109 protein-coding genes (2 of these 109 cut by a window edge) are annotated in these 115,343 nt (G+C 59.1%); 75 read left to right on the top strand and 34 right to left on the bottom strand.

Translation table 11 applies throughout. From position 1 onward, the window contains the following. From HNR55_RS02100 to purM, 6 genes are all read right to left on the bottom strand, one after another. A protein-coding gene (locus HNR55_RS02100; RefSeq protein ID WP_166110640.1) for a glycosyltransferase family 4 protein crosses the window boundary here: on the bottom strand, positions 1-872 show its 5' portion. 256 nt of this gene lie to the left of the window's left edge; 872 of the gene's 1,128 nt are visible here — the first part of the coding sequence; the start codon lies at positions 870-872; its stop codon lies off the left edge, out of view. 8 nt (positions 873-880) lie between these two features. Further along, positions 881-2,746, bottom strand: coding sequence for a heparinase II/III family protein (locus HNR55_RS02095; protein WP_166110637.1), 1,866 nt, complete (start codon positions 2,744-2,746; stop codon positions 881-883). A gap of 101 nt (positions 2,747-2,847) precedes the next feature. Then, positions 2,848-3,510: a ribulose-phosphate 3-epimerase gene (gene rpe / locus HNR55_RS02090; protein ID WP_166110634.1), complete on the bottom strand. Its 663-nt coding sequence runs from the start codon at positions 3,508-3,510 to the stop codon at positions 2,848-2,850. Positions 3,511-3,604: 94 nt separating this feature from the next. Continuing rightward, positions 3,605-4,927: an RsmB/NOP family class I SAM-dependent RNA methyltransferase gene (locus HNR55_RS02085; protein WP_166110631.1), complete on the bottom strand. Its 1,323-nt coding sequence runs from the start codon at positions 4,925-4,927 to the stop codon at positions 3,605-3,607. Positions 4,928-4,967: 40 nt separating this feature from the next. After that, a complete protein-coding gene (purN, locus tag HNR55_RS02080; protein ID WP_166110628.1) occupies positions 4,968-5,591 on the bottom strand; it encodes a phosphoribosylglycinamide formyltransferase in 624 nt (207 codons plus the stop codon). Beyond that, positions 5,588-6,670, bottom strand: a complete 1,083-nt coding sequence (purM, locus tag HNR55_RS02075) for a phosphoribosylformylglycinamidine cyclo-ligase (protein ID WP_166110624.1) — start codon at positions 6,668-6,670, stop codon at positions 5,588-5,590. The genes purN and purM overlap by 4 nt, the downstream gene beginning before the upstream one ends. Before the next feature lie 107 nt (positions 6,671-6,777). Here purM and HNR55_RS02070 point away from each other — a divergent pair, with 107 nt between their 5' ends. The 9 genes from HNR55_RS02070 to HNR55_RS02030 all read left to right on the top strand — a co-directional run bounded on the left by HNR55_RS02070 (position 6,778) and on the right by HNR55_RS02030 (position 18,940). Continuing rightward, positions 6,778-7,554, top strand: a complete 777-nt coding sequence (locus HNR55_RS02070; RefSeq protein WP_166110621.1) for a P-loop NTPase family protein — start codon at positions 6,778-6,780, stop codon at positions 7,552-7,554. Positions 7,555-7,713: 159 nt separating this feature from the next. Continuing rightward, positions 7,714-9,999: an RNA degradosome polyphosphate kinase gene (locus tag HNR55_RS02065; RefSeq protein ID WP_184382517.1), complete on the top strand. Its 2,286-nt coding sequence runs from the start codon at positions 7,714-7,716 to the stop codon at positions 9,997-9,999. Positions 10,000-10,089: 90 nt separating this feature from the next. Then, the gene (locus HNR55_RS02060; protein WP_166110615.1) at positions 10,090-11,595 is read left to right on the top strand and encodes a Ppx/GppA family phosphatase; all 1,506 of its coding nucleotides are present in this window, start codon (positions 10,090-10,092) and stop codon (positions 11,593-11,595) included. A 154-nt stretch (positions 11,596-11,749) separates the two neighbouring features. After that, positions 11,750-14,068, top strand: coding sequence for an adenylate/guanylate cyclase domain-containing protein (locus HNR55_RS02055; RefSeq protein WP_166110612.1), 2,319 nt, complete (start codon positions 11,750-11,752; stop codon positions 14,066-14,068). Further along, entirely contained in the window at positions 14,065-14,964 is a 900-nt protein-coding gene (locus tag HNR55_RS02050; RefSeq protein ID WP_166110608.1) for an MlaE family ABC transporter permease, read from the top strand. The genes HNR55_RS02055 and HNR55_RS02050 overlap by 4 nt, the downstream gene beginning before the upstream one ends. A gap of 1 nt (position 14,965) precedes the next feature. Continuing rightward, positions 14,966-15,667 (top strand): ABC transporter ATP-binding protein, encoded by a 702-nt coding sequence (locus HNR55_RS02045; protein WP_166110605.1) that lies wholly within the window; start codon positions 14,966-14,968, stop codon positions 15,665-15,667. Then, positions 15,667-16,617: an MlaD family protein gene (locus HNR55_RS02040; RefSeq protein ID WP_166110602.1), complete on the top strand. Its 951-nt coding sequence runs from the start codon at positions 15,667-15,669 to the stop codon at positions 16,615-16,617. Before HNR55_RS02045 ends, HNR55_RS02040 begins: the two co-directional genes overlap by 1 nt. Next, on the top strand, positions 16,614-17,549 hold the full coding sequence (locus HNR55_RS02035) for a hypothetical protein (RefSeq protein ID WP_166110599.1): 936 nt from the start codon (positions 16,614-16,616) through the stop codon (positions 17,547-17,549). Before HNR55_RS02040 ends, HNR55_RS02035 begins: the two co-directional genes overlap by 4 nt. 380 nt (positions 17,550-17,929) lie before the next feature. After that, positions 17,930-18,940 carry an ion channel gene (locus HNR55_RS02030; protein WP_373318129.1) on the top strand — a complete coding sequence of 337 codons (1,011 nt, stop codon included), beginning with the start codon at positions 17,930-17,932 and terminating at the stop codon, positions 18,938-18,940. Between the two features lie 217 nt (positions 18,941-19,157). Here HNR55_RS02030 and HNR55_RS02025 read toward each other — a convergent pair whose 3' ends face one another. Next, the gene (locus HNR55_RS02025; RefSeq protein WP_166110596.1) at positions 19,158-21,341 is read right to left on the bottom strand and encodes an FUSC family protein; all 2,184 of its coding nucleotides are present in this window, start codon (positions 21,339-21,341) and stop codon (positions 19,158-19,160) included. Positions 21,342-21,583: 242 nt separating this feature from the next. Here HNR55_RS02025 and HNR55_RS02020 point away from each other — a divergent pair, with 242 nt between their 5' ends. Together HNR55_RS02020 and HNR55_RS02015 are read left to right on the top strand one after the other, a co-directional pair. Continuing rightward, on the top strand, positions 21,584-21,955 hold the full coding sequence (locus HNR55_RS02020) for a YidB family protein (RefSeq protein ID WP_166110593.1): 372 nt from the start codon (positions 21,584-21,586) through the stop codon (positions 21,953-21,955). A 76-nt stretch (positions 21,956-22,031) separates the two neighbouring features. Next, positions 22,032-22,562, top strand: a complete 531-nt coding sequence (locus HNR55_RS02015; protein WP_166110590.1) for a hypothetical protein — start codon at positions 22,032-22,034, stop codon at positions 22,560-22,562. Positions 22,563-22,583: 21 nt separating this feature from the next. Here HNR55_RS02015 and ccmI read toward each other — a convergent pair whose 3' ends face one another. Genes ccmI through HNR55_RS01980 form a run of 7 tightly spaced genes read right to left on the bottom strand, consistent with a single transcriptional unit; the run spans position 22,584 to position 27,845 of the window. Beyond that, a complete protein-coding gene (gene ccmI / locus HNR55_RS02010; RefSeq protein ID WP_166110586.1) occupies positions 22,584-23,315 on the bottom strand; it encodes a c-type cytochrome biogenesis protein CcmI in 732 nt (243 codons plus the stop codon). Between the two features lie 4 nt (positions 23,316-23,319). After that, positions 23,320-23,793, bottom strand: a complete 474-nt coding sequence (locus HNR55_RS02005; protein ID WP_166110584.1) for a cytochrome c-type biogenesis protein — start codon at positions 23,791-23,793, stop codon at positions 23,320-23,322. Next, positions 23,790-24,365: a DsbE family thiol:disulfide interchange protein gene (locus HNR55_RS02000; RefSeq protein ID WP_166110581.1), complete on the bottom strand. Its 576-nt coding sequence runs from the start codon at positions 24,363-24,365 to the stop codon at positions 23,790-23,792. Before HNR55_RS02000 ends, HNR55_RS02005 begins: the two co-directional genes overlap by 4 nt. Further along, positions 24,362-26,347, bottom strand: a complete 1,986-nt coding sequence (locus HNR55_RS01995) for a heme lyase CcmF/NrfE family subunit (RefSeq protein WP_166110578.1) — start codon at positions 26,345-26,347, stop codon at positions 24,362-24,364. Before HNR55_RS01995 ends, HNR55_RS02000 begins: the two co-directional genes overlap by 4 nt. A gap of 39 nt (positions 26,348-26,386) precedes the next feature. Beyond that, positions 26,387-26,917 (bottom strand): cytochrome c maturation protein CcmE, encoded by a 531-nt coding sequence (gene ccmE, locus HNR55_RS01990; RefSeq protein WP_166110575.1) that lies wholly within the window; start codon positions 26,915-26,917, stop codon positions 26,387-26,389. After that, complete coding sequence (locus HNR55_RS01985) at positions 26,914-27,075, bottom strand: heme exporter protein CcmD (protein WP_143221875.1); 162 nt, start codon at positions 27,073-27,075, stop codon at positions 26,914-26,916. Before HNR55_RS01985 ends, ccmE begins: the two co-directional genes overlap by 4 nt. A 5-nt stretch (positions 27,076-27,080) precedes the next feature. Further along, positions 27,081-27,845: a heme ABC transporter permease gene (locus tag HNR55_RS01980; RefSeq protein WP_166110572.1), complete on the bottom strand. Its 765-nt coding sequence runs from the start codon at positions 27,843-27,845 to the stop codon at positions 27,081-27,083. A gap of 179 nt (positions 27,846-28,024) precedes the next feature. Between HNR55_RS01980 and HNR55_RS01975 the strand changes: the two genes are divergently transcribed. Then, positions 28,025-28,318 (top strand): YciI family protein, encoded by a 294-nt coding sequence (locus HNR55_RS01975; RefSeq protein WP_166110569.1) that lies wholly within the window; start codon positions 28,025-28,027, stop codon positions 28,316-28,318. 1 nt (position 28,319) lies between these two features. Continuing rightward, complete coding sequence (locus tag HNR55_RS01970; RefSeq protein ID WP_166110566.1) at positions 28,320-28,739, top strand: EVE domain-containing protein; 420 nt, start codon at positions 28,320-28,322, stop codon at positions 28,737-28,739. A 91-nt stretch (positions 28,740-28,830) separates the two neighbouring features. Here HNR55_RS01970 and HNR55_RS01965 read toward each other — a convergent pair whose 3' ends face one another. Next, complete coding sequence (locus HNR55_RS01965) at positions 28,831-29,166, bottom strand: TIGR01244 family sulfur transferase (protein ID WP_166110563.1); 336 nt, start codon at positions 29,164-29,166, stop codon at positions 28,831-28,833. 109 nt (positions 29,167-29,275) lie between these two features. Continuing rightward, a complete protein-coding gene (locus HNR55_RS01960) occupies positions 29,276-29,974 on the bottom strand; it encodes a hypothetical protein (protein ID WP_166110559.1) in 699 nt (232 codons plus the stop codon). A 246-nt stretch (positions 29,975-30,220) separates the two neighbouring features. Between HNR55_RS01960 and HNR55_RS01955 the strand changes: the two genes are divergently transcribed. Beyond that, positions 30,221-31,045 (top strand): EcsC family protein, encoded by an 825-nt coding sequence (locus HNR55_RS01955; protein ID WP_166111247.1) that lies wholly within the window; start codon positions 30,221-30,223, stop codon positions 31,043-31,045. A gap of 69 nt (positions 31,046-31,114) precedes the next feature. Here HNR55_RS01955 and HNR55_RS01950 read toward each other — a convergent pair whose 3' ends face one another. After that, complete coding sequence (locus HNR55_RS01950) at positions 31,115-31,285, bottom strand: hypothetical protein (protein ID WP_166110556.1); 171 nt, start codon at positions 31,283-31,285, stop codon at positions 31,115-31,117. Positions 31,286-31,314: 29 nt separating this feature from the next. Then, positions 31,315-32,289 (bottom strand): 2-hydroxyacid dehydrogenase, encoded by a 975-nt coding sequence (locus HNR55_RS01945; protein WP_166110553.1) that lies wholly within the window; start codon positions 32,287-32,289, stop codon positions 31,315-31,317. Between the two features lie 179 nt (positions 32,290-32,468). Here HNR55_RS01945 and aat point away from each other — a divergent pair, with 179 nt between their 5' ends. The 4 genes from aat (at position 32,469) to HNR55_RS01925 (ending at position 35,293) form a co-directional block, all read left to right on the top strand. After that, positions 32,469-33,110, top strand: a complete 642-nt coding sequence (aat, locus tag HNR55_RS01940; protein WP_221441725.1) for a leucyl/phenylalanyl-tRNA--protein transferase — start codon at positions 32,469-32,471, stop codon at positions 33,108-33,110. A gap of 79 nt (positions 33,111-33,189) precedes the next feature. Continuing rightward, the gene (locus HNR55_RS01935) at positions 33,190-33,972 is read left to right on the top strand and encodes a DUF4412 domain-containing protein (protein ID WP_253544973.1); all 783 of its coding nucleotides are present in this window, start codon (positions 33,190-33,192) and stop codon (positions 33,970-33,972) included. Next, entirely contained in the window at positions 33,972-34,640 is a 669-nt protein-coding gene (locus HNR55_RS01930) for a hypothetical protein (RefSeq protein ID WP_242005379.1), read from the top strand. Before HNR55_RS01935 ends, HNR55_RS01930 begins: the two co-directional genes overlap by 1 nt. Before the next feature lie 47 nt (positions 34,641-34,687). Next, complete coding sequence (locus HNR55_RS01925; protein WP_166110547.1) at positions 34,688-35,293, top strand: hypothetical protein; 606 nt, start codon at positions 34,688-34,690, stop codon at positions 35,291-35,293. 62 nt (positions 35,294-35,355) lie between these two features. Here HNR55_RS01925 and HNR55_RS01920 read toward each other — a convergent pair whose 3' ends face one another. Then, positions 35,356-38,538, bottom strand: coding sequence for an AsmA-like C-terminal region-containing protein (locus HNR55_RS01920; protein WP_242005378.1), 3,183 nt, complete (start codon positions 38,536-38,538; stop codon positions 35,356-35,358). Positions 38,539-38,657: 119 nt separating this feature from the next. Here HNR55_RS01920 and HNR55_RS01915 point away from each other — a divergent pair, with 119 nt between their 5' ends. Together HNR55_RS01915 and bcp are read left to right on the top strand one after the other, a co-directional pair. Further along, a complete protein-coding gene (locus HNR55_RS01915) occupies positions 38,658-41,768 on the top strand; it encodes a bifunctional [glutamine synthetase] adenylyltransferase/[glutamine synthetase]-adenylyl-L-tyrosine phosphorylase (protein ID WP_166110540.1) in 3,111 nt (1,036 codons plus the stop codon). A gap of 46 nt (positions 41,769-41,814) precedes the next feature. Beyond that, positions 41,815-42,303, top strand: coding sequence for a thioredoxin-dependent thiol peroxidase (bcp, locus tag HNR55_RS01910; RefSeq protein ID WP_166110537.1), 489 nt, complete (start codon positions 41,815-41,817; stop codon positions 42,301-42,303). Between the two features lie 58 nt (positions 42,304-42,361). Here bcp and HNR55_RS01905 read toward each other — a convergent pair whose 3' ends face one another. Together HNR55_RS01905 and HNR55_RS01900 are read right to left on the bottom strand one after the other, a co-directional pair. Further along, entirely contained in the window at positions 42,362-42,763 is a 402-nt protein-coding gene (locus HNR55_RS01905) for a hypothetical protein (protein ID WP_166110532.1), read from the bottom strand. 135 nt (positions 42,764-42,898) lie between these two features. Further along, positions 42,899-44,167, bottom strand: a complete 1,269-nt coding sequence (locus tag HNR55_RS01900) for an MFS transporter (RefSeq protein ID WP_166110529.1) — start codon at positions 44,165-44,167, stop codon at positions 42,899-42,901. A gap of 192 nt (positions 44,168-44,359) precedes the next feature. Here HNR55_RS01900 and HNR55_RS01895 point away from each other — a divergent pair, with 192 nt between their 5' ends. The 47 genes from HNR55_RS01895 (at position 44,360) to HNR55_RS01665 (ending at position 85,126) form a co-directional block, all read left to right on the top strand. After that, positions 44,360-45,631 carry a DNA recombination protein RmuC gene (locus tag HNR55_RS01895; protein ID WP_166110526.1) on the top strand — a complete coding sequence of 424 codons (1,272 nt, stop codon included), beginning with the start codon at positions 44,360-44,362 and terminating at the stop codon, positions 45,629-45,631. A gap of 21 nt (positions 45,632-45,652) precedes the next feature. Further along, on the top strand, positions 45,653-46,366 hold the full coding sequence (locus HNR55_RS01890) for a response regulator transcription factor (RefSeq protein ID WP_166110523.1): 714 nt from the start codon (positions 45,653-45,655) through the stop codon (positions 46,364-46,366). Then, positions 46,353-47,741, top strand: coding sequence for a sensor histidine kinase (locus tag HNR55_RS01885; protein ID WP_166110520.1), 1,389 nt, complete (start codon positions 46,353-46,355; stop codon positions 47,739-47,741). The genes HNR55_RS01890 and HNR55_RS01885 overlap by 14 nt, the downstream gene beginning before the upstream one ends. Before the next feature lie 104 nt (positions 47,742-47,845). Next, positions 47,846-51,019, top strand: coding sequence for an efflux RND transporter permease subunit (locus tag HNR55_RS01880; RefSeq protein ID WP_166110517.1), 3,174 nt, complete (start codon positions 47,846-47,848; stop codon positions 51,017-51,019). Then, entirely contained in the window at positions 51,016-52,329 is a 1,314-nt protein-coding gene (locus tag HNR55_RS01875) for an efflux RND transporter periplasmic adaptor subunit (protein ID WP_184382511.1), read from the top strand. The genes HNR55_RS01880 and HNR55_RS01875 overlap by 4 nt, the downstream gene beginning before the upstream one ends. Positions 52,330-52,370: 41 nt before the next feature. Next, on the top strand, positions 52,371-53,939 hold the full coding sequence (locus HNR55_RS01870; RefSeq protein WP_242005411.1) for an efflux transporter outer membrane subunit: 1,569 nt from the start codon (positions 52,371-52,373) through the stop codon (positions 53,937-53,939). 106 nt (positions 53,940-54,045) lie between these two features. After that, a complete protein-coding gene (gene rplK, locus HNR55_RS01865) occupies positions 54,046-54,480 on the top strand; it encodes a 50S ribosomal protein L11 (RefSeq protein WP_166110511.1) in 435 nt (144 codons plus the stop codon). Positions 54,481-54,484: 4 nt separating this feature from the next. Then, complete coding sequence (rplA, locus tag HNR55_RS01860) at positions 54,485-55,177, top strand: 50S ribosomal protein L1 (protein ID WP_166110508.1); 693 nt, start codon at positions 54,485-54,487, stop codon at positions 55,175-55,177. Between the two features lie 282 nt (positions 55,178-55,459). Next, on the top strand, positions 55,460-55,978 hold the full coding sequence (rplJ, locus tag HNR55_RS01855) for a 50S ribosomal protein L10 (RefSeq protein WP_166110505.1): 519 nt from the start codon (positions 55,460-55,462) through the stop codon (positions 55,976-55,978). A gap of 98 nt (positions 55,979-56,076) precedes the next feature. Then, on the top strand, positions 56,077-56,451 hold the full coding sequence (rplL, locus tag HNR55_RS01850) for a 50S ribosomal protein L7/L12 (protein WP_166110502.1): 375 nt from the start codon (positions 56,077-56,079) through the stop codon (positions 56,449-56,451). 214 nt (positions 56,452-56,665) lie between these two features. Then, the gene (gene rpoB, locus HNR55_RS01845) at positions 56,666-60,838 is read left to right on the top strand and encodes a DNA-directed RNA polymerase subunit beta (protein WP_166110499.1); all 4,173 of its coding nucleotides are present in this window, start codon (positions 56,666-56,668) and stop codon (positions 60,836-60,838) included. Positions 60,839-60,931: 93 nt separating this feature from the next. After that, entirely contained in the window at positions 60,932-65,107 is a 4,176-nt protein-coding gene (rpoC, locus tag HNR55_RS01840) for a DNA-directed RNA polymerase subunit beta' (protein ID WP_166111239.1), read from the top strand. Positions 65,108-65,447: 340 nt separating this feature from the next. Then, positions 65,448-65,819 (top strand): 30S ribosomal protein S12, encoded by a 372-nt coding sequence (gene rpsL, locus HNR55_RS01835; RefSeq protein ID WP_003622698.1) that lies wholly within the window; start codon positions 65,448-65,450, stop codon positions 65,817-65,819. 14 nt (positions 65,820-65,833) lie between these two features. Continuing rightward, positions 65,834-66,310 (top strand): 30S ribosomal protein S7, encoded by a 477-nt coding sequence (rpsG, locus tag HNR55_RS01830; protein WP_059023537.1) that lies wholly within the window; start codon positions 65,834-65,836, stop codon positions 66,308-66,310. 90 nt (positions 66,311-66,400) lie between these two features. After that, on the top strand, positions 66,401-67,591 hold the full coding sequence (gene tuf, locus HNR55_RS01825; protein WP_166110496.1) for an elongation factor Tu: 1,191 nt from the start codon (positions 66,401-66,403) through the stop codon (positions 67,589-67,591). A gap of 104 nt (positions 67,592-67,695) precedes the next feature. Beyond that, a complete protein-coding gene (gene rpsJ, locus HNR55_RS01820) occupies positions 67,696-68,004 on the top strand; it encodes a 30S ribosomal protein S10 (protein ID WP_007282720.1) in 309 nt (102 codons plus the stop codon). Between the two features lie 10 nt (positions 68,005-68,014). Further along, positions 68,015-68,695: a 50S ribosomal protein L3 gene (rplC, locus tag HNR55_RS01815; protein WP_166110493.1), complete on the top strand. Its 681-nt coding sequence runs from the start codon at positions 68,015-68,017 to the stop codon at positions 68,693-68,695. 4 nt (positions 68,696-68,699) lie between these two features. Continuing rightward, the gene (rplD, locus tag HNR55_RS01810) at positions 68,700-69,314 is read left to right on the top strand and encodes a 50S ribosomal protein L4 (RefSeq protein WP_166110490.1); all 615 of its coding nucleotides are present in this window, start codon (positions 68,700-68,702) and stop codon (positions 69,312-69,314) included. Continuing rightward, positions 69,311-69,646: a 50S ribosomal protein L23 gene (locus tag HNR55_RS01805; RefSeq protein WP_048852979.1), complete on the top strand. Its 336-nt coding sequence runs from the start codon at positions 69,311-69,313 to the stop codon at positions 69,644-69,646. The genes rplD and HNR55_RS01805 overlap by 4 nt, the downstream gene beginning before the upstream one ends. 16 nt (positions 69,647-69,662) lie before the next feature. Beyond that, a complete protein-coding gene (gene rplB, locus HNR55_RS01800) occupies positions 69,663-70,493 on the top strand; it encodes a 50S ribosomal protein L2 (RefSeq protein WP_086647126.1) in 831 nt (276 codons plus the stop codon). Between the two features lie 13 nt (positions 70,494-70,506). Next, entirely contained in the window at positions 70,507-70,785 is a 279-nt protein-coding gene (gene rpsS, locus HNR55_RS01795) for a 30S ribosomal protein S19 (protein ID WP_012812769.1), read from the top strand. A gap of 8 nt (positions 70,786-70,793) precedes the next feature. Continuing rightward, positions 70,794-71,204: a 50S ribosomal protein L22 gene (gene rplV, locus HNR55_RS01790; RefSeq protein WP_086647127.1), complete on the top strand. Its 411-nt coding sequence runs from the start codon at positions 70,794-70,796 to the stop codon at positions 71,202-71,204. Positions 71,205-71,207: 3 nt separating this feature from the next. Then, positions 71,208-71,885 carry a 30S ribosomal protein S3 gene (rpsC, locus tag HNR55_RS01785; protein WP_086647128.1) on the top strand — a complete coding sequence of 226 codons (678 nt, stop codon included), beginning with the start codon at positions 71,208-71,210 and terminating at the stop codon, positions 71,883-71,885. Positions 71,886-71,902: 17 nt separating this feature from the next. After that, positions 71,903-72,319: a 50S ribosomal protein L16 gene (gene rplP, locus HNR55_RS01780; RefSeq protein ID WP_025826957.1), complete on the top strand. Its 417-nt coding sequence runs from the start codon at positions 71,903-71,905 to the stop codon at positions 72,317-72,319. A gap of 1 nt (position 72,320) precedes the next feature. Further along, complete coding sequence (gene rpmC / locus HNR55_RS01775; RefSeq protein WP_166110487.1) at positions 72,321-72,557, top strand: 50S ribosomal protein L29; 237 nt, start codon at positions 72,321-72,323, stop codon at positions 72,555-72,557. Positions 72,558-72,570: 13 nt separating this feature from the next. Then, complete coding sequence (gene rpsQ, locus HNR55_RS01770) at positions 72,571-72,840, top strand: 30S ribosomal protein S17 (RefSeq protein WP_166110484.1); 270 nt, start codon at positions 72,571-72,573, stop codon at positions 72,838-72,840. 18 nt (positions 72,841-72,858) lie between these two features. After that, positions 72,859-73,227, top strand: coding sequence for a 50S ribosomal protein L14 (rplN, locus tag HNR55_RS01765; protein WP_025826951.1), 369 nt, complete (start codon positions 72,859-72,861; stop codon positions 73,225-73,227). Further along, positions 73,227-73,547 (top strand): 50S ribosomal protein L24, encoded by a 321-nt coding sequence (rplX, locus tag HNR55_RS01760; RefSeq protein WP_166110481.1) that lies wholly within the window; start codon positions 73,227-73,229, stop codon positions 73,545-73,547. The genes rplN and rplX overlap by 1 nt, the downstream gene beginning before the upstream one ends. A 10-nt stretch (positions 73,548-73,557) precedes the next feature. After that, entirely contained in the window at positions 73,558-74,127 is a 570-nt protein-coding gene (gene rplE / locus HNR55_RS01755) for a 50S ribosomal protein L5 (protein WP_086638474.1), read from the top strand. 71 nt (positions 74,128-74,198) lie between these two features. After that, complete coding sequence (gene rpsN, locus HNR55_RS01750) at positions 74,199-74,504, top strand: 30S ribosomal protein S14 (RefSeq protein WP_025826945.1); 306 nt, start codon at positions 74,199-74,201, stop codon at positions 74,502-74,504. A 9-nt stretch (positions 74,505-74,513) separates the two neighbouring features. Next, positions 74,514-74,912, top strand: coding sequence for a 30S ribosomal protein S8 (rpsH, locus tag HNR55_RS01745; protein ID WP_025826943.1), 399 nt, complete (start codon positions 74,514-74,516; stop codon positions 74,910-74,912). Between the two features lie 10 nt (positions 74,913-74,922). Continuing rightward, positions 74,923-75,456 carry a 50S ribosomal protein L6 gene (gene rplF / locus HNR55_RS01740; protein WP_166110478.1) on the top strand — a complete coding sequence of 178 codons (534 nt, stop codon included), beginning with the start codon at positions 74,923-74,925 and terminating at the stop codon, positions 75,454-75,456. Next, the gene (gene rplR, locus HNR55_RS01735) at positions 75,456-75,818 is read left to right on the top strand and encodes a 50S ribosomal protein L18 (protein ID WP_166110476.1); all 363 of its coding nucleotides are present in this window, start codon (positions 75,456-75,458) and stop codon (positions 75,816-75,818) included. The genes rplF and rplR overlap by 1 nt, the downstream gene beginning before the upstream one ends. A gap of 15 nt (positions 75,819-75,833) precedes the next feature. After that, entirely contained in the window at positions 75,834-76,409 is a 576-nt protein-coding gene (gene rpsE, locus HNR55_RS01730; protein ID WP_048852990.1) for a 30S ribosomal protein S5, read from the top strand. Continuing rightward, entirely contained in the window at positions 76,402-76,587 is a 186-nt protein-coding gene (gene rpmD, locus HNR55_RS01725; protein WP_086647135.1) for a 50S ribosomal protein L30, read from the top strand. The genes rpsE and rpmD overlap by 8 nt, the downstream gene beginning before the upstream one ends. Before the next feature lies 1 nt (position 76,588). Then, positions 76,589-77,077, top strand: a complete 489-nt coding sequence (rplO, locus tag HNR55_RS01720; RefSeq protein WP_086647136.1) for a 50S ribosomal protein L15 — start codon at positions 76,589-76,591, stop codon at positions 77,075-77,077. A gap of 140 nt (positions 77,078-77,217) precedes the next feature. Continuing rightward, on the top strand, positions 77,218-78,570 hold the full coding sequence (gene secY / locus HNR55_RS01715; protein ID WP_166110472.1) for a preprotein translocase subunit SecY: 1,353 nt from the start codon (positions 77,218-77,220) through the stop codon (positions 78,568-78,570). Next, complete coding sequence (locus HNR55_RS01710) at positions 78,567-79,235, top strand: adenylate kinase (protein WP_166110469.1); 669 nt, start codon at positions 78,567-78,569, stop codon at positions 79,233-79,235. The genes secY and HNR55_RS01710 overlap by 4 nt, the downstream gene beginning before the upstream one ends. Before the next feature lie 121 nt (positions 79,236-79,356). Continuing rightward, on the top strand, positions 79,357-79,734 hold the full coding sequence (rpsM, locus tag HNR55_RS01705; RefSeq protein WP_166110466.1) for a 30S ribosomal protein S13: 378 nt from the start codon (positions 79,357-79,359) through the stop codon (positions 79,732-79,734). A gap of 63 nt (positions 79,735-79,797) precedes the next feature. Next, on the top strand, positions 79,798-80,190 hold the full coding sequence (gene rpsK, locus HNR55_RS01700; protein WP_025826926.1) for a 30S ribosomal protein S11: 393 nt from the start codon (positions 79,798-79,800) through the stop codon (positions 80,188-80,190). A 110-nt stretch (positions 80,191-80,300) separates the two neighbouring features. Further along, complete coding sequence (locus tag HNR55_RS01695) at positions 80,301-81,320, top strand: DNA-directed RNA polymerase subunit alpha (protein WP_025826924.1); 1,020 nt, start codon at positions 80,301-80,303, stop codon at positions 81,318-81,320. 31 nt (positions 81,321-81,351) lie between these two features. Beyond that, positions 81,352-81,777: a 50S ribosomal protein L17 gene (gene rplQ / locus HNR55_RS01690; RefSeq protein ID WP_166110463.1), complete on the top strand. Its 426-nt coding sequence runs from the start codon at positions 81,352-81,354 to the stop codon at positions 81,775-81,777. A gap of 195 nt (positions 81,778-81,972) precedes the next feature. Further along, positions 81,973-83,013, top strand: coding sequence for an ABC transporter substrate-binding protein (locus HNR55_RS01685; RefSeq protein ID WP_166110460.1), 1,041 nt, complete (start codon positions 81,973-81,975; stop codon positions 83,011-83,013). 107 nt (positions 83,014-83,120) lie between these two features. Next, complete coding sequence (locus HNR55_RS01680; protein WP_242005410.1) at positions 83,121-83,774, top strand: ABC transporter permease; 654 nt, start codon at positions 83,121-83,123, stop codon at positions 83,772-83,774. Beyond that, on the top strand, positions 83,771-84,577 hold the full coding sequence (locus tag HNR55_RS01675) for an ABC transporter ATP-binding protein (RefSeq protein ID WP_166110454.1): 807 nt from the start codon (positions 83,771-83,773) through the stop codon (positions 84,575-84,577). The genes HNR55_RS01680 and HNR55_RS01675 overlap by 4 nt, the downstream gene beginning before the upstream one ends. 85 nt (positions 84,578-84,662) lie before the next feature. Beyond that, positions 84,663-84,896 carry a hypothetical protein gene (locus HNR55_RS01670; RefSeq protein WP_166110452.1) on the top strand — a complete coding sequence of 78 codons (234 nt, stop codon included), beginning with the start codon at positions 84,663-84,665 and terminating at the stop codon, positions 84,894-84,896. A 53-nt stretch (positions 84,897-84,949) separates the two neighbouring features. After that, a complete protein-coding gene (locus tag HNR55_RS01665; RefSeq protein ID WP_086647142.1) occupies positions 84,950-85,126 on the top strand; it encodes a DUF1328 domain-containing protein in 177 nt (58 codons plus the stop codon). Between the two features lie 81 nt (positions 85,127-85,207). On the opposite strand, the gene HNR55_RS01660 is transcribed toward HNR55_RS01665, so the two are convergent. The 5 genes from HNR55_RS01660 to HNR55_RS01640 form a co-directional block, all read right to left on the bottom strand. Further along, a complete protein-coding gene (locus HNR55_RS01660; protein WP_166110449.1) occupies positions 85,208-86,761 on the bottom strand; it encodes an efflux transporter outer membrane subunit in 1,554 nt (517 codons plus the stop codon). Next, on the bottom strand, positions 86,762-90,064 hold the full coding sequence (locus HNR55_RS01655; protein WP_166110447.1) for an efflux RND transporter permease subunit: 3,303 nt from the start codon (positions 90,062-90,064) through the stop codon (positions 86,762-86,764). Then, a complete protein-coding gene (locus tag HNR55_RS01650) occupies positions 90,061-93,240 on the bottom strand; it encodes an efflux RND transporter permease subunit (RefSeq protein ID WP_166110444.1) in 3,180 nt (1,059 codons plus the stop codon). Before HNR55_RS01650 ends, HNR55_RS01655 begins: the two co-directional genes overlap by 4 nt. Then, positions 93,237-94,445, bottom strand: coding sequence for an efflux RND transporter periplasmic adaptor subunit (locus HNR55_RS01645; protein ID WP_166110442.1), 1,209 nt, complete (start codon positions 94,443-94,445; stop codon positions 93,237-93,239). The genes HNR55_RS01650 and HNR55_RS01645 overlap by 4 nt, the downstream gene beginning before the upstream one ends. A 178-nt stretch (positions 94,446-94,623) precedes the next feature. Beyond that, complete coding sequence (locus HNR55_RS01640) at positions 94,624-96,018, bottom strand: MFS transporter (RefSeq protein ID WP_166110439.1); 1,395 nt, start codon at positions 96,016-96,018, stop codon at positions 94,624-94,626. A 112-nt stretch (positions 96,019-96,130) separates the two neighbouring features. On the opposite strand from HNR55_RS01640, the gene HNR55_RS01635 reads away from it, so the two are divergent. The 3 genes from HNR55_RS01635 (at position 96,131) to HNR55_RS01625 (ending at position 98,290) form a co-directional block, all read left to right on the top strand. Further along, positions 96,131-96,436 carry a DUF883 family protein gene (locus HNR55_RS01635; RefSeq protein WP_166110436.1) on the top strand — a complete coding sequence of 102 codons (306 nt, stop codon included), beginning with the start codon at positions 96,131-96,133 and terminating at the stop codon, positions 96,434-96,436. A 124-nt stretch (positions 96,437-96,560) separates the two neighbouring features. Further along, positions 96,561-97,190, top strand: a complete 630-nt coding sequence (locus HNR55_RS01630; RefSeq protein WP_166110433.1) for a ribonuclease HII — start codon at positions 96,561-96,563, stop codon at positions 97,188-97,190. Continuing rightward, positions 97,187-98,290, top strand: a complete 1,104-nt coding sequence (locus HNR55_RS01625; protein ID WP_166110430.1) for a site-specific DNA-methyltransferase — start codon at positions 97,187-97,189, stop codon at positions 98,288-98,290. Before HNR55_RS01630 ends, HNR55_RS01625 begins: the two co-directional genes overlap by 4 nt. 89 nt (positions 98,291-98,379) lie before the next feature. Here the strand turns inward: HNR55_RS01625 and HNR55_RS01620 are convergent, their stop codons facing one another. From HNR55_RS01620 to HNR55_RS01600, 5 genes are all read right to left on the bottom strand, one after another. Continuing rightward, positions 98,380-98,973 (bottom strand): ankyrin repeat domain-containing protein, encoded by a 594-nt coding sequence (locus HNR55_RS01620; RefSeq protein ID WP_242005377.1) that lies wholly within the window; start codon positions 98,971-98,973, stop codon positions 98,380-98,382. Positions 98,974-99,043: 70 nt separating this feature from the next. Continuing rightward, positions 99,044-101,194: a VWA domain-containing protein gene (locus tag HNR55_RS01615; RefSeq protein ID WP_166110426.1), complete on the bottom strand. Its 2,151-nt coding sequence runs from the start codon at positions 101,192-101,194 to the stop codon at positions 99,044-99,046. Beyond that, positions 101,191-103,941: a DUF4159 domain-containing protein gene (locus HNR55_RS01610; RefSeq protein WP_166110423.1), complete on the bottom strand. Its 2,751-nt coding sequence runs from the start codon at positions 103,939-103,941 to the stop codon at positions 101,191-101,193. Before HNR55_RS01610 ends, HNR55_RS01615 begins: the two co-directional genes overlap by 4 nt. Then, positions 103,938-104,936, bottom strand: coding sequence for a DUF58 domain-containing protein (locus HNR55_RS01605; RefSeq protein WP_253544978.1), 999 nt, complete (start codon positions 104,934-104,936; stop codon positions 103,938-103,940). The genes HNR55_RS01610 and HNR55_RS01605 overlap by 4 nt, the downstream gene beginning before the upstream one ends. A 4-nt stretch (positions 104,937-104,940) precedes the next feature. After that, positions 104,941-105,960 (bottom strand): AAA family ATPase, encoded by a 1,020-nt coding sequence (locus tag HNR55_RS01600; protein ID WP_166110420.1) that lies wholly within the window; start codon positions 105,958-105,960, stop codon positions 104,941-104,943. Between the two features lie 191 nt (positions 105,961-106,151). Here HNR55_RS01600 and HNR55_RS01595 point away from each other — a divergent pair, with 191 nt between their 5' ends. The 5 genes from HNR55_RS01595 (at position 106,152) to HNR55_RS01575 (ending at position 112,652) form a co-directional block, all read left to right on the top strand. Next, on the top strand, positions 106,152-106,661 hold the full coding sequence (locus HNR55_RS01595) for a DUF1285 domain-containing protein (protein WP_194300188.1): 510 nt from the start codon (positions 106,152-106,154) through the stop codon (positions 106,659-106,661). Next, entirely contained in the window at positions 106,648-107,871 is a 1,224-nt protein-coding gene (locus tag HNR55_RS01590; RefSeq protein ID WP_166110415.1) for a CCA tRNA nucleotidyltransferase, read from the top strand. The genes HNR55_RS01595 and HNR55_RS01590 overlap by 14 nt, the downstream gene beginning before the upstream one ends. Before the next feature lie 46 nt (positions 107,872-107,917). Continuing rightward, on the top strand, positions 107,918-109,702 hold the full coding sequence (locus HNR55_RS01585; RefSeq protein ID WP_166110412.1) for an ABC transporter ATP-binding protein: 1,785 nt from the start codon (positions 107,918-107,920) through the stop codon (positions 109,700-109,702). A gap of 167 nt (positions 109,703-109,869) precedes the next feature. Then, positions 109,870-111,078, top strand: a complete 1,209-nt coding sequence (locus HNR55_RS01580; RefSeq protein WP_166110409.1) for an HlyD family secretion protein — start codon at positions 109,870-109,872, stop codon at positions 111,076-111,078. Next, on the top strand, positions 111,075-112,652 hold the full coding sequence (locus HNR55_RS01575) for a DHA2 family efflux MFS transporter permease subunit (RefSeq protein ID WP_166110406.1): 1,578 nt from the start codon (positions 111,075-111,077) through the stop codon (positions 112,650-112,652). The genes HNR55_RS01580 and HNR55_RS01575 overlap by 4 nt, the downstream gene beginning before the upstream one ends. A 134-nt stretch (positions 112,653-112,786) precedes the next feature. On the opposite strand, the gene HNR55_RS01570 is transcribed toward HNR55_RS01575, so the two are convergent. The 3 genes in view from HNR55_RS01570 to HNR55_RS01560 are tightly spaced (at most 26 nt apart) and all read right to left on the bottom strand, a layout consistent with a single transcriptional unit that may run on beyond the window. Further along, positions 112,787-113,293 (bottom strand): RNA pyrophosphohydrolase, encoded by a 507-nt coding sequence (locus HNR55_RS01570; RefSeq protein ID WP_166110403.1) that lies wholly within the window; start codon positions 113,291-113,293, stop codon positions 112,787-112,789. Then, the gene (locus tag HNR55_RS01565) at positions 113,293-114,408 is read right to left on the bottom strand and encodes a divergent polysaccharide deacetylase family protein (RefSeq protein ID WP_166110400.1); all 1,116 of its coding nucleotides are present in this window, start codon (positions 114,406-114,408) and stop codon (positions 113,293-113,295) included. The genes HNR55_RS01570 and HNR55_RS01565 overlap by 1 nt, the downstream gene beginning before the upstream one ends. 26 nt (positions 114,409-114,434) lie before the next feature. Then, on the bottom strand, positions 114,435-115,343 hold the 3' portion of the coding sequence (locus HNR55_RS01560) for a S41 family peptidase (RefSeq protein WP_166110397.1). The gene runs 540 nt beyond the window's last position; 909 of the gene's 1,449 nt are visible here — the last part of the coding sequence; its start codon lies beyond the right edge, outside the window; it ends in the stop codon at positions 114,435-114,437.

Genomic DNA, 115,343 nt, shown 5'->3' with positions numbered 1-115,343 from the left:
AGCATGGCTTCGATAATGGACATGGGCAGCCCTTCGCTGTAGCTGGGAAGGGTAAAAATATCCGCAGCCGCCAGAAGTGCCGGAATATCTGCGCGGTAGCCAAGCCGCTTTAACCTTGGCCCTAGCTCCCTACTGCTTTGCTCCAGCGCCTTATCCAGCGTTGGGCCGTGGTCGCTTGCCAGCCGTTCCCCCACAATCCACAGATGAGCATCCGGTACGTCACGCATGGCGGCCAGAAGTTCGAGGTACCCCTTGGCGTAAACAAGGCGGGAGACAATAATGATCACAACAGCCTGTGGCGGGGTGCCCAGAGCTGCGCGGACCTGCTGGCGTGCCTGCGCATCAGGGTGAAAAGCGCGGCTATCCCGCCCATTGCCGATGACCTGCGGATTGGGGTGGATGCGCAGGCGCATGGCATCCGCCGCCTGCTCCTGCGATACGGTCAGGTAAATATCGGTTATGGCGCCACACCCCCGTTCCAGCACTTTTGCCAGCAGGCGTTTGGAGCGGGAGCCGGGCTGGTTGAACAGAAAGCCGTGGCAGGTATATGCAATGCACGGAACGCCACAAAGTCTGGCGGCAACCCGGGCCAGAAGACCGCTAATGGGCATGTGGGCATGCACCATATCCGGTTTTTCGCGCTGTATCAGCCGGATAAGCGCCCATAAGGCGCGCAGTTGCGCAAAAGGGGAAAAGGAGCGTGCCAGAGGTGGGGTTTCAATACGAAAACCTTCCGCCCGTGGCCCGTCAAGCAGGGCGCCATCTGCGCAGACCCCCACAACATCATGCCCCTCCGCCCGCAATGCGCGCATGAGCGGGAGCAGGAACTGGACAAGCGAAAAATCAACATTCGTGACTTCGAGTATTTTCACGGTCGGGATTATTCGCTGATCAGTGTCAGTGCCCAGTGGATCGGCTTGGGCGGGGGCTGCCCTATCATGGAGCGGAGGAGTGCCGGATGGCCGGTGGCGGCGGGTTTGGGTTCCGGCGTGGTGGCAGGGGGCGGTTCTACGCGTTCTTCGGCGTATGAAGTGCCCGAAAGAAGTGTGTCCTGTTCCGCCGTGCTGGCTGGGACATCGGGGGTGGGATCTGCTGGCGGTGGTTGTTCCTGCTCTGTTTCCTGTAAGGTAGCCTGCAGTGCGGGGTCGGTATCCCCTTCCGTATTGTTCGGCTGGGGGACGGGCGTGGCTGCGTCCTCATCCTGTGGTGGTGCAGGTGGGGTCAGGACAAGCTGGAGCGTTTTTATCCTGCGGCCCTGACCCAGATACACACTTTCCTCTACCTGCACCTGTCCATCGGACTGGAAGAGCCAGCTTTCTTCCTCACTGTGCAGCAGGTAGCCGTTTTCGGTTGGCTCTACCATAATATCAGGGTGCAGGTGGAAGCGTACGCAAGGTGCGCGGGCCAGCGTTGCCCCTTCCAGCTTTTCCTCTCCACGCAGGGTTCGTCCGTCCTTGCCCAGATAAAGCTGGCGGTGGTACAGGCCTCCCCCCTGACTTTCGTATCCGTTATGGGTCATGTCCAGCCAGTGTGCGCCGTCCTGTGTCGCGTGGGTGCGACTGACCTGTGGTGGCCTGCTGGTGGTACCGTTGGCCTCAAAGGTCATGGGGGACATGCCCGCCAGCTCCAGAACGGAGTGGGCCGCAGGGTAGCGCAGGGCTTCTGCCCATCCTTTTTGTCTGCTGGCCCCGCAATTAACGATCAGCCGCTGTTTGCCGGATGAAAATTCAAACGAAAGCATGCCCGCATGGGCTGTATGGTCAAATCCGGCCGGGGCAGGGGCTGCGGCATCCGCTATGAGCAGTGCGCGGCCACTGCTCAGGCGGGCAAATCCACTTTCGGGCAACCCGGCGGCGACAATACGGGAGCGGGATACGCGGTTCAGTACAAGCTCCACCAACTGGGAGTCACGTTCCGTACTGCCGTTAAACAGGGCCAGCCCGCCATCGGCATGACGCAGGGCGCGCAGGGCGGGAGCGGTGCGGTTGGCGGCATCCACCAGTGTTGTTGGTAGCGGCAGGCGCGCAACCTGAAGAATGTAGAGCATCTCCGCCAGTTCCTTGACCGTCAGGAACAGGTCTTCAGGGCTGCGGGTGATATGTCCGCCATCGGGCAGGATCTGGCTTGTTATGACCTCGTCAATCAGACGCAGGTAGCCGGTCAGGAACTCCGGATAATCGGGAATGGACACCGCAACCGCCAGCAACCCCTTGAGCGCGCAAAGAGCCTGCCAGCCATAAGCGGCATCGGGCATGAGCACTATGATGGAGCGGGCCTCCATCATCAGGGAGGCCATCAGGTGCTGGCGAAAAACATCATCGGCGGAGGCGGCAAAAAACTCATAACAGCCCAGCCATGCACTCAGCCGTGCCCCGGTTATGGAGGGGTCCATAACCGCGCGTTCGGCCGCGGGCAGGCGTACCCAGTGCGCAACAAGCGTGCGCGCCTTGATCCGCGCGGATTCAGCCCCCAGTTCACGCAGATCCTGTAACCAGCCAAAACCCTGTAGCCATCGGCGGTAAGAGGCTGGCCATGCCGGGTCGTCCCATATGCCAGACTGGAGCGAGCGGGGCACACCATCAAACTCGGTCCTGTTTCGGACCAGTTTCTCCCCTACCGTTGCATTGCCCGGCCACAGGTCCCGCAGTACCACGGCGGGGGCAGCGGGAACACGCGCAAAACCGCCAAGCGGGTTGCGCATGGCATAGGCAAGGCGGGGGGCACGGGTCCAGCGGCGTAGGGGCATCAGGTGAATGTAACTCCAGAGCTGGGGTATTGAGGGCGCTACCCTAATGGAACTTTATGACAGCATTTGGTGCATTCGCACCCTCATCACCATGCGATAGATCAAGCCTTGCGGAGGGAGGTAATGGCCGCGGCATAGTCGGGTTTGCCGTACACGGCGCTTCCGGCGATCAGCACATCCGCGCCAGCCTGTATGGCCAGTGGAGCCGTTGTGGCATCTATTCCTCCATCAACCGCCAGACGGATATCGCGTCCGCTGCGTGTAATCATCTCCCGCAAAGCCGCAATTTTGGGTAACTGGCTGGGCAGGAACTTCTGGCCTCCAAAACCGGGGTTAACGGTCATGACCAGAATAACGTCCACAAGGTCCATCACTTCGGCAATGGCGGCGGCCGGGGTGGCGGGGCACAGCACAATACCGGGCTTTGCCCCGAGCTGGCGAATAAGCTGGAGCGAACGGTGCGTGTGTGGCCCGGCTTCTATGTGTATCAGAATCTGGTCGGCCCCGGCCTGAGCAAAGGCTTCCAGGTAGGGGTCAACGGGTGCGATCATCAGATGAACGTCAAAGGGCAGGGTGCTACGTGGCCGCAATGCCTTGATAACGGCTGGCCCAAACGAAATATTGGGCACAAAATGACCATCCATCACATCCAGATGGATCCAGTCCGCCCCGGCATGTGCCACGGCTTCTACTTCTTCTCCCAGCCGTGCAAAATCCGCAGCCAGAATACTAGGGGCGATCAGGGGGAATGGTGCAGCACTCATTCCTTGCTTATCCGCAATAGCAGCCGCCTGTGCAACTATAGAAAAACGGTTTGTGCACTTTTACACGGCAACTGCCTGTATAAGGGGCAGTTGCTCAGGCGGGTCGGGTAAAGCGGGCGGCAAAAAAGCCGTCCATTCCGCCTTCATCCAGCCACATGCCCGGATGGGTGCGCAGCCAGCCCTCCGGCGTTAAAGCCTGCGGCAGAAACGGGAGTTCCTCTGGCGTAAAGGGCATGGGTACAAGCCCCATGGCCTGTGCCGCACGTGCACGGTCTGGCCCTTCCTCCTGCTGCAAGGAGCATACGGCGTAAACAAGCCTGCCGCCGGGTTTGAGCATATCCCTTGCCGCCGCCAGAAGCTTGTCCTGCGTGGCGGTCAGGGTGGTCAGGTCACGAGGGCGTTTGACCCACAGCACATCAGGGTGGCGGCGGGCCGTGCCAGTAGCCGAGCAGGGGGCATCCAGCAGAATGGCGTCCAGCGGGGCATCGGGCTGCCACGTAGCGGCATCGGCCTGCAACGTGCGGACATCCAGACCAAGGCGCGCCATGTTTTCCTTCAGGCGCACCAGACGGGCCGGGTTGTTTTCCACTGCTGTCACCGTTGCTCCTGTTACGGCCAACTGGGCGGTTTTGCCCCCCGGAGCTGCGCACAGGTCGGCCACCTGCTCGTGGGGCTGTACGTTCAGCAGGCGGGCGGGCAGGGTTGCGGCTGCATCCTGCACCCAGAATGCCCCTTCTTCATACCCGGGCAGTTCGGCAACCCTTGTGCCCGCGGGCAGGCGGATGGACCCGTTGGGGAGGGTTATGCCTCCCTCTGGTGCCTGTGCGCCGGGGCGCAGGGTAATGTCCAGCGGGGCTTCGTGGCTGATGCCCTGAGCAATGGCGCGTGGCACACCTTTGCCCAGTCCGGTCCATGAGGTCCACAACCATGAAGGAATATCCAGACGGGGCTGGTCCAGCCCATCCAGCACGCTGGGGCCAGTTGTGGCTACGCGGCGCAGTACGGCATTGGCCAGCCCTGCAAACGGTGCCAGCTTGCGCCTGCGCAGCAGGGATACGGTGGTACCAACCGCAGCATGGGGTGGTGTTTCCAGAAACAGCAACTGTGCGCAACCCATCATCAGGGCAACACGTACCGGCTCGGGCGGTTCTTTTTTTAAAAAGGGCTCCAGCACCGTGCGTAATGTGCCCATGTGGCGCAGGGTTGTGGCCGCCAGACGGTGGGCGGCAGCCCGGTCGCGCGCTTCTGCCTGATGTGCGGCCGCCGAGCGGGAGAGGCTGTTCTCCAGCATGCGGCGGTGTTCCACAACGCCGCACAGAATATCAAACGCCACATCCCGCGTAGGGTCGGGCTGTGGGGCGGCGGGGCGGACCCGGCCGCGCGGTTTGGAAGAGGAAGAGCGCGCTGGTGTGGTCATGGGGGCAAAAAACCGTTCGGTAAGCAGGGGAGGTAGTGGCTTATGCCACCACAAGCGCGGCGCCGTTGGGCGCTGTTGCCGGGTTTTGCGTTAAAAAATGCCGCAAGGCCAGAGGATAAAGCCCGTGTTCCTGTTGCAGAACGCGTGCAGCCAGCAGGTCTGGCGTATCGCCCGGCAAAACGGGAACAGCAGCCTGACCCAGAATAGGCCCTTCATCCATTCCTTCGGTGACCAGATGCACCGTGCAGCCGTGCAGGCGCACACCGGCGGCCAGAGCGCGTTCATGCGTATGCAGGCCGGGGAAGGAGGGCAGAAGGCTGGGGTGAATGTTGAGCATCCGCCCGGCCCATGCCGTGGTCAGGTAAGGGGTGAGCAGGCGCATATACCCTGCAAGGCAGACGGCCTGCGCCCCGGAGTCTTCCAGTGCGGCGTGAATGGCGTGTTCGTGTGCGGCACGATCCTTGCCAAAGCTGCGGTGGTCTATGGCCAGTGTGGGCAGGCCCGCGGCACGTGCCATGTCCAGCCCCGGCGCATCGGGGTTGTTGCTCAGGACAAGGCAGATACGGGCGGGAAAGTCCGGGTCCTGCGCCGCAGTGATCAGGGCGGTGGCATTGCTGCCACGCCCACTGAGCAGAATGGCAACAGGTGTTTTGGCCGTGCTCATGCTGCCCGAAAATCCGGGGTTGCCTGCATTTTAAGGTCAGGCTTGGCGTCCGGGCTTTGTGCGGCGGCAATGGAGCCGATGCGGAAGGCGTCTTCACCCGCTTCGGCCAGCATGGCCAGCACCTTGTCCGGCTCAGGGGTGATCAGGACCATGCCAATCCCGCAGTTGAACACGCGCAGCATTTCCGCACTGTCCACATTGCCGGTGCGCGCCAGCCATTTGAAGACCGCAGGCATGGGCCATGCCTGATCAATAACCGCATCCAGCCCGTTGGGCAGCACACGCGGCAGGTTGCCCGGCAGGCCACCACCGGTAATGTGGGCGGCCCCATGCAGCAGGCCTGCTTTATGCAGGGCCAGTACGGGGCGTACGTACAGGCTTGTGGGTTCCAGAAAAGCCTCGCCCAGCGTGCGGCCCGGTGCAAAGGCTGCGGGGTCGGTCCATGTCAGGTGGGCGTCGGCCACAATGCGGCGCACGAGCGAAAAGCCGTTGGAATGCACACCGGAGGAGGGCAGGGCGATCAGCGTATCCCCTGCGGCAATGCCTGCGGGCAGCAGGGTGCTGCGTTCGGCGGCTCCAACGGAAAAACCGGCCAGATCGTAATGTCCATCGGCGTACATGCCGGGCATTTCCGCTGTTTCACCACCGACAAGGGCGCAGCCGGAGAGTTCGCATCCTTTGGCAATGCCACGCACGACCTTGGCGGCAGAGGCAACGGACAGGCGGCCTGTGGCAAAGTAGTCGAGAAAAAACAGCGGCTCCGCGCCCTGAACAATAAGGTCGTTCACGCACATGGCCACAAGGTCGATCCCCACGGTTTCGTGCAGGTCGTTATCTATGGCTACGGTCAGCTTGGTGCCAACGCCATCGGTGCAGGAAACCAGAACAGGGTCGGTAAAGCCTGCGGCCTTCAGGTCGAACAGAGCGCCAAAGCCGCCAAGTCCCCCCATGGTGCCGGGCCGGTCCGTGGCCTTGGCGGCAGGGCGAATGGCGTCAACAAGGGCTTCGCCTGCTTCAATGTCCACGCCGGAATCACGGTAGGTGAGGCCGGAGGAAGGGGTGCTAGGAGAAGACGTCATGGGTGCGCTCTTGGTCCGAATGAGAGTAAGGTCGATACCGGGAACCAAAGTCATTCAGGATTCCCGCGAACAGTCTTTACGGCAGGAGAGGCGGCGCGCAAAGCGGCATGACGCGGTTTGATGAAACAAAAGCATCGTCCCACCCCCCCAAAGAGGGCAGGAAGCGGCGCATAAATGAAGGGGATGGGGGAATGCAGATCGCCTTGCCATTTGTTTACCGCCCCCGATTCGGACGGTCGGATTTTGTTGCGGCTCCCTCCAACGCGGCCGCGCGCGCCTGGGTGCTGGATGCGGAAGCCCCCTACCGCTGGCCCGAAGGCCGCATGGCTTTGTGGGGTGAGGGGGGGACGGGCAAGACGCATCTGCTCTCCATCTGGGCGGGGCGGTATGGTGCGCCCGTTATGGCGGGGGAGCGGCTGAACGAGCGCGAAGTGGCGGCTCTGTTCAGTCAGGGCGGGTTCAAGGCCGTTGCACTGGATAACACGGATTGCGTGCCCAGCGAGCATGATCTGTTGCATCTGATCAATCTGGCACGTGAGCATCGCATGTTCCTTCTTATGGCGGGGCGTCTGCCGCCTGCGCGCTGGCCTGCCGTGCTGCCTGATCTGGCAAGCCGCCTGCGGGCCACATCCTCCGTGCCGCTGGGGCAGGCGGAGGAGGACCTGCTGCACCGTCTGTTGTTGCGTTTGCTTGCGGAACGGCAGATTGTTGTAGCGCCGCAGGTTACGGAGTGGCTGTTGCGCCGTCTGCCACGCCGGGCCAGTGCGGTGCGTGACTGTGTTGGTGCGCTGGATCAGGCGGCCATGGCATCGGGTGGAAAAGTCACACGCGTTCTGGCTGCCAGTGTGCTGGAAGGACTTTTTGCGCGCGATGGTGAACCGTGAAAGGAATATTTCAGTTTTATGACATGATGGCGATTTGACACAGCCGAACATTCCGGGGCCATCGTGTTTGGGATATGCTGACGGCGTATCCGGTTTGGTGCGGTCCACGGATCGGCCGGATTGCCGGGGCAGACAATGCAGGAGAGGGAGCGCAGGCTAGTGGCCGCACACAATAAAAAGAACACCCCCCCCGTCAGTCGTACACGTGGGCCTTCCAAACGCGCGTCTTCACGCACCAGGGCCGCAGTCAGTACCCGTGCCAAAAAAGAGGTTGAGCCCAAAGTTACCTTGCAAACGCCCTCGCGCTTCATCAACCGCGAACTCTCATGGCTCGATTTCAACCAGCGCGTGGTGGATGAGGCGGATAACGCCCGGAACCCGCTGCTGGAACGGCTGCGCTTTTTGTCCATCAGCGCCAGCAATCTGGACGAATTCTATTCCGTGCGTGTGGCGGGGCTTGTCGGCCAGATCCGCGAAGGGCTGACCACCATCTCCCCCGATGGCCGCACTCCTGCGCAGCAACTGGACGCGGTGCGCGAGCGCTGTGCCCGCCTTTTGCGCGAGCAGCAGCGGATATGGGTGGAACTGCGTGGCCTGCTCGCCGCATCCCACGTGACACTGTGCGAAACGCAGGACCTGAACGATGCGGACAGGGAATGGCTGCAAACCTGCTTCATGGATCGCATTTTTCCCGTACTGACGCCGCTTGCGGTCGATCCGGCCCATCCGCTCCCCTTTATTCCCAACATGGGGCTGGCGCTGGGCCTGCGCCTTCTGTACGAGGGCACGGGCCTGTTCGCCATGAACGCCCTTATCCTGCTTCCCGCACAGGTTGAGCGTTTTATTCGCCTGCCTGCCACGGGTGAGGCTGTTGCGGGCGAGCCTGCCCGTGTGCGCTTTATTCGTCTGGAAGACCTGATCTCCCTGTTCATTGACCGGCTGTTTGCCGGGCTGGTTGTGGGCGAGAGCGGTGTGCTGCGGGTTGTGCGCGATACGGATGTGGAGTTTGAGGACGAGGCGGAAGACCTTGTTCGCTCCTACGAAAGCGCACTCAAGCGCCGCCGCCGTGGGGTGGTTATCCATCTGGACATGGAAAAGCGCGTCCCCGCCGAACTGGCCGAAGCCATTGCCTCCGATCTGGACCTGCCACCGGACGAAATTGCCGTCCATTCAGGCATGATCGGGGTGGCGGACCTCAAGCAGATGATCGTGGATGATCGGCCGGACCTGCTCTTCCCGCCCTATACGCCGCGCTTTCCCGAGCGGATACTCGATTTTAACGGGGACTGCTTTGCCGCCATCCGGGCCAAGGACCTGCTGGTTCATCACCCGTTTGAAAGTTTTGATGTGGTGGTGCAGTTCCTGCGTCAGGCAGCGCTGGACCCCAATGTTATCGCCATCAAGCAGACCCTGTACCGCACGTCGCGCGATTCCCCCATCGTCAAGGCGCTGATCGAGGCGGCAGAGGCAGGCAAGTCGGTCACGGCTATGGTGGAACTGCGTGCGCGCTTTGATGAGGAAGCCAATATCCGCCTCGCCCGTGCGCTCGAAGCCGCCGGTGTGCAGGTGGTGTTTGGCTTTGCCGACCTTAAAACCCATGCCAAGCTTAGCCTCGTGGTGCGCAGGGAGGGAGCACAGGTGCGCTCCTATGCCCATTTCGGCACGGGGAACTATCACCCCATTACGGCGCGCGTTTATACTGACCTGTCGTTCTTTACGTGTAACCCGGCTCTTGCGCGGGATTCGGCGCGGCTGTTCAACTACGTGACCGGCTACGCCATGCCTGCGCAGATGGAGGAAATCGCCTTTTCCCCCATTACCATCCGCAGCACGCTCAAGAACCTGATCGAGGAGGAAATCGCGCATGTCAAAGCGGGGCGTCCGGGTACGATCTGGCTGAAAATGAATGCGCTGGTCGATGCGGACCTGATCGACTGCCTGTACCGCGCATCCTGTGCCGGGGTTAAGATTGTAGGGGTCATACGCGGCATATGCTGCCTGCGCCCCGGCGTTGCCGGACTTTCGGAAAACATCCGGATCAAATCCATTGTGGGCCGTTTTCTGGAACATTCGCGCATTTTTGCCTTTGGCAACGGCCACCGCCTGCCATCGCGCCATGCCAAGGTCTATATTTCCTCCGCCGACTGGATGACCCGCAACATGGACTGGCGGGTGGAAAGCATGGTGCCCATTACCAACCCCACCGTGCATGCGCAGGTGCTGGACCAGATCATGGTATCCAACATCCGCGATACCCTTCAGTCATGGATACTGGAGCAGAATGGGGTGTGGCGCAGGCTTGGTGCTGGCTCTAAGGCGTTCTCCGCGCATGAATGGTTCATGACCCATCCTTCCCTTTCCGGGCGGGGGTCCGCGGCCCATGAAAGCCTGAGCAGGGCACCTGCCTCCCTCTCCCAGACCAAAGACCTGATGCTGGATGACTGAAAACGGGGTTTCTTTTTCCCATATGTCGCGTATGTCTGTGCACTTTCATACTGCCGGGCAGCATAATGGCCTGCCCGGGAACGGCTGGTAATGGAGACGGACATGCAGCGTCGTTCAGCGGTGGTTGATCTTGGGTCCAACTCGGTTCGTCTGGTTGTGTTCGAGGGGGTCTCGCGCAATCCGCAGCCCATTTTTAACGAAAAAGCCGTGTTACGGCTTGGTCGGGGGCTTACCACCACAGGTCGCCTGAATGATGAAGGTGTGGGCATGGCCATGGAGGTGCTCAGCCGTTTCCATGCCATTGCGCGCGCCATGCAGGCTGACCCGTTCGAGGTGCTGGCCACGGCTGCCGTGCGTGACGCCACAAATGGCCCGGCCTTTGTGGAAATGCTGCGCCAGAGCATGCCCGGTGTGCCGGTGCGTATTCTGTCTGGCAAGGAGGAGGCTGACCATTCCGCCATTGGGGTCATGTGCGGCATACCCGGAGCAGACGGGCTGGTGGCCGACGTCGGGGGCGGGTCGCTCGAACTCATTCACCTGACCGAAACCGGACGGCACGATGCCACAACCCTGCCTCTGGGCATGATCCGTCTGGCGGATCGCTGCGGGGGGGATCTGGACATTGCCAAACTGCTGACCGATCAGGACATTGATGGTGTTGACTGGCTGTCCAGGGTCCGGGGGCAGCCGCTTTATCTGGTCGGGGGGGCGTTCCGTGCGCTCGCGCGGCTACAGATTGCACGAACCCAGTACCCGCTGAACATTGTGCACTACTACACGCTGGACGTGCAGGAAGCGCGCGAGATGACCGGCTGGCTCCAGAACAGCTCCCGCCGGAGCCTTGAGAGCCTGCCCGGTGCTCCTCGCAAACGGCTGGATGATATTCCCTTTGCCGCCGTGGTCCTGCGCAGGCTGATGAAAAAAGTCCAGCCCAGCAAGATCGTGTTCTGCGTGGATGGCCTGCGCGAAGGCTGGTACATGATGAACGTGGCCCCCAGCTACCTGCCGCAGGATCCGATGGAAAGCGTTGCGCGCGACATGTGTGCACGCTTTGGTCGCAGCAATACCCTGCCCGAAATCCTGTGGACATGGACAGGCTGCATCAAGCCGAACGAAACGGCGGAAGAACAGCACCTGCGCCGTATAGCCTGCTGGCTGTCCGATATTGGCAGCCACGACCACCCCGAATACCGGGCCGAGCAGACCTACCTGCGGATTTTGCGTGTGCAGGGGGCAGGGTTTGACCACCGTGCGCGTGTCTGGCTGTCTCTGGCGCTTGCCGTGCGCTATTCGGTGGATATGAACTCGCCCGCCCTGATGCCATCCTTTGCCCTGCTGGGTGATGGGGAGCGGCGTGACGCCGTGGCCTGCGGTCTGGCGTTGCGTCTGGCCTATTCCCTGTCTGGCGGAGCGGGAAGCCTGCTGGAAGGAACATCCCTTGCGTGGGAGGGGGCGGAACTCGTGTTGACCCTGACCTCCACCCGTGTTGCCGTAAAGGGTGAAAGTGTGCGGCGTGGGCTGGACCGTCTTGGGCAGGCACTGGGTGTGCAGACCCGTTTTGAGGTGAACTGGCGGTCAGATCTGCCACTCCCTTAAAGGGGTGGACAACTCTGCTGGTGACAGGCACGTTACCTGATAGACATCTCTGTTGTACGGAGAGCCCATCTTTGCATTGCGCCAGTGGTTTTGCCTGAGGCCATGGTGGCAGGGGCGCGAATGTTCTTGACCAACAGGCAGTGGAATTTGGTGCGTGTCTTCTGAAGAGATCATAGACCCGACAGTTCAGCACGATGCATCCATCCAGCGGGTGCTGCTGCACATGGTTCTCCCCTTTGTGCTGATCATCATGACTGTTGTGGCCATTGCGTGGGTGGGCATCAGTTCATACCGCACGACGAGCGAGGGTGTGTCTGTTCTCACGCGTGAGCTTATGGAGGCAACCCAGCACTATATCGGGCAGGAAGTAGGGGACTATATCGCGCCTTCCGCCGCCGGGAACCTGATTGCAGCAGGCATGATCGAGCATGCCCCGCCGCAGGTGTCGGATAAGGTCTTTTATTCCTACGGCAGCATCATGCTGCAAAAAATTCCGCAGTTGCAGTCTTTTTATCTGGCCGATGATCAGGGTAATTTTACGCTGATCACCCGCTCCCCCGACAAGGACGTGCAGGACCATGTCCGCCTTGTTACGCAGCCAGGTGGCGCAAAAGTTCTGCATCATGTTCTTTTCAATACCGCGGGGCAGCAGGTCCGGCAGTATGATGCCCCGGCCGGTGATTACGACCCGCGCGTGCGCCCGTGGTATAAAAACACGGCTGGCAAAGACACCATCCAGTGGACGCAGCCCTACCTGTTCCCGACCGACAAGCAGTTTGTCATGACCAGTTCGCTCCGCTTCCGGCGTGATGACGGGCATGAGATGGTGTTTGCCACCAACATCTCGCTCAACGAACTCAGCGCCTTTTTGGATAAAATCAAAATCGGCAAATCCGGCAGCGCCATGATCGTGGACGGCGAGGGACGGGTTATTGCAGGGCGCAATCTTACCCAGCATGCGGAGGCCGCAGGCTGGGACCCGGACAAAATGGTGCTGGACCCCAAAATCTACCCGGTTTTTGCCTTGGGGTATGATCATTACCGGGTGCGTGGTTTTGGCCCCAAACATGTGGAATGGGACAGCAGGTCCTATATCACCATGGCTTCGGCCCTGCCGCGTTACTCGCAGGGCTGGATTTTGCTGATTGCCGCCCCCGAAAACGATTTTGGCAGCTTTGCGCATCAGAGCAGCCGCCAGAGCCTTCAGTTCGCGGGGATTGTTACGGTGTTTTCGCTCCTTCTGGGAGGGCTTTACATCCGCCAGTTGCGTCGGACGGAAGCAGGTAACCGCAGGCTTGCGGTGCAGCAGTCTCAGGTCGCGCAGGAAAGTGGTGCCTTGCAGCAGGTGGCGGTGGCGCCGCATCTGTTTGACCCTGCGGCAGATGCACTGGTTCTTACGGAGCAACTGGCGCAGGTTGCGGGTGCGCGCCGCGCCAGCCTGTGGCGGTTTTTGCATGATGGCGCCGCCATGGTGTGTGATGATACCTATGACCGGACCCAGAACACCCATTCCGGCGGGTTTGAAATGGGGCGGGAGGAACTGGGCAAGTTCTTTGACGCCATAGAGGAAGGGTCTTCCTTCTCCGTCAGCAACGCTGCAACGGATGAACGTACGACACGGTTTGAGCGGCTGGTCATGCGTGAGGTCAGTACCCGCGCACTTGCGGTGTACCCTGTTCATGGCCCTCATGGCACGCTGGGTATGCTTGCGCTGGAAGACCCGGTCATGCTGCCGCATCTGCTGTATTTTGTGGAGCTTATGGCCAGCATTGCGGGTACGCGCTTTGCCGCGCAGGACGCGCTGGAAGCCCAGCAGAAACCTGCGACAGACAGCAAGACCTCCGCTCCCGTAGCGGTAACAGGCACGCCCCTATCCGATAATCTGCTCATGCGGGCGGATGAAATGGCGGAGGTAACCGGTGCGAGTATTTACCCCTCCGTTGCCGTGCTTGTTGTCAGCTTTTCCGACCCTGTGGTGGAAGGAAACAAGGAAACCACAGCCCTGATCGCCCTGATCAACCAGCTGGCCACACAGGTCCAGAGTGTTGCGCAGGAAGAGCACCTGTTCGCGGTGGAAGTGGCCGGGCACCGTATGATCTGCATGGCGGGCTGCACAACGGAGCCAGACCCCACAGCTCTGGTTCGTCTGGCCAATGCCGCGCTTAAAATGCGTGAAACATTCATGGGGGCGCTGGCTGCTGCCGATCTGGAACCCGTGTTTACCATGGGTATGGATTTTGGCCCCGCCTTTGGTGGGGCCGTGGGGCAGACGCCAACGGTGTTCAACCTGTGGGGGCAGACTGTCTCTCTTGCTGAACTGATGGCAGAAAGTGCAATAGACCCCGGCACCATTCAGGTTACGGAGCGTGTTTATGCCAGCCTGCGTGACCGTTACCTGTTCCGCAGCCGTGGCTCGTTCTTTGTGCCGCATCTGGGCCTTGGCCGTGCCTATACGCTGGCGGCCCGCCGATGAGTGAGACCGACCCACAGGCTCCCCAGCCACTTCCGCCCCCCACCGATACAACGCGCGACCCGGTGCTGGCCGGGCAGACAGGGCAGGGCGGCTTTTTTGCACCAGTCCAGTGGGGCCTTGGCAAGCTGGCATGGATCGGGCGTCTTACGCGCAGGCAGGCGCGCTTTCTGCTCATCATGCTGGGCGCATCCTGGGGGGTGATCTTCGAGAGTTTTCGTGCGCATTCATGGCGCAGGACGGTGCGGTACGAATTTGTCAGCACCATGAACAACATTATCCGCGGTGGGCTTCTCGCCACCATGTTTGCCGGTGTGCTGACCGGGCTTGCCGCTGTGTCACAGGTTATTTACTGGCTGGGTCTGACCGGGCTCGCCACCATGACCGGCTCTATCCTGATCAATGTTGTCGTGCGTGAAATAGCGCCCATTCTGGTGGGCGTGCTTCTGCTGGGGCGGAATGGCATGCTCTCCACCACGGAGCTGGGGCTTCTGAGCATCGGGGGGGAAATCCGTTCCATGCAGGCTGTGGGCATAGACCCGTTTCTGCTGCTGGTGCTGCCCCGTACACTGGCTTTTACCGTGGCCGGGTTTACGCTGGGGATCCTGTTTTCGTTCTCGTCCCTTGTTACGGGGTACGTGATGAGCCGCATGTCCGGCGTGATCAACAACCCGGTCTGGGTTTTTCTGGATGATGTGGCAACAGCCATGTCCGGCACGGATTATGTTATTATCCCGCTCAAGTTTATTACCGTCGGGTTTGTGGTGGGGCTTGGTGGCTGCCTGACAGGGTTGACCGCCACAAGCGAGGATTCACTGCGCACCCTGCTGCCCCGTGGCTTTTCCCGCGGGATGCTGATTGTGATGGTGGTGAGCGTTCTGTTCAGTCTGGATCTGTAAGATGGATATGTACGCTTCCGGCCCCCTGCTTGAGCTGAACAAGGCAATCCCGTCTTTTGATGAGAGCGGTCTGCCGCCGGTTCCGTTCAGCATGAAGCTGATGCCCGGAGACTGCATGGTGGTGGAAGCGCGCGACATAGGACACGCCACCATGTTTGCGGACCTGTGCTGTGGGCTTGTGCCGCTGGAGGATGGTTCCGTGCGGTTTATGGGGCTGGACTGGGCTGATCTGGGCGACCGGGAACTCAACGCCCTGCGCGGGCGTATCGGACGTGTGACGCACCGGGCAAGCTGGCCCGAATTTGTGCCGGTGCATCTGGCGATTGTATTGCAGCAGTTGCACCATACAACCCGTCCGATTGATGTTCTGGTGCATGATGCCGCCCGGCTGGCGGAAAGGTTTGGTCTGCCCGGCCTGCCCACGCAAAACCCCAGCTTTTTACCTGAGGAAGACCTTTTGCGCGCAAGCTGTGTGCGGGCTTTTTTGGGAAGGCCCCATTTATTGCTGCTGGAAGACCCGCTTGAGAGTGGACCGGCAGAATTGAGCAATTCTTTTCTGGCTGCAATAACCGAGGCGCGCGACAGGGGTGCCGGGGTCATCTGGCTGGTAAGGAATAACGCGGTCTGGCAGGAATATCGGCAGGGTGTTACGGCAACCTGGCGGCTTGCAGATGATGGTCTTGTAGCAGTACGGATGGGATAATGTTCCAACTCCGCTTACGACAGAAAGTAAAACCTCTCATTTCCCTGCGTTATGCAGATGAATGGGTCGGGTTTCTTGTACTTCTGAGCATACTCATTTTTGGGGGCGCGGTTATCGAGGCTGGTGTGCTGCGTGACTGGCTGACCCCACCTGCACGGCTGCGCGTTGTGCTGCCAGCGTCTGGCGTTGGCGGTTTGACTGTTGGCGGGGACGTACAGCTTATGGGGGCGCATGCGGGCACCATCCGCAGCATCAAGCTCAATCCATCAGGCAATATGTACGCCATGGTTGACCTTGACCCACAGGCCAAACCCTTTATCCGGCGGGACAGTACAGCCCTTATCCGCAAGCAGCTTATTGTAACAGGCGCTTCCTTTCTGGACCTCAGCCGTGGGCATGGGGACCCGATGGACTGGAGCTACGCCGTTATTTCGGCCACCCCGGCCCCCAACCCCGCAGACCAGATTACCGCGACCCTGAACAGTATTCAGGCCGAAATCATGCCCGCGCTGGCCAGCGCCAGACATATGATGGCCCAGTTGGATGGCACCATTACCGACATGCACGCGGGCAAGGGGACAATCGGGCAGTTGATGACCAACGATCAGCTTATCCGCCAGTCCGAAGCGACCATTGCCTCTCTGGATGCTGTGATCGAACGGCTCAAGCCAATTGAAAAACAGGTTTCGGGGATCATGAATAAAACAGACGCCACGATGGGCAACCTCAAATCCGCGACTAAGGACGTCAAGGATGCAACGCCGCATCTGCCAGCCATCGCCAGCAATGTGGAGGCCAGTACGGCGGACCTGCCCGCCATGCTGGCGCAGGCCCAGACCACACTTTACGGCTTACAGCAGTTGACTGACCAGTTGCGGGGGATGTGGCTGCTGGGTGGACAGAAGGTGACGCACCATAAACGTCTGGCTCCCCAGCAGGTGCGGCCATGAGACGCCTTGCACATATGCTGGCGCTGACAGCCCCACTGCTTCTGGCCGGGTGCGGTGCCAGCCAGAGCAAACCCACGGCGCAGGATGACGCCGCCTGGGATCAGGCCATGATGGCGGGCCGGGATTCCTTTGATCTGGGGCGTTATACTGTTGCCGTCTCGCAGTACCGCAAGGCGGCCAATCTGGCGCTTGCGCGTGATGATGGAACAGCCGTGGCTGAGGCGGGGTATGACCTTGCCGTCTCGCAACTGGCAGCCAACATGCCTGCGGAAGCGCTTAAGGCAGCACAGGCTACCCGTCAGGCTGTGCTACTGCGTGGTGCGCAGGATATGTCCTCGCTCGATCTGGTCGAAGCCGCAAGCCATTACCGGCTTGGCCATTACGCGCAGGCCATTCCTCTGGCGCAGCAGGCCATGCACTCCGCCGATACGGGTGTTGCCGCACGGGCAGCCCTTGTGCTGGGCCTTGCTGCTGATGCGCAGGGCGATCAGAGCGCTCTTCAGGCCGCAGGTGCTTACCTGTCTGGGCTTAAGGAGCCGCTTTCCGTGGCACAGCAGGCTGACCGGGCTGAAATTGAGGCCCGCGTGCTCCGCCACGCCAACCCCGTACTGGCCGGGCAGCAGGCGGAGCAGGCGGCAAGCCTGCGCCAGAGCGCAGGTGCATACCATGACATGGCGCGCGCTCTTGCCCTTGCGGCACGGATTGCAGCCAGTCAGGGGGATCAGGCCAGAGCGCATGTCCTGTGGGCGCGGGCGGCTCAGAGTGCCGCCGCGCAATCTGGCAGCCTGAACCGGATGGATGCGCAAACGCTGGTCCATGGAAGCCTGACCAAAGGCAACCCCATGCCACCGGTGGATGATGCTCAGGCATGGGCACGTAATGCGGGTGAGAGTGTGCTCAGACCTTTTGCCGAAACGGACGGAGCACACTGACCGGGGGTTTTACCGCGTGACTTTATTGCTCTGCCAGTAAAGCCCATGCACTGGTAACGTCACTGGCATTGGCCGTGTTGTCCTGAATACGCGGGAGCCTCGGGTTTTCCCCGCATACCCTCCGTCATCCTGTTGGTCCGTACCCGCGTAACGGTTGGGGAAGACAGGAGCAGGTGGGGCGGAGGATCAGGTCAGGGTGTGTTATTTGAGGCATTTAAGGGATGTTTTTATTTCAATTTCTTGAAAAAGCATGACGCCTGAAAATAATCGTAGGTCAAGCAGGTCTTCCATGCATAATCCATGGAGCACAGAAGCTGCCTTGCTGTATACACCGCATTCACGCGCAGGCCCGTCCGTCAGGCTGTGCGCACGGAGCGGTGATGATGAAAAGACTTTTCCACCATTATAGAAAACGCAACCGCAAGGGGGAGGCAGAACGCCACACCAAGCTGGAGAATGTTGTCCCCAAACGCGATGGTAGGGCGGGGGGGCGTTTTCATTTAAGCACCAAGGAGGCGATCAGACGCTTTCGCGCGCATGCGCTGGTTGAGGAAAAAAGCCATCGTGATGTCGTGCGTGTGGGGGTGAAGGACAGTGTGTGGAGCGATCTTTACCACCATGCACTGACAGCAAGCTGGCCTGCTTTTGCGGCTATTGCCGTTGTGTCCTATATTGTAATCAATCTTGTTTTCGCGTTGTTGTATATGGTGGCCCCGGGCCAGATTACGGGGCTCTCACACGGCACGCTGCTGTCCCTGTTCTTTTTTAGCGTGCAGACACTCTCGACCGTTGGTTATGGGACCATGAGCCCGATCGGGGCTTATGCCAATGTCATTGTCTCGATTGAGGTCTGTGTGGGCATGATGCTGACAGCCCTTGCAACGGGCGTGGTTTTTGCCCGTTTTGCCCGCCCTCGCGCCAGACTGTTGTTCAGCAATAAAGCTGTGATCAGTAACGAGGGAGGGATACCCGCCCTGTGCATCCGTATCGCCAACTTGCGGATGAGCGTTATTTTATCGGTCGATATTGAAGTGGCTTTGTCCCGCCTGGTCGTCAGCGACAACGGCCATCTGGTTCGCAAGTTTGACCAGCTTCTGCTCATGCAATCCCATGTGCCCGTGCTGCGTTTTGCTTTTGTCATGGCCCACGTTATTACGCCTGACAGCCCCTTGCATGGTAAAACGGTTGCCGAACTGGAAGGGGAGGAAGCCGAAATTATTGTAACAGTTACCGGCACGGACGAGGCTCTGGGGCAGACCGTGTTCGCAAGAACGGCCTACAGGTTTGACCGTGTGCAGTACAATCACCGTTTTGTGGATATTGTGCTTTCACGCCCCGATGGGCGCATTACGGTGGACTATACCCGCTTCCATGATGTTGAAGCCCATTAAAACGCTTATTGTAATGCCTCAGCGGTGGTGATGGGTTGGGGGGCAATGCTTCCCCCAGTTCCCCGCCCATCCATGAGGCCATGAGGCGTGTCGTCTGGCACAGGCCCAAGTGGGGTAAGGTATACGCCCCACCCGGTTTACACACGGAGCATAAGGCTCCCCGCGGACATGCCGTTGTGTGTGGAGCCTTGGCTCAGATCAAACCCGATTATGACACTCACACTGCCCGGTAAGGGTGGGTAGCGTCCAGAAATACGGCATTGGCGTCCAGTTCGTGGGAAACCACGATCAGGTAGGCAATGGCGCGGGTGAGTTCAATACGGGTGGAAATATTGGGCTCGGCCGCTTCCATCCGACGTAATGCGGTGGTTGCTACACGGGCCGCATGGGCTGTATGGCCATACTTGCCTGTAAAATGGCTCATCCGCTTCATGACAATTTCTATGGCCCGGCGTGCTGGGGGGGGGATCTGGTTGCGGTGCAGCAGCGCGCGCAGGCGGATAATGTTCAACCCGATGGTCATGGCGGCCAGTGTGCCCTGCAGGCAGCCTTCAATGGTGGGGGACGGGGTAGGGCCAGCATGGCGGATCAGGCGGGCAAAGCGGTCAATATTGCGGCCAATCCAGTCCCGCGTCATGGGGGTGGGTTCGGCTGAAGCCAGTGTCCGCAGGTCCCGCAGCAGGGTCCGGCGCATGCGCCAGCGTTCGGCTGCGCTGTTAAAGGGCAGCACGGCGCGGAAAATAAGAACCGCAAAAAATACCCCCAGCAGAATGGCCCATGTGGAGTTGAACCATGTGACCTCATCCACCCGGCCCTGATTGAGCGGGTGTACAAAGTTGGGGAGCAAAAGGGTATAGGCGGCGGAGTGCAGGGCCGTGCTGGCGTTGCGCGCGGCCAGCCCACCGGCAAACATGGGAATGGCCAGCGTAGCCACCAGCATTTCGTAATTGGATTGTGTGGGCAGGACAAAAAAGACTAGAAAAAACGCAACAAGGGCTGCCCAGATGCCACCGATCATAAACTGGGTGGTGGCAACAACAGGGTTTTCCCGCGTGGCAAACAGCCCGCAGACAATGGCGACAAATGTAATGAAGCCAAGGCCCGTAGGCCATGCCGTAAATTCCCACACCAGCCCGGCGGCACACAGAGCTACGGCCGCACGCACGCCGTTATAGGCAGCCTCGCGCTTGTCCACATGGGACTGGAGGCGGAAATGGAAGTGGTCGCCACGAATGAAGTGCTGGCTGGCATCGTATTCGCGGATGGCCTGCTCCAGTTCACCCAGCAGTTCGTCCATGGCATTGTGCAGGATTCGCCCATCCAGCAAGGCGGAAATCTGGGCGTGTTCATCTTCCAGCGTAAAGGCGGACCCGATTTCGTGCGTCAGGGCATCCACAATCTGCTGGTGGCATTCCGCACGGAGCAGTTGCAGGTCACGCAGAATGGCGCGCACTCCGGTTTCCGTGTTCAGGCGGTTTGGCAGGCTGCTCAGATAGGTGCTGACATTGGAGGCCGTCTCGCGGAATATGGGCTGGTCAGTCTGGACGTATTGCAGGCGTACGGTCATGCCCAGCCCGCGGGAGAGCAGGACCGAAACCGCAGCAAGGGCTGCGCGGGCATGGTCCCCTTCATGCCCGTGGGGGCCCATCTCGGCTTCAGAGAACTCAATCTGGTCGTTAATGGACAGGATGGGGCCAAACATGGCGCGTGAGCGGATCAGGGCTTCTTCATCCCCGGCCAGCAGGCTGGCCACGGCCTCGGATACGTTGCTCAGGGCCATGCGGAGCTTGTCACGGATGTTACGGCGGGCCATCTCGGCCAGATTATGGGCAAAAAGACCAGCGACCGCGCTTTCGCACACAATGCCCAGCACGATATAGGTCGCGCGGGACATGGCGGTCATGAACACGTTTTCGGGGTGGGGAATGGCCCCTATGGCAATAATGGCCGTTGTATAACCTGCCAGCACCAGCGCGTAGGAACGAAAGTTGCGCACAAGGGTTGCAAGCCCGCAGCATAACCCCAGCCATATGGAGAGTGCGGGAAAAAACAGCCATGCGGTCTGGTTAAAGGCGGAAATAAGGGTGATGGACATGGCCACCCCAATGCCTGTGCCGACCAGACGCCAGCGTGCCTTGGACATGCTCTCCCCCCGGGAGCCCTGCGCCACGATCCATACGGTCATGGGGGCCCATTGCGGGTCGTCCAGTTCCATCCACAGGGCGATAACCAGTGAGATCAGGGCGGAGGCTGTCGTCCGCAAAGCAAACCCTATTGCGGATGGCGTGGGCGCAAGCAGCCAGTTCAGGGGCAGTTTGCTCTGCGCACCCGGTGGCCCTAACGGGCGGAAGGCCCGCAGGCGACCGATCCTGTCAAGCAGGGGAAAAGAAAGACTGGGCACAATGGCTACTTTGTTGCAACGGAGGAAGCTGGGGAATACTGGCTGTAACCGTAGCGTGTTTTCCCGTTTTTTCCTTGTGGGTTCAGACGCATATCAGCTATCGCTTCTCAAACGGGGAAAATCGGTCTGGAGCCGGTTTGTGCTTATGAATATTGCATGGATCGGTTATTCATTCCACGACCAAATGGTGCCGTGCCAGCCGACAGGCCGCTCTGGTGGCGGATATGGGAAAGATGGTGGATATGTCTGATTTTTTTCAGAGTATTGTAGGTAAGGTCGAAAGCGTTCTGGGCGGAGATGTCCAGACACTTGTCAAACAGCAGTTCCAGTCCCTGGCGCAGCCGCAGACAATCCAGACCCTGCTGGACCGCGCCGATCAGGTCGGGCTGGGGGACAAGGTACGCTCATGGATCAGCCAGAGCGGCAATGTGCCCGCCACGCCGGATGAAATCCGCTCCATTCTGGGGAGTGATGCGGTACATGCTCTGGTGGAAAAAACCGGCCTTCCAGCCGATAGCGTGGTGACAGCGCTGGTGCATTTTCTGCCCGACGCCGTGGACAGGCATACGCCCGATGGCGTGCTGCCCACAACCGACACTACAAAAAGCGCCTGAGCCGCAAGCCGGGCTGCAAGTGTATGATGCACGGCATTTTCGTGCATCACGGCACATAATCCGTTATAATGCAGCCATGACACTCGGTGAACGTATAACACGGATGGATAGCTGGCTGCTGGATCAGGTCTGTCAGCCCATGGCAGACAGACTGCCAGAACGCTTTTCGGCCTTCGATGCAGGCATGAGCTGCCAGTTTGGCTCTTTGCTGCTGTCTGCCGTTTCCATTATTGCCGTGTTTGTACTGACCGGTATGCAAGATTTTGGTAACATGATCTTTAACGTGCTGGTCTGGTGCCTGTGCGTCAGCTTTTTTATCGGGCTTGGCCGTGTGCGCGTACTGGTCAAACCGGGGAAACCCAACCCGCTGCGGCACATGCTTGTCAGCGTACGGATTGTTTCTATCCCGTTCGCCATGTACGTTGTGTATCAGGCATTGACCTCTCCTCCCACATTCGGGACGGCGGTGTGGTTCAACGCCTTTTCAAACATCGTGTTTGTCGTGGGGCTGTATCTTATTTCGTGCCAGCCGCGCCCGCCGCGTGTGCGCACAACGGAAGATGTCTGGGGCCGGGGCTTTGCACCACGGCCCGGCGGTGGGTTCTAGCCAGAAATAACGACAGGCAGATCAGGGGTTTTCCTGATCATGCTCGCCCTGTGCAATACGGCCCTGCACTGCGGGACGCCACGGTGCATCCTGCGGTGCAGCGTCCAGCGCCTTGCGGAACAGCTCCAGTGCCTGCGCAGTCACGTGGTGTTCCGCCCGTGTCATGGCTTCTGCCGTGCGGGCAGCCAGTTCGGGGTCAAAACCCAGTGCCAGAGCATGGTTCCATGCTTCCGCCGCCTGCGCGTAATGGTCACCCGATGCCTGCAACTGGCCGAGCAGCAGGTAGCCCTGCCGTCTGTTGGGGTCATCCGCAGGCAGGCTGGCCATGGCCTGCTGAAGTTGGGCGATAAGGGCATCGGCCTTACGGTTCTGCATATGCTGGGCCACCAGCCTTGGGCCAAGGGGCTGGGCTGGCAGGTAAGGTGTGCCGTTGGTCAGGTATAAGGCAATGGCCAGAGCAGGTACCGCGGCAAGGCCAAACCAGCCCAGCATGGCCGAACTGTCTGCCCGTGCCGTGGAAGGCGCTGCATCGGCTGAGAGAATACGGCGCTGGATTTCCAGTATGGCCACGTCATGTTCGGTTGGGGCGATCAGGCCAATGGCAAGGTCGCGGTCCAGTTCCACCAGTTGGGCTTCATGCAGGGCCAGTGCGGTGCTGCGTTCATCCCGAATAACGCGGGTGCGCTTCCACAGTGTTACAATAGCCGGGGCAAGGGCAAGCAGGCTGAGCAGCCCGATGGAAAGCCAGATCATGCTCTCAGTCCTTTGTCAGTCTGGCCAGACGGGCCTTTTCATCTTCGGTCAGGGGGGGCGGCGGTGGCGCTGCGGCCCTGCGGCGGTAGAACAGAAAGGCCGTACCAATCCCCATAAGCAGAGCCAGCACCGGCATGGCCCAGAGCAGAAGCGTGCCCAGCGAAAACGCAGGTTTCAGGCGGATGAAGTTGCCATAACGGCTCACCATCCAGTCCATGACCTGCTGGTTGTTCTCGCCCTTGGCAACGTGCTCGCGCACAACGCGGCGCAGATCACGCGCCAGACCGGCGCTGCTGTCTTCTATTGATTCGTTCTGGCACACCAGACAGCGCAGTTGTGCGCCAATAGCCTGAGCACGGGCCTCCTGCTGCGGGTTGGGCAGCATTTCGGACGGGTCATCCACCGCCAGCACCAGCACTGGTGTTGCCATAAGGAGCAGGCCAGCCGCAAGGGCTGCCAGTTTGTGGCGTATGGTCATGGTGTTTGCAGCCTTTGCACCAGCGGCAGCAGGACCCTGTTAATGGTCGCATCCGTAAGAGGGGCTGCCGTGTGCCAGCGGATAATTCCTCCGGGCCCTACCAGAAAAGTCTCCGGTACGCCGGAAATACCCCATTCAATCCCGGCCCGGCCGGTATGGTCATCTCCCAGACGGGTAAAAGGGTTGCCGGAATGGTGCAAAAAGCTGGCAATGTTGTCGGGCTTGTCCTTGTAGGCAATGCCCCACATGGTCAGCCTGTCTTTGAGGGTCATAAGGGTTGGCATTTCCGCAAGGCAGGGAATGCACCATGACGCAAAAAAATTGACCAGCACGGGCTTGGTAAGCTGTTGCAGGTCCTGCGTTGTAAACCCTTCTGCCGGGGGGAGCGGGGCCAGCGTAAAGTCTGGCACTGGCCGGTCCAGCACGGGGGCGTTGATGTCATGCGGGTTGAAGGAGCCGTGCTGCATGCCATCCAGCATTTTCCAGAAGGCAACACCGGCAACACCGGCTCCGGCCAGCGGCAGGGCCATAAGCAGGCGGCGGCGGGTCAGGTTATCCGAAGGTGTGGTCATGCTACGCTCGTGCTTGCAGGGGTGGGTTTAGCCCGCTGTGGCGCACCTACGCGCATACGCCGGTCAGAAAGGGAGAGGGCTCCCCCAAACGCCATGATCAGCGCACCCAGCCACATCCATGGTGCCAGCGGGTTGTAGTGCAGGCGCAGCACATAGGTCGGGCTGGTGTCCGGGCCGTGCCTGTCGCCCAGAACGCCGTACAGGTCCGCCAGCATGTTGGTGTGGATGGCAACATCCGTTGTGGTCTGGTTCTGGCTGTTAAAGCTACGCTTGGATGGGTGCATGACCGTAACCAGCCTGCCATTGCGGCGGACTTCCAGCGTGGCGACCATGGCCGTGTAGTTGGGGCCGGGTTCCTGCTCCACGGCCTTGAGTGTCCAGTCATACCCGGCCAGTTGTTCGGTGGTGCCAATGGGCACTTCCACAATCTTGTGCTGTGCCTGAGACATGGCGGCAAGGCCCAGCACGGTAATGCCTACACCTGCATGGGCAATGGCCGTGCCAATAATGGCGCGGGGCAGCATGCGTGCCCGCTGGAGGGATGTGGCAACAGGCACACGGAACAGTTTTGTGCGTTCTGCCAGATCGGTCACACTGGCTGCAATAACCCACAATGCGGCAGCAGCGCACAGAATGGCCAGCACGCCAGACAGTTCAAACACGGCAACCGCGCAGGCCAGTGCCGCCACAATGGCGGCAAGCCACAGCTTTTGCAGCACGGGCCAGAGCTGTGCGCGCTTCCACGGCAGCATGGGGCCAAAGCCCATGAAAATGAACAGGGGCAGCGCCAGCGGAATGGTCGTTGCATCGAAAAACGGTTTGCCAACCGAAATGGTGCGGTCAAACAGCAGGGACATAAAGGGGGGATACATGGTCCCCGTCAGCACCACCGCGCACAGGGAGCACAGCAGAATGTTGTTGAGCACCAGTGCCCCCTCGCGCGAGATGGGGGCAAACAGCCCGCCTGCGGTCAGGGTTGGGGCGCGGTAGGCGAACAGGGCAAGCGAGCCGCCAATAACAACGCCCAGCAGGCCCAGAATGAACACCCCGCGTGCCGGGTCGTTTGCAAAGGCATGCACGGAGTTGAGAATGCCCGAACGCACCAGAAACGTGCCCGACAGCGAGAACGAGAAGGTGGCAATAGCCAGCAGTACGGTCCAGATTTTAAGGGCTTCGCGCTTTTCCACCACAATGGCGGAATGGATCAGTGCGGTGCCCGTCAGCCACGGAATGAGCGAGGCGTTTTCCACCGGGTCCCAGAACCAGTAGCCGCCCCAGCCCAGCACGTAATAGGACCACCATGACCCCATGGCGATGCCACAGGTTAAAAAGCACCATGCGGCCACAGCCCACGGGCGTACCCACCGGCCCCATGCTGCATCAACCCGGCCTTCAATCAGCGCGGCAATGGCAAAGGCAAAGGGTACGGCAAAGCCTACGTAACCCGTGTACAGAATGGGGGGGTGGAAGGCCAGACCGGGGTCCTGCAACAGGGGGTTCATGCCCTGACCGTCCATGGGAGCGGGCCAGATGCGGGCAAACGGGTCCGATGTGGTCAGGCAGAACAGTTCAAACCCCGTGGCTACAAGGCCTAGCACGGCAATAACGCGCGCACGCAGGGCGGAGGGCAGGTTGCGCCCAAAGGCCGCCACCGCTGCCCCACACAGGCCCAGAATAAGCGCCCAGAGCAGAATGGAGCCTTCGTGGTTGCCCCATACGCCGGTTATTTTGTAGAGCAGAGGTTTGGAAACCGCGCTGTTTTCCGCAATGTTCTGGACCGAAAAATCGTCCGTAACCGCTGCGTAAATCAGGCTGAGGAAGGAGACGCCAAGGGCGATCATCTGCCCGATGGCAAGGCCGGGAGCCAGCGCCATAAGCCGCGCATCGCGCCGGGATGCGCCAATAAGGGGAATAATACCCTGCACGGCAGCCAGCACACAGGCCAGCGCAAGGGCGTAATGTCCAAGTTCGGGGCTTAACATATCTGGGGGGAGGCTCCCGTCTTCTTTAAATCAGGCTGTTCAGTTTGCCGGGGCGGGGGCGGAAAGGCTCTTGCCTGCATCCTGCACGGTCATGGTGTTCCAGCTTGCAGCACTGGGGGGAGGGCCAAAGCGGGGGTCCCATTTGCCGGATTTTTTAAGGGCTTCGGCCACTTCCTTGGGCATGTAGGTCTCGTCATGCTTGGCAAGAACCTCGCTCGCCACAAATCCGTGTGGCGGCTTGACCGTGCCAATGGCAACAACACTTTGCCCCTCACGGAACAGGTCGGGCAAAATCCCTTCATACTGCACGGTCACGGCGGCCTGGCCGTCTGTTACGGCAAAGGTGGCAACGGGGGTTTCACCGTGTTTTTCACGCTTGACCGAGCCTGCAACAACCATGCCACCCAGCTTGACCGTGCGATCCGCTGGCGGGGGTGAAGCTTCGACCTGCGAGGGGGTGACAAAGAAAACAATGTCAGAAGAAAAAGCCCGCAGGATCAGGGCGGCCGCGGTGCCAAGGCAGGCAACACAGGCAAGGACAAGCCAGAGGCGACGGGTCTTGCGGGTCATGGAGTAAGGGGTGTTCCTGCGTTGCGGTTATGGGTCTGCTCCAGTGCTGCCAGTCTGGCCCGGTCGCGTTTGAGCCGGAGTGCCGCACCAAGGGAGAGAACAAGCGCCATAATGGCGGCCAGCCCGTAGCTGGCCACAATGTAGGGGAGGTGGGTCATGCCGCTCATCCACCCCGGCGGGGGGAGGACAGCAGGGCGCGGATGCGGCTTTCCATCACGGCGGCACGGGTGCGGGCCACCACAATGGCCGCAAAACCCAGCGAGAACCCGATGGTGGAAAGAGCAAGCGGCCACAGCATGGAGGATGACATGGTCGGCGCGCCGGTCAAGGTAATGCTGTCGGGCTGGTGCAGGGTGTTCCACCATTGCACGCTGAACTTGATGATCGGCAGGTCCACAGCTCCGGCCAGTGCCAGAATGGCGGCGGCACGGTAGCCGCGCTGCGGGTCATCAAACGCGCGGATCAGGGCGATATGCCCGAGGTAGAGAAAAAACAGGACCAGCACGGAGGTCAGGCGCGCATCCCACACCCACCATGTGCCCCACATGGGTTTGCCCCAGATGGAGCCAGTGGCCAGACACAGGGCGGTAATGCACGCGCCAACGGGGCCAATTTCCACCGCCGCCAGATCCGCCAGCGGGTGGCGCCACACGAGCGAGAGCACGCCGCAGAGAGCAAGCCCGGCATACCCGCCCGATGCCAGCATGGCTGCGGGCACATGCACATACATGATGCGCACGGAATCTCCCTGCTGCCAGTCGGCGGGGGAGTAGAACAAACCCCAGCCAAGGCCCGCAAGGGTAAAGGCAATGGCAGGCCAGGTCAGCCATGGCTGGAGGCGTGCGCCCAGCTTGAGAAACCGGCCGGGGTTGGCGTAACGGTGGAAAAAACTGCCAGTACGCGCGACAAGGGTCGGTGAGGCGCTCAAAAGTTGGTCCGCTCCGTCTGTCTGGTTTATGGGCGAGGGGGATACCCTTGCCCGTGGGAGGCAATATGCCTCAAAGTGGGACTGCTGCCGTCTTCTTTATATCATGATAAGCGTTCTGACACGATGCAGTTCTTCATGGGCGACCATGCCCGTAAGACACAACAGAAGGAAAAAGAGGCATGTTGTTTGCCATTATCTGTACGGACCGCCCCGGCTCGCTGGACCTGCGCATGGCCACCCGTGCCCAGCATCTGGCTTTTCTGGAGCTTAACAAGGCAGGCATCCAGTTTGGTGGCCCACAGCTTGATTCAGACGGCAAACCCTGCGGTAGCCTGATCCTGCTTGAAGCCGAGGACCGCGCGAGTGCCGAGGGCTTTGCCGCAGCCGACCCCTACGCCAAGGTGGACCTGTTTGAGAGCGTGATCGTGCGCCCCCTGCGCACGGTTTTCCGCGATGGGCAACTGGTGGAATAACATGGCATTCTGGCTGGTAAAGAGCGAGCCTGACGCGTTCAGCTGGGACGAGCAGGTTGCAAATCATGTAGAGCCATGGACCGGAGTTCGGAACCATCAGGCCAAAAAGAACCTTGCCGCCATGCAGGTGGGGGACAGGGCCTTTTTCTACCATTCCAACGTGCAGCGCGCGATTGTGGGGGTAGTGGAAGTGGTGCGTGCCGCCTACTCGGATCCCACGGCCGAAAGTGGGGCCTGGGTGTGTGTGGATGTTCAGGCGGTAGGCCCCATGCCAGAGCCGGTTACGCTTGCGCGGATCAAGGCCGAGCCGGGGCTGGAGGAACTGGCGCTGGTTCGTCAGTCCCGCCTGTCTGTCTGCCCGGTTTCGGCAGAGCACTGGCAGGTTCTGTGCCAGATGGGAGGGTGGCAGGAACCGGGCTGAAACGGACCTGTTTTCACCACTATCAAATTATTGTGACAAAGGCCGCCCAACCGGGCGGCCTTTGTCATTTTGTGCGCGGTGGCGGCAGGGGTTAGCCCTGTGTGGCCTGCATCCATGCCTGCGCGGCGCGGTTGCCCGAGCGACAGTAGGCAAAATATGGTCCGGGCAGCGTGTTCAGCACTTCCTGCGTTTCAATCACCACGTCAGAGGTGGGGGGCACGCCTGCGGCCATGGGGATGGCAATAAAGGTCAGCCCCGCCGCGCGCACGGCCTCACCAATGGTTTCAGCCGAAGGCTGGCCTGCTTCCTCGCCATCGGGGCGGTTGCAGATAATGGTTTTGAACCCGGCCTCCTTGATTGCGGGAATATCGCTGGAGGTAATCTGGCCAGCTACGGCAAAGTCGGGGGCGATGGACTGGTACTTCATGGAGTCTGTTATCCTGTAAACAAGAGGCGTGTTCCGTGCAGGATGAGGTTTTTGGACCTCAGTGCAAGGGGCCGTTCCGGCATGGTGAGTGTGGCGTAGGCCGTAAAGCCTAGCGGTGAATGAAATACATGTCCGCATACAGGTTTTTAAGGGCTGCATGGTCTGCAAGGCAGTGGCGGACAAGCAGGGCGCGCAGGCTGACCGCCGCCTGCTGCATGGCGGGGTCGGTGCTGTTGACCTGCAGGGCTGGGTAGTGCGTCATGCAGGCCTTGAGCGTGGGGTTGTTCATGTCCACACCGCTGCTGATCTTGGCCTTGAGTTCGTCATAATACTTCGAGACTTCGGTATCGGAGGTCCATTTGACCAGCGAGGTATCCACTTTGCCATTGTGCATGAAGTAGGCCACGGTCATGAACCCGGTTTCGGGCGCATGATTGCCTGCCTGAACGGTCATGCGGCAGGCCCGCTGGGAATAGGGCGGAAAGCGCACATCCGGCACGGCGGTGGAAGCCGTGACCTTGATATGCGGTGGCTCGTCTGCTGGCGGGGCAGAGGCGTTCTGCATGTCTTCATCATCGCTTATGTGCGCTTTCTGCCATGCCAGCGCCAGAAGCGGGTAGTAGCGGATGGACTGGCACAGGCTTGAATCCGTGCGGGCATCTGCCAGAGCCATGTCGTATGTTTTCTGTTCCGGTGTGGCGCAGGCGGTCAGGGCCAGCACAGCGGTCGCGCAACCCAGACGACCCAGAATACGGGCGGGTCTGGAGGTGTTGGCACGGGAATGAAAAAGACGGAAAAGACCAGCCATGAGGAAAGCTCCTTAAAAGCGGCGCGGCGTTAAGCCGGTTTCTTCATGCTTGTGTAAGGGCTTAAGGCCACGCTTACAACGCTGTTTGCATGGGCGCAGGGCGGGCGCGCGAACAGGTCATCTGTTTTTCATACGATCAGCCTGTTATGATCGGCCGCAATCAAGAGCATAGGGCGCTCTGGCAGCGCCGGTTGTCGCATTTGCTGTAAATGAGGCAGGTAGCAGACAGGAAAGGCACGTATGAGCATGAAGGAAACAGCAGGCAACGCCCTGACTCCGCTAGCCCTGAGTGGCCGCGATCTGGGCGAGTTGGAAACAGCCCTGATCGCGGTTGAATCCGGGCGTGGCGTTCTGGTGCGTCTGGCGGACCTTATGGGCGGTGCTGTTGGCCATGCGGCGCGTCTGGGCATGCGTGGTCTGGGTATGGCTCCCAACATGGAACAGAAACTGCGCGGGCTGGCCGAAACCGCCATTACCCGTGCGTTTGACGTGGCCGTACTGGGCATGAAAGGTCCGGCTGACACCGCGATGGAAGACTCGCGCTGGCGCACATCCGGCCTTCAGGCGGCTGTGGCTGTGTCGGGGGCTGTGGGTGGTTTTGCGGGGCTGGCTGGTCTGGCGCCCGATATCGGGTTTACGACCCTGACAATCATGCGTGAAATTGCCCGTATTGCCCGCGAGGAAGGCGAGGACATGAGCGACCCGGACGCCCGACGCGCCTGTCTGGAGGTGTTCGCACTCAAAGCTTTTCCCAACCGGCGGAATGGGGAAGAGAGCGAACTGGGTTATTTTTCCGCCCGCGCAGTGCTGCGTGGCCGCCCGGTTGTGATGCTGATTGCCGAGGTAGCCTCGCATTATGGTCTGGCACTTGGGCAAAAAATTTCTGTCCAGCTTATGCCTGTGGCCGGGGCGCTGTGTGGCGCATCGCTGAATACAGCGTTTTTTAACCATTACCGCGCCCTTGCCCGCGCGCATTTTACCATCCGCAGGCTGGAGCGTGAGCACGGCCCGGTGGTGCGGGATACCGCCCTTGCCCTGCGTGACAGCCTTGAAGGGCGCGAAAAGCTCTAAATCCCGCGCCCGGAGTACAGGCAGCAACAAAAGCAGGGCCGCAACACGCGGCCCTGCTTTTTTATTGGGCTATTTTTTAGCCGGTACCCGCTGTTCGGTGTCTTCTATAAAGGTCGCAATTACGGCCATGACCAGAAAGCTGATCCCCAGAACCTGTAACGTGCCCTGATAATGAAAAGCCGGGTACCAGAGCGCGGCACAAATACCCATAGCAAGAACGCAGAAGAGTCGCATGGTCATGGGGCTGTTTCTCCTTAATCCCTGCCGTTTTACGCGCTCACGCCGGAAGGCAGGGGTTTGCCTTCCACCATGGCGCGGACATTATCAAGGGCAAGCATGCCCATGGCGGTCCGGGTTTCTACCGTAGCACTGCCGACATGGGGGGTCATGAACAGGTTGGGCAGGGTCAGCAGGGCCGGGTTCGGGTTAGGTTCATTCTGGAACACATCCAGCCCGGCGGCAAAAAGCTGGCCGGACCGCAGGGCGGCAATCAGCGCATCTTCATCAATCAGGGAGCCACGGGCAGCATTGACCAGCACACTCCCACGCGGCAGCAGCCCAAGTGTGCGGGCGTTTATCAGTGGGGGGGCTGTTGTGGAGCCGGGCATGTGCAGGCTGAGAATGTCGCAGTGGGGGAGCATGTCCTCAAGCGTTTCAAAGTAGGTTGCCCCGGCTTCCTCCGCTGCGTCCAGCCGCCGCCTGTTGTGGTAGAGAATGGTCATGTCAAACCCGCGGGCGCGTTTGGCAACGGCCTGCCCAATGCGGCCCATGCCCACAATGCCCAGCCGCTTGCCCGTAACGCGGCGGCCCAGCATTTCCCCCATGCCCAGTGCGTGGCCCCATCCGGCCTTCATGAGCGTGTAATACTCCGCAGCCCTGCGGCTGGCGGCCAGAATGAGCATGATCGCCAAATCGGCGTTGCAGTCGGTCAGCACATCGGGGGTGTTGGAGACGGCAATATCGCGTGCCAGCAAGGCTGGAACATCCAGATGGTCCAGCCCGACACTGACCGTTGCCACCAGTTTAACACTCTCTGGCAGGGCTGCGACATCCGCCCCTTTAAGCGGGGCTGTATGCGTCACCAACACGGCAAGGGGTTGGTAGGCGTGGGCCAGTTTCAGCAACTCGGCGGTGCTGAGTGCATGCTCGGGTGCGGGTGGGGCATCAAACTCGGAGTGGATACGCTCTTCGACTGCGTCCAGCAGGCGGGTGGAGCGGATCAGGCGGGGAAGGAGAGAGGTCACAAAAATCTCCGTGGTGCAGCATGGTGAGCCGGGCAGGGATGTGTTTATTCTGGTAGGCACGCTAGCATAGTGCTGCGGGTGCATTATACCGCAAGCAACCCTATGCCTGATAACGAGTGCGGGAAAAGCCGGTTGCCCGGATGGGGGCAGTGGTGGAAAAACATGGGAGCCTGTCCGGCATGTCTGATGGTCTGACCCCTGAACTGATGCTGGGGGCCTATGCGGTCGGGCTGTTCCCCATGGCGGAGGGGGAGGATGACCCGACCTTAAACTGGTATGACCCGGACCCGCGCGGCATTTTGCCGCTGGAGGGTTTTCATGTTCCCCGGCGTTTGCGCCGTACGGTTCTGTCCGGTCGCTTTGAGGTCAGCGTGGACCGGGATTTTCCCGCCGTCATGCGCGGGTGTGCGGCTCCTGCTGCGGGGCGGGAAAGCACATGGATCAATAGTCGTATTTACCAGTTGTTCTGTGCGCTCCACACCATGGGCTTTGGCCATAGTGTTGAATGCCGCATGGAAGGGGAACTGGTGGGCGGGTTGTATGGGGTTGCACTGGGTGGCGTGTTTTTTGGCGAGAGCATGTTCAGCCGGGTTACGGATGCCTCCAAGGTGGCTCTTGTCCATCTGGTTGCCCGTATGCGCCTGAACGGTTTTATTCTGCTTGATACACAGTTCGGCACGGAGCATCTGGCCCGTTTTGGTGGGGTGGAAATCCCCGCCGCAGACTACAAGGAACAGCTTGAGCGTGCCGTATGCATGCAGCCCTGCTGGTCCGATACGCTGGCACCCGATATGCTGGAAGCCGAAATACGCAGTATGTAACGCTGCCACGACCTTACAGGCTGGTTGCGGCACCCGCACCCCCAGAGAGTGCTGGCCGCAAAGAATGGAGATGGATTTGGTGACAGACAGATTTTTACCGGCCTGCAAACGCAGCCTGCGTGTGCCCGGCCTGTGCGCCGTTGGTGTTTTGGCCATGTCTGCCATTGTTACTCCTCCCCTGCATGCCCAGCAGGCCACAGACCACCCGCGCCTGACACCGGGGCGCGACGCGGTGATCGACTATGTGTTTCAGCCCCGCCCGACCGAGCAGGACCTCAAGGCCGGAGCCAAAGCGGACACACCCGTGGCAAGCCGCCATGTGCAGGTGCTGTATTCGGGCGATGGTGGGCTGATGCGGATCAACTACATGACCAGCATGGAAGGGGATGCAAGCCGTGGCGCGGTGATCATCAACCGTGCCGCGCAGGAGGTGCTGGTTATTATCAACGACCGTCACATCTATACCCGGCTTGTGCAGCAGGAGGGCATACGCAACCCGTTCCTGCTCGACATGTCCATGCAGTTCACCAAAACTGGGAGCGATGTGGTGGCAGGCCAGCCCTGTACCACATGGCAGGCGGTTTCTGCTCAGGGCAAGGCATCAACCTGCGTTACGGATGACGGGTTCATACTCCAGCAGGATGGGGTGGACGTGGATGGGCTGAATGGCAGCCTGCGCGCCATGAAGGTGTCTTACGATATTGTGCCGGTCAGCGCCTTTGAACCACCGCAGGGTTTTCAGGAAGTTACACCCCATTCCCCCTATCCCGATGCGGCCCAGACCGAGCCCCCCGTAACCGGCGTTGGCCCTGCGACCAGCCTGCCCGCAACCAGCCCTAACCCTGAGGGAGAAACCCGGTAATGGCTACACGGTGCATCATGGTGTCGCGTAGCGCATTTGCCGTTGTGGCTTTTGGGCTGGCTCTGGCGGGTATGCCCGGCATGCAGGCCTATGCGCAGCAGGCGGGCACAGCGCAGGATGCCCCACCCGCGCAGACTCCCATGGCGGGTGAGCCACCAGCGGAAGCACCTGCCATTACCCCCTCGGTGGATGTGGATGTGGAGTACGAGCTTGCCTCCCCTCAGGGGGATGTCAGCACCCGTCAGCGTATGCGGTGGCAGGTTGCGACCCTGCGCCAGCGGCTGGACCCGGATAAGTCCTCCGTGTTCATGATCACCTCATGGCGTGACAGAACCCTGAGTGTTGTGGACCTCGGGCGCAAAAAAGACAGCATCATGCCTGTGCCGGGTACGCAGCAGCTTACTCCTCCCGGCCAACCCGCAATGGTCGGCTCCTATGCGCGATTGGGGAGTTCCGTTGTGGCAGGTGAGCAGTGCACAATATGGCGCACGAAAGATACGGATGGCCACCCGACGGATGCCTGCTACACGGCGGACGGGTTGCTGCTTCAGGTCGCGCAGGGTGGGCAGATAACAGTGCGCGCACTCAGTGTGCAGCGTGTTGCGCAGCCCGACAGCCTGTTTGTCATACCCCCCGGTTTGCAGCAGGAGGCACCAGCACACCCATAGTGCACACCATGCGTGGCCATTGGTGATAAAGGCAGGAAAGGGATGGAATGCACAACGCAACCTATGGCCGCACCGCATTACTGTTTGCGCTATGCGCAGCCTTGGGGTGGACGGATGCCGCAGCGCAGGCTCAGGCGGTGGATGGGCCAACCACGGTCTGCATAACGGCGCAGGCGGCCCAGCAGCCGCAAACGCTGGTTGTGGTGCCCTCCGGCACCGTATTTGCAACGGACGATACCGCCCGGCCCGGCCCCGCCGGGCATACGCAGCAAGCACAGGCACAGGCGGTTGTCACAACCGAAACCATTACCCTGACCCACATGCAGCCCTGCATGGCGGCGGATGCGTCCAGCGTTGTCTCCCACACCCGCCACTGGCTGCATGAGAAAGTTCACTCCCATAGTGGGCAGGTGTTGCATGCGGTCGGTGAAATCAGCGGAAATGGGGTGGATACCGGCATGGAGGATGAGGATACCTCTCTGCGTGATCTGGTACATTCCGGAGCGTTGAGCCTTTCCATCAACCGGACCGTGCAGGACCCCGTTTTTTTGCAGGAAAGTGACGCAGACCTGCCCGATACAGGAGGAGGGGTGGATACGTCTGCCTCGCGTGATGCGGCATCGGACCTGCCATCCCAAAGGCATGCGCCCTAGCAGGGCCATGCCACCAGAGCATTCCCCCGCACGGAATGCGCCGTGCGGGGGAATGCCGGGCGTTAGAACATCTCGCGCAGTGCGCCGGGCAGGAAAATGGAATAGGGGTTGATGTGCAGGGTCGGGTCTTCCAGATTACCCGTAATCCCAAAGGTGACAGCCAGCAGCCCCCCGTTTTTTTCCGGGCTGAACAGTTTGCCAATACCCGGCAGTTTGCCCGGCAGGGTGTTCAGGGCAAAAATGGGAACCACGGTGCCGTGCAGGTCTATGCTGTTGTGGTCAAGGTTGACCCTGCCTTCCAGCGTGGCCCCCAGCGCACCGTTGCCGGTTGTGCCATCATGGATTTCGAGCAGACCCTCTTCAAATGTCACGGGCATATTGAAGTGCGTGACCAGAAAATCGTTGGCGTTCTGGGCATTGAGCCAGCCGTAGAGTGAAATATTGCGCGCGACCTGAAGGGATGTTGGCGCTTTTTTGAGCGTAAACGGCGTAACGCTCAGCGTACCGCTGAAGGGAGCGGCGGGTTCGGCATCATCAAACGTGCCATCCAGTACGGCCTGCCCACCCTTGACGTCGGGGAGAATGTTAAAGGCCGCCAGAAACGCTCCCATATCGGGAATATGGGCGTGCAGGGTGCGGTTTTTCCCTGTGGGGACGAGTGTCATGCTGGCTGGCACCGGCCCGCGCATGACAAAGCGCATTTTTTCCAGCCGCAGGCCATCGTCTTCAAAATAGGCCTGCACGGTGCGCAGGGGCTGCTTGGTCTTGCTGTACCAGAGCTGGTTGGCCGTCAGGTCAATGGCCCATGCCGTGCCACGGGGGCCATGCAGCTTGCCGGTTGCGGCTTCTGGCACATGGTAGTTGGCCGGTTTTCTGGTCTCAGACGTGGCTGGTTCGTGCTCATCCCCGCTCATAAGGGGGGAAAGGTCGAGCGTGTCTGCATAAACGCCAACATGGACCATGTTGCCGGACTGGCTCTGGGGGAGCACCAGCTTGGCGTGACCACTGGAACGCGCGAGCCTGAAGGACGAAATAATCAGTTCAGGCGCGTGTCCGGGCAGCAACTGCGCCTTGCCGACCACACTCATATCCGGGCCAGATGCCTGAAGATGGTCCACATTGGTAATCCGTCCCCGGTCCAGACCCAGCGTGGCGGAGGCATGTGCGGCCTGCCCTGCTGTTTTGTGCCATACGGGAATGCGGATATCCGCTTGACCAAGGTCCAGATCAAGGCCGACAGTGCCGATATGACTGGCCAGTTGCTGGTAATCCACAGCAAGGTCCGCGCTGCCTGCAAAGTGGTCTCCCGTGGCAATGCCCGCGGCCAGAGCCGTCTCGGGCGTTATGCGCGAGGTCAGATGGGCCTTTTCCGCCACCGCATCAGGCGGAAGGGAGCGGAAGTCCATGTTGTATGTCAGATCGGAAGGCAGGCCACCAATAACCCCGTGCCCTGCAAGGGCAAGCCCGTCTGTGGTCACATCCAGCCCAAAACGGGCATCGGTAACATCACGCCCGGCAACAACATTGCCAATGGAGGCATGCGTGACATCGGCATGGCTCTGGATGGTCATGTCGTTAATGGTTACGCGGCTGATCAGTGGCAGGCTTAAGCCCAGATGCAGGGCGGCCGTACCACGTGGGCGGGTCAGGCTGAGCGGGTGGCGTGAGAGCAGGCGCAGCCGGGGTTCGGCCAGCAGGGCCATCACATCCTGCAAAGGTCCGTGCAGGTCGGTTTCTATAATGCCGGTCTGGTCTTTTTCGGTCAGGCCCACAATATCCATGTAGCCCGGCCCGGCCTCAATCCGGCCAGTGCCGGTCTGGTCGACGTTTTTGTCTGTCAGGTCCACAAGCTGATAGCCGTGGTCGAAGTGAATGCTCAGCTTGTCCGGGCTTATGATGTCCAGCCGGGCATCCAGCCCCTGCAGGGGTGTAATGGGGCGCAGCCAGTGAACGGTCAGGCCCGTTGCATCAATGCCTCCCTGTATGCCGGTCAGCTTTAAGTCCTTCCAGCCCTGACTGCTACCCAGTTCGGCTGTGGTTACAAGGTTGGTGGCCGTGCCGCTGGTTATGTTCTCGGTCACCCATTTTTTGCCACCCTTGGCAGCGAGGCTGGGCCAGTAGTAGGTCAGGTCTTCAAACGAGACATGAGGAATGCTCGCACTGAGCCGGGCCTCTATGCCTTTGGGCTGCATCAGGTCCGATGTGTTCAGGAAGCCACTCAGGTTCACGCTCAGGGCGCGTGCGGCATCATCCGGCGCACTGGGGTTGCGTAACAGCAGATGCACACAGGGCAGGGTAATCTGGGCGGGTACGGACTGTACCCTGCTCTGGTTGAGTAGTACGAACATGTCCGCCGTACCGTGGTCCACCTCATAGCGGGAGCCGCCAGCCTCCACATGGCCAGAGCCTATGGAGGCCGTGAGTTCCAGTGCATTGGGCACCATCCACGGCGACTTTGTCGTGGATGTAAAATACGTATCCGCGGTCACGCTTACGGGCAGGTCTATTCTGGCCAGTTCGGGGCGCAGGGGGGTAAAGCTGGCGGGGTTGATCGTGTTGGTGCTCAGGTGCCATGCAATCTGCCTGCCATTGTCCGCAGGTGCGCCGTGTGCGGTCAGGACCAGTCTGGTACCGGGGTCGTTCCGGGGCGCTATGCCTAGCCGGACAGACCCGGTCACCCCTGTGGCCCGCCCTATTGTGTGCAGGTGCAGGTCCACATCAATATCGGATGCCAGCCAGTGTGTGCCGGTCAACTGGTCATCCATGCTGATGCTGGCATCTTCCATGCGCGCGTGTTCCAGCCCGTAGGTTTCCAGCATGTTGTTCTGGTGGGCGGAGGGCATGGAGGGCAGGTCAAGGTCAAATCCCACACTGCCATTATGGGCGCGGCGCAGGGCAAGGCGGAGCCCTTTGATGTTGATGGTGCGCAGTCTGATGCTGCCGTGCAGCAGCGCCAGCGGGTCCAGCGATACGTCTGCCTCGCGCACGGTGTTCTGGTGGGCATTGCCTGGGGCAATAAATCTCAGGTCTTCAAGTACAACTGTCAGGGGCACACCCATGCCTTCACGCAGGCCGTTCCAGCGGAGTTCGGCATGGCCCAGCCGCAGGCTGACTGCTGGCGGCTGGCCGTGGTCCGCCCTGATGATTGTGATGGGCAGAAAAGGCCGTACCACCGGGGTAATATCAAGCGGGCCAAACGCCATGGTGCCCAGCAACGCACCCAGCCCCACAAAAGGGAAGGCCAACAGAACACACGCGCCAATAGCCAGCGTCCGTGGAATTTTTGTTCCTGGGGGAGATGAGGTGTCTTGACCGTTGGAAGTCAACGCAGCAAGCCTTTATTGTTCACAGTACGGGCCATATCATGACGCAGGCAGATCATTCTCTCTTCCGTGACGTAAGACAGACCCGCAGGCAAGGCCCGAGGATCTGGCCGGATGCAGACTGGCCCGCTCCGGCGGACGGGCACAGGGCCGCAGTGTTTGTTGAGGACATGCTGGAACTGGCCAGCCAGAACGGTGTCGCGGCATCGGTCATGGCGCTGCCCGGTGCGCGTGAGTTGATGCTGTGCCTTGGCGGGAACAGCCCGTACCTGTCCGATCTGGCGCGGGAGGATATTCAGGCTTTTGCGGCTCTGCTGGACAAGGGGCCGGATAGCTGTGTGCTCGATGCGTTTGCAACATGCGCACAGTTTGACGCCACATCGGGGCGAGAGTATGTCGCCGCGTTCCTTCGTCATGCCAAAAAGCGTATAGCTTTTATTTGCGCCATTGCGGACCTCGGTGGTGCCTGGTCGCTGGAGGAAGTCACGCATACGCTCAGCCGACTGGCTGAAACCGCGCTGGAAATCGCGCTCAAACATATGCTGTGGCACGCCAGTCAGGCCGGGCAGCTTGACCTGCCAGACCCCGAAAACCCCACTTCGGGCTGTGGGCTTGTCGTGCTGGCCATGGGCAAGCTGGGCGCGCGTGAACTGAATTTTTCATCCGACATCGACCTGATAGTGTTGTACGACCCCACAACGTATTCTCAGTCAGACGCGGTGCGACGTGTATTTGTGCGTATGACTAACGATCTTGTTAGTCTGATGGAAGCGCGCGATGCGAATGGCTACGTTTTTCGTACCGATTTGCGGCTCAGGCCCGACCCTTCTTCTACTCCACCTGCTGTAACCGTACAGGCTGCCACGCTGTATTACGAGAGCTTAGGCCAGACATGGGAGCGCGCGGCCATGATCAAGGCGCGTGCGGTGGCGGGAGACCTTACGCTGGGGCGGCGCTTTCTGGCGGCTATCAGGCCGTTTATCTGGCGCAGGCACCTCGACTTCGCCCTGATTGACGACATCCACGACATGAAGGCCCGCATAGACCGCTACCGCAAGGCGGGACGGACGGATCTGGCGCAACTACCCGATTCTGTTCTGGCGGACCCCGCTGCCAGCCGGGCGTGGCTTCTGGGCCATAACCTCAAGCTGGGGCAGGGCGGTATACGCGAAATTGAATTTATTGCGCAGGCCATGCAGCTGGTCTGGGGAGGGCGCGAGCCCGGACTGCGGGATAAAACAACTTTTGGCGCGCTTAAAAAGCTGGTGGGTTCGGGCAGGCTACCCCGGACCGAGGCCGAAGTCCTGGCCCGCACCTACCGCTTTTTGCGTGATGCGGAACATCGCCTGCAAATGCGCGCCGACCACCAGACCCACAGCCTGCCCGAGACGGTGGAAGGGTTTGATGCCTTCGCCGTCTTCATGAACTATTCCGATGGGGAGGCTCTGGCGCTGGACATGCTCCCGCGCATGCGCGAGGCAAGGCGGATTTTCGAACGGCATTTTATTACCCAGCCCGCGCAGAACGGCATGGAAGCAGGCAGTGTGCTCATGCCCGGCCCAGAAGAAGGGCAGGTCGCCGAACTGCTGGAAAAATATGGTTTTCCCCAGTCCCAACTGGTGGAGGCGGCACAGGTTCTGGGCCGGTGGAGTGGCAACAGCCTGCGTGCCCTGCGCTCGGAGCGGGCACATGCCCTGCTGCGCGCGCTGCTTCCCGCCCTGCTGGCCAATTTTGGCCAGCGTGGCAACCCGCTGGCCTGCCTGCGCAGGTTTGATGCCCTGCTGGCGCGCCAGCACGCCGGGGTGCAACTGCTCTCGCTTTTTGAACGCAACCCCGAACTGGTCGACCGCATTGCCAGCATTTTTGATGCCTCGGCCTTTCTGGCCGACCATCTGGCGGACAAGCCCTCTGCGCTGGAAGGGCTGCTGGCCCCCGAACCGGGGGAAGGGCGTAACGTGGTGGCGCGCCTGAAAACACTGGCCGGGGAAGTCGCTGATGTGGAAGAACTGCTGACCACCCTGCGCCCCATGCTGCGGGGCGAGGAGTTCCGCCTGTCCGTTGCACTGCTGGAAGGGCGGATTGGCGAGGATGACGCCGAGCGCGAACGCACCCTGCTGGCCGATACGATCATGATTGTGATCAAACAGGCTGTGGAGCGTGACCATGTGCGCCGCTATGGCCGTGTGCCCGGAGGGGGCATGGCGGTTATTGCCATGGGCAAGGCTGGCTCGCGCGAGATGATGCCCGGCTCCGACCTTGACCTGCTGATGGTGTTTGACCATCCGGAGGAGATTCAGACCAGTCAGGTCACGGCCAAAAGCCGTCATGACGGGCAGGAACAGGCCTTCTCCCGCCCCCGTAGTGTTGCCGTGGGGCAGTATTACACCCGTCTGGCCCACGCCTTTATTGCCGCACTGACCGCACCGGGGCCGGAAGGCCCGCTTTATGCGGTGGATATGCGCCTGCGCCCATCGGGGGCTGCGGGGCCGGTTGCTGTCCCGCGCACGGCGTTCCTGCGTTACCACACGGAAGCCGCCTGGACGTGGGAATGTATGGCCCTTACGCGCGCACGCATTGTGGCGGCCCCGCAAGCCCTGCGGCGCGCGTTGACGCAGGATATGGAGCGGGTGCTGGACGGGAGTATTCGCGCCATCCCCCCCAAGCGCGCCACCTTGCTGGAGGATGCCCGCACCATGCGTGAGCGTCTGGCCCGTGACCTGCCCGCCAGTTCCATATGGGACATCAAGCGCCGGGCAGGGGGGCTTATGGAAGTGGAGTTCATTGCGCAGATTTTCCAGCTTGTCGCCGCCAACCCCATGGCCCGTAGCCCGTCCACCCGGCTGGCGCTGGGGCGGCTGGAACGGTGCGGAGTGCTGAGTGCGGCAGATGTAAAACTACTCAGGCAGGCGGATTTTTTCTGGCGGCGTCTGCAGGCCCTGCTGCGTTTGCTATGTGGCCCCGTACCCCCAAAGGAGCTGGAAACGGATATGGTGCCCGCGGCCCTGAATATTCTGCTCAGGAACATGAAGGCCCGGACCCTGCCCGAACTGATGGAGCGGACCAACCTGCTGGCGCGCGATGTGCGGAACTGTTTTGAAAGGCTGGTCGGCCCCGTTGCCTCTATGGCACCAGCCGAACGGCCAGAGGACTGAAAAGCGGGTGACCCCCGAACAACATGGTATGAAGGAGTTTACGGTTATGCAAAGCAGTCAGGCGCTCAAGGTAGGGGACAAAGCCCCGGCGTTCAGCATGGCGGCAACTGGTGGACGCACGGTGGAAAGTGCGGCACTCAAGGGGCAGCCGTTTGTGCTCTATTTTTACCCCAAGGCAGACACACCCGGCTGCACAAAGGAAGCCTGTGGGTTTAACGAAGCGTTGCAGGCTTTTGAACAGGCCGGACTGAGCGTTATTGGTGTCTCGCGCGATCCGGTTAAAAAGCTGGACTCATTCGCGGCCAAGTACAGCCTGACCTTTCCTCTGGCGTCAGACGAGGACGGGCGCGTTACCGAGGCTTACGGCGTATGGGTGGAAAAATCCCTGTATGGCCGGACCTATATGGGCATAGAGCGCGCGACGTTTCTGATCGATGCCAGAGGCGATATTGCTTACATCTGGCCCAAGGTCAAAGTCAGCGGCCATGTGGATGCGGTGCTCGCTCAGGCGCAGGCACTGGGGAGTGCAGCCTGAGCGGTACCATGCCACCTCTTATGCAAAGGCTTGCGTGCCGACCCTGCCAGACAGGATGTTACCAGCCGGGGTAATAGCCACCGGGAACGGCATAGTAATAACCCGGAGGTGGTCCCATGGGCACTACCGGTACCACATAGGCAGGTGGTGGCGGTGGCGGCGGAGGAGGGCCATAACTGTAGCCATACGCATAGCCACCGGGGCCACCTCTCATGGCGGCTCCGGCAAGGGCGCCAACCGCCAGACCACCAATGAGCGCGCCAGCGATTGCGCCACCTTCGCCCCGGTGGTGGTGCTCCCATCCCGGTCCGCCCCGGCCACCCCAGCCTGGACCGCCCCAGCCCCGACCACCCCAGCCGGGGCCACCGCCACCCCAGCGTCCGGGTTGGGCCTGTGCGCCAGGCAGTGTTGCCAGGCTAAGGCCCGCAATAACGGGCAGGGCCATCAGAAATTGTGTCATGCGGCGCATCAAACGTGCCTCCCTGGAGCAGGGTGTCAGGCTGCTCCGTATTTTTGTTCTCCCTTAAATATCGATCTGCTTGTGGCAAATTGAAGGCTGATCCCTGTCCTTTTGTTGAAGAGTGCCAGAATAGGGTCAGGGCGTGTTTTCTGGCATCGTACCAGTTTTTTGCAGGGTTAACGCGGTTGCAAGAGTGACCAGCGCACAAGCGGAAACATACCATGCAAACCAGCCTTCATGGCCAATATGCTTGCACCACAGGGCGATATACTCGGTTGTGCCGCCAAAAATGGACACGGTCAGCGCATAGGGTAGCGCTACCCCCAGGGCGCGCACACGGGTGGGGAAAAGCTCTGCCTTAACAATGGCGTTGATGGACGTGTACCCCGAGGCCATGAACAGGGCGGCAACAATCAGCCCGAATGCAACCCAGCCCGATGTGGCGCGGGAGAGGGCATTCAGCAGCGGTACAGTGCCAAGACTTGCCCCGATACCAAAAAACAGGAGCAGGGGTTTGCGCCCGATCCGGTCGGATACCGCGCCAAACGCAGGCTGCATGGCGGCAAACACAAACAGGCTGGCGGCAGAGATCAGGGTGGCCGTTTCCTTGGAAAAACCAAGGGAGTTGGCAAGGTATTTCTGCATGTAAATGGTGTAGGTGTAAAAAGCGACTGTTCCACCAAGGGTTAACCCGCAGACCCGCAACACCGATGGCCAGTGGGCCAGCATAACGCGTATGCCCCCTTTGGCCTGCTTGTTGCTTGTATTCTCAAAGCTTTCGCTCTCCACCATCTGGCGGCGGAGCCAGAACACCAGAACGGCCCCGCCTGCCCCGATCAGGAAGGGAATACGCCAGCCCCAGCCTGCAATCTGCTGCGGTGTCAAAAACACGTATTGCATGACCAGCAGTACGCATAGGGCCAGCAGTTGCCCCATAACCAGCGTGACATACAAAAATCCTGACCAGAACCCCCGGTGCTGCGGGGTGGAAACTTCGGCCAGATAGGTGGCGGAAGCACCATATTCCCCCCCAAGGCTCAACCCCTGCACCAGACGTGCGAGCACAAGAATGACCGGGGCCACAACGCCGATCTGCTCGTATGTGGGGCACAGGGCTATGGCCAGAGACCCAAAACACATGGCCAGAACAGAAAAGGTAAGCGCCTTGCGCCGCCCGTACCGGTCTGCCGCCATGCCCAGCAGCCACCCGCCAATGGGGCGCATAAAAAAACCAACGGCAAATACAGCCGCCGCATTAAGCAGTTCGGCAGTAGGATTGCCATGTGGAAAAAACGCATGGGCGAAGTAGATGGTGAAGGAAGAATAAACATACCAGTCAAAATATTCGAGCAGGTTCCCGGCTGATCCTGCCAGAATACCCCGAATGCGTTGTGCCGTGTTCAAGCGGGTTCTCCATTCCTGGATTTTTTGTTGTGTTGGTGAACAAGGCACCGTGAGCAGGAATGGTATCATTACCACACCATGCCTGTCATTACGTCCGCGGCATGAGGGGTGTTGCCTGACAGGTGCATTTTTTGTTCAGAAACAGTGAGCAAAGGAGCTTGCTCTTGGGGCGGACATCAGACAAAACAGGGTATGAGTTCTGTAATTGTTCTTGTCTGTGTGGCGGTCACGGCTCTTTTGCTGGGAGTAGTGCTGGCTTTTGTGCTGCGCAAACCGCCAGCCAAGAGTGCGGATAGTGATCTGCTGGCACGGCTTTACGTCATGATGGAGCGTGAGGCCGCCGCCGCCCGTGCGGATTCATCCGCGCAAAGAGCCGCCATGACCGAAATGGAACGGGCTTTTGGCGAACGGCTGGAGCGTATGCGTACCGAACTGGCCGAGCAGCTTGGCAGCCTTTCTGGCGGTCTGGGGCGTGAGCAGGCGGAGGCACGGGCCGCACAGGCCGAGGCCCTGCGTACCATGGCGGAAGCTTCTGCCCAGCAACTTTCTGCAATCCGCCACGCAGTGACCGAGCAACTGCACGAGGCGGTGGAGCGGCAGATGCACACATCGTTCCAGCGGGTGCTGGAGCAGTTTGCCGCCATGCAGAAGGCCATGGGCGAGGTCCGCGCCATGACCGCGCAGATCAGTGACCTCAAGCGGCTGTTCAGTAATGTCAAAACCCGTGGGGGCTGGGGAGAGGCCCAGTTGCGCGCCATTCTGGATGATGTGCTGCCACCGGGCACGTATGAGAGCAATGTGCGGCTGGGGGCGGGGAGTGATGTGGTGGAGTTCGCCATTCGCATGCCGGTCAAAACCCAGACCCCACCCCTTATGCCGGTGGACAGCAAGTTCCCGACCGAAGCGTACGAAAAACTGCTCAACGCGGCGGAAGAAGGCGATGTGGTGGGGGAAAAGGCGGCCCGCAAGTCTCTGGAGAACACCGTGCGGATGGAAGCCCGCAAAATCGCCACGAAATACATTCAGCCTCCGGCAACTGTTGAGTTCGCCGTGCTTTATCTGCCAACTGACGGGCTCTACACGGAAGTGGCCCGCATTCCGGGTCTGATAGATGATGTCGGGCGGCAGTACCGGGTTATGGTCATGGGGCCAGCCCTTATGCCCGCCATGCTGCGCACCATTCATCTGGGTTACGTAACTCTGGCGCTGGAGGAGCGGACGGAAAGCATTGCCCGCTTGCTGGGTGCAACCCGGCAGGAAATGCTGAAAATGGATGGAGTGCTGGACAAGCTGGCACGGAATGCGCAGGCTATGTCCTTCTCAATTGAGGAGGCCAGACGGCGCACCAGAGTGGTTACCCGCAAGCTGAAGGAACTTGATAACCCGGTTGCGAGTGAGGACGAAGGTGAAGAGTCTGAAATTGAATTTAGTGGCCATATGAAGGGCGGCACTGCAACAGGATAGAACACGAGCAAGAGGGCAGGTATGTCTGAAGATGATACGCTACCGCCTTTTCTGGAAGGGCGGACGGTTCTCCTTATCGAGGACGACGGCAGGATTGCCGAGGAAATCGTGGGGGAACTCACAGGACGCGGCTTTAACGTCCATCATGAGGAAACAGGCAATGCCGGGCTGGATGCAGCCGTAAAGGGCGAGGCCGATGTAATGGTGGTGGACCGGCTTCTGCCCGGGTGTGATGGGCTTTCTGTTATAGAAGCCATGCGCCAGCAGGGGATTCGCGCGCCTGTGCTGGTCCTGTCCGCCCTGTCTGCTGTGGATGACCGGGTAACAGGGCTTAAGGCCGGGGGGGATGATTACCTGACCAAGCCTTTTGCCATGGAGGAGCTTGTCGCACGGATTGAAGCGCTGCTGCGGCGGCCTGATGATACGCGCAACACCAAGCTGCGTACCGGCCCGCTGGAAATGGACCTGATCGAGCGCCGCGTCTGGCGGGATGGCCGCGAGATTGACCTGCTCCCGCGTGAATTCCGGCTGCTCGAATACCTTATGCGTCGTCCCGGACAGGTGCTGACGCGCTCCATGCTGCTGGAGGATGTCTGGCAGTACCGTTTTATCCCGCGCACCAATCTGGTTGATGTACATATAGGCAAGCTGCGCCGGAAGGTTGATGCTCCGGGCGAGGAACCGCTTATCCAGAGCATTCGTGGTACGGGGTTCCAGTTGCGTGTTTCTGACTGAGGTTTTCCGGACAGCCACATTCCGGATCACTCTCATGGCGCTGGCGGCTATGGCTGGTGTCATGCTCATGCAGTTCGGGCTGGTTTACGCCCAGATGGAGGCGGTGGAATCCCGCCGCTCCACGGAACTGCTACAGGGGGAGGCAGAGTTGCTGGCCCAGATGTCGCCCGAACATCTGGAGTATGTCATCCGCCGCCGCGCAACGGATGACCTGCGCCTGATCATCAACAGTGCCGGTCTGTTCGATGCGGGGCATGCGCTGATTGCGGGCGATCTGCACACTTGGCCGCGTGGGCTCAAGGCGGACGGCAAGCCCCATAATATCGAGATTTATCCCGAAGAGGGCGCTCCCTACCCCCTGCGTCTGCTGGCGGTTACCTTGCCAGACCATACCATTCTGGTGCTGGGGCGCAGCTTTCATCTGCTGGCGGAGCAGAAGTTCATGCTCCGTCATGCCATGCTGGCGGCGGCGGTGCCCACGTTTTTGTTTGCGTTGTTCCTTGGGGTGGCGCTCAGCCATCGCGCCCTCTCCCGCGTGAAGGAAATGCACGAAGCCATAGACCGGATTATGGCGGGCGATATTCATGAACGTCTACCCGCCAACCGCGAGCGGGATGATCTGGAACGGCTGGCGGGGAGCGTGAACCGCATGCTCGACCGGCTGGAACATCTGATGGACGGCATGCGTGCTGTGGGCAATGATATTGCCCATGATCTGCGTACCCCGCTCTCGCGTATGCGGGCCAAGCTCGAGCGCGCCCAGTCTGGCGAGCGCAATCCCGAGCAGCTCGAGGCTGCCATAGACCGGGCGGTGGATGATCTTGACCAGTGCCTTGGCATCATTACCGCCCTGCTCAGGATTGCCGAGATAGAGAACAGCCGCCGCATGGCCGGTTTTGCGCAGGTGAAGCTGCGTGAGTTGATGGATGATGTGTTCGACCTTTACGAACCCATTGCCGAAATGGAAGATAAAAAACTTCAGGCTCTGCCCTCTGCGGATGAGGGGCCAGTATGGGGGGATCGGCATCTTCTGATCGAACTGCTCGCTAATCTGGTTGATAATGCCATCAAATTTACTCCTGAAGGCGGCAGTATCGTGCTGGATGTGCAACAAAAGGAGGATGCGGTCCTGCTGATTGTGACCGATACAGGCACGGGCATTGCCCCGGAGGAAAGGCAGAATGTGTTGTCCCGTTTCTATCGTTCGGACAAGAGTCGGCATGTGCCTGGCAGTGGTCTGGGGCTGAGCCTTGTTTGCGCCATTGCGCAGTTGCATGACGCAAACGTTAAAATAGAGAGCGGTCCCAATGGCAGGGGTACATGCTTCAGCATTGCTTTTCCGGTCCCAGCACAGGGCTGGAGCAATGGTTTGTAAAGATAATGTCACAAGCGGGAGAGGGATGTGCGGCTATCTACTGGCAAAATGACGGCTATTTCCAGAATGATGACCGGACCCGTTTTTAGTCAGGGGTCAGGTGAATGAACCAGATTGTTCTTGTAGCACTCAAAAAACCATACACTTTTGTTGTGCTGTCCATCCTGATTCTGGTTTTTGGAATTAAGGGTATTTTCTCCACGCCAACGGACGTTTTTCCCAGTATCCGTATCCCTGTTGTGGCTGTCATCTGGCAATATACAGGGCTTATGCCCGAGGATATGTCGGGTCGTGTGGTCTATTATTACGAGCGCGCACTTACCGCGACCGTGAATAATATCGAACACATTGAAAGCCAGTCCTATTACGGGCGCGGGATTGTTAAAATCTTTTTCCAGCCCGGTACAAACACGTCCGTTGCGCAAACCCAGATCACATCCGTCTCCCAGACCGTGATCAAGCAGATGCCAACCGGCTCCACGCCGCCACTTGTTCTGGCGTATGACGCGTCCTCCGTGCCGGTGATTACGTTGCAGGTCGCGTCCACGTCCATGACGGCGTCCCAGATTTATGACATGTCCTCCAACCTCATCCGGCCCGCGCTGGTATCTGTTGCAGGGGCGGCCATTCCCAATCCGTATGGGGGCAAGCCGGGTAACGTCATGGTTGATCTGGACCCGGTCAAGCTGCTGGCGCACAGCCTTTCCCCGGTGGATGTCTCCCGCGCATTGAACAGCCAGAACATTGTGCTACCTGCCGGGGACCAGCGTATTGGCCCGTTTGACTGGATGGTGCAGACCAATGCCGCCCCGCGGGAACTGGATGAACTGAACGATATTCCCATCAAGCAGGTCGGGCACGCCGTGGTCCGCCTGCGCGACGTGGCGTGGGTGCATCAGGGTGGTCCACCGCAGACCAACCTTGTGCTGGTCAAGGGCCAGCAGGGTGTTCTGATCGTGGTCATGAAGAGTGGGGATGCCTCAACACTGGATGTGGTGGCGGGCATTAAAAAACTGCTGCCAGGCATTGTGCAGACCCTCCCGGCCGGTGTGAGCATCCGCGTGCTCAATGACGCCTCGACCTTTGTCAAGGAGTCCGTGCGGGACGTTGTGCGCGAAATGGTAACCGCCGCCTTCCTGACCGGGCTTGTGGTGCTGCTGTTCCTTGGGTCGTGGCGTTCTACCGTTATTATTGCCACCTCCATTCCGCTGGCCATGCTGTGTTCGATCATCGGGCTGGGCTGGGCTGGGCAGACCATCAATGTCATGACCCTTGGCGGGCTGGCGCTGGCCGTTGGTATTCTGGTTGATGACGCCACGGTCATGATCGAAAACATTGATGCGCATCTGGAAATGGAAAAGGATCTGGAAACCGCCATTGTGGACGCGGCCAACCAGATTGTTATTCCAACCTTTGTTTCCACGCTGTGTATCTGCATTGTGTGGATGCCGCTGTTCCAGCTTACCGGTGTTGCTGGCTGGCTGTTCATGCCCATGGCTGAAGCCATTATTTTTGCCATGCTTGCATCGTTCATTCTCTCGCGCACACTGGTGCCGACCATGGCCAAGTACATGCTGGCAGCACAGGTGGCAGCCCATGCGCACGGCCCGCAGGAACCCAAAACGGTTTTTGGCCGGTTCCAGCGGGGCTTTGAACGTGGGTTCGAAGCCTTCCGTCACCGCTACCATAGCCTGCTCACGTATCTGATTGAGGTGAGGGGGACGTTTATTCCTGTATTCGTACTGTGTTCGTTCGGGTCTCTGGGGCTGCTGTTTTTTGTCGGACAGAACTTTTTTCCCGAGGTCAATTCGGATGTCATTGCCCTGCATATGCGTGCACCCATTGGCACGCGGCTGGAGGAATCCGGAAAGATTTCCCAACTGGTGGATCAGGAGGTCGAACATACGCTGCCCGGGCAGGTGGAAGGGATTGTCAATAACTGCGGTCTGGCGTTCAGCGCGCTCAACATGGCCTATATTCCAACGCCAACCGTGGGGACGCAGGATTGTGACATTACCATTTCACTTAAGGACGAAGCCGCTCCTGTGGCGGAATATCGTCGCCTGCTGCGGCGTAGCCTGAACGAAAAATTCCCCGGCACCCAGTTCTCCTTCCTGCCGGGGGACCTGACAGCCAAGATCCTGAACTTTGGCCTGCCATCCCCGATTGATGTGCAGGTGGTCGGGCGTGACCTGCGGGCCAATTTCCATGTTGCCAACCGCATTGCGGAGCGGCTGCGGCATGTGACCGGCCTGACCGATATTTCGGTGCAGGAACCCATGACCACGCCAACCCTGCGTGTGAATGCACGCCGCATGTATGCGCTGGGTACGGGTATCCGTGAGGCGGATGTGGCCGATAACGTGCTGGTCTCGCTTTCGGGCAGTTCGCAGGTCGGGCAGGTTTACTGGCTGGATACCAAGACCGGCGTTTCGCACCTGATTGATATCCAGACCCCTGCTTCCTTCCTCCAGACCCTGAATGATCTGGAAATCACCCCGATTGATAAGGGGGACGGTAATCCCAGCGGGCAGCCCCCGCAGATTCTGGGTGGGCTGAGTCAGATCGAACAGGTCGGGACCCCGGCCGAGGTCGCGCATTACAACATCATGCCCGTGTTCGATGTCTATGCCTCGAACGAGGGGATCGATCTGGGTACCGTCTCGCGCGAGGTGGTGCGGATCGTGGATGAACTCAGGCCCGACCTGCCGCGTGGCACATCGCTGACCGTGCGCGGACAGGCCGTGACCATGAACAGCGCCTATGCGCAGTTGCTGGCCGGGCTGGCTATGTCTGTCCTGCTTGTTTACCTGCTGATTGTGGTCAACTTTCAGTCCTGGCTGGACCCGTTCATTATCATCACGGCGTTGCCCGGCGCGCTGGCGGGTATTTCGTGGAGCCTGTTCCTCACACATACAACCCTGTCTGTTCCAGCGCTTACGGGTGCGATCATGTGCATGGGTACGGCCACGGCCAACGCCATTCTGGTTGTGGCGTTTGCGCGTGAGCGGCTTGATGAGCATGGAGATGCCATTCTGGCAGCGCTTGAGGCAGGGTTCGAGCGTATTCGCCCGGTGATGATGACGGCATCCGCCATGATTATCGGCATGCTGCCCATGTCTTTGAGCAACTCGCAAAACGCGCCTTTGGGCAAGGCGGTCATGGGGGGACTGCTGGTGGCGACGGTGGCGACGCTACTGTTTGTTCCCTGCGTGTTTGCAATGTTGCACAACAAAAAAGAAGTACCGACGACAAAAGAAGAGGAAGCTGGCGTATGACCCCGGAACACGACAAGACGGGTGGCGTGGACGCCAAGGTTAAAGCTGCGGTAGCTGCCCGTAAAAGAAAAATGGGGTTTGCTGTTGTCGCGGGCGTGGCAGGCTTCCTCATCATTGTAGGGCTTGTGCAAAGACATTCGGCCTATGTGCAGCTGGCGCAGGAAACGGCGCAGGATGCGGTGCCCGTTGTGCAGGTCATTTACCCGCAGCAGGCGCCTGATGAGCGTGAACTCTCGCTGCCTGCCAATATTGCGGCATGGTACCAGGCCCCGATTTATGCACAGGTCTCGGGCTACGTAAAAATGTGGTACAAGGACTTTGGCGCGCACGTAAAAGCGGGAGACGTACTGGCCGAAATTGACACGCCCGGCCTCGACGCCCAGTACGCCGCAGCCCAGGCCAATTACAACGTGGCGCTGGCCCGCTACAAGCTGGCCCAGATTACCGCACGGCGCTGGAAGGCCCTGCAGGGCACGCAGGCAGTCTCCCAGCAGGAGGTTGATGTTCAGGCCGCCAATGCCGAGGCCCAGAAGGCGCAGGTCGAAGCCGCCCAGCATGATGTTGAGCGTTATGCCGCCCTTGAAGGGTTTAAAAAAATCGTGGCACCGTTTGACGGTATCGTCACATCGCGTATGGCCGATGTGGGGGATTACGTTAACGCTGGACGCGGAGATGTGGATTCCCGCGGGAATGCCACGGAACTGTTCAGCGTCGCGGATGTGCATGCCATGCGCGTGTTTGTGGCCGTGCCGCAGGATTACGCGGATATTATCTCTCCCCGCCTGCAGGCGGACCTGATTGTGCCGCAATACCCCGAGCGTACGTTCAAGGCACGCTATCTGGCGACAGCGAGCGCCTTTAACCCCAATACCCGCACGGTTACAACCGAACTGGTGCTGGATAACAAGAGCGGTGAACTGTGGCCGAACTCCTTTGCCACAGCCACCTTCCACGCACCTGCTGACCCGAACCAGCTTATTCTGCCCGAGGGGGCGATTGTGTTCCGGCAGGAAGGAACGCAGGTCGCTCTGGTGGATGACAGCAACCATGTGCATCTGGTCAATGTGGCGCTTGGGCGTGATCTGGGGACAACGGTGGAGGTGCTGCGCGGGGTTAAAAAAACCGACAGGGTGATCAACAACCCTTCCGCAGGACTGCTGGATGGGCAGATGGTGCGGATTGTTAAAGGCACTCCCGGTTACAATATGCCTCCCGCACCCCCGGCAAAGGCTGCGAATACAAGCCGGGACGATACCCGCGCCATGCCCGAAGATAACCGACCCATGCCGGAATCCGGGGGGCGTCCATGAAGGGCAGGGCGCAGGGTAGCCGGGTTTTTGCCGCACGCTTCATGCTTGGGAGCTGCCTCCTGTCGGTTCTGGCTGGGTGCGACATGGCGCCACGCTACAAGCCTGCCACGTTTATCTACCCCGATAACTGGCAGGGCGGTGGTGTCATGCAGCCCGCTGGTGGGGTGGATACAGCGCTCAACCCGAACTGGTGGGCTGTGCTGGGAGACCCCCTCCTGAATGATCTGGAGGAACAGGCCATGCGCCTTAACCCCGATCTTCAGGCGCAGGCGGAGGCTTTTCTTCAGGCGCGGGATCTGGCCATGGAGGCAAAATCCAGACTGTACCCGCAAATTGGCGGTATGGCTGGCGGGGCAAAGTACAAGGGGTCGGACCATCGCCTGTGGCGTGGAGCAGGCTCCACCGGCCCCATGTATATGTCCGCCGAGCAGTATTCGGGTTCGGCGACATGGGAGCCGGATTTCTGGTCCGCCATCCGGAACAAGACGCGCATGGCAAAGCAGAACGTGCAGGAACGTGCGGCGGATTATGCAGCAGCAAAGCTGAGCCTGCAGGCCGAGCTTGCCAGCGATTACGTTGTGCTGCGCGGGCTGGACGCGCAGGACGCGGTTTATCAGGATTCCATCCGCTACTACAAAACAGCGGTGCAGATTACCAACATGCGTCTGGCTGGGGCCATTGCGCCGGGTATGGATGTCTCCCGCGCTGAGGCGCAGCTTTATGCCACACAGGCGCAGGAGACCGACATCCGCACCCAGCGTGACGTGATGGAGCATGCCATTGCCGTGCTGGTCAATCAGACACCCGCTACTTTCCATATTGCACCGGTGAGCACCCTGACCTTCGCTCAGGGGCCATTGCCGGTTGCCCTGCCATCCACCCTGCTGGAAAGGCGGCCCGATATTGCCGCGGCGGAGCGGCGTATGGCGCAGGCCAACAGGGCGATAGGTGTGTCCCGTGCCGCATTTTACCCGCATGTGACCTTTAACGCCACGACCGGATTTATGGATAACGGGTTCGACCTCGCATCGCTTTCCAACTCCATGTACCAGTTTGGAGCACAGGCACTTCTTCCGCTCTTTCAGGGTGGCTTGCGTCGCGCGGACCTGCAACGCAGCTGGTCGCAGTACCGCGAGAAGGAGGACCTGTACCGCAGCACGGTGCTGGACGCCTTCAAGGAGGTTGAAGATGGGTTGACCCGTGTCAACAGGCTCAAGGTGCAGGTAGGCCAGCAGTCCAGTGCAGTAGATGCCGCAGTGCGCACACAGGGCATGACCATGGCGCTTTATACAGGTGGGCTTACCAATTATCTGGACGTTGTGGTGGCGCAGGTTGCCGCCCTGAATGCCCGCATCGCTCTGGTGCAGACCTGCACGCGTGCCATTGATGCCCGCGTGGAACTGATTCGCGCTCTGGGTGGCGGATGGTCCCGTGACCAGTTGCCGACGGGTGAGAGTGTGCTTATGCCCTTCAAGCCGTTGCAGTACAGCAATCTGCGTCAGGCTCCGGCTGCGGGCGGTATTACAACCGTGCGTGACCCGGCCAGCATGGACCTGAGCGGTAGCGCAAAAGCACGTGTCCCTCTTGACAGTCATGCCGCGCACAGGTAAGCGCGCTTTTCCTGATCGGAACGCGGGAGGTTTCTGCCAGCGCCTTGTGTGCAGGCCGGAATCGTTAAGAACCGCGGTCCGGGTACATTTTTGAGGAGTCCCGGATATGGCCAAAAAAGTTGTTGGCTACATCAAGCTTCAGATTCCCGCTGGTAAAGCAAACCCTTCACCGCCGGTTGGTCCGGCTCTGGGTCAGCGCGGTCTGAATATCATGGAATTCTGCAAGGCATTTAATGCCAAGACCCAGGGCCTTGAACCTGGTATGCCGATTCCTGTGGTGATCACTGCCTATGCTGACCGTACGTTCAGCTTCATCACCAAAACCCCGCCGAACACCTACTTCCTGCTCAAGGCCGCCAAGATTTCCAAAGGTAGCCCGACGGTTGGCAAGGGCGGCGCTGTGGGTAAGGTGACCATGGCTCAGCTGCGTGAAATTGCTGAACAGAAGCAGCAGGACATGAACGCAAACGACATTGACGGCGCCGTACGCATGCTGGTGGGTTCTGCCCGCTCCATGGGTCTTGATGTGGTGGAGGGCTAAGATTATGGCTCAGAACAAGCGTCTTGCGGCTGCTCGCGCCAAGGTTGTTGCCGGTAAGGCATACGGTCTGGACGAAGCTGTTTCCCTCGTCAAAGACAACGCAACTGCAAAGTTTGACGAAACGGTTGAAATCGCCCTGAATCTGGGTATTGACCCGCGTCATGCTGACCAGATGGTCCGTGGTTTTGTGTCCCTGCCCAACGGCACGGGCAAGACCCTGCGTGTTGGCGTGTTCGCACGTGGCCCCAAGGCTGAAGAAGCCAAGGCCGCCGGTGCGGATGTTGTTGGCGCGGAAGATCTGATGGAGCAGGTGCAGGCTGGCGAAATCGCTTTCGACCGCTGCATTGCAACGCCGGACATGATGGCTCTGGTGGGTCGTCTGGGTAAGATCCTCGGTCCGCGTGGCCTGATGCCCAACCCCAAGCTGGGTACTGTGACCATGGACGTTAAGGGGGCCGTTCTGGCAGCCAAGTCCGGTCAGGTTGAATACCGCGCTGAAAAGACCGGTATCATCCATGCTGGTGTTGGCAAGGCTTCCTTCAGTGCGGACAAGCTGGCTGAAAACGTGCGCGCATTTGTTGATGCCGTGCAGAAGGCCCGCCCGACCGGCGCCAAAGGCACCTACCTGAAGAAAGCTGCCCTGACCTCCACAATGGGGCCGGGTGTACAGGTGGACGTCTCTGCCTTCGCAGGCTGAGCAAGAATGTTGCCAGACTGGCCCTTGCGGCTGGTCTGGTGCATGAAGGAGTGGTTTACCACTTCTTATACCTGTCCGAGACCACACGTGAGTTTGCTCTTAATCGGCTCTTCGGGGCTGGCGCGTGGTAAGACGGGGATGCTGGTTGCAGGCTGAGAATTTTCGGCAGTGCCAGATATTCCGTTTATCAAGGACAGGCGAGCGGGTTCTGTTTGTTGCAGAACCTAAAGGGCAACCCGTTCTGTCAGGTTCAGACCTGATGGAACAAGACGGAGACGGGATTTGGACCGTACGGAAAAGAAGGCCCTTGTTGCCTCTCTGGCCGCCGTGTTCGCCGAAACGTCCATGGTTGTGGTTACCCGTAATAAAGGGTTGACCGTAGCTGATGTGACGGATCTGCGACGCAAGGTGCGGGCAGCGGGTGCAAACTACAAGGTTGCCAAAAACCGGCTGGCAACTCTCGCCCTGGATGGGACCCAGTTCAGCGGCATCGCGCCGTTGCTGACGGGGCCGACCGCGCTTGCGTGGGCGGACGAACCTGTAGCAGTGGCGAAGGTGATCGTTGAGTTCGCCAAAACCAATGACAAGCTTGAGCTGCTTGGTGGTTCTCTTGGTTCTCAGGTACTTGATGTAGCTGGGATCAAGGCTCTCGCCGAGCTGCCGTCGCTCGACACGCTGCGCGCGCAGCTCGTGGGTCTTATCTCCACGCCCGCTACGCGCATCGCCAGTGTTGTTCAGGCGCCGGCTGGCCAGCTTGCTCGTGTTTTTGGGGCCTATGCCAAAACGGGTGAAGCTGCCTGACCACATGCTCCCTGATGGGGGTATGTACAAGAAATACGCGTAGCCTCTGTGTGGAGGTTGCGTTTTGCTAACCAGTGTTTATATTAGGAAGTCTGACTATGGCTGATCTTGCTAAGCTTGTTGACGAACTGTCCGTTCTGACCGTTCTTGAAGCTGCTGAACTTTCCAAGCTGCTCGAAGAAAAGTGGGGCGTTTCCGCTGCTGCTCCTGTTGCAGTTGCTGCTGCTGCTCCGGGCGCTGTTGCTGCTCCTGCTGAAGAGCAGACCGAATTCACGGTTATTCTGGCCGCCGCTGGCGAAAAGAAGATCAACGTGATTAAAGAAATCCGTGGCATCACGGGTCTGGGTCTGAAGGAAGCCAAGGACCTGGTTGAAGGCGCTCCCAAGACCGTCAAGGAAGGCGTCAACAAGGACGAAGCCGCCAAAATCAAGAAGCTTCTTGAAGATAACGGCGCAACCGTCGAAGTTAAGTAAGATTGCCTTGGTCCCGCCCATATGCGGTGGGGTGAAGGAAATTGAGGTTCTCGGGTGGGGGTGTATGCCTCCGCCCGTTTGCCTGTTTCAGGTTGATCTGGAGCAGGTAGCCGGGTAAATCCGGTTTGGTTTTGGCCGAAAGTAGGTCGGACCATCAGGCTCGCGGCAGACCACGAGCCTGATGGTCCGAGATAAGGGCGGGGCAGGAGCGACGATGAACGCAATCACCAAATCGTTCACAGGACGGAAGCGGATTCGCAAGAGTTTCGGGCGGATTCCCGAAATCGCCCCGATGCCGAACCTGATAGATGTGCAGCGCGCGTCTTACGAGACGTTTCTTCAGGCCAATGTGTCGCCTGATGCGCGTACGGCTACGGGTTTGCAGGAGGTATTCCGTTCCGTATTTCCGATCAATGACTTTGCCGGTCGTGGTCGTCTGGAATTCGTAAGCTACGAATTTGAAGAACCGAAATACGATGTTGAGGAATGCATTCAGCGTGGACTCACGTTCTCCGCGCCGCTGAAGGTTATCCTGCGCCTGATCGTGTGGGATGTGGATGAAGACACGGGTTCGCGCTCCATTCGCGACATCAAGGAGCAGCCGGTTTATATGGGCGACATGCCGCTCATGACCGATAACGGTACCTTTATCGTTAACGGTACCGAGCGCGTTATTGTCAGCCAGATGCACCGTTCTCCCGGGGTGTTCTTTGATCACGACAAGGGTAAAACGCACTCGTCGGGCAAATACCTGTTTGCAGCGCGCGTCATTCCTTACCGTGGCTCCTGGCTGGATTTCGAATTCGACGCCAAGGATCTGCTGTACGTCCGTATTGACCGCAAGCGTAAACTGCCCGTTACCACGCTGCTTTATGCGCTCGAAGGTGCTGCTTCGGCCGCTGCGCGCAAGGCAAAGCTGGCTGAAGGTGGGGATGTGGATGCGCTGGATATTCATGGCATGGATGCCAATGAAATCCTCGGCTATTTCTACGACACAGTCACCTTCACCAAGTCCGCCAAGGGCTGGGCGCGTCCGTTTGATGCGGATTCTTTCCGTGGTCTCAAGCTGCTGGCGCCGCTGGTGGATGCCGAAACCGGTGAAGTTGTGGCCGATGCCGAAACAAAGCTGACGGCACGTCTGGTTCGCAAGATTGCTGAAAAGACCCGCGAAGTGCTGGTGGGTGAAGTTGATCTGATCGGGCGCTTTATCGCTCATGACATGGTCAACATGAACACCGGCGAAATTTACGGTGAAGCCGGTGAGGAAATCACCGAAGCCCGTCTGGCAGCCCTTGAAGAAGCCGGAATTACCGAACTGCCGGTTCTGGCTATTGATTCCGCCAAGGGGCCGTGGATCCGCAACACGCTGACCGTTGATAAAAACAGCGGCCGTGATGAAGCGCTGATCGACATTTACCGCGTCATGCGCCCCGGTGAACCGCCAACGGCGGAAACGGCCGAAGCCATGCTGCAGGGTCTGTTCTTTGACGCAGACCGCTACGACCTGTCGGCTGTCGGTCGTGTGAAAATGAACATGCGTCTGGACATTGATGTGCCAGACACCGTGCGCGTTCTGCGTAAGGAAGACATCCTGCGCACCATCAAGGTTCTGTGTGACCTGAAGGATGGACGCGGTCAGATCGACGATATTGATAATCTGGGGAACCGTCGTGTCCGCTCCGTGGGCGAACTGATGGAAAACCAGTATCGTATCGGCCTGCTGCGCATGGAGCGCGCCATTCGTGAGCGCATGGGTTCGGTGGATATTGATACGGTCATGCCGCATGACCTGATCAACGCCAAGCCTGCCGCTGCTGCTGTGCGTGAGTTCTTTGGCTCATCCCAGCTCAGCCAGTTCATGGACCAGACCAACCCGCTGTCCGAAGTCACGCATAAGCGTCGTCTTTCCGCACTGGGTCCGGGTGGTTTGACGCGTGAACGTGCAGGCTTTGAAGTCCGTGACGTTCATCCGACCCATTATGGCCGTATCTGCCCGATTGAAACGCCTGAAGGCCCGAACATCGGTCTGATCAACTCGCTGGCCACATACGCCAAGGTGAACAAATACGGGTTTATCGAAACACCGTATCGTCTGGTCAAGGACGGCGTGTTGCAGGACGGCTGGAAATACCTCTCCGCCATGGAAGAGGAAAAGCTGGTTGTTGCTCAGGCTGACGCCAAGGTGAACGATCAGGGTGCGCTGACCAGTGATCTTGTTTCTGTCCGCCGTAACGGTGACTTCCGTCTGGTTCCCCCGACCGAAGTGACTGCCTGCGACGTATCGCCCAAACAGCTTGTTTCTGTTGCAGCAGCACTCATCCCGTTCCTTGAGAACGATGACGCGAACCGCGCACTCATGGGTTCCAACATGCAGCGTCAGGCTGTACCGCTGGTGCGCTCGGATGCGCCGCTGGTTGGTACGGGTATGGAAGCGGCTGTTGCACGCGATTCCGGTGCAACCATTGTTGCCAAGCGCAATGGTGTTGTGGACCAGATTGACGGTGCCCGTATTGTTGTGCGCTCGACGGATGCCAGCGGTGCCACGCAGGGGGTCGATATCTATCGCCTGCGTAAATACTCACGCTCCAACCAGTCCACCTGCATCAACCAGCGTCCGCTGGTCCATGTGGGCGATCAGGTCAGCGCGGGTGATATTATTGCCGATGGTCCCTCCACGGAGCTGGGTGAACTGGCTCTGGGCCGTAACGTGCTGGTCGCGTTCATGCCCTGGAACGGTTACAACTTCGAAGACTCCATCCTGATTTCCGAACGGATTGCCAAGGATGACGTGTTTACCTCGATCCATATCGAGGAATTCGAAGTCATGGCCCGTGACACCAAGCTGGGTCAGGAAGAAATCACCCGTGACATCCCCAACGTTGGCGAGGAAGCCCTGCGCAACCTCGACGAAGCGGGGATTGTCTATGTTGGTGCCGAGGTTAACCCCGGCGATATCCTGATCGGCAAGGTTACACCAAAGGGCGAAAGCCCGATGACGCCGGAAGAAAAACTCCTCCGCGCCATTTTTGGTGAAAAAGCATCCGATGTGCGTGACACATCCCTGCGTCTGCCACCCGGCACAACGGGCACCATTGTTGACGTGCGTGTGTTCTCCCGCCGTGGCGTGGATAAAGACGAACGCGCAATGGCTATCGAACGCGCAGAAATCGAACGTCTGGCCAAGGACCGTGATGATGAACGGGCCATTCAGGAGCGTTCCTTCTACAGCCGTCTGCGTGAAAAGCTGCTCGATCAGACTGCCGGTGCTGGCTACAAGGGCATTCGTTCCGGCACGGTGATCACGCAGGATGTTCTGGACGAACAGCCCCGCGCCACGTGGCGGCATATCGTTGTGACCTCTGACAGCGTTATGGCAGAGCTTGAAACCCTGCGGCGCGAGTTTGATGCGGCTATTGCCCGTATTCAGGCCCGTTTTGAAAGCAAGGTTGAAAAACTCCAGCGTGGTGATGAACTGCCACCCGGCGTGATGAAGATGGTCAAGGTGTTTGTCGCGGTTAAGCGTAAGCTTCAGCCGGGTGACAAAATGGCCGGTCGTCACGGGAACAAGGGGGTTGTCTCCCGCGTGGTTCCGGTTGAAGACATGCCGTTCCTGGAAGATGGAACGCCGGTTGATCTGGTTCTGAACCCGCTTGGCGTGCCATCGCGCATGAACGTCGGTCAGATTCTGGAAACGCATCTGGGTTGGGCATGTGCCAATATCGGCCGTGGTATTGGGGAACTGGTGGATGACTACCAGCGCACGGGCGAAAAACGTCAGGCTCTGCTGGACCGTCTGAAAGACGTGTATGGCGACAAGGTCTATGACGACGCCATTGCGAACATGAACAACGACGAACTGGTGGAACTGGCCAATAACCTGCGCAAGGGCGTGCCTATTGCGACCCCTGTGTTTGACGGTGCTTCCATCCCCGATATTGAAGCCATGCTGGAAAAGGCTGGTGTTAACAAATCGGGCCAGTCGCAGTTGATTGATGGGCGGACAGGCGAACAGTTTGAACGCAAGACGACTGTCGGTTACATTTACATGCTCAAGCTGCATCACCTTGTTGATGACAAGATCCATGCCCGTTCCATTGGTCCATACTCGCTTGTTACGCAGCAGCCGCTGGGTGGTAAGGCGCAGTTTGGTGGCCAGCGCTTTGGGGAAATGGAAGTGTGGGCGCTCGAAGCCTACGGTGCTGCTTACACGCTGCAGGAAATGCTGACCGTGAAGTCGGATGACGTGTCTGGCCGAACAAAGGTTTATGAAGCGATTGTACGCGAACAGGATGACTTTGAAGCCGGTATTCCGGAAAGCTTCAACGTGTTGATCAAGGAACTCAAGTCCCTTGGCCTCAATGTGGAGTTGGAGCAGGGGGCAGACTAACGGTGATTTTCCCCGCCACAATCCGTACTTATTTCAAGAAGGAGGCTGGAGCCATTGCTCCAGCGCTCCATTTCCCTTTGGGGGCTTCTGCACATGAATGAACTCATGAAAATTCTTGGCCAGACCGGCCAGGCAATGACCTTTGACCAGATCAAGATCCAGCTTGCATCGCCTGAGCAGATCCGGTCCTGGTCTTTTGGTGAAATCAAGAAGCCCGAGACCATTAACTACCGTACGTTCAAGCCTGAACGTGATGGCCTGTTCTGCGCTCGGATTTTTGGCCCGATCAAAGACTACGAATGCCTTTGCGGCAAATACAAGCGGATGAAGTTCCGCGGTATTATCTGCGAAAAATGCGGCGTTGAAGTCACACTGGCCAAAGTCCGCCGTGAGCGCATGGGTCATATCCAGCTCGCCAGCCCTGTTGCGCATATCTGGTTCCTGAAGTCCCTGCCAAGCCGCATCGGCCTCATGGTCGACCTGACGCTCAAGGATCTGGAAAAGGTTCTGTATTTCGAGAACTATCTGGTTCTTGAACCGGGCACGTCTCCCCTCAAGCAGTATTCTCTCCTGAGCGAAGAGCAGTATCTCGACGCAATGGATGATTACGGCGAAGAAGGGATTGAAGTCGGGATCGGCGCTGAAGCGATCAAGAAGGTTCTTGAACGCATTGAGTGTGATGCCGAAAAGGTAGAACTGCGTCAGGCGCTCAAGGAAACCACGTCCGAAGCCAAGCGCAAGAAGCTCGTCAAGCGCCTCAAGCTGGTCGAAGCTTTCTCGGAAAGCGGGGCACGCCCCGAGTGGATGATTCTGGACCTGGTTCCGGTTATTCCGCCTGAACTGCGCCCGCTTGTGCCGCTCGATGGCGGGCGTTTTGCAACGTCCGATCTGAACGATCTGTATCGTCGCGTTATCAACCGTAACAACCGTCTCAAGCGGCTGATGGAACTGCGCGCGCCCGATATTATCGTGCGTAACGAAAAGCGCATGCTGCAGGAAGCTGTGGACGCCCTGTTCGATAACGGTCGCCGTGGCCGTGCGATTACAGGTGCCAACAAGCGCCCGCTCAAGTCCCTGTCTGATATGCTCAAGGGCAAGCAAGGTCGCTTCCGTCAGAACCTTCTGGGTAAACGCGTTGACTACTCTGGCCGTTCGGTCATCGTGGTCGGGCCGGAACTGAAGCTGCATCAGTGCGGTCTGCCCAAAAAGATGGCGCTGGAACTGTTCAAGCCCTTCATTTACGCCAAGCTGGAAAAGTATGGTCATGCCACGACCATCAAGGCCGCAAAGCGGATGGTGGAAAAAGAACGCCCCGAAGTCTGGGATATTCTTGAAGAAGTTATTCGTGAGCATCCTGTCCTTCTGAACCGCGCACCGACCCTGCACCGTCTTGGTATTCAGGCGTTTGAACCTGTGCTGGTCGAAGGTAAGGCCATTCAACTGCACCCACTGGTCTGCACCGCCTTTAATGCGGACTTTGACGGTGACCAGATGGCCGTGCACGTACCGCTCAGCCTGGAAGCCCAGCTTGAAGCGCGCGTGCTGATGATGTCGACCAACAACATCCTCAGCCCCGCCAACGGCAAGCCGATTATCGTGCCGTCTCAGGATATTGTTCTTGGGCTGTATTACCTCAGTCTGGAAACGCCTGAGTTCAAGGTTACGCCTGACCGGAACGAATACGACGAAACAACGGGTGAACTGGTCAAAGCCGGTGCCGTGTCTTTCTCTTCCATCGGGGAAGTGGAATACGCGCTCAATGCTGGTGCGCTCAAACTGCACGACAAGATTCGGGCCCGGTTTGAGCAGATTGATGCAGATGGCAAGCGCGTCTATGAAACAGCCGTGACCACACCCGGTCGTGTGCTGATCGCGCAGATCCTGCCCAAGCATGAAACCATTCCGTTCTCCCTGATCAACCGCCAGTTGACCAAAAAAGCCGTGTCGGACGTGATCGATACGGTTTACCGTCACTGCGGCCAGAAAGAGGCTGTCATTTTCTGTGACCGTCTGATGGCGCTCGGTTTCCGCCACGCTGCCAAGGCGGGTATTTCCTTCGGTAAGGATGACATGATCATCCCCGCTGAAAAGAAAGAACTGGTCGATCGCACCGCAGCTGAAGTTAAAGAGTTTGAACAGCAGTATCAGGATGGTCTGATTACGGCTGGCGAACGCTATAACAAAGTGGTCGATGCCTGGTCACGTTGCACGGACGAAGTGCAGGCGGCCATGACCAAGGAAATTTCCCGTCAGGAAGTTGGCAAGCCCATCAACTCCGTGTGGATGATGAGCCACTCCGGGGCCCGTGGGTCGCCGGCGCAGATGAAGCAGCTTGCCGGTATGCGTGGTCTGATGGCCAAGCCGTCCGGTGAAATTATTGAACAGCCGATTATTGCCAACTTCAAGGAAGGCCTGTCGGTTCTCGATTACTTTACGTCCACCCATGGTGCACGTAAGGGGCTGGCCGATACCGCGCTGAAAACTGCAAACTCCGGGTATCTGACCCGTCGTCTGGTTGACGTGGCGCAGGACAGCATCATTATCGAGGAAGATTGCGGTAGTGAGCGCGGTCTGACCGTGCGTGCGGTGATGGATGGTGGGGAAGTCGTTGCCTCCCTGTCCGAACGTATTCTGGGTCGCACACTGGCGTCCGACGTTGTGGAACCCACGACTGGCAAGGTCATTGCAGCCCGTAACCAGCTTGTTGATGAAGCGGATGCGGAACGTATTGAAGCCTCGGGTGTGGAAGTTATCCATATCCGTTCCGTGCTGACCTGCGACAGCCGCGTTGGTGTTTGCGGTCGTTGCTATGGGCGTGATCTGGCGCGTGGTACGCCGGTTAACATCGGCGAAGCCGTTGGTGTTATCGCCGCGCAGTCCATTGGTGAGCCTGGTACCCAGCTGACCATGCGTACCTTCCATATTGGGGGTGCGGCGCAGCGTGGTGCTGAACAGTCCATGATCGAAGCGTCCCGCGATGGTAAGATTGTCATCCGCAACCGTAACGTGGTGCAGAACAGCCAGAACGTGCCAATCGTTATGGCCCGTAACTGTGAAATCCTGTTGACAGACGAAAAAGGTGTGGAGAAATTCCGCTACCGTGTGCCTTACGGTGCGCGTCTGCTCACAACGGAAGGCGCTACCGTGGCTCGTGGCCAGAAACTGGCCGAGTGGGACCCCTACACCCTTCCGATCATCACGGAAAAAGCCGGTAAGATCGAATATCTGGACCTCATCGATTCCATCACGCTTGTCGAGCGTATGGACGAAGTGACCGGCCTGACCTCCAAGGTGGTGGTTGACTACAAGCAGGCAGGCAAGGGCGTTGATCTGCGTCCTCGCGTGCAGCTTAAGGATGCCAACGGCGAAGTGGTGAAGCTGGATAACGGTGGTGAAGCCCGCTACTTCCTGTCGCCTGAAACACTGCTGTCTATTGAAAATGGTGCTCAGGTGAATGCGGGTGACGTGCTGGCACGTCTGCCGCGTGAAGGTTCCAAAACGCGCGATATTACCGGTGGTCTGCCGCGTGTGGCGGAACTGTTCGAAGCGCGTCGCCCCAAAGATCACGCTATTATTGCGGAAATGGAAGGGCGCGTTGAATTCGGCAAGGATTACAAGTCCAAGCGCCGTATCGTCGTGAAAAACGACGAAACAGGGCATGAGCAGGAATACCTGATTCCCAAAGGCAAGCATATTTCCGTACAGGAAGGCGACTTTGTGGAAAAAGGCGATCCGCTGGTTGATGGTCCCCGTGTTCCGCATGATATCCTCAAGGTCATGGGGGTCGAGGCTCTTTCTGATTACCTGATCAATGAAATTCAGGATGTTTACCGTCTGCAGGGCGTGAAGATTAACGATAAGCATATTGAAGTTATCGTTCGTCAGATGCTCCAGAAGGTGGAAATTCTGGAACCGGGTGATACGACCTACCTGATCGGTGAGACGGTGGATCGGCTTGAGTTCGATGCCGAAAATACCAAATGTCTCAATGCGGGTGAGCGCCCCGCGTTGGCCATGCCGGTGCTGCAGGGGATTACCAAGGCATCGTTGCAGACCCAGTCCTTTATCTCGGCCGCGTCCTTCCAGGAAACCACGCGTGTGCTGACCGAGGCGGCAACAGCCGGTAAGGTTGATAAGCTCATGGGCCTGAAGGAAAACGTGATTGTGGGTCGTCTGATCCCGGCAGGGACAGGGAGTGTCATGAAGCGCCTGCGCGCCATTGCTGCGGAGCAGGACAAACAGCGCGTGAACCGCACGGCTGCTGAGTAAGTCTTTGTTATAAAGACAGGTTGAAAAAGGCCGGGGCTATGCTCCGGCCTTTTTTATGGGTCTTGAGTCAGGCGCGTAAAGAATCGCCGGGTAAAGCTTGACTTCTGGTAGGGGGGGCTGTAGTTAGCAGCCCTCAGCTTTGTTTATCTTTATTGATGAACAGGGCACTCAGGTTCTCTGTATGAGTTTTAGCATGCGGCTGACTTCCGGGGGGAAGTGGAGCCGGATGCCAATATAGCCCCATTCGGGTTGTTGCCTGATGGGATCTTTTTAATGAAAGTCGGCTGGCCGCAGAGGATGCGGCTGGTCGACCGAACTGTGTAAGGATCGGGAAAGGCGCATGCCGACCATCAACCAGCTCATTGCCAAAGGGCGTAAGCCTGCAGTCAAGCGGAACAAAGTGCCCGCTCTGCAGGGCTGCCCCCAGAAGCGCGGTGTTTGCACCCGCGTTTATACGACGACACCGAAAAAGCCTAACTCCGCACTGCGTAAAGTTGCCAAGGTGCGTCTGACGAATGGCTATGAGGTGGTTAGCTATATTCCTGGTGAAGGTCACAACCTTCAGGAACATAGTGTTGTGCTTATCCGCGGCGGTCGTGTGAAAGATTTGCCGGGTGTTCGTTACCACATCCTTCGCGGTGTTCTCGATACGCAGGGTATCGCCAAGCGGCGTCAGCGTCGTTCGCTGTATGGCGCCAAGCGTCCGAAATAAGAGGAAGTTAAGGTATGAGTCGCCGTCATCGTGCTGTTAAGCGCGAGATCCTTCCCGATCCGAAGTTCGGAGATGTCGTCATTACGCGTTTTATGAACGCGCTGATGTTCGACGGTAAGAAGTCCACAGCTGAAAAGATTGTCTATGGTGCGATTGACGCCATGGCCCGTCGCAATGGTGCAGCATCCGATCCGATCGCGCTGTTCCATAATGCTCTGGATAACGTAAAGCCGGCCGTTGAGGTCCGCTCCCGCCGTGTTGGTGGTGCGACCTATCAGGTCCCGGTCGAAGTGCGCACTGACCGTCGTCAGGCTCTGGCTATCCGCTGGGTCATCGATGCAGCGCGCAAGCGTGGTGAAAACACCATGCAGGACCGTCTGTCCAACGAACTTCTGGATGCCGTGAACAATCGTGGTGCGGCTGTGAAGAAGCGTGAAGACACGCATCGTATGGCTGAAGCCAACAAGGCATTCAGTCATTATCGCTGGTAATCCGTGAAAGTTCCGCTTTCCCTCTTGTCGAGGGATTGGGGCACTTATAACAACTGCATCCCGGACATTTTTTGGGGCATGGAGTAAACAATGGCTAAGGCTAAATTTGAGCGGAATAAACCGCACTGCAACATCGGCACCATTGGTCACGTTGACCATGGTAAGACGTCTCTGACGGCTGCTATTACGAAGACCCTGGCAAAGACCGGCGGCGCTGAGTACAAAGCATACGACATGATCGACGCCGCTCCCGAAGAACGCGCTCGCGGCATCACCATTTCCACCGCTCACGTGGAATATGAAACCGCAAACCGTCACTATGCGCACGTCGACTGCCCCGGACACGCTGACTATGTGAAGAACATGATCACCGGTGCGGCTCAGATGGATGGTGCCATCCTCGTTGTGTCCGCTGCTGACGGTCCGATGCCGCAGACCCGTGAACACATCCTGCTTGCTCGTCAGGTTGGTGTGCCGGCTCTGGTTGTCTTCCTGAACAAGGTTGACCAGGTTGATGACCCTGAACTGCTTGAACTGGTTGAAATGGAAGTTCGTGAACTTCTGTCTTCCTACCAGTTCCCTGGCGACGATATTCCGGTCATCAAGGGCTCTGCTCTGGTTACTCTGGAAGACGGCGACCCGGAAGTTGGTGAAAACCGCGTTCGTGACCTGATGGACGCAGTTGATGCGTACATCCCGCAGCCTGAACGCCCGGTTGATCGTCCGTTCCTGATGCCGATCGAAGACGTGTTCTCGATCTCCGGTCGTGGTACGGTTGTGACCGGTCGTGTGGAACGTGGTGTTGTCAACGTGGGTGACGAAGTTGAAATCGTCGGCCTGAAAGACACCATCAAGACCACCGTTACGGGTGTTGAAATGTTCCGCAAGCTGCTTGATCGCGGCGAAGCTGGCGACAACATCGGTGCTCTGGTGCGTGGTACGAAGCGTGAAGACGTTGAGCGTGGTCAGGTTCTGGCTAAGCCCGGCTCCATTACGCCGCACAAGAAGTTCAAGGCTGAAGCCTACATCCTGACGAAGGAAGAAGGTGGCCGTCATACGCCGTTCTTCACCAACTATCGTCCGCAGTTCTACTTCCGTACGACTGACGTGACGGGTGTTGTGCACCTGCCTGAAGGCACGGAAATGGTTATGCCCGGTGACAACTGCGCCATGGAAGTGGAGCTGATCGCTCCTATCGCCATGGACGAAGGTCTCCGCTTCGCTATCCGCGAAGGTGGCCGTACCGTTGGTGCAGGCGTTGTTGCCTCCATTATCGAGTAATCGATAAGGGATTAGAGACTGAGTGGCCCCGACCGATCTTCGGTTGGGGTCTTACTTGGCGGCCGGGTAAACCCGGATAAGTAAAGTGTTGGACTAAGAAACAGATGGACAACCAGAACATCCGCATTCGCCTGAAAGCGTACGATCATCGGGTGCTTGATAACAGCACGAAAGAGATCGTGAATACGGCGAAGCGTACGGGTGCGCGGGTTCGGGGTCCTATCCCGCTGCCGACGCATATCGAACGGTTTACGGTTAACCGTTCTCCTCACGTTGACAAGAAGAGCCGCGAGCAGTTCGAAATTCGGACTCATCGTCGTTTGCTCGATATTGTTGAGCCCACTCCGCAGACCGTGGACGCTCTCATGAAGCTCGACCTCGCCGCTGGCGTGGATGTCGAGATCAAACTTTAAGGTCCAGACGATGCGCACCGGATTGATCGCAAAAAAGTTGGGCATGTCCCGACTGTTCAAGGAAGACGGCACTCATGTGCCTGTCACCGTTCTGCACGTTGATGACGTGCAGGTGGTAGACGTTCGTACTCAGGAGCGTGATGGTTACGTAGCCGTCCAGCTGGGTATGGGCAACGCCAAGGTGAAAAACGTAACAAAACCCAACCGTGGCCATTTTGCCCGCGTGAAGGTTGAACCCAAGAAAACGGTTCGTGAGTTCCGGGTGGCGGATGACGCTACACTGGAAGTCGGTGCTGTTCTTTCTGCTTCCCACTTCGTTGTCGGCCAGAAGGTTGACGTGACGGGGACAAGCAAGGGCAAGGGGTTTGCTGGCGCCATGAAGCGCTGGAATTTTGCTGGTCTTGAGGCCTCGCATGGTGTGTCCATTTCGCACCGTTCGCATGGTTCGACCGGTAACCGCCAGGACCCTGGCAAAACCTTCAAGAACAAGAAAATGGCTGGTCATCTGGGTGATGAACGCGTGACCACCTTGAATCTGGAAATCGCAGCGGTCGATCCGGAAAAGAATCTGATCATGATTCGTGGCTCCGTTCCGGGAGCAAAGAATGGTGTCGTTCTCATTCGTGATGCGATCAAGAAAGCCCGCCATAGCGATGCGCCGTATCCGGCAGCTGTGAAGGCGGAGGCCTGAGATCATGGAAATCGAAATCAAGACACTTGATAACGGCACGGCTGGTTCAGCTACGCTTCCGGAAGAAATTTTCGGCGCAGCACCCCGGGCAGATGTAATGGCACGCGTTGTGCATTGGCAGCTGGCAAAACGCCGCGCTGGTACGCACAAGGTCAAGGGCATGGGCGAAGTATCCGGCACGACCAAAAAGCCGTATCGCCAGAAGGGCACGGGTAGTGCACGTCAGGGCTCCCTGCGCGCTCCCCAGTATCGCACTGGTGGTGTTGTGCATGGTCCGGTTGTGCGTGATCATGGTTATGATCTGCCTAAAAAGGTGCGTCGTCTGGGCCTGATCTCTGCTCTGTCGCAGAAGGCTGCTGAAGGTAAGCTCGTTGTTCTGGACACCGCTTCCGGCGTGACCAAGACCAGCGAACTGGCCAAGAAGCTGCAGGGGCTCGGCTGGGGCTCGGCTCTGATTGTGGACGCATCCGTGGACGAAAATTTCGTGCGCGCTGCTCGCAACCTGCCGAAGATCGACATTCTGCCGACCATTGGCGCGAATGTTTATGACATTCTGAACCACGAGGTGCTTGCCATCACGCAGGCAGGCCTTGAAGGACTGAAGGAACGCCTGGCATGACGAATATTCTTGCTATTCGCAAGAAAGCCGAGCGTCTCTCTCGGGAGGCTCTGTACGACATCGTGCGGACGCCTGTCATCACCGAGAAGGCGACTGCGCTTTCTGAAAAAAATCAGGTTGTTTTCAAGGTCGCAATGACGGCTAGCAAGCCTGAAATCAAGGTTGCGGTGGAAACGCTGTTCGGGGTCAAGGTTGTTGGCGTCAACACCCTTGTCCAGAAAGGTAAAACCAAGCGCTTTAAAGGGCGTATTGGTCAGCGTTCTGACGTTAAGAAGGCGTTCGTTCAGCTTGCAGAAGGTCAGTCCATTGACCTGACCGCGAAGCTGGCGTGACCAAGGGTAGAAACTAATGGCACTGAAGCACTTTAATCCTGTCACGCCGAGCCTGCGTGGTACGGTTCTGATTGATCGTGCTGACCTGTGGAAAGGCAAGCCGGTCAAGCAGCTTACGGAAGGTAAGAACAAGTCGGGCGGCCGTAATAATAACGGTCGTATCACGTCTCGTTTCCGTGGCGGCGGTCATAAGCAGTCCTATCGTTATGTGGACTTCAAGCGGCGCAAATTTGATGTGCTGGGCACTGTGGAACGTCTTGAATACGATCCCAACCGCACAGCCTTCATCGCGCTGGTGAAGTACGAAGACGGTGAACTGGCTTACATTCTGGCACCCCAGCGTCTGAAGGTTGGTGACAATGTCATCGCTGGTGCGCGTGTGGACATTAAGCCAGGCAACGCTATGCCGCTTGCTGCTATTCCGGTAGGTACGATTATCCATAACATCGAACTGAAGCAGGGTGCTGGCGGCAAGCTGGCCCGTTCCGCAGGGACGTATGCGCAGTTGGTTGGTAAGGATTCCGGCTACGCCCAGATCAAGCTCCAGTCTGGTGAATTGCGTGTTGTTCGCGGTGAATGCATGGCGACCGTTGGTGCCGTGTCCAATCCGGACAACATGAACCAGCACATGGGTAAGGCTGGCCGTTCCCGTTGGCTGGGTCGCCGTCCGCATAACCGCGGCGTGGTGATGAACCCGGTTGACCATCCGCATGGTGGTGGTGAAGGTCGCACATCTGGTGGTCGTCATCCGGTTACGCCGTGGGGCAAGCCTACCAAAGGTTACAAAACTCGGGTCAACAAGCGGACGGACGGTCTGATTATCCGTCGCCGGAAGACCGGCAAGTAAGGGGCAATAGAAGATGGCACGTTCCGTCTGGAAAGGTCCGTTCGTCGACGGGTATCTGCTGAATAAAGCTGAAGTATCCCGCGCATCGGGTCGGAATGAAGTGATCAAGATCTGGTCGCGTCGTTCAACGATTCTTCCGCAGTTCGTTGGTCTGACGTTCGGTGTTTATAACGGTCAGAAGTTCCTGCCCGTGCAGGTGACAGAGAATATGGTTGGCCACAAGTTTGGCGAATTCTCTCCCACCCGTACGTTCCACGGGCATGGTGCTGACAAGAAGTCTAAGCGGGGCTAAGAGCACAGATGAGCAAGCCGAAGCATCCGCGCACGCTCGCGGAAACAGAAGCGCAAGCTATCACGCGTAACATCCGGGTTAGCCCCCGCAAGCTGAACCTTGTGGCAGGCCTGATCCGTAATAAACCTGCATCTCAGGCAATTGCGACGCTGACATTCTCCAAGCGCCGTATCGCTCAGCAGGTTAAGAAAACGCTGGAAAGCGCGATCGCTAATGCTGAAAACAACCACCAGCTCGATGTTGATCAGTTGGTGGTGAAAACGGCCGAAGTGGGTAAGTCCATTGTCATGCGGCGTTTTCACGCACGTGGCCGCGGTCGTTCCGCACGCGTCGAAAAGTTTTTCAGTCACCTGAAGATTGTTGTAGCCGAGCGGGCCGTTGTGTCTGACACGGCTTCTTCCGAGCAGAAGGCGGCCTGAGCTATGGGGCATAAAGTCAATCCGGTCGGGCTGCGGCTCGGCATCAACCGCACCTGGGACAGCCGCTGGTACGCAGATGCAGACTATTCCCGTCTGCTGCACGAAGACCTTAAGCTTCGTGCATTCCTGCGTCGCAAGCTGGCTGGTGCAGGCGTATCCCGCGTAGTGATCGAACGCCCGGCCAAGAAGCCGCGCGTTACGATTTACGCAGCACGCCCCGGTGTTGTCATCGGCAAGAAGGGTCAGGACATCGACGCTCTACGCAAGGAACTGACCCGCATGGCGGGTACGGAAGTTGCGCTGAACATCGTTGAAATTCGCAAGCCGGAAATCGATGCGACTCTGGTTGCTGAAAACATTGCCCAGCAGCTTGAACGCCGCGTAGCCTTCCGTCGCGCCATGAAGCGCGCCGTGCAGTCTGCCATGCGTCTGGGCGCCCAGGGTATCCGGATCAACTGCTCTGGCCGTCTGGGCGGCGCTGAAATCGCACGTATTGAATGGTATCGTGAAGGTCGTGTGCCCTTGCACACCCTGCGCGCCGACATTGATTACGGCACGGCAACGGCGAAGACCACCTACGGCACCTGCGGTGTGAAGGTATGGATCTTCAAGGGTGAAATTCTTGCTCATGATCCGTTGGCACAGGATCGCCGGGCGGCCGAACAGGCTCCTCAGCGCTGAGGAGAGGATAAAAAACAATGCTTTCCCCTAAGCGGACAAAATTCCGCAAAGCTCATAAAGGTCGTATTCACGGCCTTGCTAAAAGCGGTACCACACTGAACTTTGGTACGTTTGGCCTCAAGGCTCTGCAGCCGGAACGTATTACGGCGCGTCAGATCGAGGCCTCCCGTCGTGCCATTACCCGCGCCATGAAACGTGCGGGTCGTGTCTGGATTCGGATCTTTCCGGATATTCCGGTCTCGACAAAGCCTGCAGAAGTGCGTATGGGCTCTGGCAAGGGATCGCCTGAATTCTGGGTGGCCCGTGTGAAGCCTGGTCGTATTTTGTTTGAGATCGAAGGCGTACCGCCTGAACTGGCGCGTGAAGCGCTGGCTCTTGGCGCTGCCAAGCTGCCGATCAAGACCAAATTTGTGACCCGAATTGGAGATGCGTGAGATGGTAAAGGCAGTAAAGCCAGCTGATTTGCGCGCTAAAACACCAGATGAGCTTGAAGCGCGTCTGGTTGAACTTAAGCGTGAACAGCTCAACTTGCGTTTCCAGCGGGCTACCGGTCAGACAGAAGCGCAGAGCCGCGTCCGTGTGGTCCGCCGTGAAATTGCGCGCATCAAGACAATTGCTGCGCAGAATGCAAAGAATGCAGCAGGTGCAAAAACATCTGCTGCCAATGCCTGAGGAGAGGTAGCCGATGCCGAGGCGCGTCCTGACCGGACGTGTGACGAGCGACAAGATGGACAAGACCGTTACGGTTCTTGTCGATCGTCGCGTCATGCATCCTATGTATAAGAAGTTCATTCGTCGCTCCAAGAAATACGCGGCGCATGATGAAGAAAACATCTGCAAGATCGGTGATTCCGTGCGGATCGTTGAATGTGCGCCTATTTCTCGGCGTAAGACGTGGACCGTGATTTCCCGCAACGGTGAAGCCGTGGGCGTGGAACAAACCGCGTCGGCCTAACGTAAGGATTTCTAGGTTATGATCCATCCCGAGACCAACCTCGATGTGGCCGACAATTCCGGTGCACGTCAGGTGCAGTGCATTAAGGTGCTGGGCGGCTCCAAGCGGAAGTCTGCCTCGGTCGGCGACGTGATCGTCGTTTCCGTCAAGGAAGCCATCCCCCGTGGGAAGGTGAAGAAGGGCGATGTTCACCAGGCCGTTATCGTGCGTACATCTTATCCGGTTCGTCGTCCCGATGGCAGCGCCATCCGGTTCGACCGCAACGCTGCCGTGCTGATCAACAAGCAGCAGGAACCGATCGGTACCCGTATTTTTGGCCCGGTCGTGCGTGAACTGCGTGCTAAGAAGTTCATGAAGATCATCTCTTTGGCGCCGGAGGTGCTGTAATGGCTGCCCGTATTAAAAAAGGCGATACGGTTGTCGTCATCACCGGCTCTTCCAAGGGTGTGCAGGGTGAAGTTCTGGAGGTTCGTCCTTCCGAAGATCGCGCTGTTGTCCGTGGTGTTGCAATTGCCAAACGTCACCAGCGTGCTAGCCGCATGGGCGAAGAAGGTGGAATTATTGCCCGTGAGGCAGCTGTTCACCTCTCCAACCTGAAACTGGTTGACCCGGCCTCCAAGAAGCCAACCCGTGTTGGCTTCCGTGTGCTGGAAAACGGTAAAAAAGTTCGCGTTGCCAAGGCGACTGGCGAAGTGATTGAAGGTTGAGAGGCCAGGTATGAGTGCGAATCAGGAAGGGCGTTCCCTCCCGCGCCTTCACCAGCGCTATGAGAGTGAACTTCGTGCCAAGTTGCGTGAGCAGTTTGGGTATACCAACGAAATGCAGGTGCCGCGGCTTGAAAAAATCGTCCTGAATATGGGCGTTGGTGAAGCTGCTGGTGACCAGAAGAAGTTGGATGCAGCCGTTGCGGAAATGACCCTTATCGCAGGTCAGAAGCCGGTGAAAACGGTTGCCAAAAAAGCAATCGCAGGCTTCAAGATCCGTGAAGGGCTGCCGATTGGTTGCAAGGTTACGCTGCGTCGGGCTCGGATGTACGAATTTCTCGATCGTCTTGTGACGATTGCGATGCCGCGCATCCGTGACTTCCGTGGTCTCCCTGCGACAAAAGGCTTTGATGGTCGTGGCAATTTTGCCCTTGGCCTGAAAGAGCAGATCGTTTTCCCTGAAATCGAATACGACAAAGTGGACGAAGTCCGCGGTATGGACGTTGTGTTTGTGACCAGCGCGAAAACGGACGCAGAAGCTAAGGCTTTGCTGAAGGCATTTGATCTTCCCTTCTTGGGATGATACAGGCTGCTTTATTGTGTGATCTTGGAAAACCGTCGAAGGTTTTCGAAGGGTTCCGGAGGTAATGTTGTATGGCTAAAACATCTGCCATCCTGCGTAATGCTAAACGCAAGCGCATGGCGGCACGGGATAATGAGAAGCGTACCGCTCTCAAAAACATCGTAATGGATCGGTCTTTGCCCGTGGAAGATCGGTTCGATGCGTCTCTCAAGCTGGCAGAACTGCCGCGTAACGGTTCTCGTGTACGTGTGCGTCTGCGTTGCAAGCTGACAGGTCGTTCTCGCGGTAACTACCGTAAGTTTGAGCTGTGTCGTATCGCTTTCCGTGATCTGGCTTCTGATGGCCAGATTCCGGGAGTGGTGAAAGCTAGCTGGTAAGGGCTCGAGATGTCGCTTTCAGATCCTTTGGGTGATATGCTCACCCGTATTCGCAACGCCCAGCGTGCGCGCCACAACTCTTGTGTTGCTCCGGCATCCAATCTGCGTGTGAACGTGCTTGAAGCTCTGCAGCGCGAAGGTTACATCCGTGGTTACAAGCGCGAAGAAGTGCGGAAGGGTATTGCCCAGCTGCATATCGAGCTGAAATACGCGGAAGGTGAACCGGTTATTCGTGAAATCCAGCGCGTTTCCCGCCCTGGTCGCCGCGTCTATTCCAAAATTAAAGAATTGCCGCGTGTCTGCGCTGGTCTGGGTGTTTCCATCCTGTCCACGCCGCGTGGTGTTCTGTCCGATGTAGAGGCCCGCGCCGCCAATGTTGGTGGTGAAGTCCTTTGCCGCGTATTCTGAGGAGGGATAAATGTCACGAGTAGGCAAGTATCCCGTCGAAGTTCCGGCAGGGGTTACAGTTTCCATCGCGGACGGTGTTTTTAAGGCCAAGGGTAAGCTGGGTGAGCTTTCTCTGCCCATTTCCAGTCATGTTGCGGCTGAAGTGAAGGACAATCTGGTTGTTGTGCAGCCAATTGGTACCGAATCTCAGGCACGCATGATGTGGGGTACAACACGCGCACTTATCGCTTGTGCGGTCAAAGGTGTTTCTGACGGGTTCTCCAAGACCCTGGAAATTACCGGGACAGGTTATCGTGCGGCAGTGCAGGGTTCTAACCTCGTTATGAACCTCGGCTTTTCTCACGACGTGATCTATCCAATTCCTGCTGGCATCAAGATTTCTACCCCGCGGCCTACGGCGATTGTGGTGGAAGGGATTGATAAGCAGCGTGTTGGCCAGGTGGCTCTGGATATTCGTAGCTATCGTAAGCCTGAGCCTTACAAAGGCAAGGGTGTTCGTTATGATACGGAAACCATCCGCCGTAAGGAAGGCAAGAAGAAATAATGAGCACTCAGCAGGAATTGCGGAATCGGCGGCGCGCGCGTCTCCGTTTTCAGCTTCGCCGCAAGGCTGGTGGCCGTCCTCGTCTGTCGGTTTTCCGGTCTGGTAAGAACATCTACGCTCAGGTGATTGATGACGCGCAGGGGGTTACCCTTGCTTCTGCATCGACGCTGGATAAAGAACTGCGTGAAGCCCTGAAAAATGGCGCAACACGGGAAAGCGCTGGTGCGGTAGGTAAGCTGGTTGCCCAGCGTGCTGTTGCGGCTGGTGTGTCTCAGGTCGTGTTTGACCGGGGATCTTATCTTTATCACGGGCGCGTCAAGGCCCTGGCGGAGGCGGCCCGTGAGGGCGGTCTCTCCTTCTGAGGAAAGGATCACGCAATGGCTCGTGAACCAAGAGAAGGCGGTCGAGGCGGCCGTGAGCGTGAACGCGAAGGCGATGAACTGGTCGATAAGCTGGTAACCATCAATCGCGTTGCAAAGGTTGTTAAGGGTGGTCGGCGCTTTGCGTTTGCTGCTCTGGTTGTGGTTGGTGACCAGAAGGGTCGCGTGGGCTACGGTGCTGGTAAGGCCCGTGAAGTTCCTGAAGCGATCCGCAAGGCTACCGAACGCGCCAAGCGTGGGATGATTCGCGTTCCCATGAAAGAAGGGCGCACGCTGCACCATGACGTTGCTGGCCACTTCGGTGCTGGTAAGGTTGTGCTGCGTTCGGCTGAAGCCGGTACGGGGATCATCGCTGGTGGTCCGATGCGTGCCGTGTTTGAAAGCCTTGGCATTAACGACGTTGTTGCCAAGTCTTTGGGGACCCGGAACCCGCATAACATGGTCAAGGCGACTTTTGACGCCCTGACACGTTGTGCCAGCCCCCGTGCAGTGGCAAACCGCCGCGGCAAGAAAGTGGCGGAAATCTTTGGCAAGCGCGACCAGGCTGCTGGTGCGGAGGCTGCAGATGTCTGATAAAAAAACTTTCAAGGTGACACAGATTGCGTCTGGTAACGGACGTAAGCCGGGTCAGCAGGAAACCCTGATCGGGCTTGGTCTGAACAAGATCGGGCGCGAAAAGGTTCTGGAAGATACCCCGTCTACCCGGGGTATGGTCCGCAAAGTGGCCCACCTGGTGAAGGTGGAGGACTAATATGAGACTCAACGAACTTCGTGATAACGAAGGTGCTCGCTACCGCAAAAAGCGGCTCGGGCGCGGTATTGGTTCCGGTAAGGGCAAAACGTCCGGTAAGGGTGTGAAAGGCCAGAAGGCACGTGAGGGTGTTTCCCTCAACGGGTTTGAAGGTGGTCAGCTCCCGATTTATCGTCGTCTGCCGAAGCGGGGCTTTAAAAACATCTTCCGCAAGGTCTATGCACCGGTTAACCTCGGTGCTGTAGAACAGGCGCTGGCTGATGGTAAGCTGGAAAACGGCGTGACCATTACCGAAGAAGCGCTGAAGAAAGCCGGTCTGGTCGGGACTGGTAAGTACGCAGGGGTTCGCATTCTGGGTGAAGGCGAACTGACAAAAGGCGTTTCTTTTGAAGTGTCTGGCGTTTCTGCTTCTGCTAAGGCTGCCATTGAAAAAGTTGGCGGCAGCATCAAGCTGCTGGTGACGGCACCTGTGGAAGCTAGCGCCTCCTGATTGGCATGGGAGAGAGAGCAGTGGCAGACCCTGTTCTCTCTTCTCTGTTTAAGTCAGAACAGCTGTCTGATATTTTTCAGGCAATCATGCCAGCGTCTCCACTTTGTGTGGCGGCGCTGTTTGTGTGAAAGGACGGATGCATGGCTTCCGCGGCCGAACAACTGGCTGCCAATTTTAACGTAGGCTCCTTTGCCAAGGCGACGGAACTCAAGAAGCGGATCTGGTTTACGCTAGGCGCGCTGATTGTTTACCGTTTGGGAACATATATTCCTGTGCCCGGTGTAGATGCTACGGTTATGGGGCAGCTTCTGGCGCAGCATCAGGGCGGCATTCTTGGCATGTTCAACATGTTTTCGGGGGGCGCTCTTGGGCGTATGACCGTCTTCGCGTTGAACATCATGCCCTATATCTCTGCGTCCATTATCGTGCAGTTGATGTCTACGGCAGTGCCCTCTCTTGAAGCTCTCAAGAAAGAGGGTGAGCAGGGGCGCAAAAAGCTTAACCAGTACACGCGTTATCTGACCGTGCTGATTGCGGTTTTTCAGGCCTACGGGATTGCGATCGGGCTTGAGAATGTTCAGAGCGGCGCTGCTGTTGTGAATCCGGGTCCGCTTTTTCTGGTCACCTGTGTAACAGCACTGGTGGGCGGAACAATGTTCCTGATGTGGCTTGGTGAGCAGATTACGTCGCGCGGTGTTGGTAATGGGATTTCTCTCATTATCTTTGCCGGTATCGTGGCCAACCTGCCGCATGCTTTGGTCAGTCTCTTCCAGTTGGGGTACACGGGCGCTCTGTCGTCCTTCTTTGTGCTTCTGTTCCTCGTGCTGGCTGCACTGACCATCATGTTCATCGTGTTCATGGAGCAGGCTCAGCGGCGGGTTGTTATCCAGTATCCCAAACGGCAGATGGGGCAGCGGATGTTTGGTGGAGACACCACGCATATGCCGCTCAAGGTGAACACGGCCGGGGTTATTCCACCGATCTTTGCCTCTTCGGTTCTGCTGATTCCTGTCACTCTGGCAGGGTTCATGAACGGTAAGTCATTGCCGGGCTGGCTATCATTTCTGGGTGAAGAACTGGGGCAGGGGCAGCCTCTGTATCTGCTCTTTTACGCACTGATGATTATCTTTTTCTCGTACTTCTATGCTGCGGTGACCTTTAACCCGGCAGAGACAGCAGATAACCTGCGTAAGCAGGGTGGGTTCATCCCTGGTGTGCGACCCGGTGCTTCCACGGCGTCATACTTCGACAAGATCCTGACGCGTCTGACGACCATTGGCGCGGCTTATATGGTGGCGGTCTGTCTGTTGCCGCAGATCCTGATCAGCCGTTATAATGTGCCGTTCTACTTTGGCGGGACCAGCCTGATTATTATTGTGTCAGTTACGATCGATACGGTTACTCAGGTGCAGTCACACTTGGTGGCGCATCAGTATCAGGGGCTTATGCGCAAGTCTCGTGGTGGCAGGAAGCAGAGGATCATCAGACGATGAATATTATTTTTCTGGGCCCTCCTGGGGCTGGAAAAGGAACGCAGTCCAAGCTTCTGGAAGAACGCCACGGACTGATCCAGATTTCCACCGGGGATATGCTGCGTGCCGAAGTGGCGCGTGGCTCTGAAGTCGGTAATCAGGCAAAGGCATTGATGGTCGCGGGCAAGCTTGTGCCCGATGCCCTGATTATTGCCATGCTCAAAGACCGGATTGCCCAGCCGGATTGCCAGAATGGTTTTATTCTGGATGGCTTTCCCCGCACTCTGGGGCAGGCTGAAGAGCTGGATGCCATGCTTGCCGCAGACGGGAAGAGCATTGATGTCGTGCTGTTCCTGGATGTGAATGAAGAGATTCTCGCGGATCGTATTTCTGGGCGTTTCACCTGCGCACAATGTGGGCAGACATATAACGAAGCGTCCAATCCACCTGCAAAGGAAGGGGAATGCGATGTCTGCGGGAGTCATGAGTTCAAGCGTCGGGCAGACGACAAGCGTGAAACGGTTGTTGAACGCCTGAAGGAATACCGCAATCTGACTGCGCCGATTCTGCCGTTTTATGAAAAAACGGGGCGTTTGTGTAAGGTAAATGGCATGCTTTCGACTGCTGAAGTGACAGCAGAAATTGAAGCAGCGCTTAAGGATAGCGGCGTGATCACGCAGAAGTGATCAGTTTTCGTTGACTTGTAACGGTGGTCGGTATATTTCGCGGCCACCAAGTGAAATCCGCCCAGTCAAAACAGGGCTATGAGCCGTTCGCTGTAAAAGCGGGCGAACAGGAGTATAAGGCGTGGCACGTATTGCCGGCGTGAATGTCCCGACAAACAAGCGGGTTGTGATCGGGCTTCAGTATATTTATGGAATTGGCGCATCTAAGGCGGCAGAAATCTGCAAGTCCTTGGAGATTCCGGAAGCAAAGCGGGTTAACGAACTCAGCGATGATGAAATCATGAAGCTCCGTGAGCTGATTGATGGCAGCTATCGTGTTGAAGGCGACCTGCGTCGTGAAATTGCGATGAACATTAAGCGCCTGATGGATCTTGGTTGCTACCGCGGCCTGCGTCATCGTCGTGGCCTGCCGGTGCGTGGCCAGCGGACGCACACCAATGCCCGTACCCGCAAGGGTAAGGCAGTGGCCATTGCCGGTAAGAAGAAAGCAACGCGTTAATCCAATCCGCTAAGGCGGCCAGCCTGCACACGCAGGCTGGACAGGGACTGAGGTAGAAAAGACATGGCGAAAGCCGCAACACCGCGTGTTCGTAAAAAAGAGCGTAAGAACATTATTTCGGGCGTGGCGCATGTGCTCTCCACGTTCAACAACACCATGATCACCATCTCTGATGCTCAGGGGAATGCTATCTCCTGGTCTTCTGCTGGTGCGCAGGGCTTTAAGGGCTCGCGGAAGTCTACGCCTTATGCGGCGCAGGTTGCGGCTGAAGATGCAGGCCGCAAGGCCCGTGAACACGGTATGGAAACGCTGGAAATCGAAGTTTCCGGTCCTGGGTCGGGGCGTGAGAGCGCACTGCGTGCCCTGCAGGCTGTTGGTTTCACGATCACGTCCATTCGTGATATGACACCAGTCCCGCACAATGGCTGCCGCCCGCGCAAGCGTCGCCGCGTCTGAGCTTACGAGCGGAAAGGCGGCCTGATAACAAGCCGCCTTTCCATTTGTTGTGTCCACTTCAGAGAAATCGCTGTGCAAGCAGTGGTTTTTCGTATTGAAAGGCCGGTCCATTGGTCCTTCAGAAAAACTGGCAATCTCTGATCAAGCCCGAAAAGCTTGAAGTTGAATCCGGAGTGGAGCCCGCTCGTATCGCAACCGTAGTGGCTGAGCCGCTGGAACGCGGTTTTGGTATGACGCTCGGTAACGCCCTGCGTCGGGTTCTGCTGTCTTCTCTTCAAGGTGCTGCGGTCACGGCGGTTCAGATTGACGGCGTTCTGCACGAGTTTTCGTCTGTTGCCGGTGTGCGGGAAGATGTGACTGACATCGTCCTGAACATCAAGCAACTGGCGTTGCGCATGCACGGTGAAGGGCCGAAGCGTATGGTGCTGACGGCCACTGGCCCCGGTGAAGTGCGCGCAAGCCAGATCCAGACAGGTCATGACATTGAAATCATGAACCCTGATCTGGTCATCTGCACGCTTGATGACGGCGTCAAGCTGGGCATGGAATTTATTGTTAATACCGGAAAAGGCTATGTTCCTGCGGCGGCTAACCGTCCGGAAGATGCCCCGATCGGCCTGATCCCGGTTGATGCAATCTATTCGCCCGTCAAGCGCGTGTCCTACAAGGTGGAACCGACCCGCGTTGGTCAGGTCACCGACTATGACAAGCTGCTGCTTACGGTCGAAACAAATGGTGCGGTAACGCCCGAAGATGCAGTGGCTCTGGCCGCGCGTATTCTGCAGGATCAGTTGCAGCTGTTCATCAACTTTGATGAGCCGCGTCCTGTACAGGCAGAAGAGCCTGAGGATGATCTGCCGTTCAACCGTAATCTGCTGCGCAAGGTGGATGAGCTTGAATTGTCTGTTCGTAGCGCAAACTGCCTGAAGAACGACAACATCATCTACATTGGGGATCTGGTTCAGAAGAGTGAGCAGGAAATGCTGCGCACACCGAACTTTGGCCGTAAATCCCTGAACGAAATTAAGGAAGTCCTGACCTCCATGGGGCTGTCCTTGGGTATGAATGTCCCGGCTTGGCCGCCGGAAAATATTGAAGAGTTGGCAAAGCGGCTCGATGAGCCGTTCTGATCTGACTTTTCCCGATACTAGGAACTGAACCATGCGTCACCGGATTGCCGGCCGAAAGCTCGGCGTTACCTCTTCTCACCGTGCAGCCATGTTCCGCAACATGGCTGTGGCTTTGATCAAGCACGAGCAGATCACCACCACGCTTCCCAAAGCGAAGGAACTGCGCCCGTTTGTTGAAAAGCTGATCACCCTTGGCAAGCGTGGCGATCTGCACGCACGTCGGCAGGCATTTGCTGTGCTGCGTGACGAAGTGATTGTTAAAAAGCTGTTTGCAGCCGTGGCTGAACGCTACAAGGCCCGCAACGGTGGTTACACACGCGTCCTGCGCGCTGGCGTGCGTTATGGCGATGCTGCCCAGATGGCCGTGATCGAACTGATTGATCGCGATGTGAGCGCAAAAGGGCAGGACAGCGGTCCGCGCCCGGAAGTGGAAGATAAGCAGGATCTTGCTGCTTAATCTTTTACTCGTAAGTGCAATGAAGGAAGCTGGCTCTCAGGAGCCAGCTTTTTTTATGTCCTGTGTGCATGCCATGATGTGATGCAAATATGCGTGGAATAAAAATATTTCATGCTTGCGCGTGAGTGATTGACAAAGGCAAGAATATATCCACTATTATTTTTGATAAAATATTTCAATGAAAGAGATAACGTCATGAAGCGTGCGTTGCTAAAAATGCTAACGCTTGCCACCGTGGCATTGGGTTGGGCTGTAAGCCCGGCACAGGCAGCAGACAGCATTCGTATTGGTTATATTCCCGTTCTGGGCTCTTCCGCGCTGTTTGTGATTGATGGGGAAGGCTGGGCCAGACAGGCAGGACTGGATGTGCAGCTTGTCCGCTTTACCTCCGGCCCGCAGGCTATTCAGGCACTCGTATCCGGGCGGATTGACGGCTACGTAGCAGGAGTGCTGCCTTTGTTGCAGGCACGTGCGCATGGCGTGGATGTTAAGGTTGTCGCGACAGCTTCTATCGAGGAACTGTCTGTTATTGCGCGTGGTGCACTGGCAGAGGGCCTGAAGCCGGATAGTGAGGTCGGACTGACGCCAGATGCGGTGAAGAACATTTTTGCGCGGTTCAAGCAGGACCAGAAGCGTCTGCCACGTCTGGCAGCCCAGCCTGCCGGTTCGGTGCCGGACACGCTGTTGCGCTACTGGCTGCAAAAGCAGCTTGGCTTTGCGCAGGTCAATACCGTAGCCTCCATTGTTGGGGTGGATATTGATGCAGCGCAGCAGGCATTTCTTGCAGGTGCGGTGGATGGTGCGGTGCTAAGGGAACCAGCCCTGACAGTTGTTAAAACCCGTCTGCCGGATGCCCGTATTCTGGCTTCTGGCCACAACATGATGCCGGACCAGCCGGGCTCTGTTCTGGCAATTGTCAAGCCCGATGCGCCTGAGCACAAAGCATGGGCGGGAACACTGACCAGCCTGTTCGTGCGTGCCACAACTTTGCTGGCCCAGCACCCGGATGATGCTGTGCCATTTGTGCAAAAAGCGCTTGGCGGTGGTATGCTGAATGATAGTGTGATGAAAACCGCGCTGGAGCATTCTGCTTCCCGTTTTGTTAGCGACCCGGCGCGCATTGTGGAAAGTGTCAAGCAGTTGCAGGAATTCGAAGTGGCCGAAGGTCTGTTGCGTAAGGCAGAACCTGTTGAAGACCTGTTTGATACGGGTCTGTGGCAACAGGCCAAGCCGTGAGTGTAAAATTGTCTGGACCCGCTCGCCTGGGGCTTGGGCTGGCGGGGCTTGTTCTGTTCTTTGGCGTGTGGGAGGCAGCAGTCCAGTCCGGGCTGCTGCCATCTGGCATGGTGCCAGCACCTTCCTCCCTTGGTCCGGCCTGGCTGGATGAGGTACGGGGAGGGTTCTGGCAGCAAGCCATTCTGGATAGTCTGAACCACTACCTGCTGGGCCTGCTCATTGGCTCCGTTCTGGGGGCTGGCCTTGGCATTCTGTGCGGTATGCTGGGGGTCTTGGATAGTCTGCTGGAAGGTGTTGTCCGCCTGCTGCGGCCTGTGCCGGGGCTGGCCTGGGTGCCGTTCGCCATTCTCTGGTTTGGGCTGAGCACGGCTGGGGCTACCTTTGTTATTGCCATATCGGTTTTCTGGATCAATTTTTACGCAGCCCACAGTGCTGTCCGCGGGGTGGACCCCGAGCTGTATGAACTGGCTTCCGCCTTCGGGCATGGCAGTTTTGTGGGGCGGCTGGTCAAGATTGTACTCCCGGCTTCCGCACCGGGTATTATGGCCGGGTTGCGTACGGGGCTGGGGCAGGGGTGGATGTCCGTTGTGGCGGCGGAACTGTTTGGCGTGCCGGGTATTGGTGCCCGCATGATGCAGGCTTCCAGCCTTCTGGCGACCGATGTTGTGGTGGTTTACATGCTGACCATGGCCATGCTGTATGCCATTACCGATTTTCTTTTTGGGTTTGTGCGGAAATGGGTTCTCAGGTGGCAGCCATGAGCAGGGCGGATATGGTTGCCTCCTTGCAGGATGTTGGCCTCTCTCACGATGGTGGCGCCCATTTTGTGCTGCGGCATGTCAGCCTGACATTGGAGCGTGGGGAGTTTGTTGCTCTTCTGGGCCCGTCTGGTGTGGGTAAATCCACGCTGCTCAGGGTTCTGATGGGGCTTATGCACCCAACGGAAGGGCAGACAGGCGGCTCTGCCTGTGCAGCAGATGCGGGGGCACAGACCACGCGGCGGAGCCGGGCCATGGTGTTTCAGGATGCGCGGCTTCTGCCGTGGCGCTCGGTGTTGCGGAATGTCATGTTCGGGCTGGAAGGCCTGCACCTGAGCAAGAGCGAAAAAATAACCCGTGCGCAGGAGGCCCTGCGTCTGGTCGGGCTGGAAGATGCGCAGGACCGGCTCCCACGCCGTCTGTCTGGTGGGCAGCGGCAGCGTGTGGGGGTTGCCCGCGCCCTGACCGTGGACCCTGACCTGTTGCTGATGGATGAGCCGTTTGGGGCGCTGGATCCCATTACCCGCACCAGCCTGCAGGAAGAGTTGCAGCGGATATGGCAGCAGACACACAAAACAGTGCTGTTTGTGACGCATGATATTGAAGAGGCTCTTCGCCTTGCCACACGTGTTGTGGTGCTGGCCGGTGGCCCCCCTGCGGGGATTACGGGCGAAATCGTGCTGGATATGCCGCACCGCAACCCCGATACCCCTGCTTTCAGGACTTATGCCGCGCGCCTGCGCGCCATGATTGCAGGCGAGCCTGATCCGGGTGGGGAAGCCTACTGGCGCTCGGCTGAAATCTAGTCTTGAGCAAGAAAATCGTTCACATAGGCATCTTTAGGGGTGCAAGGCGCGTTACCCCTTAATCCAGTATGGAGGACATCCTCTTATGAGTGATGAGAGCAAGGCAGATTTTGGTCTTGAGGATGGTATTGGCAATCTTCAGGACGGTGCCGATGGTTTTTTTGGCAAGGTTTCCAGTTACGACGCCCTTAATCCGGGTAAGCGCAGCACCGCAGTAGAAGCGCTGCGGGATGTTGTTATTGACCAGCCATTACTGACCGTTGCTGCGGCAGGTGTTGTCGGTCTGATGATTGGGATTTTTCTGCGGCGCAGAAAATAAGTTGGTAAGGGCGTTCCGGCTCAGGTCAGGATTGAAATGCAAGGGAGTGCGTTATGCTGAAACTGGCACTGTTTTTTCTGGTTGTGTCACTTGTTGCAGGGCTGTTTGGTTTTGGCGGAATTGCCTCTGCCTCGGCTGGTATGGCTAAAATCCTGTTCTTTATCGCCATCATGCTGTTTGTTGTTTTTCTGGTTGTGGCCCTGCTGGCTGGCCGTGCGGTCATGAAGTAACGGAGCCTGACCACTTCGCAAACGGTATAAAAAAACCTCCGGGGCAGCGCTCCGGAGGTTTTTTGTTGGGCGGTGGGCCGCCTAGTTTTTGTCTTTCTGAATAAAGGAGGGCAGGAGCGGGTTGTCTGTCTGCATGGAGCTTTTGCTGGGAAGCTCGGAGGCATTCCATCCCCCGCCAAGAGCCTCCACCAGACTGACAGAATCCAGAATGCGGCTTTGCTGGATTTGTAGCGCGGTCTGTGCGTTGGACAGGGCCGTAACCTCGGCGGTAATCACGGTCGTATAAATCTGGGTGCCAGCCATATACTGGTTGAATGCGATCGTAACCGCCCTGTTGGCGGCATCCAGCGCAACATGCTGCTGCTCCGCCTGATCTGCCAGAATACGCAGGTTGGAAAGCTGGTCTTCCACCCCCTGCAGGGCTGTCAGCACGGTTTGCCGGTAGGTGGCCACGTAGGCATTGTAATTGCTGTCGGCCTCATGGACGGCGGCAGTTCTTGCGCCCCCGGCAAACAGTGTTTCCGTAGCCGAGGCACCAAGGGTCCAGATACGGTTTGCAACCTGCACAAGAGAACCAACCGGGTCCCCGCTATAGGAGTATGTCGCCGTGAGTTTGACATCGGGGTAGAACGCCGCCATGGCCGCGCCGATCTGGGCGTTGTATTCCTCCATCCGGCGTTCGGCAGCGGCAATGTCGGGGCGGCGCTGGAGCAGACTGGCCGGAACCATGACCGGAATAGCCGGGATAGCGCGTGGCAATGCCCCATGGGGGATGGAAAGGTCCGCAGGGGCTTTACCCATAAGAACAGCAATGGCGTGCTCATACTGCGCGCGGGCTATGCCGGTTGCCGTGGCCTGAGCGCGGGTCTGTTCCAGCTGTGTTTTGGCCTGAAGCAGGGTGGTTGGGTCTGCCGTGCCTGCATCATACTGGTTTTTGGTGATCTGGTACGAGCGTTCATAAAACGCCACGTTTTTGGTCAGCAGGTCGTACAGGCTGTCCTGATACCGCAAGTTGAAATAAGCCGTGGCCAATTGCGCCTGATAAGACAGGCGCGCATTGGCGAGGTCTGCGGCTGTGGCCTGTGCCTCTGTGACCTGAGCCTGAATCTGCCGCCGGATCTTGCCCCATAAATCCAGATCCCACGAAACGCTTGGCCCCATGGCATAGGTGTTTTCGGTCGAGTTGGAAGGGGCGGAAGTCGTATTGCGGCTACCATCGGAACCATAATTGATAATGGTGCCGCTCGAGCGTGACCCACGGCCCGAACTCTGCCGGTTGAAAGAGATCGCCCCATTGAGCGTTGGGTAAAGCTGAGCCCGGATGGAGTTAATGGTGGCGCGTGCGTTACGGTAGCGGGCTTCGTACTGAATGATATTCTGGTTGTTGATGTCCACCTGTGCTTCAAGGGCATTCAACTGCGGGTCGTTATAGATTGTCCACCATGAGCCTTTGGGCAGGCTGGCCAGTTGCGGAGCGGCGTACTGCCAGCCCGGTGCCGGACGCAGTTCCTTGAAGGTGGGCGAGATAATGGGCGTGGGCCGTTTGTAATCCGGCCCGACCATGCACCCGGCCAGAAGGGCAGGTGCCAGCAGCAGGGACAGGCGAAGGGAAAGGGTGGGACGATAAAAAGGCATTCAGCGGTCCTGCCTGAAACTGCGGGAAAACGATAGCGCGTGGATAAAGGACCCGGCACGGGCCTGCCAGGCATCGAACATCAGATAGACAACCGGCGTGGTATAAAGGGTAAGCGCCTGACTTACGATCAGCCCGCCAACAATGGCTATGCCCAGCGGATGCCGCAGTTCGGCCCCGTATCCGTTGGCGACCATAAGCGGGGCAGCCCCAAGGGCGGCTGCGACCGATGTCATCATGATCGGGCGGAAGCGGAGCAGGCAGGCGGTGCGTATGGCGTCATGGGCGGACATACCCTGTTCGCGTTCGGCCATAATGGCAAAATCCACCAGCATGATGGCATTTTTTTTCACAATGCCAATCAGCAGGATCACTCCGATCATGGCAATGAGCGAGAACTCTTCTCCAGCCAGTTGCAGGGCCAGCAGGGCCCCCACACCAGCAGAGGGCAGGGTGGAGAGAATGGTCAGCGGGTGTACGTAGCTTTCGTACAGAATGCCCAGTGTAATATAGACGGCCACAAGGGCTGCCAGAATAAGCAGGGGTTCGTCGCTGACCGCTTTCTGGAACTGCGCGGCATTACCGGCAAAACTGCCATGGATGGTGTTGGGCATGTGCAGCGCAACCTGTGCGGTGTTGATGATCTGCGTGGCCGTGCCCAGAGAAACCCCCTTGGCCAGATTGAACGAGAGCGTAGCCGCAACCGCCAGCCCCTGATGACTGACCGAAAGCGGGGTACGGCTGGGCACCAGACGGGTCACCAGCGTGAGCGGCACCATGGCCTCGGAGGCGGTGCTGACTGCTGAACCATTGGACGCGCCAGCCCCCCCCGCCAGCGCATTGGCGATCTGGTTTTTAAAGGACAGCGAACTCTGGCTGCTCCGTGTGCTGGTCGTGCCAGTGCTGGTGGCATTGCGCACCCGAACGGTGTTGGAGCGCGTTCCCCCTCCGGCCGAACCCCCGGCAACACTTACCCAGACCTGCATCAGGCTTTGCGGATTGGACCAGCTTTGAGGGTCGGCCTCCATGATCACGCGGTACTGGTTGAGCCTGTTATAGATGACCGAGGCCGCGCGCTGGCCAAACGCATCGTACAGTGTGTTGGACAGGAGCTGGGGGGTAATGTTGACACGGGCGGATGTATCCCGGTCGATCTGGGTGCTGATGGCCGAGCCCCCCAGTTGCACGTCGGAGGAAAGGGTTGTCAGTTCCGGGTGTCGGCGCAGTTCCGCCAGCAGGCGGGCGGTCCATGTGTAGAGATCGGATGAGTTTTCACCCTCCAGCGTATATTGGTACGCCGCATTGCTCTGCCGCGCGCCAGAGCGGATGGCGCCGGGCTGCATCAGATAAAAACTGGCCCCGACCAGATTGCGCAATTTGCGGTTAACACGGGCGATCAGGTCAGTCGGGGTGTCGTTCCGTGCGGCCTTGTCCTTGAGCTGCAAAAATACTCCAGCCTCGTTCGATGAGCCACGACCGCCGATAAAGGAGGACACGCTTTCCACATCCCGGTCTTGCATAAGCACTTTCTGCACTTCGGTCAGCTTTTTGGCCAACGCTCCGAAGGAGATCGACTGGTCCCCCTGCAGGCGCCCCATGAGCATGCCCGTATCTTCCACCGGGAAAAACCCTTTGGGCATCAACATGAACAGGGCTGCCGTAAGGAGCAGTGTAAAGGGCAGGCTGAGCAGGACGGTCTTGTGGTAGCGCAGGGCAAAGTCGAGCGAGCGGGTATAGCCCGCCTGCATTCGGTCCAAAAACACGCTCATGGCGGCAATGGCGTGGCGCATCAGGCTGCCAGAGCCCGCAGGGGCCGCGCCTGCCGTATGGGGTACCAGCAGGTAAGCCGCCATCATGGGGGTCAGGGTCAGGGACAGCACCATCGAGATCAGGATGGTGATGGAAACGGTCATGGCGAACTCATGGAACAGGCGGCCCGCCAGCCCCCCCATGAGCAGAATGGGCAAAAAGACGGCAATCAGGGAAATGGAGATGGAAATAACCGTAAAGGCCACTTCCGCACTGCCTTTTATGGCGGCATCCCGCGGGGGGAGGCCCTGCTCTATGTAGCGGGCTATGTTTTCCATCACCACAATGGCGTCATCCACCACAAAGCCGGTGGAAACCGTAAGCGCCATGAGTGACATGTTATCGAGTGAAAAACCAAGCAGGCGCATAACGCCAAAGGTCGCCACGATGGAGGTGGGTACAACCACGGCGGGAATAAGCGTCATGCGGAGCGAGTGCAGGAAGAGCAGCACCACCAGCACCACAAGTATGACCGAGATCAGCAGGGTCAACTGCGTATCCACCAGTGCTGCGCGAATGGTCAGTGAGCGGTCAAGCCCCACATGCAGGGCCACGCCACCGGGCAGGGCGGATTTAAGCAGGGGCATTTCCGCATTGATCTGGTCCACGGTGTGAATCACATTGGCCCCGGCCTGGGGGAACACCACCGCAATAACCGACGCCTGACCGTTATAGTATCCGGCGTTGCGCAGGTCTTCCACACTGTTCTGCACCTGCGCCACATCGGCCAGTCGTACGGGGCGGTTGTTGCGCCATGCGATAATCAGGTCACGGTAGTCCTGCGCTGTGCGGACCTGATCATTCGTGTCCAGCGTGTAGCGGACGCCGTTCTGGTCAATAATCCCTTTGGGGGTATGGGCATTGGCGGAGGCAAGGGCTGCGCGCACGTCCTCAAACCCGATGCCGTATTTGAACAGGGGCATGGGGTTTATTTCCGCCCGGATGGCAGGCAGCGCACTCCCGCTGATTTCCACCTGACCCACCCCCTGTATGGCGGACAGGTGCTGCACCAGCACGTTGGTTGCATAGTCGTAAAGCTGGGGGCGGGTGTGAGTGTCCGATGTCAGGGTGAGGATAAGGATTGGTGCGCCGTTGGGGTTGGCCTTGCGGTAGCTGGGGTTCTGCCGCAGGGTGGAGGGCATGTCCGCATGAGCGGCCTGAAGGGCAGCCTCCACATCCCGCGCGGCGCCGTTAATATCGCGCGAGAGGGCGAACTGGAGCGTAATGCGTGTGCTGCCTTCGGTGGATTGGGATGTCATTTCCGTAACATCGGCAATCTGCCCAAGGTGCCGCTCCAAGGGGGCGGCCACAGCGCTGGCAATTTCCTCCGGGGAGCCGCCAGCCTGCCGTGCCTGCACCTGAATAACCGGGAAATCCACATTGGGCAGGTCGGCAACAGGCAGGCCGCGATACCCCAGTAGCCCCCCAAGGAACAGGGCTATGCTCAGCAGGATGGTGGCGACAGGCCGGTCAATAAAAATCCGGCTGATATTCACGACACCGGTTGCCCGTCAGGGGGGGATACGGGGTGTGTGGGGCGCAGTCCGCGCCATTTATGTGCCCATGTGTCCAGCGTAAGGTAGATGACCGGAGTGGTGAACAGGGTCAGCAACTGGGAGAGGGCAAGCCCGCCAATAATGGTCAGCCCCAGCGGATAACGCAGTTCGGACCCCGTTCCGTGCGAAAGCACCATGGGTACGGCCCCCAGCATGGCGGCCAGTGTGGTCATGAGAATGGGGCGAAAACGCAGCGTTGCCGCCGTGCGAATGGAGCGCAGGCTGTCCATTCCCTGTTCACGTTCCGCTTCCAGTGCGAAGTCGATCATCATGATGGCGTTTTTCTTCACAATACCAATCAGCAGTACAATGCCGATGATACCCATGATGTCGAGGTTAACCCCCGCAACAATCAGCGTCAGCAACGCGCCAATAGCGGCCGAGGGGAGTGTGGAGAGAATGGTGACAGGGTGGATAAAGCTCTCGTACAGAATGCCCAGCACGATATAGACGGCAATAATGGCGGCGGCGACCAGAAACAGTTCGTTGCTGAGCGAGCCTTCAAACGCTGCTGCTGTTCCCTGAAAAGAGGTCTGGAAGGCAGCGGGGAGGTGGATGTCCGCCTCCACCCGGCGGATAGCGGCTGTGGCATCCCCCAGCGCATAGCCGGGCGCGAGATTGAAGGAGATGGTCGTAGCCGGGAACTGCCCGAAATGGGTTAGCAGCAGGGGGGCTGTTTCCTGCGTGACTTTTGTCACCGCTGGCAGGGGCACCAGCCCGGAGGTAGGCGAGCGCGTGGGACCGGATGTGCTCTCTCCCGTATTACCGCTGATGCCGGGCAGGTAAAGCTGGTTGAGCGAGGACATTTCTTTCTGAAAGCGCGGTTCGGCTTCCAGAATAACGCGGTACTGGTTGGATTGTGTATAGATGGTGGAAATCTGGCGCTGGCCAAAGCTGTCATACAGCACGTTATCCACGGTCTGGGGGGTAATCGAGTAACGCGCACCTGTGGGGCGGTCGAGTGTTACGCGTGCGACCAGCCCTTCGGCCTGCAGGTCGGAGGTGACATCCGCAAGAGAGGGTTCCTGCCGCAACCGTTCGATCAGCTTGGGCACCCATGTTTTAAAGGCATCGTAATCGGGGTTTTCAAGCAAGAACTGGTATTGTGTTGCCGATACGGTTGTATCGAGCGAGAGGTCCTGCACGGGCTGGAGGTAGAGCTTTATCCCCGCAACCTGCGCTGTTTCCTGCTCCAGCCGTGCTGCAATTTCGGTGGCGGAGGAGGAGCGGCTGTCATGCTCTTTCAGGTTGATCAGGAAGCGGCCCTGGTTAAGCGTCGCATTCTGCCCGTCCACCCCCACAAAGGAGGAGAGGGAGGCCACATCCGGGTCCTTCAGGATCACTCTGGCCAGTTCCTGCTGATGCACCTTCATGTTCTCGAACGAGATGGACTGCGCCGCAACGGAAATGCCCTGAATAACCCCCGTGTCCTGCACAGGGAAAAACCCCTTGGGAATGTACCAGCCCAGCAGGCCGGTCAGCACCAGTGTCCCCACGGCCACGCCCAGTGTGAGCTTGCGCCATTCCAGCACCACATCAAGCATACGGTCATAGGCGGCAATCAGGCGCTCGGTTGCCACTTCCATCCGTGCGGACCAGCGCAGGAACGGGGTGGCAGCCGTGCCTGCGTCATGCGGGCGCTCGGAAAGAATACGGGCGCACATCATGGGAACAAGTGTGAGCGACACCACGGCGGACAGAATGATGGTCGTGGCCAGCGTAAGGGCGAATTCGTGGAACAGGCGGCCCACCACATCGCTCATGAACAGCAGCGGAATAAGCACGGCAATGAGCGATATGGTCAGCGAGATAATGGTAAAGCCAATTTCCCCCGCACCCTTGAGCGAGGCGCTCATGCGGTCCTCGCCCGCTTCCACATAACGCGAGATGTTCTCGATCATCACAATGGCATCATCCACCACAAAGCCGGTGGCGATGGTCAGAGCCATGAGCGAGAGGTTATCGAGCGAGAAGTCGAGCAGGTACATAATGGCCAGCGTGCCGATAATGGAAAGCGGCACGGACAGGCTGGGAATAATGGTGGCGGGAACATTGCGCAAAAAGACAAAAATAACCGCCACAACCAGCACAAGTGCGAGAAACAGCTCGAACTGCACATCGGCTACGGAGGAGCGGATGGTGGTGGTGCGGTCTGTCAGGGGGATAATATCAATCCCCGGTGGCAGGGTCTGGCGCAGGGTGGGCAGGGTGGCCTTGACGTTGTCCACCACGGCAATCACGTTGGCACCCGGCTGGCGCTGCACGTTCATGATCAGGGCCGGGGTCTGGTTGGACCACGCGGCAAGCTGTGTATTTTCCGGCCCGATCACAACCGTGGCCACGTCGCGGATGCGGACCGGCCCGCTGCTCTGGTAGGCAATGACCTGATTGAGCAGCATTTCCGGGCTGGTAATCTGCCCGTCCACCCGCAATGTGGCCGAGCGTTGTGCCCCATCAAACGTACCCGTGGGGGAGTTGACGTTCACATTGCCAATGGTGGTACGCAGTGTGTCCAGATCAATGCCGTAGGAGGTCAGCTTGGGCACATTGACCCGCACACGATAGGCCTTGCGGTTCCCGCCTGAAAGCGTGACCAGCCCCACCCCCGAAATCTGGCTGATTTTTTGCGCCAGACGGGTATCCACGTAATCTTCCACCTCGGGGAGCGGAATGGTGGCCGAGGTAATGCCCAGTGTCAGCACAGGGGTGTCTGCCGGGTTGACCTTGGCGTAAACCGGGGGGGCTGGCAGGTCGGTTGGCAGCAGGGAGTTGGCCTGATTGATGGCCGCCTGCACCTCCTGCTCCGCCACATCCATGGACATGGACAGGTCAAAGCGCAGGGTAATGACCGACGCCCCACCCGATGAGCGCGATGTCATCTGGTCCAGACCGGGCATCTGGCCAAGCTGCGTTTCCAGCGGCGCAGTGACCGAGGTGGCCATAACATCCGGCCCCGCACCGGGGTAGAAGGTTTCCACCGTTATGGTGGGGTAATCAACCTGTGGCAGCGCGGAAATGGGCAGAAAATGGTAGCCCAGCAACCCGGCCATAAAAATGGCCAGCATCAGCAGCGTGGTTGCAACGGGCCTGCGGATGAAAATGGCAGATGGGTTCACGGCGTGGCATGGTCCGGTGCTGGCGTGGAAGCCGTGGGGGGAACACTCACCTTGATCCCGGCGCGCAAATGGTCTGTGCCATCTGTAACCACCCTGTCGCCTTCCTTCAGCCCGGAGGTGACAACGCTGAGCGTGCCGTTGGAAATGCCGGTGGTTACGGGCTGGACGCTGACCGTGTCATCATCTTTGACAACATACACGAACAGGCCGGAGGGACCGGTCTGTACGGCGGTTGTGGGCAGGAGCAGAACGTGGTCCAGCGTTTTGACCAGCAGATGCGCGTTGACAAACTGGTTGGGGAACAGGTGCTCGTCTTCATTGGCAAAAATGGCGCGCAGGCGCACGGTGCCGGTTGCCGTATCAATCTGGCTGTCCAGTGTGCTGACCGTGCCATCGGCTATTTTTTGCGTGTTGGAACTGTTCCATGCTGAAACGGGGAGGGATTTGCGTGCCTGCAACTGGGCAAACACCTCGGGCAACTGGTCCTGAGGCAGCGTGAAAATGACCGATATGGGCTGCATCTGTGTCAGCACCGCCAGTCCGCCGGACTGGCCAGCCGCCACGTAGTTGCCCCGGTCCACTGCGCGAATGCCAATGCGCCCATCCACGGGCGCAATAATGTGGCAGTAGATCAGTTGCAGCTTCTGGTTATCCACCAGTGCCTGGTCAGCCTTGACCGTGCCTTCAAGCTGCTGGACCATAAACTGCTGGTCGCGTGCGGTTTTGGCGTCAATACTGTCCTGCCGGATCAGGCGCTGGTAACGCCCGTTATCTACCCGGGCCTGTTCAAGCTGCGCCTTGTCCCGTGCAAGCTGGCCTTCATACTGTTCCAGTTGCACCTGATAGGGGCGGGGGTCGATCAGGGCGAGCAGGTCGCCCTTATGCACATGCTGGCCTTCGGTAAAAAGCACCTGCATCAGGTAGCCTTCCACGCGGGTCTGCACGGTTACGTTGGTAATGGGGACCACCGTGCCCAGTTCGGTCAGTTCCACGGGCATGCTGCCTGCGTGCACTGTCTGGACCGCTACGGGCTGGCTCTGGCTGGAATCAGCCGCGCCGTGGTGCGTCTTGTGGCCCCCATGCGGACGCAGGAAGGCAAAGCCCAGAATGCAGACGGCCACCACGGCACCACCCGCCAGAAGCAGGCGCTTTCTGGAGGAGCGCGGTTTGGCGGGAGAGGCGGAGGGCGGAGAATTATCGTCCATGAGGTGCGCTGTTCGTTAACCTAAGTTGCGTCAGAAAATGCAGGGGAACGCTGTGCATAGGGGCACCCTGTTTACAGAGGGAACTGTGCTGAACTCTTTGCGCAAGTGCAAGCTTCCTCATAGAGGGTGTGCATAAAATAACATTTCGCTCCATAATTTGTGCGTTAAAAGCGTGCGTTTAACGGCGGTTACCACTCATGTTCGCCCCTGCGGAAGGCGAAAGTGCGGCGCATAGTGGTACGGCCAGAAGGGAGATACCCCCCGTTACAACAAAGCCGAATGCAAAATCGGTCATGTTCGCGGGGGTGTTGTGGTGTAGCCTGCTCAGCACGGTCAGGGTACCTGCGGCAATGCAGATGCCAGCCGAAAGCATGATCTGCTGCATGGTGGAATACAGGCTGGTTGCCGCACTCATCCTGTCCTGTGGAATATCGGCATAGGCAACGGTGTTATAAGCCGAAAACTGGAGCGACTGGGCCGCCCCGGCCAGCGTGAGCACAAGCGAGAGCAGCCATAACGGGTAGCTCGGGCGGAAGAGGGCGATCATGGCAAAAACCAGTGCCGCGGATGAGCCATTGGCCATGAGAATGGTGCGGAACCCCCAGCGTTTGAGCAGTGCTGGTACAAAGGGACGCATGGCGATAGCGCCCAGTGGGGCCACAAAGGTTACAAGCCCGCTCTGCGCCGCACTCAGCCCGGCCCCGATCTGTAGAAAAGAAGGGAGTAGAAACGGCAGGGACCCCACAGCAATGCGCGATGCGGCTCCCCCAAAAACGGAAATGCGAAAGGTCTGGACGCGCATAAGCCGCAGGTCCAGAAGCGGAAAAGACGTGCGCCCTGCGTGATGGGTGTAAATGCCCAGCAGCAGCAGGCCAGCACACAAAAGGGCCGTAACAAGTGCGGGCGAGCCTGTGCCGTGGCTGAACATCTCTGCAAAAACGGACAGAACCGCCAGCCCGCCCCCAGCCAGAAACAGCCCCTTGACATCAAACGGAGGGGGGGAGAGTTCGCGCACCTCGGGGATAAAGCGGTAGGTCAGGAACAGCCCGACCACACCGACCGGGATATTCAGGTAAAAATTCCACCGCCATGTCAGCCATGACGTAATATACCCCCCCACCACAGGACCAAGCAGGGGGCCGAGGGTTGCGGGCAGCATCATCCACGTCATGGTGCGCACAAGCTGGTCCGCGGGAGTGCTGCGAATAACCGCAAGCCGCCCTACGGGCACCATTAGGGCGCCACCAATGCCCTGTATGGTGCGCATGATGGCCAGAAACAGCAGGGAATGGGCGGTACCGCAAAAAATTGAACTGCCCACAAAAATGCAGATCGCCACCATCAGGACCGTGCGGCTGCCCAGACGGTCGGCCAGTGCGCCTGATGCGGGAATAAAAATGGCCAGCCCGATAATGTAGGATGTCAGGGCAACAGACGTGGCGACCATATCCACATGCAGGCTATGGGCGATGGAGGGCAGGGCGGTTGCCAGAATGGTGCCATCAAGCTGTTCCATAAAAAACATGGAACCAACGATGAGTGCAGTCAGTTGTGTGGACGTCGGAGAAGGCATGCCTAGTCAGAGACGCGTTTTTGCGGTCTGATGCAACAGGCGATCGTGCAGATCTCCGGTCGCTTCCATGCGCGGGCCGTTACGGAATGGTTCAGAAAAGGAGAAAGTCGTCATGGCTAAAGATAAAATCGACACCATCGAAAACAAGATCGACGCCAAGGTTCGGGACCTTAAGGGACATGTCAAGGATGCCGCCGGGGGGCTGACGGGCGATATTGGACTTCAGGCGGATGGAAAGCTCGACCAGTTCACCGCACACATGCAGGAAGATTTTGCCGATCTGTATGAGGAAGGTGAAGGCGCGGTTGAAAAAGCGGTGACCTTTGTGCGGGATAAACCCTTGCTTTCATTGGGGATTGTGGCGGTTGTGGGGATTCTGCTCGGCTGGCTTTTCTTCCCTCGCCGTCGTCATTCCTAAAAATCATTTGACCGGGACTCTTGCGCTCCCGGGTAAAAAAATGCTTTTCCTTCCCTACCGAGTCGCAATTGCAGCGACTCGGTAATTTTAACCGAGTCGTTTCAAGCGGACGGGAAGGGATGCAATGCCGGACTTCAGGCGGGAACAACAGCATGGCGGCCTGGTCGCCGGAGTGGATGAGGTGGGCCGTGGCCCGCTTGCCGGTCCGGTTGTAGCCGCCGCAGTGGTGTTTGCCTGTGGCGTGCCAGATGACCTTGCCGCCGTTATCGATGATTCCAAAAAGTTGAAACCCGCATTGCGTGAGGCCATTGCCGGGCGTCTGCCCCATGTGCCCGGTGTGGCCATTGGCGTGGGTGCCGCCTCCACGGCGGAAATTGACCGTATCAACATCTACCATGCGTCCCACCTTGCCATGCAGCGCGCTGTTGCCCGCCTGCCGGTCCGGCCCGACCATGTGCTTGTTGATGGCAACAGAATTCCGGATTTCGGGTGTAGTGCAGAGGCCATCGTGGGGGGGGACGGGGTGAGCCTGTCCATTGCCGCGGCCTCCATTATGGCCAAGGTGGTGCGTGACCGCATCATGGCGCGGCTGAATGTGCGCTGGCCCGATTATGGATGGGAAAAAAATGCAGGTTACGGCACGGCGGTTCATCGCCGGGCTCTGCTGCAAACGGGTGTAACCCCGCACCACAGAAAAACATTTGGCACCGTACGCCAGCAGCTAGAACATTTGAAAACGGAGACCCGGGCATGAGCGGCGCAAAAGCAGTTTCCATGGACCTCCCTCTGGACGAAATCCTGCGGGGTGAATGCGTGGAGACCATGCGCACCTTGCCTTCGGGCTCGGTGGACTGCATTTTTGCCGACCCGCCGTACAACCTGCAACTTCGGGGTGAACTCCGCCGCCCCGACGACAGTGTTGTCGATGGCGTGGATGATGACTGGGACAAATTTTCCGACCTGCAGGAATACGACCGCTTCACGCGGGAGTGGCTGAGCGAGGCCCGCCGCCTGCTGCATAAGGATGGAACGATCTGGGTGATTGGTTCCTACCATAACATCTTCCGCCTCGGGGCCATTCTGCAGGACCTCGGGTTCTGGATTCTGAACGATGTGGTCTGGCGCAAGTCCAACCCCATGCCCAACTTCCGTGGCCGTCGTTTTACCAATGCGCACGAAACGCTCATCTGGGCTGCCCGTAGTCAGGATAGCCGCTACCGCTTCAACTATCAGGCCATGAAGGCGCTGAATGATGACGTGCAGATGCGCTCGGACTGGTATCTGCCGCTCTGCACCGGCAATGAGCGCCTGCGGAACGAACATGGGCTGAAGCTCCACCCCACCCAGAAGCCTGAAAGCCTGCTCCATCGCGTGCTGCTGGCTTCCACAACGGTGAATGATGTGGTGCTCGACCCGTTCTCCGGCTCAGGCACCACGGCCGCCATGGCCCGCCGCCTGCGCCGCCATTTTGTAGGCATTGAGCGCCACCCGGATTATGTGGAAGCCGCCAGAGCCCGCGTGGCCAGCGAAGTACCTTTGGATGATGACGCCATACAGACCACACAGGACAAGCGCGAAGCACCGCGTGTGCCCTTTGGCAGTCTGGTGGAGCATGGCGCGCTTGTGGCCGGAACGGTGCTGAGTGATAAAAAACAGCGTGTTCAGGCTACAGTCGCCGCAGATGGCACGCTGATCAGTGGCGCCAAGCGTGGCTCAATCCATAAAATGGGTGCCATGCTGACCAACGCGCCATCGTGCAATGGCTGGACATTCTGGCACTTCGAGCGTGAAGGCGTGTTGCTCCCGCTTGATGTGCTGCGGCAGGAAAGTCTGGGGGCTACGGTTGCGCTGTAAAACCAGACAGCACGGCATGAAGTTATAAAAAAGGGGGGCACTTTGGTGCCCCCTTTTTTATGTGCAGTCCGGCAAGGCTGACAGATGGCCTAGCTGCCACCAAAACCCAGAAAGCCGATGGAGGGCTGGGCAGCCCCGCCAGCGTGGTCATAGCGCGGATCATGCGCCTTGTTTTTGGTGTCGTCTTCCACATCCACACTGCTGCTGCTCATATGCAGGTTGGATGTGCTGACCGTACCCACGCCATCACTCCCCTGCATGCTGCTGGAATTACGCAGGGACAAAAGCAGGAAGGTAATGGGGTTGCGGTTCAGGTCGATGGACATATCAAGTGGTGTCTGGCCCAGAATATTATGCCCGTTCAGGTCCGCACCACGGTTAATGGCGTCACGCGCGGAGGAAACACTCCCCCGGTTTATGGCCTCGAACAGTGCGACCGTGGGCTCCACATCCTTGTTGGGGTGGCCACCCCCTTCCCCCGCTTCATCATCGCCGCCATCAGCACCGGGAATGGCGGTGGGCGGGGCTGCACGTTTGGCGGCCTTGGCGCTTTCCGACTTTTCGGCGGATTCCGCCGCCGCAGCCTGATCTTCGGCGTCATCAGCAAATGCCGGAACCGCAGCAAACATGACAAGGCTGCTGAACAGCAGAGCGGATGAAACAAGGCGTGGAAAACGGGTCATTGTCTGTCCATCAATACAGGAGCCTCTACCGTATCACAGCCCATGGGAGCGGAAAAGACGCTCCGGGGGTCTATCGGGTCCGTCCTTCCCGCCACCATGCGCCAAACAGCAGCAGAAGGGCGAGCACCATGGCCAGAGGAGCGGGCAGGAGGGGGATGGGTTTTCTGCCCGTTACCAGATGCGCATCACGCTGGGCAAAGCCCAGCCAGTCCGCCCCGTGCAGCGCGCCTGATGCGACCAGTCTTGGGGTGGGGGCATGCAGGCTGGCTGTGCTGTCACCGAGCCAGAAAATGCCCCCGCCACTCTGTTTGACCACATCCGCCAGACGGGTTGCAGTGACGCGCAGGTTGGTCAGTTCACGCGTGTTTTCTGGCTCAGGTGCCGCATAGGTTGTGCGTGTGCCATCAGAAATACGCCAGATACCGGACTCCGTTATGGGCAGTTGTGCTGTCTGGGTGCCTTCCTGTGCGGATGCGTGCATGGGCACGGTGCTGCTCTGCCCGGTGGGGGAGGTCAGGGTAAGGGTGGTGGCCGCAGGTGTGCCCACACTGTGGCGGGTAATGTGGAGCGTATTGGCGCTTATGCTGGCTGTAAGCTGCTCCTCCTCCAGTTCCGGCTCTTTCATCAGCCAGTGCGAAATGCGACGGAGCAGTTCGGCCTGCGGGCCGCCGCCGTCCTCCCCGCGTGACCACAGCCATATCTGGTCAGACAGAAGCAGCGCAATCCGGCCCTGATCAACCCGGTCCAGCACCAGCAGGGGGCTGTTATCGGGTCCATTCATCAGCACCTCACCATGGGTGCTGTCGGGGTGCAGGGCGCGGTACCACGGCCCCCACAGGCCCGGTACGGCTGTAGCACTGTTGACTTGCGCACCTGCTTTTGGCGCGCCGGGAAGTGACGCCGTAACAGGGTGCCTGCGTCCGGTATCGGTCAGGGTGGGGCGGAAGCGGCTGACGAGCATGCTGCTCTGGTCAGGAGTTACGTGGGCGGGCAGCACGTCCCCCACCGGAGTATCCTGCAAGGAGCCGGGGCCAATAAATTCGGGTCCGGCGGTCAGGAGCAGGCCACCCCCGCGGCGGACAAAGCCTGCAATATTTTCCAGATAACTGTGCGGCAGAATATGCCGGTTTTCAAACCCATCAAGGATGATCAGGTCAAACTGGTTGATCTTGTCCTGAAACAGCTCGCGCACGGGGAATGCGATCAGCGCAAGGTCGGACAGGGGGGTGCCATCGTCCTTTTCGGGGGGACGCAGAATGGTAAAGTGGATCAGATCAACCGAAGGGTCCGCCTTGAGCAGCCTGCGCCAGACCCGCTCCCCCTGATTGGGTGTGCCCGAGATCAGCAGCACCTTTAGCCGGTCCCGTATGCCGGTAATATGGGCTACGGTCTGGTTGTTCAGTTCCGAGACTTCCCCCGGCAGGGCCGAGGCGGACAGGCTGACCAGCAACGGCCCCGGCTGGGTTACGGGCACGGTAATATCCTGCGGCATCCCGCTCAGGACAGAAATATGCTGCGGTTCTTCCCCATTCACCCGGACCGTCAGCTCCGCCGGTGTGCCTGCCTGCGTGCCCGGTCCCATGTCATCCACCTGCACGCGCAGTTTGGTGTTCTGGCCTGCAATGGCGTAGGGGGGAGCCTGAAGGATGCTCAGCTTGCGGTCTTTCTGCTCCGTGCTGGCGGTGAGCAGAACGTGCAGGGGCAGGGTTGTGCGGCTGCCATTGTCCTGCATGGGGCGCAGGCGCTCGGGCAGGGTAGTGGGAACATCGCTGACCTCTCCATCAGTAACCATCATGGCCCCGGCAAACTGGGCGGGGGGAATGTCGGCTGCGGCCTGATCCAGCGCGTCAAACAGTTTTGTGCCATCACGTGCTGCACCACGCACGGTTACGGTGCGGAGGTTCAACCCCTCCACCTTGGCCTGCGCCAGTGCGTCCGCCACCTGCCGGGCAATGGCGGCACGCTGGTCCAGCGCCATGGAGGGGGACTGGTCCACTACCAGAAGTGCAGTCTGGGGGAGCGCGCGCCGCTGCTCGTGGTAACGTTGTGGCCCGGCCAGCCACAGCAGCACCATACCTATGGCGCACAGGCGCAAAATGGCTCCCCCCGTGCGCTGGAACAGGCTCCACCCGCACAGGCCCAGTGCCGCAACGCCCAGTATGGCCAGCAGCCACAACGGCAGCAAAGGTGCAAACCCAAAGGAGGCCAGAAGAGTGCTCATGGTTTGTCCTCCAGCCGTTTGAGCAGCATGGGAACATGCACCTGATCAGCCTTGTAGCTGCCTGTTAAGGCGTAAATAACGGTGTTCAGCCCAAAGCGGTACGCCTGCAGGCGCTGGTCACTGCCACCGGGGATAACGGCAAACGGGGTATTGCCCGCACTGTCCACCGCCCAGGCGTGCGCCCAGTCTGCCGAGCCGATAATAACCGGGCTGACATCATCATTCTCGGCGTCTCCTTCCTTGGCGACCCAGATGGGCAGGCCTGCATACCGGCCCGGAAAGTCGTGGAGCAGGTAAAAGGTATGTGCCAGCAGGTGGTGGTCGGTCATGACCACCAGCGGTGGCACCGCAAGGCCGGTTGTAACCCGGCGCAGGGCTGCGGCCGTGCCGGGGGCATCGACGGTAAAGGTGGTGTCAGCTGTGCTGGTGCTGCCGTCCTGCCCCTGTGTGTCAATCAGCAGAATACCGCCGTGGGCCATAAAGGTGTTCAGCGCTGCCGTCATGGCCGGAGTGGTGGTGGCGTCTGCGGTAATCGGCCAGTAAAGCAGGGGGTAGTAGGTCAGGTCATCTGTGCCGGGGTGGACGGCATCGGGGTGCCCCATAACAGCGGAGGTGCGGGCGTTTACAAAGTCGGACAGGCCCTGCAACCCCTCGCGGGAGGCTGTGTCCACGTCCTCATGCCCGGTTACAATATACCCCAGTCTGGTTTCCAGTGCGGCCGGGGGGACTGCGGGTGGCGTGCTCAACTCCTGTGCATGCAGGGGGGATGTTAGTGCACCAAGGGTGGCCACCAGCGCAAGCAGGGTAAGGGGCCGTGGTGCAAACAGCCTGCCTGTGCGCATAAGGCCTACAACCACGCCATCGAGCAGTAAAAGCAGAATGGCTGCCAGCAGGCAGTAACGCCCGAGTGGCAGATCCGGCTTCTGGCCCGAAGCATCCGTAATGGTGCCAACAGGGGGGGCTGGTTGCAGGCTTTGCACACCCGCTGCGGTATTGAGTGCCCGGCGTCCATCCGTGGGGCCATACAGGCCGGGCGGGTGGATGGGGGAGGCAGATGTGGTGGCAAACACATTGCCCTGTATGCCCCGTGCGGTTGGCGGCGGCGGGCCGGCAATGCCCTCACCGTCCAATGTCAGGGCTGGGGAGAGCAGTATATTTTCGGCCGGAATGTTCAGCCCGTTGGCGTGTTCGGTCAGGCGTTGCAGCATGGCTACAAACAGGCCGGACAGCGGCAGGTTGGACCAGTCTGCCGTGCTGCTGACATGGAACAGGATTACCTCCCCCTTGCCCAGTTCGGCATGGGTGACCAGCGGCGTGCCATCAGCCAACCGCGCCCATACATGCGTGCCCAGATCGGTCGAAGGACTGGCCAGCACCTGGCGGGAAACCGTTACATCGGCAGGAATATCCAGCCCCCGGAAAGGGGATTCCTGTTCAAAAGGTGCAAGTTTTTGCGGTGTGCCCCATGTCATGGACCCACCGAGCTGGCGGGCTCCATCCAGCAGGGGCACGGGCAGCAGGTTCCGGGCCGTGTCGTCCGGGCCGGAGGGGCTTGTATCCTGCTGGCTGCCAGCGAGTGCCGGGCCTGCAAAGCGGATGAGCGTGCCACCGTTTTTTATCCATTCCAGAACGGTTTTCTGGCTTTGCGCGCCTGCCAGTGTGCCATCGGGCGCGATCAGCACGGACAGGGGGCGGCTGAGCAAGGCGTCCAGTGTTCCTTCATGCAGGTCTGACAGGGGAGCCAGTGCACGGCGGAGGTAAAAGACAGAGCCAATCAGGGGGGTATCTGCCCCACCGTTGGAAAGCAGGCCAACAGGGTGCAGGCGTGTGTTTTCGTCCAGCAGAACGGTTGTGGCGGCACTCGCAATACCCTGCACACTCAGCGTATCGATCCGGTTGCGTACGGTTATGGGCAGGTTGATGCGTACATCCGCCTGTGTGGCATTGGCCGCTACGGGCACAGGGATTACGGCCAGCGTTCCCCCATCTGTCGCGCGGGCCACAACATGAACAAGCCGGGGCTGCGCCGATGGGAGCATGATCAGGCGCGCCATGGTCCCATCCGACGTGGGGGCAACGGGGGCAAGCACCATGCCTGACTGGGAGGAAAAGCGGATTTCCTGCACGGCACCCCGTGCGCGCAGGGCTTGGGCAAAAGCGTTATCCCCGCTCTGGGCAACGCCATCAGCCAGATAGACAATGCGGGCAAAGGGAAGGGCTGGCAGTTGCCCGATCTGCCGGGCAGCCTGTGCCCGGTCCACACTCCATGGGCTGGGGTGGAGGCTGTTCAGCATCCGCCGCACAGTAGCGGCTGGTTGTGGCGCAGGCGGTATTGCGGAAGCTTCCGCCTGTGGGGCGGTGGTCAGGAGCAGCAGGCTGGATTTTGTGCGCTCTGCATCGTCCACAATGGTTTGTGCGGTGGTCAGGCGGTCGGTCCAGTCTGCGGCACTGAACATACCGTCATCCACCACCAGCAGAACCGGGCCGGGGGTTTGTGTGCCGTCCCGGCTGCCGGGAATAAACGGGCGGGCAAAGCCCGTAATCAGCAGGCCCACAGCCAGCAGGCGCAAGAGCAAGACCCACGGGGGTGAGCGTGCGGCTTCGGTTTCCTTCGGGCGCAGGCGGGCGAGGAAAGCAATGGGGGGGAAAACCTGCTGGCGCGCGCGCGGTGGCGTGGCACGCAGCAGCCACCACACCAGCGGCAGGCAGAGCAGGGCAAACAGCAGGGCGGGGAACTGGAAAATCATACGCGTTGGCTCATCTGGGCATGGAGCGCCAGCAGCGTGGGGAGGGGGGACTGATCGGTCTGGTGGTGTGCCAGCGTGTGGCCGCAATGACCTGTGGTTTGTTCAAGCCACTGGCTGCGCGCTGCGACAAGGGCTGCGTAGTCCGTGCGCAGGCTCTGCACATGGGGCAGCTCCAGCGGGGGCTCGTGCTCAAGCCCGCAAAACTCGGTGCGGCCGGTATAAGGGAGCGTGCTTTCCGCCGGATCGCTAACATGGAGCACATAGGCCCGCGCCGGGTGTGCGGCTAGCTGGTGCAGGCAGTCATGGATATGGGTGTCAGGGCAGAGCAGGTCACTGGCCAGCAGCAGGCGTGCGCGCCGGGGCACAAGGGCGGGCGGGGGGAGTGCTGCATCCATGGGGCTGCTATTGGCTGCCAGCTCGCACAGCCCGAGTGCCAGCCGCTCCAGCGCGTTGGGGGCAGGGGGCAGGGACACAATACCGGAAGGAGAAAGCAGCAGAACCCGCTCGCCATTGCGCAGCAGCAGGGCCGCCATGCTGAGCAGAAGCAGGATGGCGCGGTCCAGCTTGCCGGGCAGGGCATGACCGGAGCGCCATTGCATGGAACCGGAAAAATCGCACCATAGCAGGACTGTCTGCGCCGCTTCGGCTTCGGTTTCACGCACATGGGCGCGGGCTGTGCGGGCGGATTGCCGCCAGTCTATGCGGTTGACCGGTTCGCCGGGCTGTGCCGGACGGTACTGCCAGAATGTGTCCCCCCATCCTGCGCGGCGCTGGGGGTGCCTGCCTGCTGCCAGTGTGGTGGCAATGTGGCTGGCATGGAGCAGCAGGTCCGGCAGGCGGGTGGCCAGTGTTTGGGCTGCACAGGCCATGTCCGCCGTAGCGGAAACCGGGGGGCTGGGCGTGGCCGCCGGGCTGAATGGCGCACCCGCCACGGGCTGGTCCCGGCCCAGAAACCGGCGCAGCAGGGTGGTTGGGATCGGTCGGAACCGGCTCACAGGGTCAACCTAGGGTCTTGAGCAGTCGGGTTATAATATCATCCGTGGTGACCCCCTCGGCCCGGGCGGCAAAGGTTAGTGCCATGCGGTGTGCCAGCACCGGGCGGGCCAGTGCGGCTACGTCATCCAGACCGGGGGAGAGCCTGCCATCCAGCAGCGCGCGCGCACGGCTGGCCAGCATAAGCGTTTGTGCTGCACGTGGGCCGGGACCCCAGGCAATCTGCTCGCGCAATGTGGCATCGGACGTGCTCTGGGGGCGGGCCGCGCGGACAAGGTTTACAATGGCATCGAGCACTTTTTCACCCACAGGCATGCGCCGGACCAGTGCCTGCGCCTGCATAAGGCTTTGCGCGTCCATGACCTGCTGGGCCTGTTTGTTCTGTGCGCCGGTTGTGGCCAGCAGCATGGCGCGCTCAGCCGCAGCATCGGGGAAGCTCAGCCCGATCTGGAGCATAAAGCGGTCGAGCTGGGCTTCGGGCAGGGGGTAGGTGCCTTCCTGCTCCATGGGGTTCTGGGTTGCAAGCACATGAAAAGGTTCAGGCAGGGGGTATTCCATCCCGGCCACGCTTACGCGGTGTTCCTGCATGGCCTGCAACAGGGCGGACTGGGTGCGCGGGCTGGCACGGTTGATTTCGTCCGCCATCAGCAACTGGGTAAAGACGGGGCCGTGCACAAAACGGAAGCTGCGGTGCCCGGTTGCATCCTCGTCCAGAATCTCACTGCCGGTAATGTCGGAGGGCATCAGGTCGGGGGTAAACTGCACGCGGCGGGCGTTCAGTCCCAGCACGGTGCCAAGGGTCGTAACCAGCAATGTCTTGCCCAGACCCGGTGCCCCAACCAGCAGGGCATGCCCGCCAGCCAGAACGGTGGTCAGTGTCTGGCGGATAATCTGGTCCTGCCCGAAAATGACGGTTGAAATTTCCTGCTGGACGGCGGCAAGCCGTTCACAGATACGATCTGCCTCCCGCACTTCTGGGGGGGAGGAAGGCTGTTGTGCCGGGAACGGTGCGTCTGATGTGGTCATGGATCCAGTCTGAATTACATGCAGGGCTTACATCAAGCGGGGTAAGCTCCCTATATCATTGTGCAGAACACAAGGACACGTATTAACAGGATGGTGAGTCAGTGAAAGGTGAACAGGAAAGCGGCCCGCAGGCTCTTTCGTGCCACGATAAGCACGAGACCGATACCCCCGATGCGGCGGAAAACAGGCGTTTGCCGTTTTTGGTCAGGCGGGATGGCGTGTGGCTGTACCGTGGGTCCGAGATCAAGCGCAAGGCCATGTCCTGCCTGTTTGGCTCCCTGCTCACGCGGAATGCGCAGGGTGCTTACCTGCTGCGCACACCATTCGAAAGCGGGCTGATCGAGGTTGAGGACGTTCCCTTTCTGGCGGTGGAACTGGACTGGACCGGCATGGGCCGCATGCAGCGGCTGAGTTTTCGCACCAATATGGACGAAGTGGTGGTGGCCGATTCCGAACACCCGATTCGGACTGTGTGGGACATCCCGCCCGAAGCCTGCCCCGAGGGGTGCCCCCCGTACCTGAGCGTGCGCGCGGGGGAGGGAGCCTACCCGCTGGAAGCCCGCCTGTCCCGCGCAGTATGGTACGAACTGGCTGCTCTGGCCGAACCCGGAGCCTGTCAGGGAGTGCCCTGTATGGGGGTGTGGAGCTGTGGCTGCTTTTTTCCCATAGCGCGGATGGCGGTGGACAATGGGAGCGCGTGACACGCTCATAAACGGGCTGGACCCGTCCCGGCAGGCTGCTCTGGCGCGGTTGTGGCAGGTTCTGCCTGCCATGCGCCTTGTGGGCGGGTGTGTGCGCGACCTGCTGGTGGACCGCCCGATTGCCGATATTGATCTGGCCACCCCCGAACCTCCCGAGCAGGTCATGGAGCGTTTGCGCGCATATGGAGCGCATGTTGTGGCGACCGGCCTGCAACACGGAACCATAACCGCCGTGCTGGACGGCGCTCCGTACGAAATCACGACCCTCCGGCGTGATATGGAAACAGACGGACGGCACGCCGTTGTCCGCTGGACGCAGGACTGGCAGGCGGACGCACAGCGGCGGGATTTTACAATAAACGCCATGTCGGTCGATCAGGCCGGGGTCCTGTACGATTATTTTGGCGGCCAGGCCGATCTGGCGGCAGGGCATGTGCGGTTTGTTGGCGAGCCCGCATTGCGGATTAAAGAAGATGCTCTGCGTATCCTGCGGTTTTTCCGGTTTTATGGGCGCTACGGGCACGGCGCGCCAGACCAGCAGGCCGTGCAGGCCATAACCTGCGGCGTTGCCCTGCTTGATGGCCTGTCTGTTGAGCGGATATGGATGGAACTGCGGCGGATTCTGGCTGGCCCCAATGTGGCAGCCATTCTGCGCCTTATGGACAGCACGGGCGTTCTGGCCCGCATTTTGCCAGAAGGGCATACGCTGGACCGGTGCGTACGCCTGCTGGATGACGGTGCCCCGGCAAACGCATTGCTGCGGCTGGCAGGGCTGACAACGCACACCGCAGCCGTAGCCCGCCGCCTTAAACTCTCCCGCGCCGAAACCGGGGAGCTTGCCGCCTTGAGCAGAGCAGCCCCTCTGCCTGATGTGAGCATGAGCGAGGCGACACTGCGCCGCCTTGTGGCGGAAGAACCGGCGGATGTGCTGGCCGGGCGCATATGGCTGCATCAGGCGGCCCAACCACGTACGGCGGAGGAAAACGCGGCATTTGCACGGCTTCGGCACAGGGTGTGCGGGATCACTGTCCCGGCTTTTCCTGTTGCAGGGCGGGATGTTCTGGCCATGGGGGGGCAGGCCGGGCCGGAGGTCGGACGTATTGTGGGCCTTGTCCGCCAGTGGTGGCTGGATGGCGGCTGCCATGCGGATGCACAGGCATGCCGGGCACAGATCGCGCTGTATCTGGGCACAAAAGCGGCACAAAGCTGAGTTCCGCCCCTTACATGCAGGGCCGAGAGGCTGGTAGAGACAGGGTATGACGTCCCAGCCCCAAGCTCCCCAGCCCGTACCCCGCCCGCATCTGCGCCCTGATGACACGCGTACCCTGCTCATGCGGCTGTGGCGAACCCAGATCAGCCGTTATCCCGCCCGGATAGTCACCGTTTTTATATTTACGGTGCTTATGGCGGTGTTAACGGCGCTGTACCCGCTGGTTATCCAGCGTGCGCTGGATATGTTTGCCACGCGTGACCCGCGTATTCTGTCTCAGGTTCCGTTGCTGGTGGTGGCAATTACGCTGGGAAAGGCTCTGGCCCAGTACGGGCAGACACTGGCAACCCACGGGCTGGTGCTGCTGGTGATCCGTGGCTTGCAGGGGCAGATGTTTGACCACCTGATCCAGACCGACATCGCCCATGTGGAGCGGGAGGCCCCGGCCAAGCTGGCAGCACGGTTTACAACGGATGCCGTCATTATCCGCGATGCCATGATCCGCGCCGTAAGTGGCATAGGGGATGTGGTTACGGTTGTGGGGCTGATTATCTCCATGGTGTACATGGACTGGGAACTCAGCCTGATAGCAGCAGTGCTGTACCCCATAGCGGCCGTTCCCCTTCAGCGGCTGGGCAAACGGGTGCGTAGCGCCTCCAGCGGCATGCAGGAACGGGTGGGGGAGACGGCTGCCTTTTTGACCGAAAGCTTTGCGCAGGCGCGTACGGTGCGTGTTTACAGGCTGGAGGAAAGCGAGGGCGCGCGGGCGGCTCTGTCGTTCAACCATCTGTATCAGGCCATGCTGCGGATTACCCGTGGCCGCGCAAGGGTGGAGCCGATGCTGGAAACGCTGGGTGGTGTGGCCGTGGCCGCAGTGCTGGGCTTTGCTGGCTGGCGGGCCACCAGAGGCGGGGCCACGCTGGGGGATTTTTCCGGCTTTGTGGCGGCTTTGCTGCTGGCTTCGCGCCCGCTGCGTGCCCTTGGTTCGCTTAATGCCGCCTTGCAGGAAGGGCTGGCCGGGCTGGTGCGCATATTTGCCGTGGTGGATGACCCACCAGCCGTGACCGACAGCCCGCAGGCCCGCCCGCTCCCCGCTGGTGGCGGGCACCTTGTGTTTGAGAACGTCCGGTTTGTTTATGCCGATGGCCGCGTGGGCCTTGAGCATTTAAGCTTTGATGCCCGGCCGGGTAGCACGGTTGCGCTGGTCGGCTCCTCTGGGGCGGGTAAGTCCACAGCATTGTCCCTTGTGCCCCGCCTGCATGATGTTTCTGGCGGTCGCATCCTGCTGGACGGAATGGACCTGCGGGATGTGCAACTGGAAAGCCTGCGGGGCAGCATGGCGTATGTCAGCCAGGACCCGCTGCTGTTTGACCTGTCTGTGCGTGACAATATCCTCATCGGCCGACCGGGAGCTTCCGATGCAGAGGTTGCGGCTGCCGCGCAGGCTGCCGCGGCGGAGCAGTTTATTCAGGCCCTGCCTAACGGGTATGATACGGTGGTCGGTCCGGGTGGGCAGCGCCTGTCGGGCGGGCAGCGGCAGCGTGTGGCACTTGCACGGGCCTTGCTGCGTAATCCCCGCCTGCTTTTGCTGGATGAAGCCACGAGCGCTCTGGATAGTGAGAACGAAGCGCTGGTGCAGGATGCACTGGTCACGCTGCGCAAGGGGCGCACAACGCTTATTGTGGCTCATCGTCTGTCTACCGTGCGTTCGGCGGACATGGTGGTGGTCATGAAGGATGGGTGCGCCGTGGAGTGCGGCACGCATGATGATCTGATGCAGCAGGATGGGCTATATGCCCGTCTGGTAAGAACACAGGGGCTGGATCGCTAGAAAACTTCTGGCGGTTTTGCTGGCATAAACGCAAATTATGGGCATGGGAGCCTATGCGGCGCTTGATGCAGGGATATGAACGTGGCACATACTGACCGAACTGGTCGGTCAGAGCATCTGACCGCAAAAATGCCGCGCAGGATGTGTTGGAGAGGGCAAGGAACAGAATGGCCGACGACCATAACGAGCAGTCTTTATCATCTCCCCCTGCGCCGGAGCAGAACAGTGCTGCGGATCAGCCATCAGCCGATAAGCTGCAGGCCAAAAAGAGCAGTCGGGGCAAGGTTATTCTTTCCGGTGTGATTGGCTGTCTGGTTGTGGCAGGCGGGCTTTACTGGTTCATGACCCGTAATGAGGTGGAAACGGACGACGCCTTTACCGCAGGGCGCTCCATTATCATTGCCCCGCATGTGGGTGGCTACGTGACCGAACTGCTGGTGAACGATAACCAGTTTGTGCGCAAAGGCCAGATTCTGGCCCGCATTGACCCGCGTGACTGGGTGGCGGAAAAAGACAAGGCCGCAGCGCAACTGGCCAATGCACAGGCCGCCGCACTGGCGAGCGACATGATGCATCGCGTGGCGCTGCTGGAATTCCCCGGCAAGCTGTTGCAGGCGCAGGGCCAGTTGGCCGATGCCAAGGCGCAGCTTTTCAGGGCGGAAACAGACTACCGCCGCCAGCATGGTGTGGAACGTGCCGCAACGTCCCAGCAGGATATAGATTACGCCAAGGCTGCGCTGGAAGCGGCACAGGCACGGGTCATGGCGTCCGAAGGTGCGGTGCAGATGGCCCTGCCCGTCCAGCCGAGTATTGAAAACGCGGCCGTGCAGATTTCGCAGCAGGAAGCGCAGGTCAGGGCCGCGCAGGCCAGCCTGGTTTCCGCCGCGCTGAACGTGGAATGGACCGTTATCCGCGCCCCGCATGATGGCTGGATTTCCCAGCGTAACATCGAACAGGGCAACTACGTTCGTCAGGGCCAGAGCCTGTTTGCCATTGTGGAACCCGAAGTCTGGGTTGTCGCCAACTACAAGGAAACGCAGATCACCAGAATGCGTCCCGGCCAGAAGGTGGACATCCGGGTGGATGCCTACCCCAGCCTTAAGCTGCACGGGCATATTGATTCGCTGCAAAAGGGCACGGGGGCGACTTTTAGCGCCTTCCCGCCCGAAAATGCGACCGGCAACTACGTCAAGATCGTGCAGCGTGTGCCTGTTAAAATCCTGATTGATGATGGCCTGAACCCCGATCAGCCGCTGGCTCTTGGCCTGTCTGTTGAGCCAACTGTGCATGTAGATACGCAGGGCCATTCCGATGCTCCTCCGTCCGATACGCCTGCCAGCGCAGGCGTGGGTAACGGCGGGCAGACCGCTCCATGAGTGCACAGGCAGGGGCTGTGTCGGCCGGGTGGAAGCCAAAGCATAATCCATGGACCGTTGCGTTTGTGGTGACCATGGCAGCGTTCATGGAGATTCTGGACACCACCATTGTCAACGTGTCCCTGCCGCATATCGCGGGTAGTCTTTCCAGCACGTATGATGATTCAACGTGGACGCTCACAGCCTATCTGGTAGCCAATGGCATTGTGCTCACCATTTCCGGCTGGTTGGGAAAAGTGTTTGGCCGCAAACGCTATTTTCTTATCTGCATTGTCATGTTCACGGTCTCGTCTTTTCTGTGTGGCATGGCGACCAGTCTGGGTGAACTGGTTGTGTTCCGGCTTATGCAGGGGTTTTTTGGTGGCGGGCTACAGCCCAACCAGCAATCCATCATTCTGGACAGTTTCCCCCCCGCCAAGCGTGCGGCGGCCTTTGGGCTGACCGCCATTGCCGCGGTTGTGGGGCCGGTTATCGGCCCGACCCTTGGGGGGTGGATTACCGATAACTTCTCATGGCGGTGGATCTTTTTCATTAACGTGCCATTCGGGTTTCTGACCACAGTGGGGGTTATGACGGTGGTGGAAGACCCACCCTGGGCGCAAAAGCAGAAGGCCCCGGTAGATGTTATTGGCATCAGCCTGATTACTCTGGGCTTTAGCTGCCTTGAGATCATGGTGGACCGTGGGGAGGATGCGGACTGGTTTGGCTCAACCTTTATCCGTATGATGGGTGTTCTGGCTTTTCTGGGTCTGACAGGTGCCGTTTTCTGGCTGCTGCGTACCGATAAGCCCGCTGTGGACCTGCGTGTTTTCAAGGATCGCAATTTTGCCGTGGGTACGGCCCTTATGGGTGCCATGGGGGCTTTGCTCTATGCTTCGGCCATTGTGGTGCCGCAGTTTGCCCAGCAGGTTATGGGGTACACGGCAACCTTGTCCGGGCTGCTGCTTTCCCCCGGTGGTATTGCCGTTATCGTGCTTATTCCCGTGGTGGGTAAGCTGATGACCCTGACCAGCGTGCGCAACGTAATTGCCATAGGCTTTACGCTTATGGGGGTATCCCTGTTCTATTCCGCCCAGTTGCTGCCATTGCTGGATTTCAAACACCTCATGCTGTATCGCATGAGCCAGACGGCGTGTCTGGCTTTTCTGTTTGTGCCGCTTTCCACCATTGCGTATTCCACTATTCCCGAACGGCTGAACCCCGATGCTTCAGCCCTGTTCAGCATGGCGCGTAACGTGCTGGGGTCTTTGGCTATTTCTGGTGCAACAGCCATGCTGACCGAGCGCAAACAGGCGCATCAATCCTATATGGTGGATTGGATGACGCCGTTTCACCAGCCGTTCAATGCGTATCAGGATCAGGTGAGGCAGGCGGCCATAGGGCGTGGCGTGCCAGAAGGACTGGCCGATACCGTGGCGCAGCACACGCTGTTTCAGGAATTTTCGCGTCAGGTGGCCATGTTGTCCTATAATGAGGTCTTCATGATTCTGGGCATTGGCGCATTCCTGTGTGTGCCGCTCTGCTTTTTGCTTTCCCCCATCAGGGGTGATGGAAAAGCCAGAGGTGCTCACTAACGCGCGTCCTATGTAAGACCAGTATTAAAAAAAGCCATTGGTCAGGGGTGTTTGCTCCCAGACCAATGGCTTTTTGTTGCTGGGCCGCTCTGCTGCCGTGCGTTGTGGTGCCGCGAAGGCACGGAGCCCGTGGTTCAGCCTGCTACCGCGTGGTGGGCAAAGTCCCTGACCAGTTGTTCGTAAATCGGTTTTTTAAAACCGACGGAACAGTCGGGCAAAGTTTGCAGGTCAATCCACATCCACGCATCAAATTCGGCAGGCAGGTGGCTGTCTAGCTGAATATCGGCTTCGGTGCCGGTAAAGCGCAGGGCAAACCATTTCTGGGTCTGGCCTCGGTAGCGTCCGCCAAAGGCATGGCCAATGAGCGCTGCTGGCAGATCATACGCGATCCATTCGGGGTGTTCGGCCAGAATATGGACGTGGCTTGTACCAAGTTCTTCCCCCACTTCACGCAGGACAGCGGTGCGCGGGTCTTCCCCTTCGTCTATCCCGCCCTGCGGGCATTGCCATATCCCCTGTGAAAGGGGGCCGCCTGCACCGGGCATGTCGGTCCTGCGGGCAATAAGCACGCGGCCTTCGGCATTAAAAATCAGCGCCCCTACATTGGGGCGGTAGGGCAGGGTGTTTGGGTCAACAGACATTAGTGGCTGCCTCCCATCATGCGGGGGGCCGGGTTGATCAGGTTGACGTGCATCTGGCCGTTGCTGGCAGGCTGGGGCAGGCTGGCCGGGTCGGTGGGCTGGATAAGCTGGCTGACTGGCACCAGCGTTATGCCCACATCCTTGAGGTGGGGCAGCCACGCCCGCAGGCAGGCCAGAGCAACAGGGCGCAGGGGGCCAAGCACACCAATGGCGCGCCCGTTCTGGCGGGCAAGCTGCTGGAGTTTGAGTAACTGGATGTCGATATTCACAATATCTTCGTCGGTGTTGATGCTCACATCCGCCGAACCGACTGCATTACTGCTTTCGATATGGGTGTCGGGGCTTGCGTTCAGGTAAAGCAGCCCGCGCTGGTCCAGAGCTGAGAGAATGGATTTGAACCCGCTGGAATTGGGGAACCCGCCACCATTCTGCCCGTCAAAAGCATTGGTGACCCCCACATATCCCGCCAGATGAGACAAGGACCAGTTCAGGTTTTCCATGTTCTGCTGGGCAGAAAGCAGAACGCCCAGTGCCTTGGGGCCTTCGCTGTCGGCGGAGGTATCCTTGCCCGCAGAGGCCGTTTTTGCGGCATCTCCCTGCATGGGGAGCGAGAGCAGAAGTTCATGCTGGTGCTGGCGGGCTGCCTCCATAATGGCATCCGGGTCCGCCACATAAGGAGAGACGGCAAGGGATACCTGACCGGGCAGGGCGGCAATGGCTTCTTTTGTCAGGTCTTCAGACTGGCCAACACCATCCACCAGCAGGGCCACCATTGGAGCGCCGGGGGGCACGTCCACGGTGGGGGCTGCGTAAATCTGCCGTGGCAGGGCGCCATGAGGCCCGCGCTTGGGCAGGGGGAAGCCACCCGGTCCTACGGTCCTGTCCAGTAGCCCCGCCTGCGGGGAGGGAATGTTGACAAGGTGAGCACCAGTGCCGGTTTTAGTGCCCGGTTCTGCCTGAGTATCAATATCGTCCCCACCGGCAATCAGGTGGGGTGGTCCCATCATCTGGAGTGCCAGAGCCAAGACAGCCGTAGCAGCAAAAGCCCCGCCCCAGAAGCGGATGAACAGCCGACCATTGGCTGGCAGTTGCTGCCATAGGGAAGGTGTCTGCATGACCACTGCCTTGTACCTGCTACGCGTTAGTTATGGGCTGAACAGTCGGTTTTGGCCGCTGGCTTGACCGGGGGCAGGGATGCCGTGGGGTCGGGGGCTGGCAGGCCAGCCATGGAGCGTACAACACGCAGGCCTTCCTGTAACTGGAAGTCCGTATTGGGCTTGTTGTATTCAAACTCCGGCCAGTTGGCGGGGGGCTGGTCGGGAATGATCTTGGCAATGGCGGGCAGGTCCGTACGGGGCTGCGCCTTGGTCTGGTTACCACCCTGATTTTTAAGGATATGCTCAAGGTCCGCTTCACGCAGGCTGAAGGCGGGGTCTTCTCGCGTTTCCTTGACCACAATATCAGGCGTAATGCCCAGCGCCTGAATGGAGCGGCCCGAAGGCGTGTAGTAACGCGCGGTGGTCAGGCGAACGGCCCCGTTGCCGGGAATGGGAATAATGGACTGCACGGAGCCCTTGCCAAAGGTGCGTGTGCCAATCAGCACGGCGCGATGGTGGTCTTGCAATGCGCCGGACACAATTTCCGATGCGGAGGCCGAGCCACCGTTGATCAGCACCACCATGGGCAGGTCATCCGTAATATCCGTACCATGCGCATCCCAGCGCTGGCTGTCCTTGGCGTGGCGTGCACGGGTGGAGACAATCTCGCCCGAGCGGATGAAGCTGGAGGAAACCTCTACCGCCTGATCAAGCAGGCCACCGGGGTCATTCCGCAGGTCCAGCACCAGACCGCCCAGCTTGCCACCCGCCTGCTGCTTGAGGGTGTTGTAGCCCTTGAGCAGTTCTTTTTCTGTGGTTTCATTAAACTGGGCGATGCGCAGGTAGCCAATCCGGTCATACAGAGCGGATTTGACCACGTCGATATGAATGATCTCACGCGTCAGGGTGACTGTAATAGGCTTGGGTGTTTTTTCGCGCACAAGGGTCAGGGT

Origin of the sequence: Acetobacter lovaniensis, assembly GCF_014207635.1 — a bacterium.
In the GTDB taxonomy this organism is placed as follows: domain Bacteria; phylum Pseudomonadota; class Alphaproteobacteria; order Acetobacterales; family Acetobacteraceae; genus Acetobacter; species Acetobacter lovaniensis.
This window is presented reverse-complemented; position numbering and strand designations above follow the sequence as displayed.

Coding starts and splice junctions, on each gene's coding strand:
- HNR55_RS02095 (WP_166110637.1), bottom strand. CDS start 2,746: ATGCCCCTACGCCGCTGGACCCGTGCCCCCCGCCTTGCCTATGCCATG.
- rpe (WP_166110634.1), bottom strand. CDS start 3,510: ATGAGTGCTGCACCATTCCCCCTGATCGCCCCTAGTATTCTGGCTGCG.
- HNR55_RS02085 (WP_166110631.1), bottom strand. CDS start 4,927: ATGACCACACCAGCGCGCTCTTCCTCTTCCAAACCGCGCGGCCGGGTC.
- purN (WP_166110628.1), bottom strand. CDS start 5,591: ATGAGCACGGCCAAAACACCTGTTGCCATTCTGCTCAGTGGGCGTGGC.
- purM (WP_166110624.1), bottom strand. CDS start 6,670: ATGACGTCTTCTCCTAGCACCCCTTCCTCCGGCCTCACCTACCGTGAT.
- HNR55_RS02070 (WP_166110621.1), top strand. CDS start 6,778: ATGACGCGGTTTGATGAAACAAAAGCATCGTCCCACCCCCCCAAAGAG.
- HNR55_RS02060 (WP_166110615.1), top strand. CDS start 10,090: ATGGAGACGGACATGCAGCGTCGTTCAGCGGTGGTTGATCTTGGGTCC.
- HNR55_RS02050 (WP_166110608.1), top strand. CDS start 14,065: ATGAGTGAGACCGACCCACAGGCTCCCCAGCCACTTCCGCCCCCCACC.
- HNR55_RS02045 (WP_166110605.1), top strand. CDS start 14,966: ATGGATATGTACGCTTCCGGCCCCCTGCTTGAGCTGAACAAGGCAATC.
- HNR55_RS02040 (WP_166110602.1), top strand. CDS start 15,667: ATGTTCCAACTCCGCTTACGACAGAAAGTAAAACCTCTCATTTCCCTG.
- HNR55_RS02035 (WP_166110599.1), top strand. CDS start 16,614: ATGAGACGCCTTGCACATATGCTGGCGCTGACAGCCCCACTGCTTCTG.
- HNR55_RS02030 (WP_373318129.1), top strand. CDS start 17,930: ATGATGAAAAGACTTTTCCACCATTATAGAAAACGCAACCGCAAGGGG.
- HNR55_RS02020 (WP_166110593.1), top strand. CDS start 21,584: ATGTCTGATTTTTTTCAGAGTATTGTAGGTAAGGTCGAAAGCGTTCTG.
- HNR55_RS02015 (WP_166110590.1), top strand. CDS start 22,032: ATGACACTCGGTGAACGTATAACACGGATGGATAGCTGGCTGCTGGAT.
- ccmI (WP_166110586.1), bottom strand. CDS start 23,315: ATGATCTGGCTTTCCATCGGGCTGCTCAGCCTGCTTGCCCTTGCCCCG.
- HNR55_RS02005 (WP_166110584.1), bottom strand. CDS start 23,793: ATGACCATACGCCACAAACTGGCAGCCCTTGCGGCTGGCCTGCTCCTT.
- HNR55_RS02000 (WP_166110581.1), bottom strand. CDS start 24,365: ATGACCACACCTTCGGATAACCTGACCCGCCGCCGCCTGCTTATGGCC.
- HNR55_RS01995 (WP_166110578.1), bottom strand. CDS start 26,347: ATGTTAAGCCCCGAACTTGGACATTACGCCCTTGCGCTGGCCTGTGTG.
- ccmE (WP_166110575.1), bottom strand. CDS start 26,917: ATGACCCGCAAGACCCGTCGCCTCTGGCTTGTCCTTGCCTGTGTTGCC.
- HNR55_RS01985 (WP_143221875.1), bottom strand. CDS start 27,075: ATGACCCACCTCCCCTACATTGTGGCCAGCTACGGGCTGGCCGCCATT.
- HNR55_RS01975 (WP_166110569.1), top strand. CDS start 28,025: ATGTTGTTTGCCATTATCTGTACGGACCGCCCCGGCTCGCTGGACCTG.
- HNR55_RS01970 (WP_166110566.1), top strand. CDS start 28,320: ATGGCATTCTGGCTGGTAAAGAGCGAGCCTGACGCGTTCAGCTGGGAC.
- HNR55_RS01965 (WP_166110563.1), bottom strand. CDS start 29,166: ATGAAGTACCAGTCCATCGCCCCCGACTTTGCCGTAGCTGGCCAGATT.
- HNR55_RS01960 (WP_166110559.1), bottom strand. CDS start 29,974: ATGGCTGGTCTTTTCCGTCTTTTTCATTCCCGTGCCAACACCTCCAGA.
- HNR55_RS01955 (WP_166111247.1), top strand. CDS start 30,221: ATGAAGGAAACAGCAGGCAACGCCCTGACTCCGCTAGCCCTGAGTGGC.
- HNR55_RS01950 (WP_166110556.1), bottom strand. CDS start 31,285: ATGACCATGCGACTCTTCTGCGTTCTTGCTATGGGTATTTGTGCCGCG.
- aat (WP_221441725.1), top strand. CDS start 32,469: ATGTCTGATGGTCTGACCCCTGAACTGATGCTGGGGGCCTATGCGGTC.
- HNR55_RS01930 (WP_242005379.1), top strand. CDS start 33,972: ATGGCTACACGGTGCATCATGGTGTCGCGTAGCGCATTTGCCGTTGTG.
- HNR55_RS01925 (WP_166110547.1), top strand. CDS start 34,688: ATGCACAACGCAACCTATGGCCGCACCGCATTACTGTTTGCGCTATGC.
- HNR55_RS01915 (WP_166110540.1), top strand. CDS start 38,658: ATGACGCAGGCAGATCATTCTCTCTTCCGTGACGTAAGACAGACCCGC.
- bcp (WP_166110537.1), top strand. CDS start 41,815: ATGCAAAGCAGTCAGGCGCTCAAGGTAGGGGACAAAGCCCCGGCGTTC.
- HNR55_RS01905 (WP_166110532.1), bottom strand. CDS start 42,763: ATGACACAATTTCTGATGGCCCTGCCCGTTATTGCGGGCCTTAGCCTG.
- HNR55_RS01895 (WP_166110526.1), top strand. CDS start 44,360: ATGAGTTCTGTAATTGTTCTTGTCTGTGTGGCGGTCACGGCTCTTTTG.
- HNR55_RS01890 (WP_166110523.1), top strand. CDS start 45,653: ATGTCTGAAGATGATACGCTACCGCCTTTTCTGGAAGGGCGGACGGTT.
- HNR55_RS01880 (WP_166110517.1), top strand. CDS start 47,846: ATGAACCAGATTGTTCTTGTAGCACTCAAAAAACCATACACTTTTGTT.
- HNR55_RS01875 (WP_184382511.1), top strand. CDS start 51,016: ATGACCCCGGAACACGACAAGACGGGTGGCGTGGACGCCAAGGTTAAA.
- HNR55_RS01870 (WP_242005411.1), top strand. CDS start 52,371: ATGCTTGGGAGCTGCCTCCTGTCGGTTCTGGCTGGGTGCGACATGGCG.
- rplK (WP_166110511.1), top strand. CDS start 54,046: ATGGCCAAAAAAGTTGTTGGCTACATCAAGCTTCAGATTCCCGCTGGT.
- rplA (WP_166110508.1), top strand. CDS start 54,485: ATGGCTCAGAACAAGCGTCTTGCGGCTGCTCGCGCCAAGGTTGTTGCC.
- rplL (WP_166110502.1), top strand. CDS start 56,077: ATGGCTGATCTTGCTAAGCTTGTTGACGAACTGTCCGTTCTGACCGTT.
- rpoB (WP_166110499.1), top strand. CDS start 56,666: ATGAACGCAATCACCAAATCGTTCACAGGACGGAAGCGGATTCGCAAG.
- rpoC (WP_166111239.1), top strand. CDS start 60,932: ATGAATGAACTCATGAAAATTCTTGGCCAGACCGGCCAGGCAATGACC.
- rpsL (WP_003622698.1), top strand. CDS start 65,448: ATGCCGACCATCAACCAGCTCATTGCCAAAGGGCGTAAGCCTGCAGTC.
- rpsG (WP_059023537.1), top strand. CDS start 65,834: ATGAGTCGCCGTCATCGTGCTGTTAAGCGCGAGATCCTTCCCGATCCG.
- tuf (WP_166110496.1), top strand. CDS start 66,401: ATGGCTAAGGCTAAATTTGAGCGGAATAAACCGCACTGCAACATCGGC.
- rpsJ (WP_007282720.1), top strand. CDS start 67,696: ATGGACAACCAGAACATCCGCATTCGCCTGAAAGCGTACGATCATCGG.
- rplC (WP_166110493.1), top strand. CDS start 68,015: ATGCGCACCGGATTGATCGCAAAAAAGTTGGGCATGTCCCGACTGTTC.
- rplD (WP_166110490.1), top strand. CDS start 68,700: ATGGAAATCGAAATCAAGACACTTGATAACGGCACGGCTGGTTCAGCT.
- HNR55_RS01805 (WP_048852979.1), top strand. CDS start 69,311: ATGACGAATATTCTTGCTATTCGCAAGAAAGCCGAGCGTCTCTCTCGG.
- rplB (WP_086647126.1), top strand. CDS start 69,663: ATGGCACTGAAGCACTTTAATCCTGTCACGCCGAGCCTGCGTGGTACG.
- rpsS (WP_012812769.1), top strand. CDS start 70,507: ATGGCACGTTCCGTCTGGAAAGGTCCGTTCGTCGACGGGTATCTGCTG.
- rplV (WP_086647127.1), top strand. CDS start 70,794: ATGAGCAAGCCGAAGCATCCGCGCACGCTCGCGGAAACAGAAGCGCAA.
- rpsC (WP_086647128.1), top strand. CDS start 71,208: ATGGGGCATAAAGTCAATCCGGTCGGGCTGCGGCTCGGCATCAACCGC.
- rplP (WP_025826957.1), top strand. CDS start 71,903: ATGCTTTCCCCTAAGCGGACAAAATTCCGCAAAGCTCATAAAGGTCGT.
- rpmC (WP_166110487.1), top strand. CDS start 72,321: ATGGTAAAGGCAGTAAAGCCAGCTGATTTGCGCGCTAAAACACCAGAT.
- rpsQ (WP_166110484.1), top strand. CDS start 72,571: ATGCCGAGGCGCGTCCTGACCGGACGTGTGACGAGCGACAAGATGGAC.
- rplN (WP_025826951.1), top strand. CDS start 72,859: ATGATCCATCCCGAGACCAACCTCGATGTGGCCGACAATTCCGGTGCA.
- rplX (WP_166110481.1), top strand. CDS start 73,227: ATGGCTGCCCGTATTAAAAAAGGCGATACGGTTGTCGTCATCACCGGC.
- rplE (WP_086638474.1), top strand. CDS start 73,558: ATGAGTGCGAATCAGGAAGGGCGTTCCCTCCCGCGCCTTCACCAGCGC.
- rpsN (WP_025826945.1), top strand. CDS start 74,199: ATGGCTAAAACATCTGCCATCCTGCGTAATGCTAAACGCAAGCGCATG.
- rpsH (WP_025826943.1), top strand. CDS start 74,514: ATGTCGCTTTCAGATCCTTTGGGTGATATGCTCACCCGTATTCGCAAC.
- rplF (WP_166110478.1), top strand. CDS start 74,923: ATGTCACGAGTAGGCAAGTATCCCGTCGAAGTTCCGGCAGGGGTTACA.
- rplR (WP_166110476.1), top strand. CDS start 75,456: ATGAGCACTCAGCAGGAATTGCGGAATCGGCGGCGCGCGCGTCTCCGT.
- rpsE (WP_048852990.1), top strand. CDS start 75,834: ATGGCTCGTGAACCAAGAGAAGGCGGTCGAGGCGGCCGTGAGCGTGAA.
- rpmD (WP_086647135.1), top strand. CDS start 76,402: ATGTCTGATAAAAAAACTTTCAAGGTGACACAGATTGCGTCTGGTAAC.
- rplO (WP_086647136.1), top strand. CDS start 76,589: ATGAGACTCAACGAACTTCGTGATAACGAAGGTGCTCGCTACCGCAAA.
- secY (WP_166110472.1), top strand. CDS start 77,218: ATGGCTTCCGCGGCCGAACAACTGGCTGCCAATTTTAACGTAGGCTCC.
- HNR55_RS01710 (WP_166110469.1), top strand. CDS start 78,567: ATGAATATTATTTTTCTGGGCCCTCCTGGGGCTGGAAAAGGAACGCAG.
- rpsK (WP_025826926.1), top strand. CDS start 79,798: ATGGCGAAAGCCGCAACACCGCGTGTTCGTAAAAAAGAGCGTAAGAAC.
- rplQ (WP_166110463.1), top strand. CDS start 81,352: ATGCGTCACCGGATTGCCGGCCGAAAGCTCGGCGTTACCTCTTCTCAC.
- HNR55_RS01685 (WP_166110460.1), top strand. CDS start 81,973: ATGAAGCGTGCGTTGCTAAAAATGCTAACGCTTGCCACCGTGGCATTG.
- HNR55_RS01680 (WP_242005410.1), top strand. CDS start 83,121: ATGGTGCCAGCACCTTCCTCCCTTGGTCCGGCCTGGCTGGATGAGGTA.
- HNR55_RS01675 (WP_166110454.1), top strand. CDS start 83,771: ATGAGCAGGGCGGATATGGTTGCCTCCTTGCAGGATGTTGGCCTCTCT.
- HNR55_RS01670 (WP_166110452.1), top strand. CDS start 84,663: ATGAGTGATGAGAGCAAGGCAGATTTTGGTCTTGAGGATGGTATTGGC.
- HNR55_RS01665 (WP_086647142.1), top strand. CDS start 84,950: ATGCTGAAACTGGCACTGTTTTTTCTGGTTGTGTCACTTGTTGCAGGG.
- HNR55_RS01660 (WP_166110449.1), bottom strand. CDS start 86,761: ATGCCTTTTTATCGTCCCACCCTTTCCCTTCGCCTGTCCCTGCTGCTG.
- HNR55_RS01645 (WP_166110442.1), bottom strand. CDS start 94,445: ATGGACGATAATTCTCCGCCCTCCGCCTCTCCCGCCAAACCGCGCTCC.
- HNR55_RS01640 (WP_166110439.1), bottom strand. CDS start 96,018: ATGCCTTCTCCGACGTCCACACAACTGACTGCACTCATCGTTGGTTCC.
- HNR55_RS01635 (WP_166110436.1), top strand. CDS start 96,131: ATGGCTAAAGATAAAATCGACACCATCGAAAACAAGATCGACGCCAAG.
- HNR55_RS01630 (WP_166110433.1), top strand. CDS start 96,561: ATGCCGGACTTCAGGCGGGAACAACAGCATGGCGGCCTGGTCGCCGGA.
- HNR55_RS01625 (WP_166110430.1), top strand. CDS start 97,187: ATGAGCGGCGCAAAAGCAGTTTCCATGGACCTCCCTCTGGACGAAATC.
- HNR55_RS01620 (WP_242005377.1), bottom strand. CDS start 98,973: ATGACCCGTTTTCCACGCCTTGTTTCATCCGCTCTGCTGTTCAGCAGC.
- HNR55_RS01615 (WP_166110426.1), bottom strand. CDS start 101,194: ATGAGCACTCTTCTGGCCTCCTTTGGGTTTGCACCTTTGCTGCCGTTG.
- HNR55_RS01610 (WP_166110423.1), bottom strand. CDS start 103,941: ATGATTTTCCAGTTCCCCGCCCTGCTGTTTGCCCTGCTCTGCCTGCCG.
- HNR55_RS01600 (WP_166110420.1), bottom strand. CDS start 105,960: ATGACCACATCAGACGCACCGTTCCCGGCACAACAGCCTTCCTCCCCC.
- HNR55_RS01590 (WP_166110415.1), top strand. CDS start 106,648: ATGGGAGCGCGTGACACGCTCATAAACGGGCTGGACCCGTCCCGGCAG.
- HNR55_RS01585 (WP_166110412.1), top strand. CDS start 107,918: ATGACGTCCCAGCCCCAAGCTCCCCAGCCCGTACCCCGCCCGCATCTG.
- HNR55_RS01580 (WP_166110409.1), top strand. CDS start 109,870: ATGGCCGACGACCATAACGAGCAGTCTTTATCATCTCCCCCTGCGCCG.
- HNR55_RS01575 (WP_166110406.1), top strand. CDS start 111,075: ATGAGTGCACAGGCAGGGGCTGTGTCGGCCGGGTGGAAGCCAAAGCAT.
- HNR55_RS01570 (WP_166110403.1), bottom strand. CDS start 113,293: ATGTCTGTTGACCCAAACACCCTGCCCTACCGCCCCAATGTAGGGGCG.
- HNR55_RS01565 (WP_166110400.1), bottom strand. CDS start 114,408: ATGCAGACACCTTCCCTATGGCAGCAACTGCCAGCCAATGGTCGGCTG.